At 53.3% G+C, this 115,343-nt stretch carries 99 protein-coding genes (1 of these 99 running past the window's edge); 41 read left to right on the top strand and 58 right to left on the bottom strand.

The window, feature by feature from the left end; genetic code table 11:
* Window positions 1-170 precede the first annotated feature (170 nt).
* Together PanJK_RS18210 and PanJK_RS18215 are read right to left on the bottom strand one after the other, a co-directional pair.
* Complete coding sequence (locus PanJK_RS18210) at window positions 171-1,211, bottom strand: AI-2E family transporter (RefSeq protein WP_256699156.1); 1,041 nt, start codon at window positions 1,209-1,211, stop codon at window positions 171-173.
* 117 nt (window positions 1,212-1,328) lie between these two features.
* The gene (locus PanJK_RS18215) at window positions 1,329-4,016 is read right to left on the bottom strand and encodes a cation-transporting P-type ATPase (RefSeq protein WP_265301758.1); all 2,688 of its coding nucleotides are present in this window, start codon (window positions 4,014-4,016) and stop codon (window positions 1,329-1,331) included.
* 761 nt (window positions 4,017-4,777) lie between these two features.
* Here PanJK_RS18215 and PanJK_RS18220 point away from each other — a divergent pair.
* The 3 genes from PanJK_RS18220 to PanJK_RS18230 are packed head-to-tail and all read left to right on the top strand — an operon-like array spanning window position 4,778 to window position 9,887.
* Window positions 4,778-5,863 carry an efflux RND transporter periplasmic adaptor subunit gene (locus PanJK_RS18220; protein ID WP_265301760.1) on the top strand — a complete coding sequence of 362 codons (1,086 nt, stop codon included), beginning with the start codon at window positions 4,778-4,780 and terminating at the stop codon, window positions 5,861-5,863.
* On the top strand, window positions 5,863-8,925 hold the full coding sequence (locus PanJK_RS18225) for an efflux RND transporter permease subunit (protein ID WP_265301762.1): 3,063 nt from the start codon (window positions 5,863-5,865) through the stop codon (window positions 8,923-8,925). Before PanJK_RS18220 ends, PanJK_RS18225 begins: the two co-directional genes overlap by 1 nt.
* Window positions 8,922-9,887 (top strand): acyltransferase, encoded by a 966-nt coding sequence (locus tag PanJK_RS18230; RefSeq protein WP_265301764.1) that lies wholly within the window; start codon window positions 8,922-8,924, stop codon window positions 9,885-9,887. The genes PanJK_RS18225 and PanJK_RS18230 overlap by 4 nt, the downstream gene beginning before the upstream one ends.
* Here the strand turns inward: PanJK_RS18230 and PanJK_RS18235 are convergent.
* On the bottom strand, window positions 9,874-11,391 hold the full coding sequence (locus PanJK_RS18235) for an alpha/beta hydrolase (RefSeq protein WP_265301767.1): 1,518 nt from the start codon (window positions 11,389-11,391) through the stop codon (window positions 9,874-9,876). The two genes, PanJK_RS18230 and PanJK_RS18235, sit on opposite strands and share 14 nt — an antisense overlap.
* Window positions 11,381-11,938, bottom strand: a complete 558-nt coding sequence (gene pagP / locus PanJK_RS18240) for a lipid IV(A) palmitoyltransferase PagP (protein WP_372340049.1) — start codon at window positions 11,936-11,938, stop codon at window positions 11,381-11,383. The genes PanJK_RS18235 and pagP overlap by 11 nt, the downstream gene beginning before the upstream one ends.
* A gap of 760 nt (window positions 11,939-12,698) precedes the next feature.
* On the opposite strand from pagP, the gene PanJK_RS18245 reads away from it, so the two are divergent.
* From PanJK_RS18245 to PanJK_RS18275, 7 genes are all read left to right on the top strand, one after another.
* Complete coding sequence (locus PanJK_RS18245) at window positions 12,699-14,600, top strand: acyltransferase family protein (RefSeq protein ID WP_265301769.1); 1,902 nt, start codon at window positions 12,699-12,701, stop codon at window positions 14,598-14,600.
* Between the two features lie 261 nt (window positions 14,601-14,861).
* A complete protein-coding gene (gene cspA / locus PanJK_RS18250; RefSeq protein ID WP_007885867.1) occupies window positions 14,862-15,074 on the top strand; it encodes an RNA chaperone/antiterminator CspA in 213 nt (70 codons plus the stop codon).
* A gap of 191 nt (window positions 15,075-15,265) precedes the next feature.
* On the top strand, window positions 15,266-15,889 hold the full coding sequence (locus PanJK_RS18255) for a dTMP kinase (RefSeq protein WP_265301775.1): 624 nt from the start codon (window positions 15,266-15,268) through the stop codon (window positions 15,887-15,889).
* Between the two features lie 392 nt (window positions 15,890-16,281).
* Window positions 16,282-16,542: a hypothetical protein gene (locus PanJK_RS18260; RefSeq protein ID WP_265301777.1), complete on the top strand. Its 261-nt coding sequence runs from the start codon at window positions 16,282-16,284 to the stop codon at window positions 16,540-16,542.
* 425 nt (window positions 16,543-16,967) lie between these two features.
* Complete coding sequence (locus PanJK_RS18265) at window positions 16,968-17,237, top strand: hypothetical protein (protein WP_256698966.1); 270 nt, start codon at window positions 16,968-16,970, stop codon at window positions 17,235-17,237.
* A 334-nt stretch (window positions 17,238-17,571) separates the two neighbouring features.
* Entirely contained in the window at window positions 17,572-17,814 is a 243-nt protein-coding gene (gene ycgZ, locus PanJK_RS18270; RefSeq protein WP_179452499.1) for a regulatory protein YcgZ, read from the top strand.
* A 249-nt stretch (window positions 17,815-18,063) separates the two neighbouring features.
* Window positions 18,064-18,348, top strand: coding sequence for a biofilm development regulator YmgB/AriR family protein (locus PanJK_RS18275; RefSeq protein ID WP_256698968.1), 285 nt, complete (start codon window positions 18,064-18,066; stop codon window positions 18,346-18,348).
* A 115-nt stretch (window positions 18,349-18,463) separates the two neighbouring features.
* Here the strand turns inward: PanJK_RS18275 and PanJK_RS18280 are convergent, their stop codons facing one another.
* The 6 genes from PanJK_RS18280 to PanJK_RS18305 all read right to left on the bottom strand — a co-directional run bounded on the left by PanJK_RS18280 (window position 18,464) and on the right by PanJK_RS18305 (window position 25,599).
* The gene (locus tag PanJK_RS18280; protein ID WP_256698970.1) at window positions 18,464-18,715 is read right to left on the bottom strand and encodes a biofilm development regulator YmgB/AriR family protein; all 252 of its coding nucleotides are present in this window, start codon (window positions 18,713-18,715) and stop codon (window positions 18,464-18,466) included.
* Window positions 18,716-18,780: 65 nt separating this feature from the next.
* Window positions 18,781-19,065, bottom strand: a complete 285-nt coding sequence (locus PanJK_RS18285; RefSeq protein WP_256698972.1) for a hypothetical protein — start codon at window positions 19,063-19,065, stop codon at window positions 18,781-18,783.
* Between the two features lie 757 nt (window positions 19,066-19,822).
* Window positions 19,823-22,873, bottom strand: coding sequence for an efflux RND transporter permease subunit (locus PanJK_RS18290; RefSeq protein WP_265301783.1), 3,051 nt, complete (start codon window positions 22,871-22,873; stop codon window positions 19,823-19,825).
* Window positions 22,870-23,970 carry an efflux RND transporter periplasmic adaptor subunit gene (locus PanJK_RS18295; protein ID WP_265301786.1) on the bottom strand — a complete coding sequence of 367 codons (1,101 nt, stop codon included), beginning with the start codon at window positions 23,968-23,970 and terminating at the stop codon, window positions 22,870-22,872. Before PanJK_RS18295 ends, PanJK_RS18290 begins: the two co-directional genes overlap by 4 nt.
* Window positions 23,971-24,043: 73 nt before the next feature.
* A complete protein-coding gene (locus PanJK_RS18300; protein ID WP_265301788.1) occupies window positions 24,044-24,658 on the bottom strand; it encodes a TetR/AcrR family transcriptional regulator in 615 nt (204 codons plus the stop codon).
* A 416-nt stretch (window positions 24,659-25,074) separates the two neighbouring features.
* Window positions 25,075-25,599: a phenolic acid decarboxylase gene (locus tag PanJK_RS18305; protein WP_265301790.1), complete on the bottom strand. Its 525-nt coding sequence runs from the start codon at window positions 25,597-25,599 to the stop codon at window positions 25,075-25,077.
* A 373-nt stretch (window positions 25,600-25,972) separates the two neighbouring features.
* On the opposite strand from PanJK_RS18305, the gene PanJK_RS18310 reads away from it, so the two are divergent.
* Window positions 25,973-26,884: a LysR family transcriptional regulator gene (locus PanJK_RS18310; RefSeq protein ID WP_256698978.1), complete on the top strand. Its 912-nt coding sequence runs from the start codon at window positions 25,973-25,975 to the stop codon at window positions 26,882-26,884.
* Here PanJK_RS18310 and PanJK_RS18315 read toward each other — a convergent pair.
* From PanJK_RS18315 to PanJK_RS18360, 10 genes are all read right to left on the bottom strand, one after another.
* Complete coding sequence (locus PanJK_RS18315; RefSeq protein WP_265301794.1) at window positions 26,847-27,653, bottom strand: substrate-binding domain-containing protein; 807 nt, start codon at window positions 27,651-27,653, stop codon at window positions 26,847-26,849. The genes PanJK_RS18310 and PanJK_RS18315 overlap by 38 nt on opposite strands.
* 15 nt (window positions 27,654-27,668) lie before the next feature.
* Complete coding sequence (locus tag PanJK_RS18320) at window positions 27,669-28,964, bottom strand: MFS transporter (protein ID WP_265301796.1); 1,296 nt, start codon at window positions 28,962-28,964, stop codon at window positions 27,669-27,671.
* A gap of 325 nt (window positions 28,965-29,289) precedes the next feature.
* Complete coding sequence (locus PanJK_RS18325) at window positions 29,290-29,478, bottom strand: YjfB family protein (protein WP_110867097.1); 189 nt, start codon at window positions 29,476-29,478, stop codon at window positions 29,290-29,292.
* 99 nt (window positions 29,479-29,577) lie between these two features.
* Window positions 29,578-30,804 (bottom strand): L-fucose:H+ symporter permease, encoded by a 1,227-nt coding sequence (gene fucP / locus PanJK_RS18330; protein ID WP_265301798.1) that lies wholly within the window; start codon window positions 30,802-30,804, stop codon window positions 29,578-29,580.
* Between the two features lie 36 nt (window positions 30,805-30,840).
* A complete protein-coding gene (locus tag PanJK_RS18335) occupies window positions 30,841-31,191 on the bottom strand; it encodes an L-rhamnose mutarotase (RefSeq protein ID WP_265301800.1) in 351 nt (116 codons plus the stop codon).
* A complete protein-coding gene (locus PanJK_RS18340; RefSeq protein WP_265301802.1) occupies window positions 31,188-31,964 on the bottom strand; it encodes an SDR family oxidoreductase in 777 nt (258 codons plus the stop codon). Before PanJK_RS18340 ends, PanJK_RS18335 begins: the two co-directional genes overlap by 4 nt.
* Window positions 31,942-32,796, bottom strand: coding sequence for an amidohydrolase family protein (locus PanJK_RS18345; protein WP_265301804.1), 855 nt, complete (start codon window positions 32,794-32,796; stop codon window positions 31,942-31,944). Before PanJK_RS18345 ends, PanJK_RS18340 begins: the two co-directional genes overlap by 23 nt.
* 1 nt (window position 32,797) lies before the next feature.
* Window positions 32,798-34,084 (bottom strand): L-fuconate dehydratase, encoded by a 1,287-nt coding sequence (locus PanJK_RS18350; RefSeq protein ID WP_265301806.1) that lies wholly within the window; start codon window positions 34,082-34,084, stop codon window positions 32,798-32,800.
* Window positions 34,084-34,929: a fumarylacetoacetate hydrolase family protein gene (locus tag PanJK_RS18355; RefSeq protein ID WP_265301808.1), complete on the bottom strand. Its 846-nt coding sequence runs from the start codon at window positions 34,927-34,929 to the stop codon at window positions 34,084-34,086. The genes PanJK_RS18350 and PanJK_RS18355 overlap by 1 nt, the downstream gene beginning before the upstream one ends.
* Before the next feature lie 13 nt (window positions 34,930-34,942).
* On the bottom strand, window positions 34,943-35,683 hold the full coding sequence (locus PanJK_RS18360; protein ID WP_265301810.1) for an SDR family oxidoreductase: 741 nt from the start codon (window positions 35,681-35,683) through the stop codon (window positions 34,943-34,945).
* Between the two features lie 195 nt (window positions 35,684-35,878).
* Between PanJK_RS18360 and PanJK_RS18365 the strand changes: the two genes are divergently transcribed.
* The gene (locus PanJK_RS18365) at window positions 35,879-36,631 is read left to right on the top strand and encodes a FadR/GntR family transcriptional regulator (RefSeq protein WP_256698990.1); all 753 of its coding nucleotides are present in this window, start codon (window positions 35,879-35,881) and stop codon (window positions 36,629-36,631) included.
* 72 nt (window positions 36,632-36,703) lie between these two features.
* Here the strand turns inward: PanJK_RS18365 and PanJK_RS18370 are convergent, their stop codons facing one another.
* Window positions 36,704-37,597 carry an ABC transporter six-transmembrane domain-containing protein gene (locus PanJK_RS18370; RefSeq protein WP_256698991.1) on the bottom strand — a complete coding sequence of 298 codons (894 nt, stop codon included), beginning with the start codon at window positions 37,595-37,597 and terminating at the stop codon, window positions 36,704-36,706.
* Between the two features lie 94 nt (window positions 37,598-37,691).
* Here PanJK_RS18370 and PanJK_RS18375 point away from each other — a divergent pair, with 94 nt between their 5' ends.
* From PanJK_RS18375 to PanJK_RS18400, 6 genes are all read left to right on the top strand, one after another.
* Window positions 37,692-38,264: a TetR/AcrR family transcriptional regulator gene (locus PanJK_RS18375; protein ID WP_256698992.1), complete on the top strand. Its 573-nt coding sequence runs from the start codon at window positions 37,692-37,694 to the stop codon at window positions 38,262-38,264.
* Between the two features lie 505 nt (window positions 38,265-38,769).
* On the top strand, window positions 38,770-39,918 hold the full coding sequence (locus PanJK_RS18380) for an autotransporter strand-loop-strand O-heptosyltransferase (RefSeq protein WP_265302185.1): 1,149 nt from the start codon (window positions 38,770-38,772) through the stop codon (window positions 39,916-39,918).
* Between the two features lie 63 nt (window positions 39,919-39,981).
* Window positions 39,982-43,215: an autotransporter adhesin family protein gene (locus PanJK_RS18385; RefSeq protein ID WP_265301814.1), complete on the top strand. Its 3,234-nt coding sequence runs from the start codon at window positions 39,982-39,984 to the stop codon at window positions 43,213-43,215.
* A 416-nt stretch (window positions 43,216-43,631) separates the two neighbouring features.
* On the top strand, window positions 43,632-44,867 hold the full coding sequence (locus PanJK_RS18390) for an oligosaccharide flippase family protein (RefSeq protein WP_265301816.1): 1,236 nt from the start codon (window positions 43,632-43,634) through the stop codon (window positions 44,865-44,867).
* Window positions 44,868-44,872: 5 nt separating this feature from the next.
* Entirely contained in the window at window positions 44,873-45,742 is an 870-nt protein-coding gene (locus tag PanJK_RS18395; protein ID WP_265301817.1) for an ATP-grasp fold amidoligase family protein, read from the top strand.
* 248 nt (window positions 45,743-45,990) lie between these two features.
* The gene (locus tag PanJK_RS18400) at window positions 45,991-47,070 is read left to right on the top strand and encodes a mechanosensitive ion channel family protein (RefSeq protein ID WP_265302187.1); all 1,080 of its coding nucleotides are present in this window, start codon (window positions 45,991-45,993) and stop codon (window positions 47,068-47,070) included.
* Here the strand turns inward: PanJK_RS18400 and PanJK_RS18405 are convergent.
* The 3 genes from PanJK_RS18405 to PanJK_RS18415 form a co-directional block, all read right to left on the bottom strand.
* Complete coding sequence (locus tag PanJK_RS18405; protein WP_265301819.1) at window positions 47,051-47,599, bottom strand: GNAT family N-acetyltransferase; 549 nt, start codon at window positions 47,597-47,599, stop codon at window positions 47,051-47,053. The two genes, PanJK_RS18400 and PanJK_RS18405, sit on opposite strands and share 20 nt — an antisense overlap.
* 232 nt (window positions 47,600-47,831) lie before the next feature.
* Window positions 47,832-48,179, bottom strand: a complete 348-nt coding sequence (gene bamE, locus PanJK_RS18410) for an outer membrane protein assembly factor BamE domain-containing protein (RefSeq protein ID WP_265301821.1) — start codon at window positions 48,177-48,179, stop codon at window positions 47,832-47,834.
* Window positions 48,176-48,679, bottom strand: coding sequence for a hypothetical protein (locus tag PanJK_RS18415; RefSeq protein WP_265301823.1), 504 nt, complete (start codon window positions 48,677-48,679; stop codon window positions 48,176-48,178). Before PanJK_RS18415 ends, bamE begins: the two co-directional genes overlap by 4 nt.
* Before the next feature lie 357 nt (window positions 48,680-49,036).
* Here PanJK_RS18415 and PanJK_RS18420 point away from each other — a divergent pair, with 357 nt between their 5' ends.
* Complete coding sequence (locus PanJK_RS18420) at window positions 49,037-49,498, top strand: OsmC family protein (RefSeq protein WP_265301825.1); 462 nt, start codon at window positions 49,037-49,039, stop codon at window positions 49,496-49,498.
* Between the two features lies 1 nt (window position 49,499).
* Here PanJK_RS18420 and PanJK_RS18425 read toward each other — a convergent pair whose 3' ends face one another.
* The 3 genes from PanJK_RS18425 to PanJK_RS18435 all read right to left on the bottom strand — a co-directional run bounded on the left by PanJK_RS18425 (window position 49,500) and on the right by PanJK_RS18435 (window position 53,652).
* Complete coding sequence (locus PanJK_RS18425; RefSeq protein WP_265301827.1) at window positions 49,500-50,576, bottom strand: diguanylate cyclase; 1,077 nt, start codon at window positions 50,574-50,576, stop codon at window positions 49,500-49,502.
* Between the two features lie 172 nt (window positions 50,577-50,748).
* Complete coding sequence (locus PanJK_RS18430; protein WP_265301829.1) at window positions 50,749-52,584, bottom strand: methyl-accepting chemotaxis protein; 1,836 nt, start codon at window positions 52,582-52,584, stop codon at window positions 50,749-50,751.
* A 150-nt stretch (window positions 52,585-52,734) separates the two neighbouring features.
* On the bottom strand, window positions 52,735-53,652 hold the full coding sequence (locus PanJK_RS18435; protein WP_265301833.1) for a LysR family transcriptional regulator: 918 nt from the start codon (window positions 53,650-53,652) through the stop codon (window positions 52,735-52,737).
* A gap of 110 nt (window positions 53,653-53,762) precedes the next feature.
* Here PanJK_RS18435 and PanJK_RS18440 point away from each other — a divergent pair, with 110 nt between their 5' ends.
* Window positions 53,763-54,203: an ester cyclase gene (locus PanJK_RS18440; protein ID WP_265301835.1), complete on the top strand. Its 441-nt coding sequence runs from the start codon at window positions 53,763-53,765 to the stop codon at window positions 54,201-54,203.
* 303 nt (window positions 54,204-54,506) lie between these two features.
* Here PanJK_RS18440 and PanJK_RS18445 read toward each other — a convergent pair whose 3' ends face one another.
* Window positions 54,507-55,556 carry an NAD(P)-dependent alcohol dehydrogenase gene (locus PanJK_RS18445; RefSeq protein ID WP_265301837.1) on the bottom strand — a complete coding sequence of 350 codons (1,050 nt, stop codon included), beginning with the start codon at window positions 55,554-55,556 and terminating at the stop codon, window positions 54,507-54,509.
* 111 nt (window positions 55,557-55,667) lie between these two features.
* On the opposite strand from PanJK_RS18445, the gene PanJK_RS18450 reads away from it, so the two are divergent.
* Window positions 55,668-56,099, top strand: coding sequence for a winged helix-turn-helix transcriptional regulator (locus PanJK_RS18450; RefSeq protein WP_265301840.1), 432 nt, complete (start codon window positions 55,668-55,670; stop codon window positions 56,097-56,099).
* On the opposite strand, the gene PanJK_RS18455 is transcribed toward PanJK_RS18450, so the two are convergent.
* Window positions 56,041-56,865 carry a helix-turn-helix transcriptional regulator gene (locus PanJK_RS18455; protein WP_256699004.1) on the bottom strand — a complete coding sequence of 275 codons (825 nt, stop codon included), beginning with the start codon at window positions 56,863-56,865 and terminating at the stop codon, window positions 56,041-56,043. The genes PanJK_RS18450 and PanJK_RS18455 overlap by 59 nt on opposite strands.
* Before the next feature lie 103 nt (window positions 56,866-56,968).
* On the opposite strand from PanJK_RS18455, the gene PanJK_RS18460 reads away from it, so the two are divergent.
* Complete coding sequence (locus PanJK_RS18460) at window positions 56,969-57,856, top strand: SDR family oxidoreductase (RefSeq protein WP_265301843.1); 888 nt, start codon at window positions 56,969-56,971, stop codon at window positions 57,854-57,856.
* 60 nt (window positions 57,857-57,916) lie between these two features.
* On the opposite strand, the gene PanJK_RS18465 is transcribed toward PanJK_RS18460, so the two are convergent.
* Together PanJK_RS18465 and PanJK_RS18470 are read right to left on the bottom strand one after the other, a co-directional pair.
* A complete protein-coding gene (locus PanJK_RS18465; protein ID WP_265301845.1) occupies window positions 57,917-58,738 on the bottom strand; it encodes a Cof-type HAD-IIB family hydrolase in 822 nt (273 codons plus the stop codon).
* 122 nt (window positions 58,739-58,860) lie between these two features.
* Complete coding sequence (locus PanJK_RS18470) at window positions 58,861-59,499, bottom strand: TetR family transcriptional regulator (protein WP_256699007.1); 639 nt, start codon at window positions 59,497-59,499, stop codon at window positions 58,861-58,863.
* A 91-nt stretch (window positions 59,500-59,590) separates the two neighbouring features.
* Between PanJK_RS18470 and PanJK_RS18475 the strand changes: the two genes are divergently transcribed.
* A complete protein-coding gene (locus tag PanJK_RS18475; protein WP_265301848.1) occupies window positions 59,591-60,259 on the top strand; it encodes an O-methyltransferase in 669 nt (222 codons plus the stop codon).
* Window positions 60,260-60,293: 34 nt separating this feature from the next.
* Here the strand turns inward: PanJK_RS18475 and zigA are convergent, their stop codons facing one another.
* The 3 genes from zigA to PanJK_RS18490 form a co-directional block, all read right to left on the bottom strand.
* Window positions 60,294-61,514 (bottom strand): zinc metallochaperone GTPase ZigA, encoded by a 1,221-nt coding sequence (zigA, locus tag PanJK_RS18480; RefSeq protein ID WP_265301850.1) that lies wholly within the window; start codon window positions 61,512-61,514, stop codon window positions 60,294-60,296.
* A gap of 158 nt (window positions 61,515-61,672) precedes the next feature.
* Complete coding sequence (locus tag PanJK_RS18485; protein WP_265301852.1) at window positions 61,673-62,779, bottom strand: ABC transporter substrate-binding protein; 1,107 nt, start codon at window positions 62,777-62,779, stop codon at window positions 61,673-61,675.
* Between the two features lie 116 nt (window positions 62,780-62,895).
* Window positions 62,896-63,648, bottom strand: coding sequence for an IclR family transcriptional regulator (locus PanJK_RS18490; RefSeq protein ID WP_008109148.1), 753 nt, complete (start codon window positions 63,646-63,648; stop codon window positions 62,896-62,898).
* A gap of 391 nt (window positions 63,649-64,039) precedes the next feature.
* On the opposite strand from PanJK_RS18490, the gene PanJK_RS18495 reads away from it, so the two are divergent.
* From PanJK_RS18495 to PanJK_RS18520, 6 genes are all read left to right on the top strand, one after another.
* Window positions 64,040-64,432: a RidA family protein gene (locus PanJK_RS18495; protein ID WP_008109150.1), complete on the top strand. Its 393-nt coding sequence runs from the start codon at window positions 64,040-64,042 to the stop codon at window positions 64,430-64,432.
* 141 nt (window positions 64,433-64,573) lie between these two features.
* Window positions 64,574-65,410, top strand: a complete 837-nt coding sequence (locus PanJK_RS18500; protein ID WP_256699014.1) for a transporter substrate-binding domain-containing protein — start codon at window positions 64,574-64,576, stop codon at window positions 65,408-65,410.
* Between the two features lie 50 nt (window positions 65,411-65,460).
* Window positions 65,461-66,198 (top strand): amino acid ABC transporter permease, encoded by a 738-nt coding sequence (locus tag PanJK_RS18505; protein ID WP_008109154.1) that lies wholly within the window; start codon window positions 65,461-65,463, stop codon window positions 66,196-66,198.
* Window positions 66,195-66,839, top strand: coding sequence for an amino acid ABC transporter permease (locus tag PanJK_RS18510; RefSeq protein ID WP_265301857.1), 645 nt, complete (start codon window positions 66,195-66,197; stop codon window positions 66,837-66,839). The genes PanJK_RS18505 and PanJK_RS18510 overlap by 4 nt, the downstream gene beginning before the upstream one ends.
* Window positions 66,836-67,573 carry an amino acid ABC transporter ATP-binding protein gene (locus PanJK_RS18515; RefSeq protein ID WP_265301859.1) on the top strand — a complete coding sequence of 246 codons (738 nt, stop codon included), beginning with the start codon at window positions 66,836-66,838 and terminating at the stop codon, window positions 67,571-67,573. Before PanJK_RS18510 ends, PanJK_RS18515 begins: the two co-directional genes overlap by 4 nt.
* 11 nt (window positions 67,574-67,584) lie before the next feature.
* Window positions 67,585-68,856: an alanine racemase gene (locus PanJK_RS18520; RefSeq protein ID WP_265301861.1), complete on the top strand. Its 1,272-nt coding sequence runs from the start codon at window positions 67,585-67,587 to the stop codon at window positions 68,854-68,856.
* Window positions 68,857-68,928: 72 nt separating this feature from the next.
* Here PanJK_RS18520 and PanJK_RS18525 read toward each other — a convergent pair whose 3' ends face one another.
* Window positions 68,929-69,951 carry an LLM class flavin-dependent oxidoreductase gene (locus tag PanJK_RS18525; RefSeq protein WP_008104762.1) on the bottom strand — a complete coding sequence of 341 codons (1,023 nt, stop codon included), beginning with the start codon at window positions 69,949-69,951 and terminating at the stop codon, window positions 68,929-68,931.
* Window positions 69,952-70,155: 204 nt separating this feature from the next.
* Here PanJK_RS18525 and PanJK_RS18530 point away from each other — a divergent pair, with 204 nt between their 5' ends.
* The gene (locus PanJK_RS18530) at window positions 70,156-71,223 is read left to right on the top strand and encodes a fatty acid desaturase (protein ID WP_265301865.1); all 1,068 of its coding nucleotides are present in this window, start codon (window positions 70,156-70,158) and stop codon (window positions 71,221-71,223) included.
* Window positions 71,120-71,905, top strand: a complete 786-nt coding sequence (locus PanJK_RS18535; protein ID WP_414858952.1) for a phosphate/phosphite/phosphonate ABC transporter substrate-binding protein — start codon at window positions 71,120-71,122, stop codon at window positions 71,903-71,905. The genes PanJK_RS18530 and PanJK_RS18535 overlap by 104 nt, the downstream gene beginning before the upstream one ends.
* A gap of 35 nt (window positions 71,906-71,940) precedes the next feature.
* Here the strand turns inward: PanJK_RS18535 and PanJK_RS18540 are convergent, their stop codons facing one another.
* The 7 genes from PanJK_RS18540 to PanJK_RS18570 form a co-directional block, all read right to left on the bottom strand.
* Window positions 71,941-73,281 (bottom strand): LLM class flavin-dependent oxidoreductase, encoded by a 1,341-nt coding sequence (locus tag PanJK_RS18540; protein WP_265301869.1) that lies wholly within the window; start codon window positions 73,279-73,281, stop codon window positions 71,941-71,943.
* A 10-nt stretch (window positions 73,282-73,291) separates the two neighbouring features.
* Entirely contained in the window at window positions 73,292-74,899 is a 1,608-nt protein-coding gene (locus tag PanJK_RS18545; protein ID WP_265301872.1) for a dipeptide ABC transporter ATP-binding protein, read from the bottom strand.
* Window positions 74,896-75,729, bottom strand: a complete 834-nt coding sequence (locus PanJK_RS18550) for an ABC transporter permease (RefSeq protein ID WP_154190070.1) — start codon at window positions 75,727-75,729, stop codon at window positions 74,896-74,898. Before PanJK_RS18550 ends, PanJK_RS18545 begins: the two co-directional genes overlap by 4 nt.
* Complete coding sequence (locus tag PanJK_RS18555; protein ID WP_265301874.1) at window positions 75,726-76,718, bottom strand: ABC transporter permease; 993 nt, start codon at window positions 76,716-76,718, stop codon at window positions 75,726-75,728. Before PanJK_RS18555 ends, PanJK_RS18550 begins: the two co-directional genes overlap by 4 nt.
* A gap of 29 nt (window positions 76,719-76,747) precedes the next feature.
* Complete coding sequence (locus PanJK_RS18560; protein WP_256699024.1) at window positions 76,748-77,272, bottom strand: GNAT family N-acetyltransferase; 525 nt, start codon at window positions 77,270-77,272, stop codon at window positions 76,748-76,750.
* Window positions 77,273-77,482: 210 nt separating this feature from the next.
* Complete coding sequence (locus tag PanJK_RS18565) at window positions 77,483-79,096, bottom strand: ABC transporter substrate-binding protein (RefSeq protein ID WP_265301877.1); 1,614 nt, start codon at window positions 79,094-79,096, stop codon at window positions 77,483-77,485.
* 159 nt (window positions 79,097-79,255) lie between these two features.
* The gene (locus PanJK_RS18570) at window positions 79,256-80,026 is read right to left on the bottom strand and encodes a hypothetical protein (protein WP_265301879.1); all 771 of its coding nucleotides are present in this window, start codon (window positions 80,024-80,026) and stop codon (window positions 79,256-79,258) included.
* A 591-nt stretch (window positions 80,027-80,617) separates the two neighbouring features.
* On the opposite strand from PanJK_RS18570, the gene PanJK_RS18575 reads away from it, so the two are divergent.
* The 4 genes from PanJK_RS18575 to PanJK_RS18590 all read left to right on the top strand — a co-directional run bounded on the left by PanJK_RS18575 (window position 80,618) and on the right by PanJK_RS18590 (window position 86,013).
* The gene (locus tag PanJK_RS18575; protein ID WP_265301881.1) at window positions 80,618-81,415 is read left to right on the top strand and encodes a fimbrial protein; all 798 of its coding nucleotides are present in this window, start codon (window positions 80,618-80,620) and stop codon (window positions 81,413-81,415) included.
* 102 nt (window positions 81,416-81,517) lie between these two features.
* Window positions 81,518-82,021 carry a CS1 type fimbrial major subunit gene (locus PanJK_RS18580; protein ID WP_101761189.1) on the top strand — a complete coding sequence of 168 codons (504 nt, stop codon included), beginning with the start codon at window positions 81,518-81,520 and terminating at the stop codon, window positions 82,019-82,021.
* Between the two features lie 77 nt (window positions 82,022-82,098).
* Window positions 82,099-84,837, top strand: coding sequence for a TcfC E-set like domain-containing protein (locus PanJK_RS18585; protein WP_265301884.1), 2,739 nt, complete (start codon window positions 82,099-82,101; stop codon window positions 84,835-84,837).
* Window positions 84,838-84,846: 9 nt separating this feature from the next.
* Complete coding sequence (locus tag PanJK_RS18590) at window positions 84,847-86,013, top strand: CfaE/CblD family pilus tip adhesin (RefSeq protein ID WP_265301886.1); 1,167 nt, start codon at window positions 84,847-84,849, stop codon at window positions 86,011-86,013.
* Window positions 86,014-86,104: 91 nt separating this feature from the next.
* Here the strand turns inward: PanJK_RS18590 and PanJK_RS18595 are convergent, their stop codons facing one another.
* Both PanJK_RS18595 and fusA read right to left on the bottom strand, forming a co-directional pair.
* On the bottom strand, window positions 86,105-86,698 hold the full coding sequence (locus PanJK_RS18595) for a LuxR C-terminal-related transcriptional regulator (protein ID WP_265301888.1): 594 nt from the start codon (window positions 86,696-86,698) through the stop codon (window positions 86,105-86,107).
* A 161-nt stretch (window positions 86,699-86,859) separates the two neighbouring features.
* The gene (gene fusA / locus PanJK_RS18600; RefSeq protein ID WP_265301890.1) at window positions 86,860-88,962 is read right to left on the bottom strand and encodes an elongation factor G; all 2,103 of its coding nucleotides are present in this window, start codon (window positions 88,960-88,962) and stop codon (window positions 86,860-86,862) included.
* 215 nt (window positions 88,963-89,177) lie between these two features.
* Between fusA and PanJK_RS18605 the strand changes: the two genes are divergently transcribed.
* On the top strand, window positions 89,178-90,089 hold the full coding sequence (locus tag PanJK_RS18605) for a ketopantoate reductase family protein (protein WP_256699035.1): 912 nt from the start codon (window positions 89,178-89,180) through the stop codon (window positions 90,087-90,089).
* 32 nt (window positions 90,090-90,121) lie between these two features.
* On the opposite strand, the gene PanJK_RS18610 is transcribed toward PanJK_RS18605, so the two are convergent.
* Complete coding sequence (locus PanJK_RS18610) at window positions 90,122-90,889, bottom strand: ElyC/SanA/YdcF family protein (protein ID WP_265301894.1); 768 nt, start codon at window positions 90,887-90,889, stop codon at window positions 90,122-90,124.
* 99 nt (window positions 90,890-90,988) lie between these two features.
* Between PanJK_RS18610 and PanJK_RS18615 the strand changes: the two genes are divergently transcribed.
* Window positions 90,989-92,056 (top strand): LacI family DNA-binding transcriptional regulator, encoded by a 1,068-nt coding sequence (locus tag PanJK_RS18615; protein WP_265301897.1) that lies wholly within the window; start codon window positions 90,989-90,991, stop codon window positions 92,054-92,056.
* 69 nt (window positions 92,057-92,125) lie between these two features.
* On the opposite strand, the gene PanJK_RS18620 is transcribed toward PanJK_RS18615, so the two are convergent.
* Together PanJK_RS18620 and PanJK_RS18625 are read right to left on the bottom strand one after the other, a co-directional pair.
* Complete coding sequence (locus PanJK_RS18620; protein WP_265301899.1) at window positions 92,126-92,815, bottom strand: aspartate/glutamate racemase family protein; 690 nt, start codon at window positions 92,813-92,815, stop codon at window positions 92,126-92,128.
* A gap of 15 nt (window positions 92,816-92,830) precedes the next feature.
* Window positions 92,831-94,888, bottom strand: a complete 2,058-nt coding sequence (locus PanJK_RS18625; RefSeq protein WP_265301901.1) for an FUSC family protein — start codon at window positions 94,886-94,888, stop codon at window positions 92,831-92,833.
* A gap of 253 nt (window positions 94,889-95,141) precedes the next feature.
* On the opposite strand from PanJK_RS18625, the gene PanJK_RS18630 reads away from it, so the two are divergent.
* Window positions 95,142-96,089, top strand: coding sequence for a sulfonate ABC transporter substrate-binding protein (locus PanJK_RS18630; protein WP_265301903.1), 948 nt, complete (start codon window positions 95,142-95,144; stop codon window positions 96,087-96,089).
* A gap of 75 nt (window positions 96,090-96,164) precedes the next feature.
* Here PanJK_RS18630 and PanJK_RS18635 read toward each other — a convergent pair whose 3' ends face one another.
* The 8 genes from PanJK_RS18635 to ssuD form a co-directional block, all read right to left on the bottom strand.
* Window positions 96,165-97,379 carry an acyl-CoA dehydrogenase family protein gene (locus PanJK_RS18635; protein WP_265301905.1) on the bottom strand — a complete coding sequence of 405 codons (1,215 nt, stop codon included), beginning with the start codon at window positions 97,377-97,379 and terminating at the stop codon, window positions 96,165-96,167.
* On the bottom strand, window positions 97,376-98,815 hold the full coding sequence (locus tag PanJK_RS18640) for an MFS transporter (protein WP_265301907.1): 1,440 nt from the start codon (window positions 98,813-98,815) through the stop codon (window positions 97,376-97,378). The genes PanJK_RS18635 and PanJK_RS18640 overlap by 4 nt, the downstream gene beginning before the upstream one ends.
* Before the next feature lie 177 nt (window positions 98,816-98,992).
* The gene (locus PanJK_RS18645) at window positions 98,993-99,868 is read right to left on the bottom strand and encodes a MetQ/NlpA family ABC transporter substrate-binding protein (RefSeq protein WP_265301909.1); all 876 of its coding nucleotides are present in this window, start codon (window positions 99,866-99,868) and stop codon (window positions 98,993-98,995) included.
* A complete protein-coding gene (locus PanJK_RS18650) occupies window positions 99,865-100,563 on the bottom strand; it encodes a methionine ABC transporter permease (protein WP_265301911.1) in 699 nt (232 codons plus the stop codon). Before PanJK_RS18650 ends, PanJK_RS18645 begins: the two co-directional genes overlap by 4 nt.
* Window positions 100,560-101,579, bottom strand: coding sequence for a methionine ABC transporter ATP-binding protein (locus tag PanJK_RS18655; protein WP_265301914.1), 1,020 nt, complete (start codon window positions 101,577-101,579; stop codon window positions 100,560-100,562). The genes PanJK_RS18650 and PanJK_RS18655 overlap by 4 nt, the downstream gene beginning before the upstream one ends.
* Window positions 101,576-102,970: an LLM class flavin-dependent oxidoreductase gene (locus PanJK_RS18660; protein WP_265301917.1), complete on the bottom strand. Its 1,395-nt coding sequence runs from the start codon at window positions 102,968-102,970 to the stop codon at window positions 101,576-101,578. Before PanJK_RS18660 ends, PanJK_RS18655 begins: the two co-directional genes overlap by 4 nt.
* 74 nt (window positions 102,971-103,044) lie before the next feature.
* Entirely contained in the window at window positions 103,045-104,451 is a 1,407-nt protein-coding gene (locus PanJK_RS18665; RefSeq protein ID WP_265301919.1) for an FAD/NAD(P)-binding protein, read from the bottom strand.
* Window positions 104,452-104,465: 14 nt separating this feature from the next.
* Window positions 104,466-105,638, bottom strand: a complete 1,173-nt coding sequence (gene ssuD / locus PanJK_RS18670; RefSeq protein WP_265301921.1) for an FMNH2-dependent alkanesulfonate monooxygenase — start codon at window positions 105,636-105,638, stop codon at window positions 104,466-104,468.
* A gap of 274 nt (window positions 105,639-105,912) precedes the next feature.
* On the opposite strand from ssuD, the gene PanJK_RS18675 reads away from it, so the two are divergent.
* On the top strand, window positions 105,913-107,844 hold the full coding sequence (locus tag PanJK_RS18675; RefSeq protein WP_265301922.1) for a sigma-54-dependent Fis family transcriptional regulator: 1,932 nt from the start codon (window positions 105,913-105,915) through the stop codon (window positions 107,842-107,844).
* A gap of 448 nt (window positions 107,845-108,292) precedes the next feature.
* On the opposite strand, the gene PanJK_RS18680 is transcribed toward PanJK_RS18675, so the two are convergent.
* From PanJK_RS18680 to PanJK_RS18690, 3 genes are all read right to left on the bottom strand, one after another.
* Window positions 108,293-109,264: a ParB family protein gene (locus PanJK_RS18680; protein WP_256699052.1), complete on the bottom strand. Its 972-nt coding sequence runs from the start codon at window positions 109,262-109,264 to the stop codon at window positions 108,293-108,295.
* 7 nt (window positions 109,265-109,271) lie between these two features.
* The gene (locus PanJK_RS18685; protein ID WP_008109176.1) at window positions 109,272-110,471 is read right to left on the bottom strand and encodes an AAA family ATPase; all 1,200 of its coding nucleotides are present in this window, start codon (window positions 110,469-110,471) and stop codon (window positions 109,272-109,274) included.
* A gap of 1,503 nt (window positions 110,472-111,974) precedes the next feature.
* Window positions 111,975-112,904, bottom strand: coding sequence for a RepB family plasmid replication initiator protein (locus PanJK_RS18690; protein WP_007886110.1), 930 nt, complete (start codon window positions 112,902-112,904; stop codon window positions 111,975-111,977).
* Between the two features lie 481 nt (window positions 112,905-113,385).
* On the opposite strand from PanJK_RS18690, the gene PanJK_RS18695 reads away from it, so the two are divergent.
* Together PanJK_RS18695 and PanJK_RS18700 are read left to right on the top strand one after the other, a co-directional pair.
* Entirely contained in the window at window positions 113,386-114,762 is a 1,377-nt protein-coding gene (locus PanJK_RS18695; RefSeq protein ID WP_265301927.1) for an aldehyde dehydrogenase family protein, read from the top strand.
* Window positions 114,763-114,943: 181 nt separating this feature from the next.
* A protein-coding gene (locus PanJK_RS18700; RefSeq protein ID WP_265301929.1) for a nucleoside permease crosses the window boundary here: on the top strand, window positions 114,944-115,343 show its 5' portion. The gene runs 875 nt beyond the window's last position; the window shows 400 of its 1,275 coding nt (coding positions 1-400); it begins with the start codon at window positions 114,944-114,946; the stop codon falls past the right edge of the window.

Here is a 115,343-nt window from a genome sequence, read left to right on the forward strand (position 1 = left end):
GATGGCGGGAAGCTTCGTGCTGCCAACCCGGCGGACGAGACATTATCCGCGAGCGGTGAAAAAGAAGCCGAAACGCTATGCGTTCCGGCATGATTAAGTCTTAACTGACGAGCATTACGCCATAAATGGCGACCCTACAAAAGCGAGATCGGTGTTCGTAGGGTCGCCATTTATGGCGACCTTTTTGAAATATGCTCTCCCTGCTTTTCGTTTCCTGCACTCGCCAGCAATATCTTTTTCAACATAAACGTCAGCGGAATCGCCAGAATTGCGCCGATGATGCCCAACAGCGATTGCCAGACAAGAAATGCCAACAGCTGTGTGGTGAGCGCCATATTTAATCGTTTGCCCAATAATAGCGGTTCAATCACTGAACTCAGGATTAAATTCAGTGCCACAAAGAACAGCGCGACCACCAATGCAGTTTGGATATCGTACAGCATATAACTTTGCAGCACGGGCGGGATCGCCGCCATAAATGAACCCAGCACCGGAATATAGTTGAAAACAAACATCAACACGCCCCAGAAAAAGGCGAACTTCAGACCAAGAAGATGCGCGCCAGCCCAAACAATAATGCCGCCGACAATACTGGTCAGGGTTTTTACCTGGGCATAAACGATAACGCTTTGCACGCCCTCTTCAAGCGCCACGTAATAACGCTGATATTTTCCTTCAGCCTGCTTGCGTAACAGGGTTTTCAAATTTTTCATTTCATACAGCATGAAAAACAGCATCAGAAATACCATCAGCCACCAGGAAAGAATGCTCGGTATTTGCGTGAGGAAACCAGTGACAAAGCGCACCACCGCACCCGCATCGACAAACGCCAGCATGTCGTTGGGCGTCAAAACAATGCCCAGATGACTAAACGTCTGCGTCACCGGGTCGAAGCGTTCGGCCAGTAGCTGGGGTGCCTGGCGGCTGAGCTGAATTAAATCGGGGGTTAATACCGTGAGCTTGATGATGGTGAACACAATCACCAGTAACAGCAGCACAATCACCAGCAAGGATGAGAGTAAACGCGGCACGCGTTTTGTTTCCAGCCGACTGATTAATGGGTCGAGCATTATCGCCAGAAACAGCGACAGCATCACCTGATTAATTAACGCTGATGCCAAATAAATACCGGTCAGAATTATGGTCAGCGTGGCGAGAATTAACAGTACGCGCAAAAGTCTTGACCATAAAGGAAACTCGTTCAATCCCATCATTAAGATCCTTCATCCTATACACAATGTATTATAGAGAAAAACCTGTGTGCTGGGCCTTGTTTGAGGTCAAAAACATTCAGGCCGTGATTGCTCCGGCCTGAATGTCACGCGCAATTAATTGATTCTGAATCTCCGCGTTAATGGTTTTTCAATTTCGACAATTAAAAACATCACGAAGCCAATTATCAGAGTAATAATCCAGTAGCGTAACGGTAGCGCGGTGGTGCCAAACAGCAGTTGCATAAAGGGCGCGTAAATAATCAGCAATTGCAAAACTAACAGCACGCCGCTGACAATCCAGATGCCCTTATTCATCAGCAAACCTTTGCTCAATGAGAAGCCGTCAGACACACGGCAGTTCAGCATATAGAACCACTGCGCTGTCACCAGCGTTTGTAATAACACTGTACGGATAAATTCCGGCGAATAGCCGCGCGGTTGCAGCCAGGCTTCCAGCACGAAGGCGCTGATGGCAATCATCGAACCAACAAAAATCACGCGCCAGATGGCGAAACCATCCATCACATGCAATTTGGGATCGCGTGGCGGACGACGCATGATGTTGGGTTCACCCGCTTCAAACGCCAGGCCAAAAGAGAGCGTGGCGGAGGTCGCCATGTTCATCCACAGAATCAATACCGGCGTCAGCGGAATTAAGTTACCGGCCAGCAGGGCAATGATGATCAGCAAGCCCTGCGCGAGGTTGGTTGGCATGATGAACAAAATGGTCTTTTTCAGGTTGTCATACACTCGCCGCCCTTCCCGCACCGCGCTGGCAATGGTGGCGAAGTTGTCGTCGGTCAGCACCATATCGGCCGCTTCTTTGGTCACTTCGGTGCCTTTAATCCCCATGGCGATACCGACATCGGCCTGCTTCAGCGCAGGCGCATCGTTAACGCCATCGCCGGTCATCCCGACCACCTCTTTCTTGCTCTGTAGCGCCTGCACCAAGCGGAACTTATCTTCCGGGCTGGTGCGGGCAAAGATGTCGTACGCCTGCGCCGCCTCGCCGAGTTGGTGATCGTCCATTACTTCCAATTCGCGTCCGGTAATGGCGGTACTGGCGTTACCGATCCCCAGCATCTGCCCAATACTCATCGCGGTTTGTGGATGGTCGCCGGTGATCATCTTGACGCGAATCCCGGCTTGCAGGCAGTCGCCAATCGCGGTGATGGCTTCGGGTCGTGGCGGATCCATCATCCCAGCGATGCCGAGCAGAATCATACCCTGCTGCAGATCCTGATGCGTCAGTTCACTTTGCCCTGGCGTGGCCGGTTTCCAGGCCGCCGCCACCATGCGTAATCCCTCGCGCGCATACTCTTCAATTTTGGCTTCCCACCACGCCAGATCGATCGGTTGCAGCCCGGCTTCGGTTTGCTGCTGCTGACAATGCCTGAACAGCACGTCCGGCGCGCCGGTGAGTAATACGCACTCTTCATCGCCGATCAGATAGTGCGTCGACATATATTTGTATTGCGAATCGAAGGGGATTTTATTGCGCAGTTCGGTGGTAACTGAAGGCAGATGTCCTTTGGCGGCCAGCACTTTGAGCGCGCCTTCGGTCGGGCCGCCGGTGATTTTCCACAGGCCGCTTTCATCTTTGATCAGCTGGCTGTCGTTACACAGATCGATGGTGCGCAGATAGCGCTCCAGTATCGAACCCTGCGCCACTTTCACCGGCACGGTGTCATCGGCTTTATGGATGGCGCCCACCGGTTCATAGCTGACGCCATCAACGCGGTAGATCTGATCGGCGGTGATAACCGCTTTCACCGTCATTTCATTCATGGTCAGCGTGCCGGTTTTATCCGAGCAGATCACCGTCATCGCGCCCAGCGTTTCCACGGTCGGCAGCTTGCGGATGATCGCCTGCTGCTTCGCCATGGTTTGTACGCCAAGCGACAGAATGATCGAGATAATCGCCGGTAATCCTTCAGGAACAGATGCCACCGCGAGGCTAATCAGTGACAGCATCAGCTCGGAAACCGGCATATCGCGGAACAGCAAGCTGAAGACAAAGAGCGCGGCCATCATCGCCAGGATGATCAGGAAAATCGCTTTGCCGAGTTTATCCATTTGCACCAATAGCGGTGTGCGGTGCTTTTCGATGTCGGACATCATCTGGTTGATGTGGCCAAGTTCCGTGGCGCCGCCGGTGGCGATCACCAGCCCTTTTCCGCCGCCCGAACTGACGGTGGTACCGGAGAACAGCAGATTGGTGCGGTCGCCGAGCGGCAGCTCGCCGGTCAGCGCGTCCGTGCCTTTCTCCACCACGGTGGATTCGCCGGTCAGAATCGCTTCTTCAACGCGCAGGTTATGCGCCTCAATCACGCGCAGATCCGCCGGAATGCGGTCGCCGGCGCGGATCACCACCACATCACCCGGCACCAGCGCGGTGGTGGGCAGCGTTTCGTGATTGCCGGCGCGGATCACCACCGTTTCGCTGGAGAGCATATTGCGAATACTTTGCAGGGATTTCTCCGCGTTGCTCTCCTGAATATGTCCAATCAGGGCATTCACCACCGCGACACCAAGGATCACCAGCGTATCGACCCAGTGTCCCATTACGGCAGTCAGCAGCGCGGCGGCGAGCAGAACATAGATGAGAACATCGTTAAAGTGGGCGAGAAAACGCAGCCAAACCGGCTTGCCGGGTTTCTGTGGCAGAGCATTTTCCCCGTACTGTGTTAAGCGCGCCGCCGCTTCAGCACTACTGATTCCCTCGCTGGAACTTTGCGTACTGGCCAGCGTTTCATCGACAGAAAGTTGATAATAGGTACTTTCCGGTTTAGCAGTATTCATCGCTTTCTCCTCAAATCCTGTTTCGGAAATCAAGGCGGTGATATCCCGTGATTAACAAGTCGCCATTGAACGAAAAGATCAGACCTGACTTACCCGTCGAGTGAAGCGGTCCGTTTCAGATTGAAATATATGTAATTAATCGCTGCTCAGCGGCAGTGGAGCAGCCGTATTTTCTATACGAAATTGAAAGTCTTTTGGAAAATGAACGCTATAAACGTAGCACAGGGATATTCAACACATTCATTTCTCAATAAAAGTCGCGAGACGGAACCCATTTATCTCATCAGACTAATCCGATCACAGATAATAATAAAAATATAGTGTGATAATTCATAAGGCTGGCTGTTTTTTAGCAAATAATGAGGTTATTTTAAGCAAGTGCTTTATCCTACTTTCATGGTTTTTAAATCTTTTTATTAGATGTTGAACGAATTTAAATACTGTTTATTTCGTCAAAAATATTACAAGCTATCTGCCTTTACTTTTTTTGACATCTACGTCTATGCTCATCGATAACAAAAACATCCCGTTAATACTTCTCACCTTTTAGGGCGATGGCGCAATTTTTTCTGTGGTCATGGTTAATGGAGGCAACGATGTATGGTTATAGCCTGCTCCGTCTGAGTCTTTATGTTGTCATTGCAATCGTTACCTGCTCCGCCGTAGGACTATTCACTTATGCGGTTGTTTCTATGCTTGGTAATTAAATTATCCACTCAAATAATGCCAACAATGGATTCGTTGTTGCTGAGGATAAAACAGTGACTCGTTATATTACGCTGGTTGCCATTGTTATATTGATAACAACTGGTTGCGATCAAAAAACACAGGAAGTCACGCCACCGCCGCGCATGGTTAAAGTCGTTGAGGTTATGGCTTCCGGCGAATCTCAACAACGCATCTTCCCGGCACGCATTGAGTCCGGCGACTCCACCGATTTGTCGTTTAAACGTGCTGGACAAATTGAATCGCTGGATATTCGTCAGGGCAATCGCATTGAGCAGGGCCAGCTCATCGCCAGGTTAACGGCGCGTGAAGCACAGCAGCGCGTCAATGAACGACAAACCGCCGCCACTCTCGCCCAACGGCAATTTGACCGCTTCCAAACGCTATCCGGTCGTCAGGCGATTTCAAAGGCAGAAATGGATGTGCAGCGTGCCAACCGCGATGCGGCGAATGCTGCACTACAGATTGCCCGTGAAGAGCTCAGCCAAATGACGCTGACTGCGCCGTTCACTGGCGTGGCCGCCGTCGTCAACGTTCGCAATCATCAGGTGGTCGCCGCCGGACAGACCATCGCCACGTTGACCCGCAACGATCTGCTCGACGTGGTGTTCAGCGTGCCGGAAAACCTGTTTACCACGCTGGATATGCGCAATCTGAGCTATCGCCCGGTGGTGCGCATCAACTCGCTGCCGGACCGCGAATTCCAGGCCGATTACAAAGAGCACACCAACAGCAGTAACACCAACTCGCTGACCTGGCAGATCATTTTAACCATGCCGCGTCCGGACGATTTTCCCGCAGTGGGCGGCGTCAGTGGCACGGTGACGATTAACCTCGCCAATCTGCCCGCCAACGTGAACCGCGAATCGCTGGTGGTGCCGGTGGAAGCGGTGTTCAATCCCGATAACAGCCAGCGCAATGAGCCACATGTCTGGGTGGTGCAAGGCAGTGGCGATCAGCTGACGTTAGAGGATCGTAAAGTCAGCGTGGGTGAAGTGACCGATCGCGGCGTGGTGATCACCGCCGGGCTGCATGCCGGTGAGCGCGTGGTCGCTGCTGGCGTCAATGAGCTGCATGCTCAACAACCGGTTCGCATCTGGACGCGTGAGCGGGGGCTGTGATGGATATCTCCCGGCAGTTTATCGATAATCCGGTCCGCGTCTGGCTGGCGATTCTGTTATTGGGCGTCGGCGGTATTTTTGCTCTGCTCAATATTGGTCGTCTCGAAGATCCGGCGTTTACCATTAAAACGGCGGTGGTTGTCACCCACTATCCCGGCGCGTCTGCCCAGCAGGTGGAAGAGGAAGTCACCTTGCCGCTGGAAAATGCGCTGCAGCAGTTGCCCTATCTCGACAATGTCAGCTCCATCTCGTCCAACGGACTGTCGCAGATTACAGTGAACATTGACTCGCGTTACCACTCAAACCAGTTGCCGCAAATCTGGGATGAACTGCGGCGCAGAGTCGGCGATGCGGCGCGTTTCTTTCCTCCCGGCGTGGCCGCGCCGTTCGTTAACGATGATTTTGGCGATGTGTTTGGTTTCTTCTTCGCTATCTCTGGCGACAACTTCAGCAACCCGGAACTGGTGCAATACGCCGAACAGCTGCGTCGTGAACTGGTGCTGGTGCCGGGCGTCGGTAAAGTGGCGCTGGGCGGCGTGATCCCACAGCAAATCAATATCGATGTTTCCCTGACGATGATGGCCGCGCGCGGCATTTCGCTGCCGCAACTCGCCAGCGTGTTGAGCCGCCTCAACGTGGTTTCTAATGCAGGCGATATCAAAGCCGGCACAGAATCGATCCGTCTGCATCCGACCGGCGAGTTTCAGAATATCGAAGAGTTAGGTGACCTGCTGGTCAGCACTCCGGGCGATCACGCCACCACTCGCTTGCGCGACATCGCCACGCTGTCGCGCGGGTTGAGTGAATCGCCCGCCAGCATTTACCACGCTAGCGGACGTCCGGCGGTCACCATGGGCATTTCGTTTATTCCCGGCGTGAATGTGATTGATGTCGGGCGCGCGCTGGAGGCCAAACTGCAGCAGATGTCGGCAGAAAAACCGGCGGGCATCCAGATCAATGTGTTTTACGATCAGGCAGCGGAAGTGGCGCATTCGGTTAACGGCTTTATTGCTAACTTCCTGATGGCGCTGGCGATTGTGGTTGGCGTATTGCTGATTTTTATGGGCGTGCGCAGCGGCATTATCATCGCGCTGTCGCTGGCGCTCAATGTGCTGGGCACGCTACTGATCATGTATCTGTGCGGCATTGAGTTGCAGCGTATCTCGCTGGGCGCGCTGATTATTGCGCTGAGCATGCTAGTGGATAATGCGATTGTGATTGTCGAAGGCGTGCTGATCGCGCGTCAGCAAAATTCACCGCTAATGACCACCATCAACTTTGTCATTCGCCGCACCGCCTTCCCGCTGCTGGGCGCGACCATTATCGCCATCCTGGCGTTTGCGCCGATTGGTCTATCGCAGGATTCCACCGGCGAGTACTGTAAATCCCTGTTCCAGGTGCTGCTGATTTCCCTGCTGCTGAGCTGGTTCTCGGCGCTGACCATCACGCCGGTGCTGATCAAATGGTGGCTGTTCAAAGCGCAGGCACCGACCAAAGCGGCAGCCGAGGTTTCGCCTTACAACGGCGGTTTTTATCGTCTCTATCAGCGCATGCTCAAGGTGCTGCTCAGGCAAAAAACTGTCACGCTTGCGCTGATGGCGGTGCTGCTGGCGCTGGCGATTTGGGGCTTCGGATCGGTACGGCAAAACTTCTTCCCTTCGGCCAATACGCCGATCTTCTTCGTCGATCTCTGGCTGCCGTACGGCACCGACATCAACGCCACCGAGCAGATGGCCAGCGACGTTGAAAAATCGATTACCGGGCAGCAAGGCGTGGTGTCTACCGTCACCACCATTGGCCAGGGCAGCATGCGCTTTATCCTCACTTACAACGGGCAGCGTCAGTACAGCAATTATGCGCAAATCATGGTGCGCATGGACGATCAGCGTAATATCGCTGCGCTGTCACACCGCATTGATGCCTACATTGCGCGCCAGTATCCGCAGGTCAACGCCAGCACCAAACGGGTGATGTTTGGTCCTTCGGGCGGCAGCGCAATTGAGGTGCGGATTAAAGGTCCCGATCCCGACAGAATGCGTTTGATCGCCAGCCAAGTTGGCGACATCCTCACCGCCGATCCCGCCACTGACACCGTGCGCAATGACTGGCAAAACCGCAGTAAGGTGATTCGTCCGCAGTTCAATCTGGCGCTGGGCCGCGAGCTTGGCGTCGATAAACAGGACGTGGATAACGCGCTGGAGATGAATTTTACCGGGAGCCGCGTCGGGCTGTACCGTGAAGGCGCTGACCTGCTGCCGGTGATCGTGCGTCCACCAGCCAGTGAGCGCCAGGACGCCAATCATCTCAATAACGTGCTGGTGTGGAGCCAGAGCCAGCAGCAGTACATCCCGCTCAGCAACGTGGTAAGCGGCTTTACGCTGCAATGGGAAGATCCGCTGATTCTGCGCCGCGATCGCAGCCGGGTGCTCACCGTGCAAACCGACCCGAATCCGCTCAGCAACGATACTTCGGGGGATATTGTGGCGCGCGTGAAGCCGCAGATTGAGCAAATCCCGCTGCCGCACGGCTACAGCATTGAGTGGGGCGGCGATGCGGAGAGCTCCAGTGAAGCGCAGCAAGGCGTGTTTACCTCGCTGCCGCTGGGCTATTTAGTGATGTTCGTGATCACCGTGCTGATGTTTAGCTCGCTGAAAAACGCTGTCGCCATCTGGCTGACGGTGCCGCTGGCGCTGATTGGCGTGACGCCGGGCTTTTTGATCACCGGAATTCCGTTCGGCTTTATGGCGTTAATCGGCCTGTTGAGTCTGAGTGGCATGCTGATTCGTAACGGCATCGTACTCGTCGAAGAGATCGAACAGCAGAAGCTGTTGAAGCCGCAGGCTGAAGCGATCATCTACGCCGCCACTTCGCGTCTGCGCCCTATTCTGCTCACCGCCTTTACCACTGTGCTTGGGCTGGCGCCGCTGCTGCGCGATGTATTCTTCCAGAGCATGGCGGTGGTGATCATGTTTGGCCTAGGCTTTGCTACGGTGCTGACGCTGCTGGTGCTGCCGGTGATTTATGCCTGCTTCCATCGTCAACAGGTAGCTAGCGCATCATGAATGTGACCGGCCTCAACGTGATTAAAACGCTGGGATGTATGACGGCGGTGACGTTTTTTACCGTGTACAACACCTGGGATCGCTACGATTACGATTATCACTGGATTCTGGCGTTTCTGACCTTTATCTCCACCATCGCCACGCCGCTGTTTTTTGTCGTCGCCGGGATTATGGATGCCCGTTCCGAGCAGGATGTTAACTGGCAGATGGGCAAGATCCGCAATCTGGTGATCGTATTTCTGTTCTGGATGACGGTTTATTACCTGTGGGAACCCTATCAGCGCGGCTATCTGATTCAGCCATGGTTCGTCTTTTCGTTTATTATCATCTACAGCTTTCACCCGCTGATGCTGTGGCTCAGCCAGCATCGGCGCGCGTTCATTGGGCTGGTGTTGGCGCTGTTAGCCTTTTCGTATGGCTACGATTTGCTGGCGGTACTGCATCCGGAGGATCCGCTGTTCCGGCTTGAGCCGCAGTATCGGCTCTGGACCTGGCTGCTGTTTTATTTAACCGGTCAGCTGCTGTGCGATCCGCTGATTAATGACTGGATGGAGCGTAAAAAGGTGGCGCGCGGCGCGGTGATCGCCCTGCCCTTTATCTACCTGTTTACCTGGTTTTATGAGCAGCACTTCTTCTTTGCGTTATTCAAAGCCGATCGTAACGCCTTTATTCTCACCGGTTCGCAGATCTATCTGCTGGTGGTGGTGCTGGTGATCGCCGCCAGCCAGGTGCGCTTTCGCCGCAATGCGATGGTCAAAGAGACCATTCTGGCGACCATCAGCAAAACCATGACCGGCGTTTACATTCTGCACTACTCGGTTTTCCATCTGCTCACCGCGCTGATTCCGATCACCTCGCTGGCCACCAAACTGACGCTGATTGCCGTGACCTTCGCCGCTTCGGTGCTGCTCTCCAAACTGATCCTCGCCAGCGGCTGGCTGAAAAAAGTCATAACGCTTTAAAGCACGCCGGCAGATTGGGCTGACTGCTGCAATCAATGCGCCCTTTTATTTTCAGCATCATGTAATCAAAAAACGGATTAGAGGTGTTGCGCATTAGCGTATCCAGCCCAACGATCAGGCTGGCGGTTTCACCGCGCAGCGAGATGGTACCGAAGCTAATGCCATAGCGATTCTTCTCCGTCGGCTCGCGACCATACAGCGAGTCGCTGAGCGGGAACGGCACGGCAATATGCGATAACGAATAGGTATCCTGCGGCCAGGCTTCATGCATTGAACGCACGATCTCTTGTGTCTGATCCGCTGGCGTCATGCGCGCCACGGTTTGATAGGTGGTCGGTGACGCGTTAGTGATCACCGTTGAGGAATAGCGGCGCGGCGCAGGCGGCAACAAATCATTGACCGCCGAATAGAGCGCGGGCCTGAACAGCGCGCGTAAGTTTGCGGCCTGGTTTACATCGAACATCACCAGTTCACTGCCGTTGTCCGGTAAATAGCGGTAGAAAGCATTGACCACCGCGCGGGTGCTGACGGTGGAATCCAGCACCGACTGGAAAGTCAGCACTGGCGGAAACGCCGTCATATTGCCGCCGCGAATCACATGCAGCAGCTGATCCTGCATCGCCTGAGTCAGCAACCACGATTGACGCGCCGCGCGCACCGGAAACGAGTTGTATTTAAAGGGATTGTATTCCGGGATGATACTCAGCCATGCCGCCTTGGCGAAGCCAGGAATGATGGCGGGCCAGCCGGCTAATCCGGCAAAGCGTGCATAAGCGGTGACGCCAATCATCGGCGACAGCAACACCAACTGTTGCGGTTTACGCAGCGTGTTATTCTGCAGCGTATCAAGGCTGTACTTCACCGCCAGCGCACCGCCGTTCGAGTAACCAACCAGATGCAAAGGCACGTTGCTGCCCGCCAGGCGCGTCGCTTCCCGCACCGCTAAGCGGGTTGCCGCCATCCACATTTGCCAGTCAACTTTGGTAAGCGAACCGGGCGCCGTGCCGTGTCCAGGCAGGCGCGGCACCACAGCCACAAAACCCTTCTGCTGATACGCCTGCGCCAGATAGCGCATGCTGTAGGGCGAATCGGTTAATCCATGCAGCAGCACCACCGCGCCTTTCACTTCGCCCTCTGGTTCAAGGATGTAAGAACGGTTCCAGTCGGTGTCGAATCGCGCCGGATAAACCGGGCTTTGTGTGTTGAAGCGATTGAGTGCCGTTTTCTCATCGTCACCGAGTTGATCGGTCACGTTGATTTTCATGTCGTGGAAAATCGCCGCTTCACGCGTCAGATAATCCGCGAAGCTGGCACGATCGATCTCATCCACCGACATTTCATCCGCCGACCACGTATGCCAGCGATGCAGTGGCGGTCCCTGCTCGGATTGGTAACCACGGATTACCAGGAACATCACCAGCAAAACCAGCAAACCCAAAGCGATGCGCTTAAGGACTTTGCTGATGCGGTCTTTGTGCAACGCGTTGGCGGAATCAGAAGGCATAGCGTACCCAGGCGAACAGCACGTTACCATTGTTGTACGTGCCAGGAATGTAGGTGAACTGCACGTTGAAACGTTTATAACCGGCGGAGAACAGCGGCAAAACAATCGGCAGCGGCACGTAATTGGCGAAGTCATCGCGCGCGGTAATCCCGGCGGTTAACCCAAGTCCAAGACGAAAATCTTGCGCTTGATCCAGATACCAGCCTTTCTCCCAGCCGTATCCGACAATAGGTTGCCATTTGTTATGCGAATCTTTAAACGCCATGGCATAGAGTGCGCTCCAGTTGCCGTCTTCGTTAATGCGAGAGACGCCAAACCCGCCGCCCCACGGCGTTTCATTGTAGTTATCGGTTTTCTCTTTATCGTAGGCGAAGCGGGCATGCCAGCTGATGAAAGGCAGATAGAGATCGTAATACTGCGGTTCCTGCCAGGTTTGTGAAACGTCCTGCTTTAGCCACTCCCAGCCATCGCTGATTGAGTTGGCCGCTGTGGCCGGACAGACAAACAGGGCCAGAGAGAGCAACCAGGCCGCCTGAAGAGTTCGCATCATGTATGCCTCTGAAATTTACCGCCACGAAAAGGAGTGGAAAAGCTGATGTGCTCTAAAGCAGATCAAGCCACTTAACCGGTTAGATTATAGTTGCTTGTTATTGCTATAGGAAATGACCTGGATTAGCTGTGATCGCGTTTTCAACCAAAAGCACGTGAAAGGGATATGTCGATAAAATCGACTTTTATCGACATATGGCCTCAACATGTTTACGCCATCGACACGTTAAACGCATATGTCGATAAAATGCGTTTTTTAAACATTTCGGATGAGACTAAGAAGCCCGGTATGGAGTTCTTCGTTTTTTATCAGAACGGTATCCACTTAATCGCCTAAGCTCATCAGTTAAGCGCCTATCGGTCACCATAAATGGCGACCCTACAAAGGACTGGCGCGCTTTTCGTAGGGTGCGCATTCATGCGCACCTGCATACGTATGCAAATTAATGCTTAACTGAGCGGCATTACCATTGGCAACGGCTGAGCCAGTATATTTCTGCGTCTTTAGAAACAGAAGCTTGCGGCCTATTCTGAATATTCAGTGTGTTTTCTGATTTTAAAAATCAGCTGTTTAAATAAGAGTGTGTTGATAAGCCGCTGAAATAGTTATTCGGCTAATTCAAAAATAAGATTAATGAGCTAGCTGATAGTTCCATCCCGATATCAACCAACCGAAAGTGATGGCTTTCACATCTGTTGATTCAAATTTTCACAATCCTTACATTGTTTCTTATATTCTTCTGCGTGGATAACGCCTTATGAATTTTCGCACCGATATTAATGGTCTACGCGCCTATGCTGTGATGCTGGTTATCCTCTATCACTTTGGGTTTTCCAGCGTCAGCGGGGGTTTCCTCGGTGTGGATGTGTTCTTTGTCATCTCCGGATATTTAATGACGGGGATTATTCTGACGCGTTTAAATAAGCAGAACTTCTCTTTATTGGGATTTTATGCTGCGCGCTGCCGCCGCATTATCCCGCCGTTGATGGTGCTGTGCCTGATATTAATGCTGGTGGGCTATTTCCTGATGCCGCCGGATGAATATAAGAAAATGGCGGAGCATGCCGTATCTAGCCTGAGTTTTATTTCGAATGTGGTCTATTTCAAACAGGGCGGCTATTTCGAAACCGGCTCGGTGTATAAATGGTTGCTGCATACCTGGTCATTAAGCGTTGAGTGGCAGTTCTATTTGCTGTTACCGCTGGCGCTGATGTTCACGGCACGTTTTCTACGCCAGCAGTTTGCCTGGGCGATGGGCATCGCCGCGCTGCTTTCATTCGGACTGGTGCTCGTGATGGTAGCGACCAACTTCCATCTCACTGCGACTTATTATCTGTTGCCAACCCGTGCGTGGGAGATGCTGGCAGGCGGATTAGTTTATCTGGCGCCAAAATCCGCGCTCAGCGGTCAACGCGCGGTTCCGCTGCTGGGCATTATTGGGCTGATTGTCTGTGCGCTGTGGTTTGATGAAAGCACGGCCTGGCCGGGCATCATGACGCTGATTCCAGTGTTACTGACCGCGATGATCATCCATGCCAACGTGCAAAACAGCATCTGGTTCAACAACCGAATTGTGCAGCACATCGGTAAAACCTCGTATTCGATCTATCTGTGGCACTGGCCGCTGTGGGTGTTTTGGCATCTGGCCGATTGGCCGATCACGCTAGTTAGCCAGGCGATGCTGATTCTGCTGTCACTCGCCACCGGTTGGGTTTCATATGTGCTGGTAGAAAACAAACACGGCTGGCTGAGTGGCAAAACCTACGTGACGCTGGGACAAACCGCGTTGGTGCTGCTGCTGGGTGTGCTGATCGTGGCAAAGGCAGGATTTCCCTCGCGCGCGCCGCAAGTGGTCGCCAGCATCAAACAGTATTCACTGGAGCGATTTGTACGTGGCGAAAACTGTTTTGTGTTCAGTGGCACCACGTCTCCGCAATGCGTCTTCGGCAATGCCAGCCAGGTTAATCTGGTGGTATTAGGCGACAGCCACGCCGCCGCGATGCTCTCTTCGATTGTCGGCAGCGCCAGACCGGAGGATTCAGTGGTGTTTATCGCGCAATCCGGATGCCCATCTGTTCCGGATATCCATCGCAGTGCTAGCCCCGATTGCGGTGGTTTTGTGAAGAATGCCATCGCGGATATCGAACGGAAATATCCCCATGCGTCGGTGCTGATTATTAACCGCCTATCCTTCTATCTACATGGCGATTATGGCAGCGGCAGCAAAACGCCTAAATACTCATTTATCAATGACGGCAGCTCCATCGCCGCCTATCAGCAGCATTTCGGTGCGGCGGTGAAACGGCTCGCCACGCATCGTCGGGTGTTTATCATGACGCCGGTTCCCGAGTTTGGTTACGACGTGATCTATCGCATGTCGCGCGATGCCATGCGCGGCAAAGCATTGGCTGTTCAGCAGACGCGCGCCGAGTATCAATCTCACAATCAGGAGACGTTGGCGATGCTCAACAACATCGCGGCTCAATCGCCAAATGTCGCCCTGCTCGATGCGACCCAGGGATTCTGCGACAACAGCTTCTGCTACGGTTCCAAAGATGATGTGCCGCTGTATCGCGACGATAATCATCTTTCCGAAGTGGGGAATAAAAATCTGAATGGCGTGTTTGGTGGCATGTGGAAAATGATCGACAGGATTTAGCAGCCGTTCAGCCATCCAGGGCTTTAAACGGTTAAAATAATTATACTTATTCGTTGCTAAATTATTATCGCTATGTCTTAATGCATCACCGGTTTGGAACACAGACCTTATGAAAGCAGTTTTAGTAAAGCAGTCCTCAGTTCAAGTGTTATCCACAGATATCCTTCTTCGAGAGCCTCCTCCTAAGTGCCCAATAAGTAAATCTTTCACTTCAGGCCAAATTCGCCGCAATTGAGTGGCTCATCAAATAAGGAATTATCTATGTCTAACAAAATGACTGGTTTAGTAAAATGGTTTAACTCTGATAAAGGTTTTGGCTTTATCACTCCAAACGATGGCAGCAAGGATGTATTCGTCCATTTCTCTGCTATCCAGAGCGACAACTACAAAACGCTTGATGAAGGTCAGCAAGTTTCCTTCACCATTGAAAATGGCGCCAAAGGCCCTGCAGCGGGCAACGTTACTCCGCTGTAGGCCGCGCTCATTATCCGCGACGCTTACAATAGCGATGAAGACAATAGTCTGAGCAGATAAGAACCGCTGATAATAAAAGAAACCCGCTTAGTGCGGGTTTTTTGTTGTCTAAAGTTTAAACAAGAAGGAAATAACATGCTCATACCAGATTTGATTTTTACACGTACGGTATATCAACCGTCATTTCAATTATGAGTCGTCCGTTGTTTGTTTCACTGGATGGGCCTAAGGGCGTCGGTAAAACCACGCTTCTGGAAGCCATTACGAAAGAACTCAGGGCCGATAACATCAAAGTGATCCGACTTAGCGAGAAAAACAGCGATCCCTACAGAAAAGAAACAATGGCCCTTGTGAACCGGCTCGCCAGAAATCCATCCCGGGATTTAGAGTTGGAAGTTTGTCAGCGCTTTGCTGATAGCCGTGCATGGATTTCCCAGCATGTGCTGACTAAACAGCCACCGGACAGCATAATTTTGATGGATCGCTGGTACCCGTCGGAAGCCGCGTTTCGCCGGATGGTTCCCTTTGCAGAGATTTTACAGCTCAATATTGAACGAAACGTGCAAACGCCGGACCTGCATGTTGGGGTTGTTACTGCCCCCGATATTTCATGGGCAAGGGCTGCAGCGAGATCGCGTGGGTTAAGCAGTACCGTGATTCATAAGCTGGACGATCATGTCGCTTGCACCCAGGCGTTCGAGCAGACCGTTGCAGAACACGGCTGGGTTTTATGCCGTAATGAAGGAACAATTGAACACGCAACGAAGCAGGTTATTACCGAGATTTACAGCGTGCTCGGATGCCCATTGGCTTGAGTGCTGTTAGACAAATTTTCTGCCACATCCCGTTAAACCTTTCAATGATTATCTGCAAGCTAATCTAATAATTCATTGAGCTTTTCATCAGAGAACTGCCGTTCATAAATTACGTTTCATTTAAGGATGTGATTCATCTTATGATGCCTAATCATTATTTCACTATGTCAATCACAATAATTAGAATTTACTGAGAACCGTCCCCCCTCTTGATCCAGACGTGATAAATAATGACACCCGCTTAAGCGGCTAATAACGGCAATGAATAGTCACCTTAGAAATATAAAAAATTTAAAATCCCATGGCTTTTAGGAATTAACCTTTAGCTAAATCCTATATAGCGCCTACAGTTTGTATTGAGGTTGTCATAAACGTGAAATGGAGGATGTTATATGTCTTTTCAACACGACGGGAAAGGCTACGTCATTATTGGCGAAGCGGCACTGAGCATCGCCTTAGGCCAGAGAGTTGTCAGCGTGCAATCGTTGATTGACGAACTGGACCATATGGCAAATGCAGGCGGCAGCAATGCAAGATTGTCTGATATTTCTGAAGCCGTAAGCTGGCTGAAGAGTTTTGAAGAGCCCGATCGCGCTGTCCGCAACGTGCCTTACCTGCAGACGCTTGCAGGCTTGAACGACGAAACGAACTGACGCTTAAGGACGTAGTCCGGCTCTGGCCGGAAGACGAAGACGAGGATGACCTCAACGGTCGCGTTTAAACGTGTACCGGCCGGAGAAAATGTCAGGGACGACACTCTCCACACTATTAATCAACGCTCTTTTATTTGGCAATATTCATTTCCCATTTCTGGTTCACATACCAAAATCTTCATTAATTAAAGCATGCGCTTTCTTGAAAACGATTTCATTTAGATCATCTACAATTTGAGACTTTTCTTTATAACTAAGCAATGTGTTTACATTTATCTTTATTTAAGATAATTATCAGCCAGTTGGGTAGCTACTCTCACATTTTCTACTTGATAATTAGAAGTCTTTGGCCGATCTCGAGGACCTTAATCCATTTTTTTACTACACTAATATCATCGGTAACCGAAAATATTGGAGGAAACGCAGTGTTATTTCATGATGAAGAACAAGGCCACATCATTATTGGCGAGGCAGTGATTAATCTTGCTGTGAGTCACAAAGAAATCAACATTAATTCTCTCATTATTGAACTGGGCACCATGGCCGAAGGCGATGCCAGCGATAGCAGGCTGGCACAGATAGCCGACGCCAGACGTTGGCTAAAAGCATATGCAGAAACGTCTCCTCGAAATCGCGAAGAGCTACGCTGGCTTTCGGCATCCAGGCACTTGGGCATTACACGGAGAGAAAGCTAATCAGTGTCCAACGCTGATTCTGTTGAAGGATGCGCCTAAGGGCGCTCCGTAGTTTGTTGATAACTGACTGAATTTAGCGGCTCCCCTTTTTTAGTGTTGTTACCCACCAATCAATCACTCTCCTATTTGCTATATCCCTTCTCCTTTGTTCTGAACTATCAAAGTTCAATCGTTTGTCCCAAAATCAAACATAACCATTTGAATACAATCAATAGAGTTCTTTCACTAAAAATTAAAGCTGTACAAGTTAGTAAAACCTGTACAATTTTGAAAATATTGTCTAACTTTAGGTTCAGACTGAATCAACTACAAAGCAATCAACTATGAGGTTCGCATGCGTCAGAGTGTCTCAAAATTTCCCGATACGGCCAGCGATATTGCACATTATTTCAGCAAGGCGACCGCTCCAACTCAGCAAGAAACGCTGGGGCAAATTGTTGTCGAAATTCTGCGTGCTGGTAAGAATCTCAATCGTAAGGCTATCTGCACTAAGCTGTTAAGACGTCTCGAAGTCGCTGCCACATTGGAGGAAGAGCGCCACTATCAGACCTTGATCGGCATGCTTTTTGATCGCTAATTGTATGTGTTATGGAGTGATCTTGACATGAACATGTCAACGTATTTTGGATTAAAGCCGATCATTAGTTGATTACATCGATTTAAGACGTGCCATAACAGAAATATGCGCTAAATTTAGTTCTGGATGTGTTTTGCCTAGGTGATTGGCACAGAAATGTTGAGCCCGGCCTTGCCAGGATCTAAAGCTTAATAGCGTAAAAAATCCTTTAAACGTAGCCGCAGAGATATCTGATAACAAGGAGAGAAAATGCAACAAAGCACACAGCAAACGTCCCGCGAAATAGACATTAATTACCATCTCCAGAAAGCAGGTGATAAACATTCTGCGGAGACGGCCCTGATTGATTCTGCGGTACAAAAGTTAGTGAGCCAAGGTAAGAGTGTCACCAATAGCGCGCTCATTTTGCACCTCATCTCGGAAATTGAAAGTACCACTGATCTTCTGCAACTTGACGCGTTACTCAACGCGTTAAAAGTTGTGGTGGGCTTTACACCTGATGAAGAAGAACGTTGGGCATTTTTCTATTGGTGAGTGAAGCCTCAGGGAATTGAGGTTTCAATATTGTCATCATGGACGAAGTGGTCAGGGAAGCGGGGAATAAATACAGCACTCCCCGCTGAGAGGCGGATAGGATAGAGAGTCTTTATTAGTCGTCTTCATTAGGCGTATGGCCCACAACAATTTCAAGGCAGTTGCGTAGCACATCAAGTTGCTCGATGTCGGTGGCGCTTTCCAGCTCCGCTATCAGGCTCAAAATAATAGCCTTATTCGTCACTCTTCCACTCTCTGCGATCAAAGACTTCACAATGATACCAATAACTTCTTTTTCCTGTGAATACTGGTCACCAGTGCTTTGTAAATAGGTTTGAAGGTCTGACTCGATTGTATTCTGCTGCATAAAATGTCCTTACTGAGGTACGCATTTTTTGTTTCTCTTCCACGCCCTTAAGCCTTGTACCAGCGTTAATGTCGGGTCGAGTCGTCATTACCGTATTTGTCTATATCGAAATTCGCCATTTGTTCTCTGTCTCCAACCTTAGGAGAGTCACTTTCTGCGATTTCACTCATAACGTCCTGTATAGCAAGTTTTGTCGCATGCGCCCGTTCTTCATCCTGTTCAGCTTCAAGCATGAACTGAAGCTTCGCAAGGAGCGCTCGTCGCGAAATTCCCGCTTTTTCCTGCAGCAAAGCTAACACTGCCTCCCCAATGAGCAGGTCACACAGCTTTTCCTCACCGTGATTTTTCATATCAACCTTTACTGCTGATAGGAGTGCGAGGCGTGACTGAAATACTCAGCATTAACGATCACTGAATAGGATGTACCCAGGTTTTGTTGCAAAGAAACCTCACGTGTTCATAATTTAACCAGCTCGCCATGAGATAAAGTTATACAAGGATCGGTAAGTTGTACAGTTTTATTAGCATTAATTTATGAATAATTTTCAAGAGATAGGTTAAGTAAATAAAACGTTTTTTAATGGCAGGAAAAAATGACCTCTGAAAGTGGAAATCCCTAACGCTTTCAGAGGCGATGCAAAGCATCATTCGTTACGTGCGGAGAGTACCGCTGGGTCAATTTATAGAAGAATTAAAAAAATGCACGGGTAATATTTTTTTATTTTTCACCCATTACAGTCATTTAAATTACATCTTTATAAAATGAAACCGCTTCGGTTATTTATGGAATTGAGTACTGAAAAAAACCATTTTAATTGGCGTTGCGGGAAGTACCATTCAATGATTGATGTCTTAGTGAAATCAGCTGTTCAGTTGGTGGATACCATTACGGCTTTTCTCGCGAAGATAAAAGGTTAATTGATACGGTTTTACCGACGCTTTCATTTTATGCGTGGACCTGACTTGCAACAGTAAAATACAGTGACTACTCTTTTTTCGCTTCGTACTTTGTACGACGTCACACACAGCACGCTCAACGTGCGAGAGCCTTTCCCCTTGTTCATTTTTCCTACCCCGCTCCGGGCGGGGCTTTTTTACAGTCCTACCCTACCTGATACGGAACCAGATGGCATACATCGCCGGTAAAAACACCAGCGTCATGATGGTGCCACCCAACGTCCCACCAATGAGCGTGTAAGCCAACGTGCCCCAGAACACAGAGTGCGTGAGGGGAATAAATGCCAGAATCGCTGCTAGCGCTGTCAGGAGAACTGGCCGGGCACGCTGCACCGTTGCCTCGACGATAGCCGTGAAGGGATCGTGGCCTTCCCGCTGATTCTGATGTATTTGTCCGATCAGAATCAGCGTGTTGCGCATAAGAATTCCTGACAGCGCGATCAGCCCGACCAGCGCATTGATGCCGAAGGGCTGCTGGAACAGCAGCAGCATGGGCACAACGCCAACCAGCCCCAGCGGTGCGGTCAAAAACACCATCACCATCGCTGCCATGGAACGCACCTGCAGAATGATGATTAGCAGCGTCAGGGCAATCATGATCGGGAACAACGGGAGCATCGCTTGGGTTGCTTTACCCGACTCCTCAATCGAGCCCGCCTGTTCAATGCGGTATCCCGGCGGCAATGATGCGATGAATGGCTGGAGTTCCCGGCTCAACGCGGTAGAGACATCCGGTGGCTGCAATCCGTCGGCAATATCGCCGCGCACTGTTATCGTTGGCGTCCTATCGCGGCGACGTAGCAAAGGATCTTCCATGCGGATTTCAGTCTCACCCAATTGGGATAGCGGAATGCGCTGGCCATCAGATCCGGCCAGCGTCAAAGCGTCAAGGCGCGCGGGATCGAGGCGCACCTCTCCTGCTGCCCGGCCGGTCACTTCCACTGAGCGGATATCTTCACGAATCGCCGTAATAGGTGCACCGCTCAGCAGGAACTGCAGCTGACTAGCCGCACCAGCAGGCGTCAGCCCCATGGCCTGCAGTCGATCTTGATCCAGCCTGAAATGCAATACCGGCACACGTGAACCCCAGTCGGTGTTGACGGTGCGCATCATCGCGCTGGTCTGCATCAGCACTTTCACCTTCGCGGCCAGCTGACGCAGCACGTCTGGATCGGGCCCCATCACCCGGTAAGCGACCGGAAAAGGCGAATAGGGACCAAAAACCAGCTGCGTGACGCGCACCTGCGCTTCTGGCGCGAGACCATCAGCCGCCGCTTCTCGCAGACGCTGTTTTAGTGCATCGCGGTCGCGCTCGCCATTGGTCAGCACCACGATTTTGGCAAATGAGGGATCCGGCAGCTCCGGCGCCATCGCCAGATAGAAACGCGGTGCGCCCTGCCCGATATAGGCGGTTACCGTGCGGGTTTCTTTTTGCTTTTTTAGCCATTGCTCAATCCGCGCCGTGGTCAGGCTAGTCTGCCCTATGGAGGTGCCGTAAGGCATTTGCACTTCAACCAGCACCTCAGGACGATCGGATGTTGGGAAGAACTGTTTTTTCACCAGCCCCATGCCCATGATCGCCAGCACAAAGCAGCCAATCACCGCGCCTGCCACCCACCACTTCTGCGCGATGACTTTGGTCAGCAGCCGTCTGAAGCGATTGTAGTGGCGAGTGTTGTAGATTGCCGCGTGACCACCCGCCACCGGCTTGATATCCGGCAGCATTTTCACGCCCAGATAAGGCGTAAACAGCACGGCCACCCCCCACGAGGCAATCAGGGCAATCCCCACGATCCAGAACATATTGCTGGTGTATTCACCTGCGGTGGATTGTGCGAAGCCGTTGGGCATGAAGCCAATCGCGGTAACCAGCGTGCCGGCGAGCATCGGCGCGGCCGTATGGCTCCAGGCGTAAGCCGATGCTTTGATGCGGTCATAGCCCTCTTCCATCTTCACCACCATCATCTCTATCGCAATGATGGCGTCATCAACCAGTAATCCCAGTGCGAGGATGAGTGAACCCAGCGTGATGCGGTCAAAGTTTTTTCCCGTGGCGGCCATCACCACAAACACCACGGCAAGCGTCAGCGGAACCGCGGCAGCAACCACGATACCCACGCGCCAGCCCATGCTCACAAAACACACCACCATCACCACCAGCAGAGCCACGAAGAACTTCACCATGAACTCATCGACAGCCGAACGGATGTTAACCGCCTGATCGGAAACGTTGGTAAGCGTCATGCCCAGCGGCATGTCGCTATTTATGTCACGGACCTCTTTTTCCAGCGCCTTACCCAGCTCAAGTCCGTTCCAGCCTTCTCTCATCACCACGCTCAGCATCAGCGCGGGTTCACCCTCATTACGGATGAGGAAATCGGGCGGATCGACATAGCCACGTTCGACCTTGGCCACGTCGACAAGCCGCAGCGTGTGGTTACCGGAGACGACCGGCGTATTGCGGATTTTTTCGAGCGTATCCAGCGCGCCGTCAAGGCGGATAAACACCTCGGGACCGCGCGTTTGTATCGAGCCAGCGGGTGACAGGGCATTTTGCCCGTTCAGGGCGTTGAATATCTGTTCCGGAGTAATGCCTAACGTAGCGAGTCGATCGCTGGAAAAGGAGACATAAATACGTTCTGCCTGTTCACCAGTAATGGTCACTTTTTTTACACCCGCAACGTGCAGCAGCTGCTGACGGAGTTTTTCGGCATCGCGGGCCAGATATCGCTGCGGTTCACCCTTTGCTTTCAGTGCATAAAGGGCAAAAACCACATCCGAGAATTCATCGTTCACCATCGGCCCGATCACACCCGCCGGCAGGTTGCGGGCCTCATCGCTGATTTTTTTGCGCGCCTGGTAAAACTGCTCCTGCACTTCAGATGGCGGCGTGCTGTCCTGAAGGGACAGCATGGTGTAGGCCATTCCGGGACGGGTATAGGTCTCGGTACGGTCGTACCACTTCAGCTCCTGCAGCCGCTTCTCCAGCGGCTCGGCCACTTGATCCTGCATCTCCTGCGCGGTGGCGCCGGGCCAGGCGGTGATGACCGTCAGCTGCTTGACGGTGAACGGGGGATCTTCCGCGCGTCCTAATCCGAGGAAGGCCATTACGCCTGCGACCGTAACAAGAATGATCAGGAACAGCGTTACTGATCGTTCTCGCACTGCTAGCGCCGACAGATTAAAGCGGTTGCGACTCATGGCGTGGCTCCTTGCGACCCAGGCATTGCGGTGCGCACGACTTCGCCTTCATGCAGCAGATGCACACCTAGCGCAGCCACCTGTTCCCCACTCTGCAGCTGACCCGACACGCGCGCACTGTCGTCGCTGATGCCGAGTAGCGTCACGGCACGCCAGCTGACTTTGGCGGGCTTACCTTCCACCAGCCAGACGCCAGCACCGCGTCCCGCATCCCACACCGCACTGAGCGGTACTGACCATGATTCTTGCGCCGCCGCAGACTCCGGGATATGCAAAGTAACGGTTGAACCCAGCGGAGCACCGGCGGCGGCACCGCTCAGCACATAGCGTGCTTCGTAGGTACGTGTTGCCGCATCAGCCGAGTCAGACAATTCGCGCAGCCTGGCATCGTTCTCGATCCCACTGCCGTAGAGGATCGCCGTGGCGGATGATCCAACCTGCGGCCGCAGCGTCTCAGGCAGACTAACCATCGCTTCACGCTGACCGGCGCGGGCGAGGCGCACCACAGTCTGGCCGGCGCTAACCACCTGGCCTGCATCGGCCAGCGTATCGACCACCACGCCATCTGCGTCAGCGCTCAGTACGGCATATTGCGAGGCATTTAACGCCACGCGAGCCTGCGCCTGCGCCGCACTCAGCTCGGCACGCGCGGCATCTGCAGCTGCACGAATTTGACTGTAAGACGATGCAGAGACCGCGCCAGAACCCACCAATCCTCGATAACGTTTCTCATCATCACCGGTCTGGCGCGCCCTTGCCTGAGCAGCGGTTACCGCTGCCTCTGCTGCACGAACCTGCAACGCGAGATCGGCGGGATCGAGCCTCATCAGCACTTGGCCGCGTTTAACGCTTTGCCCTTTATCGATTAGCCGCTCAAGCACCTTACCCGACACGCGAAAACCCAGGTCGCTCTGAAAACGTGCTGCCACGATGCCGGTAAAAGCGCGCGATTGCCCCGCAGCAGGCTCGACTTTAGCCGTTCTGATAAGTGGCGGCCGCGAGCGCGGATCGTCAGCGGCTGATGAAGGTTCGCCGCAGCCAGTCAGAATGACTGGCAGCAGACAGACGACTGACAACAACGGAAGATGCCGGAGCATGGGTTACCTTACTCAAGAAAAGTATGAGAACGCCATTCTCTGACTAGTGACCAATTATGTCAATGGTCACAAATTACGGTGCGAGACTTCTTAGCACCAATGCAGCTAATTGATTTGCATCTTCTCCGGCAGTATCCAGTGAGATTTGCAGCTGTAATGGATCGGCAAGAGGTCTGAGTACCAAATATACGGCCATCGCGGTTTCATCTAGCGGTGTTTTCCGCTCAAATTCCCCCGCCGTGCGTCCTTCAAGCAGGATGGCGAGCACCCTTTCACGCAGTGCAGCTTCATATTGCACCGCAGCAGGCCAGTGCTCACGTGATGAGGCGGCGGCAATGTGATACAGTCGACGCTCGCGGAAAAACAGTTCACAGCCCGCCACAGCAAGCGTCTGAAACAATTGCCTTATTTTTTCCGTAGCCGAAGGCGATTTCTCCAGCGCAGCGTTTAGCCGTTCAGTAATATCTGCAAGGCAACTGGCGCAGATGACTTCACCAATTTCCTGTTTAGAACCGAAAAACTTATAAATATAGGCTTTGGAGAAGCCTATGGATCGTGCGAGGTCGGATACGGTGGTTTTCTCAAAGCCGTAATGGCTAAAGTATTCCATTGCAGCAGCCACAATCTGATCGCGGATGGTGTGATCGGATGGCCCACGGATGGCGGCGGCATTTTTTTTCTCTGTCATATTTCAACTTTGCTCGGTGAGCTGATGTAAAACGATGAGTGACCAGTGATTATTTTGGTCACAATTTCAGATCGCTTCAAGCCCAGATTGATTTCATCAAAACCTTAGCGGAATCTATGGATAATCGCTTTCAATGATTCCTTTCGCCCTGCGGGGCACACCGCTTGCGGATACGGACCGGGCTCGTCAGATTCTGATCCAGCATCATTTCTTTGAAGGGGTAAACCGCGTTTAACCTGCTTTTGAATGGATTATTGCGTTTAGGGGAGCTGATTATTTACGTTTTTGTTTTAGGTTTCCCGCCCTGCATAGCCATCTTATTTTCAAAATCATTTGGCGACATTAAAAATAATATCGCTGTATGGGGAGGCGGGGTTTCAATATTAACATTAACGCCTTCCATGGCGCTTTATTACTCATTTACCGTCGAAGAAATCGTCCGGGAGTTGCCCAGGTGGCATATTAATAACACTATTATTGTCTGCTCCTTCATTTTTCATATACGTGACCCGCGCAAATTCGGGTATCACAACATAGGGATATGCTGGACCCTCGTCACGAAAACGATGCATATCTTCAATAAATTCATTCTGATAACAGATCGTTTTTTCAGGATGCTGACCTTCCCCCGCGATCCACTGTGGAAAAAAGATGGTTCCATGAATAACTTTTCTTTCAATATCAAACAGTAAGCTCACACAGGTTCCGGTTGGTTCATGCCAGTCCACTTTATAGATTCCAGGCGCGAACTGTACCGCATTCATCTCCTGATTGGTTACCCATCTTCCACCGACGAGTCCCTGATGTATACGGTAATCACAGGTATGATCGTTTCTTGCATACCATTCGTATTTCCATCCATTATCATAGGTATATACAAAGTGTGTACCTACAAACGCAGACAAATCTTTGGATATATCGTTTAACTTTCCCGATTCCATGACCACCTCATATTATGTTGCTAAAGGGAGTAATAAGAGAGTAGACGCTCATATTCTTCTTGCAAGAAAAATGAGAATTTCATATGAGTTGATTTATTACAATTTAATTATTTACTTATAATGTGCTTATTACACTTAGAAATATGCAGTGCAATGTTGCGGTAGGATAGGCTGTTAGATACCTCTTCGGTTCACTAAAGTGATATTATCGTCTGCTTGAATATTCTGGCCAAATCATAAGGTGATCCTGCTTAAAACATAGCTATGCGAGGCTCTTGAGTGCGGCAGAGCGTTCACGAGGTTGTCGTTATCGATTATGTGGTTATCATTTCTTTTTTGAATCACTGCTGGCTTCTAAGGATTGTCCGCTAACATGCCTGTAAACTTTGATCTCAACGATCTTTATGCCTTCCGTGCACTGGTCGAATACAGTAATTTTCGGCTTGCGGCAGAGTCCATCTGCCTTTCTCAATCAGCATTAAGCCGCAGAATTGAAAAGCTGGAATCGGCGTTAGGTATCAAGCTATTCGACAGAACCACCCGGCGTGTCACGCTAACACTTTATGGTCAGACTTTTGCTGAACGTTCAGATCAGTTACTGGCGAATGTGGAAATGGTATTAGCGGATATCGATAAGGTCAGTCAGGATCGGTTGGGACTGGTCACCGTTGCTACGGTACCCTCGGCAGCTTACTATTTCATGCCCGGTGTCATCCGCCGTTTCCAGACACGCTATCCACGAGTACGCGTGAAAATTATTGATAGCAGCGCAGGTAATGTCATTGAAGCGGTAGCCAGTGGTCAGGCAGACTTCGGCATCTGTTTTGCGAGAGATCTGCAAGCTAATATCGAATTTCTACCCTTGACGGGCGATGCCTACGTAGCGGCCTGCAGGCGTGATCATCCACTAGCCAGTAAAAAAAACCTGACCTGGCGAGAGTTTTATCAGCAGGATTATATTGAGCTGGATAAGACCTCCGGGAACCGCAATCTGCTAGATAAGCTGCTGGAACACATCATTCCTGAGCGCCCCAGTATCTGCGAAACCCGTCATGTGACCACCATGCTGGGTATGGTTGAAGCGGGTATCGGCATTGCTGCCGTGCCCGCTATGTCGATGCCGATGTCAGAGCATTCAGTGTTAACACAGGTTGCACTGACTGAGCCGGTGGTAAAGCGTACGGTTGGCTTGATCAGGCGCAGTGGCCGTATGCAGTCCTATGTGGCAGCTGAGTTAGAGAAGTTGATTACTGAACAGTATCATGTTGTTTTACCGGCAGTTTAGTCGTCACAGATCGCAACCCGGTAGCGCGAAGGGTATTTTGCGCCTCTGCCGAAGAGAGGAAGTTCAGTAACGCTTTGCCCTCCTGCCCGTTTTTTGCTTTGGCGGTCACCGCACCGGCAAAACGGGTAACGTATTGCACATCTTCAGGCAGTTCACCAATAAAGGCGACGCCCGGCACAGGCAGCAATTCACTCACTTGCTGGAAACCGATAGCATAGTGGCCTTTAGCCACTTCGGACGCGACCGGAATGCGCTCTATCATATGCGCTTTTGATTCCACCTTGTCTTCAATGCCCAGTTTTTTAAATAGATGACTGCTGACATAGCGGCCGCTGGCACTGTCAGAATAAGCAATAGATTGGGCTTGCAAGAGAGTATTGCGCAGATCTGCATCCGTTTTGATAACCGGTTTTGGCTCACCTTGTTTGACCACCATACCAATTGAAGAGTCGGCTAATTCCACGCGCGAACCCGGCTGAAGCCAGTTATCCTTTTCCAGATTGTTCAACGCATCACCCACCATAATCACCACATCCGCATTCTCACCGCGCGCCAGGCGCGCCGGAATAGCCTGAGGCGTCTTCCCCATTGAGGGGCCGGATATCAAAATAATCTTGTTGCCGCTTTTGGCTTCAAATTGTGGGGCCAGTTTTTCCAGCGCCGCTTTGAATCCACCCGAAATCATGACGGTGACGTCTTTGGCTGACACTGAAAAACTAACGGAAATAAATAACAGCGTGGAGATAAGTGAACGATGTATTTTTTGCATGATGTCATTCCTGAGCTAACCAGCGGTTTGAAGTGATAACGCGCTGCGACGGTATAAATAAAAGGTTGCGAGTAGTGCACATACGGCAGCAAAGCTCATCCAGTAGCCGGGCGAGGCCTTATCGCCGGTATACTCAATCAATGCGGTTGAAATAACCGGCGTGAATCCGCCAAAAATAGCGGTTGCCAGACTGTAGGCCAGAGAGAACCCCGCAACCCGCACTTCCACCGGCATAATCTCGGTTAACGCTGGGATCATGGCGCCGTTGTAAAGTCCGTAAAGGAAGGACAGCCATAACAGCACTGTCAGCATCATGGAAAAGCTGGGCGCTTCAGCAAGCAGGCTAAGCGCCGGATAGGCAGTGATCAGCGCCAGCATCGCCATGGTCACCAGAACGGGCTTGCGGCCAAAACGGTCTGACAGGGCACCCCCAACCGGTAGCCAGAGGAAGTTGGATATCGCAACCAGCAGAGTCACCAGCAGGCTGTCAGATGCGCTCAGCATCAGCACCTTTTTACCAAAAGTAGGTGCATATACGGTGATCAGATAAAACGCAGTGGTGGTCATGGCGACCATCAACATACCGGCGACAACAACCTGCCAGTTTGCTAACAGCGTTTTAAACACGTCACGCATTGCCAGATGACTGCGACGGGCGGTGAACTCTTCGGTCTCTTCCAGTTTACGGCGCAAGACAAAGATGAAAGGAACAATCAGGCAGCCAAACAGGAAAGGCAGACGCCATCCCCACTCGCGCAGGGTGCTTTCTTCCATTACCTCATTCAGTGCGAAGCCCATGGCCGCTGCAACCATAATGGCCATTTGCTGGCTGCCAGATTGCCAGCTGGTATAAAAGCCCTTACGGCCTGGCGTGGCAATCTCTGCCAGATAAACGGATACGCCGCCTAACTCTGCGCCCGCTGAGAAGCCCTGTAACAAGCGACCGCATAGCACCAGTAACGGTGCCCAAAGCCCAATCGTTTGATAGGACGGAATCAGAACAATCAGGAAAGTCCCCGCTGCCATGATCGACAAGGTCACAATGAGCCCTTTACGTCTGCCAACTTTATCAATGTACGCGCCCAGCACGATTGCACCGACCGGACGCATTAAAAATCCCGCGCCAAACACCGCGAAGGTCATCATCAGCGAAGCAAATTCACTGCTGGCCGGAAAAAAAGTATGGGCGATGTAAGTGGCATAAAACCCGAACAGAAAGAAGTCGAATTGTTCCAGAAAATTGCCAGAAGTCACCCGCAGTATCGCGCTGCATCGGGTTCGAGTGGTCATGGGTGGGTTAGAGGAATGCATGTTTATCTCCAGTTTGTCATTGGCGCTTTTGCAGCGCCTGCTTCTGCAGACTGGATGAGCGGAACAAACTTAATAAGCGCAATAAACTCATGAGTTGATGCGTTTGACGCATTAATTAGAGCTTAAAATTTCATTAACAAGCTGTAACGGTGTATTAACAGCATCTCCGTTCAACACGGTGTTCATTGAAGCCTAAAAACGTTATATCGATTTTGTGACAAGGTTCATAACGAGCACGCTGTAAAAATAGAGCGCTGGGCAATGTGGAATGATGGGTGGAGTGATGCCAGACCGACATCCCTCCATAAGACCGTTAAAGATGACTTCAGGCAGTGGTATTAATGTTGCGCCCAATTGCCGGATTTGCCGGCAACTGAGGTATCGAATCCAGAATGCCAGATGCCATCGATTGCTGATTATCCAGCGTCTTCTTCAGCACTAGCGTGCTGATTTTATTCGCCAGTTCCATGTTATCAAGGCCGGTAGCCAGTGATGTAATTTGTGATACATCCATCTTGCTCTCCTGATTAATACGAATATTAATTACCAAAAACAGCTTTTAAAAAGCCCAAATCGATTATCGGCAATTTGGCGCAATGCTTTATTCCATCCCTCACGCATGCTTGCGCTGCCTCAACGCATAGGCCAGCACCACCACAAAGCACAGCAGCGGCAAACTGTATGCCACGGCGGTACTGACGTGGTCAGAGAGCAGGCCCATGAAATAGGGCATGATCGCGCCGCCGACAATCGCCATGATCATAAACGAGCTAGCCTGTTTGGTGGATTCGCCAAGATTTTTAACGCCCATGGCAAAGATGGTTGGGAACATGGTGGACATAAAGAAGAAGATGGCGATCAATGCAACCACGGAAACATCGCCTGCGCCCAGCATCACAATCGCGCACAGCACGATGTTGATGAGCGCGTAAGCCGCCAGCATTGCAGCCGGTTTGACCCGGCCCAATAACCAGGTTGAGAAGAAACGTCCGAGCATAAAGCAGATCATCGCAACCGAAAGCATATAAGCCGCGCTTTGGTTGGTCACACCGTGCCAGTGTTCGGTGGCGTAGTTAATAAAGAAGGCGCCCACGCCAACCTGCGCGGCAACATAAAAGAACTGCGCAATTACGCCGCCGACAAAATGTTTTTGTTGCCATAAAGTCGCGCCGGGCTGCTGAATATGTTGGCTGGCGGATTCACGAATATCAGGCAACGCGGTGCGTTTAAATAACAGCGCGATGGCGATAACCACACACGCAATCACCACATAGGTGATTTTGACGCTCTCTTGCGCTGCATCAGCGCTAGCGTGCGTGAAGAACAGCGAGCCGCCAATCATCGGTCCAACAAACTGCCCTAACCCGTTAAAGGACTGCGCCAGATTGAGACGACGTTCCGCGCCGTTGGGATCGCCCAACACCGTGGCATAAGGGTTAGCGGCGGTTTCAAGACAGCCCAGTCCGCACGCCAGCACGAACAGCGCTAACAGGAATACCGAGAAGTTATTGACCATCGCCGCCGGCACAAACAGCAGCGCGCCAATCGCATACAATGATAATCCCGCCAATATTCCGGCTTTATAACCGTGACGCTGCATAAAATAACCGGCCGGCAGCGCGACAATAAAATAGGCACCGAAATAAGCCGCCTGTAATAATCCCGATTGTGCTTTGGTGACGTTTAACGTTTCCTGAAAGTGTTTATTCAGCACATCCAGCAGACCGTATGACACGCCCCACATAAAAAACAGGGTGGTAATTAGCATGAACGCCCAGCGCAGGCTAATAGTTCCCCTGACGCCCATATTTTCAGGCGTCTCGACGCGTTGTGTAGACATGGTTATATCCTCGTAGGGTACAGTCGGTAAGTGTGGTTATTGGTCCTGCAAAGAGAATATTCGCGCCATCGCCACCCATTTTTCCCCTTCGGGCGTCCAGGGCGTTGGCTGTTGTAACTGCCACATCAGCGCTTCCCAGCGCTGAATATGCGGATCCTGCTCAGATGCCTGAGCAAAATCCTGCGTGTTAAAGCGATCGTTCACCTCCATCAGCATAAAAAGTCGGCTGCCAAGACGGTAAATCTCCATATTTTCGATGCCGTGCTGGCGCAAATGCTGCGCCACTTCCGGCCAGATGCGCTGATGCAGGCGCTGGTACTCGGCGATCTTCTCTGCATCGTCCACCAGATCCAGCGCCAGACAATAACGCCCGGTTGCGCCACTCATAACAGCGCCCGATCGAGATGCAGATAGCCGCCATCGACGCTTAGCCATTCGCCGGTGGTGTGCGAAGCGCGCGACGACAGCAAAAACACCACGGTGTTAGCGATCTCTTGCGGCGTGGTCATGCGTTGGCCGAGCGGAATACGCTGGGTGATTTTCTCCAGTTCGGATTGCGGATCGGCGAAGGTGCCGATCCAGCGTTCGTACAGTGGCGTCATCACTTCGGCGGGAACCACGGCATTCACCCGCACGCCGCTGTGTCGCAGTGATACTGCCCACTCGCGCGTCAGTGACAGAATCGCCCCTTTCGCCGCGCAGTAGCCGCTGGTGCCGCCCTGCCCGCTCAGCGCGGTTTTGGACGCAATATTGACGATCGCTCCACGGCTGTTTTCCAGCGCCTGCTGGCAGAAATGCGTCATCTGGTAATAGTGGATGAGGTTCTTTTCCAGCGAGGCCACAAAGGCGCTGCGTCCCGCTTCCAGCCCAACGCCATCATTGACGCCAGCGTTATTCACCAAACCGTCGATGCGACCAAACTGCTGCTGCACGGCTTCCACCGCTTGCTGGCAGTTATGCTCATCACAGAGATCGGCGAGCAGCACTTCGGTTTGTGGCTGCAATTCGCGTAGCGCGGCCAGCCACATCTCATCTGGTTGTGCGTTACTGACGATGACGGGAATCGCGCCCTCTTCCGCCAGCAGGCGTGAGATGGCGGCACCAATGCCCGATCCGCCGCCGGTGACGATAATCACTTTATCCTGCAAAAACAGATTCATTCTTCTCTCCTGTCAGGCTGTAAACCTGCGCGGCGGTGTTGCCCCAAATGGCGGCCTGTTCATCGGCGGACAGCTCCGCTAGCGCGTCGTCAACTAACTGCGCCACCGCGTGATATTCCGCTGCCAGCAGGCAAACTGGCCAATCTGAACCAAACATCAGGCGATGCGGGCCAAAACGCGCCAGCGCCTCATCGATAAAGGGCCGCAGCTGCGCGCTGCTCCACTGACCGTGCGGTGCTTCGGTGACCAATCCGGACAATTTGCACACCACGTGCGGCATCGCGGCCAGTTCTGCAACCTGCTCGCCCCACGCCTGTGCGCCGCGCGCAATATCCGGTTTTCCCAGGTGATCGAGCACCAGCCAGTGGCGATCGTGCTGCGCGGCAAAGCGCGTGGCATCGGCCAGATGTCGCCAGGTCACCAGCATTTCCCACACGTAATCTCGCCGCTGAATCTGCGTGATGCCGGTTGTCACGCGCGGTTGCCGCAACCATGCGGCGGGATCCTGTTCATCCTGCACCTGATGACGAAAACCGCGCAGCAACGGATGTTGCAATGCCGTCAATTGCTCCGCCAAATCCGCGGCGGTGAAGTCGATCCAGCCAATCACCTGCGTTGCCGGTTGCTGCTGCGCCCATTGCAACAGCTGCTGCGTCTCCGCTACACACTGCCGCGCCTGTACCGCAATCGAACCCTGCAACTCATGTTGCGTCAGCAGCGGTGCGAGATCGTCCGGCAGATAATCCTGTTGCAGACGCGTCATGGAATCCGTGATCCACGGAAAGTCCGCCGCGTCGTAACGCCAGAAATGCTGATGAGCGTCAATTCGCACGTCAGCCTCCCTGCGCGCGATAGCGATATTGCTCGCGCGAAGCGGGATACATTTCGATTGAGAAGCCATGCGCGGTGGGCGGCATATAAGCCGCGCCGCGGATTTCGCACGGATTAAGGAAATGTTCGTGCAGATGATCGACGTACTCGATGACCCGGCCTTCATGGCTGCCGGCAATACAAACAAAGTCGATCATCGACAGATGCTGAACGTATTCGCACAGCCCAACGCCGCCCGCATGCGGGCACACCGGCAGTTGGTATTTCGCCGCCATCAGCATCACCGCCAACACTTCGTTCACGCCGCCGAGACGACAGGCATCGATCTGCACCACATCAATCGCCTCACGCATAATCAGCTGCTTAAAGATGATGCGGTTCTGGCACATTTCCCCGGTGGCCACTTTGACCGGCGCAACGCCCTGACGAATCTTGCGATGTCCTTCGATATCGTCCGGGCTGGTGGGTTCTTCGATAAACCACGGACGCGCGAACGCCAGCTGTTGTACCCAATCCACCGCATCATTCACTTCCCAAACCTGGTTAGCATCGATCATCAGTTGACGATCCGGCCCCAACACTTCGCGCGCAATGCGCACGCGGCGAATATCATCTTCGAGGTCGCGCCCCACTTTCAGCTTGATATGGGAGAACCCGGCATCGACTGCCTGCTGGCACAGACGGCGCAGTTTCTCGTCGTCGTAGCCAAGCCAGCCCGCCGACGTGGTGTAGCAAGGATAGCCGTGCTGCTCAAGCTGGCGGATGCGCTCCGCTTTGCCTGCCTGCTGCGCCGTCAGCAAAGCCAGTGCTTCGTCTGGCGTGATGCAGTCGGTGAGATAACGGAAATCGATGCAGCGCACCAGTTCCTGCGGCGACATATCGGCCACCAGCCGCCACAGCGGCTTCTCTTCTGATTTCGCCCATAAATCCCACACCGCGTTGACCACCGCGCCGGTCGCCAGATGAATCGCGCCTTTATCCGGGCCGATCCAGCGTAGCTGGCTGTCGCCGGTGATATCACGCCAAAATTGCCCCATATCGGCGACAATCGACTCCAGTTGACGGCCGACGATCAGGTGCTCAAGCGCACGTATTGCCGCACAGCAAATTTCATTGCCGCGCCCAATGGTGAAGGTCAAACCGTGACCGCTGATCGCCGCGTTATCGGTCTCGATGATGACGTAAGCGGCGGAATAATCCGGGTCGGGATTCATCGCATCCGAACCGTCGAGATGTTGGGACGTGGGAAAACGGATATCTTCCACGCGCAGTGCCGTAAGTTTGGTCATTATTCGCTGCCCTCGGTGATTTGACGCTGCTCGCCCAGCCCGGCGATGCCCAATCGGATAACTTGCCCTGCACGCAAGTAGACCGGCGGTTTCTGCCCCATGCCGACGCCCGGCGGCGTGCCGGTTGAGATGATGTCGCCTGGCTGCAAACTCATAAAACGGCTGAGGTAGCTGATGATGTGCGCGACCGAAAAGATCATGGTGCGCGTGTTACCGTTTTGATAGCGCTTGCCGTCAACCTCCAGCCACAGATCGAGCTGCTGCGGATCGGCAATCTCATCGGCGGTCACCAGCCAGGGACCGATCGGGCCAAAGGTGTCGCAGCCTTTGCCTTTGTCCCAGGTGCCACCGCGTTCGATCTGATATTCACGCTCCGAGACGTCGTTAACCACGCAGTAGCCCGCGACATGCGACAGCGCATCCTCTTCGGCGATGTAGCTGCCGCCTTTGCCGATCACCACGCCCAGTTCCACTTCCCAGTCGGTTTTCACTGAGCCGCGCGGAATGCGCACCGCATCATTCGGCCCGACTACCGCGCTGGTCCATTTGCCAAACACCACCGGCTCGAGCGGAATGTCGGCGCCGGTTTCGGCGGCGTGATCGGCGTAGTTCAGGCCGATACAGATGAACTTGCCAATCTGTCCGACGCAGGCACCAATGCGCGGCTGACTGCTGATTTTTGGCAGTTCGCTGAGCGGTAGCTGGCGCAGTCTTTCCAGCGCGGACGGCAGCAGCGCATCGCCCGCCCAATCATCGATGAAATGCGACAAATCGCGTAGTTCGCCCTGCTCATCCAGCATTGCCGGACGCTCTTTACCCGGTTCGCCGACACGTAATAATTTCATTCTTCCACTCCTGTTAGTTGCTCCAGCCGCCATCGATAATCTGTGCGGTGCCGGTGGTATAAGCGCTGGCATCGGAAGCCAGATAGGCCGCCAGATATGCGATCTCTTCTGTGGTACCGATACGGCCAATCGGTTGACGCGCGACAAAGGCGTTATAAACCTCAGTTTCGCTGCGCCCTTCCGCCTGCGCCTGCGCGGCAATGCGCTGACGCAGTGAGGGTGAATCGATGGTGCCGGGGCAAATGGCGTTACAGCGGATGCCATTACCAATGTAATCCGCTGCCACCGAACGCGTCAGGCCAATTACTGCCGCTTTGGTGGCGCTGTAGGCGAAGCGATTGACCACGCCTTTCACACTTGATGCCACCGATGACATGTTGATGATCGACCCATGCTGCTGTTGCAGCATCGTGGGCAGAAACGCCTGAATCATGCGAAACATCGCCGTGACGTTGAGGTCGAGCGCGAACTGCCACTCCTGTTCGCTGCATTCCAGCAGGCTGCCGCTGTGAACCACGCCGGCGCAGTTGAACAGCACATCCAGCGTACCGAGTTCCTGCGCCGCTGCGCTGATCGCCTGGCGATCGGTGACGTCCAGCTGATAGGCGCGAATGCCGGGCAAATCATGCAGCGCGGCAATGTTGATATCGCTGGCAATCACATCTGCGCCTTGCTGAGCAAAGTAGCGCGCGCTGGCCAAACCAATGCCTTGTCCGGCAGCGGTAATCAGCACGCGTTTTCCATGTAAATTCATTGCATTTCCTCTGGTCCAAAGATCTAATGGTCAGGCCATTGAAAGGTGATTTCTTCCCAGCGGGAGAGCAAAATATCGCTGGCTACTTTTTCGCTTACGCATTACGTTTTATTGACAATTACGTAACATTGACAAGTGTCCTGACGATTATTTGTGCAACTGATCACTTAATTTATTTAGACAGGGAGCAGCGCAATGCCGATCAAAAAGATGGAAAACCCGAGGCTTTACAGACAAATAGCAGACCAACTCATTGCACTTATCGACAATAACGAATTTCCGCCCGGCAGCCGCCTGCCAGCAGAGCGTGAGTTGGCTGAACAGCTGCAGGTCAGTCGTGCATCGGTGCGTGAAGCGCTGATCGCGCTTGAGGTGATTGGTCTTGTGGATGTGAAGGTCGGCAATGGCGTGATCGTGAAAGCGCGTTCCAGTACGCAGGAGCCGGTGATGATGCAGGCCGGACGCGATCAATGGAATGAGCCGGACGATGAACTGGGCATCAACCTGGATTTCTCCACCGAGCTACCGCCGTTCTCACTGTTGCAAGCCCGCCGTCTAATTGAGCCGGAAGCCGCTGCGCTTGCTGCGGTGCATGCCAGCGAGCAGGAACTGGCGCTGATCCGCGCGGCTTATCAGCAAAACTGCGAGGATAACCGCGCGCAATCGCGCACCCATCCCGGCGACCGCCTGTTCCATATCCGCATTGCCCAGGCGAGCGGCAATCCTGCCTATGGATTTATCATCGGCCACCTGCTCGGCCATCGCTATGGCAGCATGTTCCGTATGTTGCAGGCGCACTACACGCCTAGTGATATGCCGTTTGTTTCAGAATCCGAGCATATGGCGATTCTTTCCGCGCTGGAGAAACGTGATGCCAAAGCAGCGAGAAATGCGATGAAGAAGCATATTGATCGGGTGATTGCGACCTTTGAGCGTGTGCAGGAGTGAAAGGACTATGCGCGCCTGGTCGCCATAAATGGCGACCCTACGGGATCGAGCGGTTGCCGTCCTTCAGCGGCTTCAGATAGGATCAGTCTTCACCCTTTTCCCTATATCTTTCAGCTGGGAATATTTCTCCAGCAGTTGGGGCCCATCATCAAGGCTCATCGCGAACATCCAGAGATAAGTCATGACGGAATAAATATGGCCGGCATCGGTCCCACCGCGTAAAGCCATGGCGAAAATGGTCATGGCAAACAATACAGCGGTGACCGCGCCAATCGAAAGATATCCCATCGCTTCGCGATCGGACAGGCGGATACGCAGCCCCGCCAACACCCGATAATGTCTGCTCAAAGAGGCCACCGGCGCACTGCTGACAAAGCCCACTTCTTTTTCAAGTCGACCATTAAGCCGGAAAAATAGGGCCTCATTTTTATTGGTGTAACCAGGCAGAAAAAACGAAAAGAACACTAAAACGGCCAGGCAGGCGATGCCCGACCAGAATTCAATCGCCAACAACATTAACGCCGCCCCGGTGATAGAAGCCAGGGAAGTAATCAACACTGGCAGATGTTTTTCAAAGAAGTCGACGAACTCCCTTGAAAGCGCAACACGAGCGGCGATGGTTGAATGACTGTGATTTTCCCGACGCTGGGCCACGATAACCGGCACCGCCAGTTCAGCATAAATTCGCGCGAAAGTGCGCGTATCAAGGCTGCGCCTGGCGGCACCAATCACCCACATGGTAAAAACCATCAGGGCATAAAATACGGCATGCCATGCCTTACCTGCGACGATAGCATTGATGGCAAAACCGGCCAGCAATGGATAAAGCAGATAGGTCACGTTTTCGGCGATAACCAGCAATAAGGTAAAGAAAAGCTTTCTGTAATGACGGCGTCCAATGTTTTTAAGGGTATTAACCGCGCTGCCGGTAACGTTGACCGGTTCAATAATTTCATGCGTTTGCATAGGATCAATTTCTGTTAATATTAATTTGAGCGAATGCTCAAATTCTGATAAGAAGTCTATTTGAGCAACTGCTCAAAGTCAACGGAGCCGCAATATGAAAGAAACCAAGGAAGCGTTAAAAGCGCGCATATTGGAGGGCGCTGCCGCGCTATTCATAGAGAAAGGTATCGAGAACGTTTCAACGCGCGAACTCACCGAAAGGCTCTCAATCTCCCGTAGCCATATTTATTATTATTTCAGCGACTGGCACACGCTATGCATCGAAGCTCTGACAAGGTATTTACAGAACGAGCTGGATGACTTTTCGCGATCAATTGAATCAACGCTACCTGCTGACAAACTCAATACTGCCATTGAAAACTATTTGCCGGATGCCCCGGACGCCGTCTGGCAGCTTTACGGCTCACTCTGGCAGATGGCGGGGCGCGATAAAGCCTTTGCTGATCTAGCAGAGTTGTTTATTAATAAGTGGACCCATTTCATCACCACTATCGTTGAGGAAGGGATTGCTCAAGGTATTTACCGGCCTGTTAAAAGCGCACGTTTTACACGCCAGCTCGGCGCCATGCTTAACGGCTATGCCGACAGCCTGATGATCAGTCCTAGTCCGGCCAAACATCGTGAAGCTGTTGAGGATATTCAGGCGTTTATTCGACTGACGCTTTAAGGGGTTTTAGGTGAGTGGATTGGCAGGTCAGATGCATACTTATTAGCCTGCCAAAAGTGATCCTATATTGTCCTTGAGCTTCTCTGAACATCTCATCTACGTGTGTTTTTTTAACCCCTCTAATTTTCAAACTGTTATCACTCCCGTTAACAAAAAACCATTTTCCATTGGCGCACAGAAATCATTGCAGGCCTGCTTCAATGCCCGAAACAAAGGTGCAGATGATTAGTTTTTTTTCACTCTAAATAATTACTAAACAGTTCCGATAACCACCCTCAAGAACAACACCAATAAGAAAATTCTTATTTCCCAGGGCGGGTTATCTATGAATCAGACCATCTCATCTCCGGCTTGTGGCCTGCACTCGATGCGCTCCGTGCGCTCCGTGCGCTCAATTTTAATCAGAGGCTGAGCCATGACTCAAAATCCCCCTGTGCAGGTCGCTGCCCATAACGCCCTTTCAAAGGTTCAGGAGACGACACAATATCCTTTCGTTAGTGCACCCATGCTTCCAAGCCGGGAGGGACCGGCAGGCATTCGTTACGACTTTAACGATGGTGCCCGTGTCTTGCTGCCGGAAGGCCGCTGGCGCGTTGCGCTCATAGATGAGGATTCAGGCAATATTCTGTTCCACTGCGAATCCAGCGCAGGCTGGGTAACGTCTGCTAAAAAGTATTACATCCGCTTTCGCATTCGGGTCTGGCGTGGTGATGAGACCTCACCTCTGCTTGATGAAGTGCTTTCGCTCAGGGATCAGCATGTGTTGATTTCATTTCCAGTCGGCACACTGGGTGACCTGCTAGGGTGGTTCCATTACGCCGAACGCTTTCGCACTCAACATGGATGCAGACTTGAGTGCAGTATGGCGCCCAACATCATCACACTACTGGAAGGCCAGTACCCCGACATTCGTTTTTCGACTCCTGCAGAAGCGGCGCGCGCGCCTTATGCCACTTACCGCATCGGTTTATTTTTTGGCGGGAACGATACCCATCAACCACTCGATTTTCGTCAGACCGGTTTTCACCGTATCGCCGGGCACATTCTGGGCGTCGACCATCGGGAAGAAGCGCCTCGGCTTAATCTCAGCGCCCCGCGAACGATCGCCGAGCCCTACGTCTGTATTGGTGTGCAGTCAACCTGCCAGGCCAAATTCTGGAACAACGGCCGCGGCTGGGCCGAGGTGGTAACACACCTTAAAACGCTGGGCTACCGAGTCCTTTGCATTGATCGCGACCCAACGACAGGCCACGGTTTTGTCTGGAATCACATCCCTTACGGTGCGGAAGACTTCACCGGCAACCTTCCGCTGCAGGACCGAGTGGATCTGCTGACACACGCGAGCTTCTTTATTGGCCTATCCAGCGGCCTCTCATGGCTTGCCTGGGCGTCGCAGATTCCCGTGGTGCTGATCAGCGGCTTCACGCTGCCAGGCGCTGAGTTCTTCACCCCCTGGCGGGTGTTCAGCAGCCATGGCTGCAGCGGATGCTGGGACAGCATGCATGAAAAATTCGATCACCAGGACTACTTCTGGTGTCCCCGTCACAAGGGAACTGATCGACAGTTCGAGTGCACCCGGCTTATCACCGGTAGACAAGTAAATGGCGTGATTGACCGTCTCGACGCGCAAATCCGTGGAAATCAAAAAACGTAACTAAACCACCCATGCGTAATCGACATTTACTCGCAGGGAACAAAACTTATAAGAGGCAGGGACATGAATAAGGCTTACAGAATTGTCTGGAGCGCTGCGCGCCAGGCGTGGGTTGTTGCGTCAGAACGTGCTGGATGCGGTGGGCGACCACCGATGGCCGTGAAGCGCATCGTCGGCACACTCCTCCTGATGGGAATGGCAGGTACTGCCGCCGCTACGACCTATGATGGCACGACAGTGAGCTCGGGTAGCTTAACGCTGAATAACGGAGACATTGCCAACAATATCTCGGTGATCAGCGGCGGAAACGTGAATGTGAACAACGGCGGGTTGGTGACCAGCAGTAACGTAGGTAACGGCGTAAACCTTTCCAACATTGTTGTTTCCAGCGGAGGCAGCGCAGTTTCTACTATTGTCAACTCTTCAGGCAGGCAGTACGTAAACAGCGGCGGCAGCGCCACCGGTACCATCCTGAATGGTGGTTCTGAAATCATTTATGTTGGTGCGCATGTTTCGGGCTCCACTGTTAATAGCCGTGCACAGCAGGAAGTTTATGGCAACGTGACATCGACTACCGTTAATAACGGTGGCTCCCTTCTGGTTCTTGGCGGGACAACACAGTCGACCCACGTGACATCCGGTGGTCTTGAGTACGTTATCAGTGGAACAAGTGAATCTGCGCTCATTGATGCTTGGGGCACCCAGACTATTTACTCCGGAGCCAATGCGGTGTCAGCGGTCATTGCAGGCGGGACGCAGCGGGTCAGCGGCTCGGCAATCGATACCACAGTGAAGTCAGGCGGGGTCCAGTACGTCAGTAGCGGCGGTTCCTCCACCGGTACAATTATTGAAGCAAATGCTTCTCAGGGCATCTACGGCACCGCCACCTCCACTCAGGTGAACTCGGGCGGTGCTGAGTATGTTTACAGTGGCGGCAGCGCAAGCCTCACCACCGTTAAAGACGCTGCTTACATGCAAATTTTTACTGGTGGGTCAGCCTCACAAGCAACCATTAATTCAGGTGGCACCCTTTATGCTTTCGAGGGTGCTAACGCGACAGATCTGGTCATTAATGCCGGCGGCCGTCTCAATACTTTCACCGGTGCTACTTTAAGCGGCACAAACGCGCTGGGCGAATTTTCGATCATCTCAGGCCATGCTAAAAACGTGCTGCTTGAGAACAACGGCTCATTAACCGTAGACGCCACGGATTCTTCAGAGAGTACCATTATTAATCAGGGCGGCGCCGAGTACGTGAACGGCAGCGCTTCCGGCAGTGTGGTAAATAATGGTGGTGTGCAACGCGTAATGGCTGGAGGCACGGCCAATGGTACAACTGCCAATGCCGGTGGTGAGCAGCAGGTTTACGGTACCGCTATTTCAACGACGGTTAACTCCGGTGGCGCACTTTCCGTGTTTGACGGCGGCGTCGCAAAACAGGCGATGATTAATAGCGGCGGTTCTTTGTCGGTCAACAGTGGAGGAACCGCGACAGATACCACCGTTCAGGCTGGCGGACTGCTGAATATAGCTGATGGAGGAATTCTGACACTTGCCGACAATCATTTTGTGAACAACGGTACGACAGCTTACGATACAGCCAGCGACATGTCCCTGGATACTAATCTGTCTGGTACCGGTCAGTTGACTAAGAACGGAAGCGGCACGCTGACGCTCGGTGGCACCCTTGCTCAGTCGCAGGTGAATCTGAATGCCGGTTCGCTGATTATGGATGGTTTGCAGGCCACCACTGACATAGTGGCGATCTCCGGCACATCACTATCTCTGGTGAACAGTGCCAGCCTGACGGGTATCATCGACCCGACCGATGTCAACATCGACAGCAGCAGTACCTGGAATATTACGGGCGACTCGTTGGTTGACACGCTGACCAATGCCGGCAGCATTGTTTTTGCCGCACCTCAGGGTACGTTCACTCCTCGCACGCTCACCGTGACCAATCTTGTTGGCAATGGGGGGACCATTACCCTGAATACCGTTGCAGGCAACAGCAGTTCACCTACCGATAAATTGATCATTGATGGCGGTCAGGCGACGGGCAGCACAAGTCTGCGAGTGCTAAACCGCGGCGGACTTGGTGCACAAACCACTGGAAACGGGATCAACCTGGTCAGTGCGATTAACGGTGCAACAACAGATTCAGGAGCCTTCAGTCTTAACCAGCCGCTGGTAGCAGGCGCCTATTCCTACAGTCTTTACCGTAATGCCGATCAGAGTTGGTATCTGACCTCCCAGCAAATCAGTACCTCAACACCTGCCACGCCTGCAACGCCGGGCACACCGGATCAGGACAGCGGAACAGGTTCGCCGGTCAGTAACACAGTCAACTACCGTGATGGCATGTGGAGCTATGCTGCACTTCCTGCTCTTTCGTTCGATTATGACCGCCTGGTTGCAGGCACCGCCGATACACGTTTCCATTATGCCCAGGACAGCCGTATGTGGGGCCGCGTGGTGGCAGGTCAGTTGCGTCACGACAATAATGGCAGCCTGACTGGCGGCGGGGTTCCGGAAAGCAGCGGCGCTTATAGCTTCCTGCAAATTGGCGGCGACCTCTGGCAGTTCTCGGGATCCACTGCCGACTGGCGTGCCGGTATTTACGGTGCAACCGGGTTGATGCGCAGTGACGTCTGGCGTGATGGTGGGAAAAGTGAAGCGGGCACCGATCGTGATACCGTCTACACGGGTGGCGCCTATCTTTCAGGTCAGAGCCTTGAAGGATTGCGTTTGGATGGCCTGTTGCAGGTAAGCCATCACAGCATTTCCACGGCCTCCAATGACGGCACGCGGTTGTCGACATCAGGCACCGGTTGGCTTGCTTCGGCACAGGCTGGACAGGCGTTCATGCTGACTCCTACCCTGTCGCTTGAGCCACAACTGCAATACACCATCCAGGGCATTTCACTGGATAATGCACAGGACGATGCCGCATCACTGGACTGGTCTGACAGTCGCCGCCAGTCCGTTCAGGCGGGATTGAGGATCGGTGCTCCTCTGAACAGCCCGGCGAAAGTGCTCTGGTGGGTCACACCTTCACTGACACAGTCTTTTGGTGGCCATAGCAACGTATCAGCCTCTGTGCAGGGCGTTTCAGATTCAACGGCTTCATTCCGCACTGACCTTTCAGGCACCAGTATCGGCCTGAACGGTGGCGTAAACGCGCAAATACGTGAGAATGTTAAGCTCGGCGTACAAGGTGGATATTCCGAAGCGCTTCACGGTGGAGAGTCTGGCGGCTTCTACGGTCTGGTCAATCTGGGCTATTCATTCCGCTAAGCGGCAATACAGTGCCGGGCATAGCTGCCCGGCGCTTCTTGTTTATATACTCCGCAGTTCCACCGTATTAGTAAATATCGTCTGCAGGCTTCATCAGGAAGTATTGGCGCTATTAAAAACGATCATCGTCACATTATCCATAGTCGAATAGCATTAAATAATGGACTCATTATTTGAGAAAGCACGTCATTAATCTGATTAATCAAAAAACCCTTCACTAATTCAATTTCAGCAGCCACACTGTCAACCAAATTAATCAAGTATAAATAAATAATATGACATTGAGTGTGGCTTATATATGACCATGCTGCAATAAAACATAACATTAACGCATATAGCAAAAAAGTTTCATATTGGGATGATTCATTACACGCGTTGAACATCATCAATACTGCTATAGATATGAGAAACGAGCAATGTACTCTAACTCAATATGGATCATGTTAGAAAAGTCGGTCAATATCATCGGGCTCATCTATATCAATGCACTGATGGCAAAATACATTGGCCCTGAAGACTTTGGTAAGATAAACATTTCAACGTCTCTGTTTATATTTGTACAAACGCTGTCGTGGTTTGGTGGTCAGAACATCCTGTTTAAGCGTATGAGTGAAAATACCAAATCAGGAATTGCGTTAGCGATGCACACGCAAAATCAACGGCGTATTTTCTTCCTGCTGTCATCAAGCTCAGTGTTGATCTATCTCTATTTTTTCACCGACATCATTGTGTTTTTATTTGGTGTGGCCAACGGTATTGCTACGTACTATATCGTGATGGACTTCTTTTCCATCTACAATAACACCCAGTTAAAATCAAAAATCAACACCATCACTAATGTGATTGGCTTATCTGTTGCTCTGGTGATTCGGTTCTATATTTCACACTTTAAACTGCCAGTGTACTACTTCACCCTGCCGATTATTCTCATCCCGCTGATACCTTACATCTTGCGTCTCCTCTATTTTAACTACACCACAAAAGTACACAACAATCGTAAGGGCGCCGGTGTGTATAACCGGCATATGCTGTTTACCGGAGGAGCGCTGATTCTGTCGAGTCTATCTGCGGACATCTACACGCAGATATCGAGTATTTTTCTGGCAAAAATTCTCTCTTACTCAAACCTGGGCGTTTATAGCGTCGCGTTAACCATAGGAGGTGCCTGGTCATTTATCGTGCTGGCATTAATAACAAGCTTCTTCTCAAAGATCTACAGCGAAAAAGATCAAATCACCGTTGAAATGCTGCTGATTAAAATCAATCGCATTGTCATCCTGTTTTCGCTTATTGCCTTAGGTGGATTCTATATTTTTGGTGCTTACTTTATCCATTTATTGTATGGCGATAAGTATATGGATTCGGTAAATATCATTCCCATTATTATCATTGGCACGATGTTCTCTGCATTAGGCACAATTTGTTATCGCTATATGATAAAAGAGTCCGGATACAGTTACCTGGCTAAAAAGATGTTTTTATGCTGTGTCTTAACCATACCGCTATCCTGGCTAATGATTAATTCTTACGGGATTAATGGGGCTGCATACTGTTTTTTGATCGTTGAGATTTTGTCTTGCACTTTACTCAATTACTTTTTCAGAAATAAAACAATCATCAAAATGCATCTTAACATTTTCAAACTGAGATAATTTTAATGAAAATGATAAAACACACAGTCAAATCCGCATTAAAAATCAGCGCTCACATGTACCCAGAATTTTGCGCAAAAACTCACTACTACATTAAGTTCAAGAAAAAGCTGAACTTAACCAACCCAATCAATTTCAATGAAAAAATTCAGTGGCTTAAATTTAATGAATTAAAAGGTGACATTTATACGTTGTGCGCAGATAAGTATAAGGTGCGGGAGTATATTACAGCGAAAGGGTGTGGTGAAATACTTAACCAACTCTATGGCGTGTATGATGATCCGCAGGACATTGACTACCGCGCATTACCCGATAAGTTTGCCCTCAAGTGTAACCATGGCGCAGGCTATAACATCATTTGTGACAACAAAGCTTCACTGGACATTGATAAAACCAACAAGCAACTCAATAAGTGGTTGAAGCAGGATTTCTCATCCCATTTCATTGAACCGCAGTATAAGAAAATAGACCGAAAAATATTATGCGAAAAATATATTGAGAATGAGCGCGGAGGTTTTCCAGAGGATTACAAATTTTACTGTTTCAATGGAAAACCTTATGCGGTGATGGTTTGCATGGAGCGAGAAAACGGCAAACCTAAGTTCTATTATTTTGACATGAACTGGAACCCGCTTCCCTTTGAAGATACTGTTGAATTAATCAATGCCAATAGTTATCCGGAAATGCCCGAAGGTTTCCATGAAATGAAAGAATATGCGGTTAAACTGGCATCGGATTTTAAATTTGTCCGCGCTGATTTTTACCTTCTCAATGGTAACGTTATTTTTGGTGAATTGACCTTCACACCGTCTGCCGGGCTCGATGTTACGTTGCAGGAAGCCGATGCTATTTTGGGCAGTCAGCTAAAGTTATAGCGTTGAAAGTGACTGATTTGCCAGTTTTCACAATAGGTGCGCATGAATGCGCACCCTACAAAATCCCCGCCAATCCATCGTAGGGTCGCCATAAATGGCGACCGATGCCCACCTGACAACCAAGCCTGCCACAGCGTCTATACTGATAAGCGTAAAGAAATAATCTGCAGATAACCGATTAAAGAATGGTTACTGAATTTTTAACTTATCTGACAACCTTGGTTGTTGGCTTAATAAAAGGGAAAGTAATGCCATTATTATTTGATGAGTTATCGGGTGCGCCAACTTGGGTGCCTGCTGTGTTACTTGTCACGCTCTCACTCGCAGTGGGTTTTCTGGCGCGATTTATCCTGCTCAGGTTTATTCGCTACTGGCAGAATCGTGACAGAAAACTATTCAAATCACTGGAAAAGCATCTGCGTGGTTCGATGTTTCTGTTTATACCTTTGCTGTTAATCAGTACAGGGCTTAATTCTGTTAATATCCAGCCTGGCTCCCTGAGCTTTATCACGACCACCATTAATATATTTATTATTCTATCCTTCTGCTCTGTGATAATTCGATTGATTAACGTGGCGCAGGATATGCTGTTCATTCGCTATGATATTAATCTCTCAAATAACCTTCGCGCGCGAAAAATCCGCACGCAGATAATGTATGTGAAAAAAGTCGCAATCGTCGTACTGGTGACGTTGTGTCTTTCACTGATTCTCCTTAGTTTCCCTGGCGTGCGAAAATTCGGCACCACCATTCTCGCCGGTGCTGGCGTTGCCGGTATTATCATTGGCTTTGCGCTGCAGAAGTCGCTGGTTAACTTGTTTGCCGGTATTCAGATTGCCTTTACGCAACCCATAAAAATTGATGATGCCGTGGTAGTGGAAAATGAATGGGGCTGGATTGAAGAGATCAACCTGACGTATGTGGTGGTTCGTATCTGGGACCTGCGCCGTCTGGTTCTGCCCATTACCTACTTTACCGAAAATGCCTTCCAGAACTGGACGCGCAATAACGCCCAAATATTAGGCTCGGTTTTTCTCTACCTCGATTATTCCATGCCATTAGATCCTCTGCGCAAGCATTTTGAAAAAGTCCTTAGTGAAACCAAACTTTGGGATCAACAAACTCAGGTGCTACAGGTTACGGATACCACCGATAAAACCATGACCATCAGACTATTAATGACGGCGCAAAATTCCCCCACCGCCTGGGATTTACGCTGTTACGTGCGGGAAAAGATGATTGAGTTTATTCAGCAAAATTATCCGCAGAGTCTTCCTCATGTGCGGGCGACATTTACTGACACCGGGTTTAGAGAGGCGAGTCAATAAAGTTTTCGTGGGAAATCTTATATAGCACATGCTTAGCCAGCGCGTGATCGGCAGGTAATGCGGGATGGAGAAAGGTAGTTTTTTTCTGCATCCCCAATCGCTTCATCAGATTCTCAGATGGCGTGTTATGAATGCTGGTAAACGAAACGACCTCGGGAAGATGCAAAACATCAAACGCATAAGCCAGCGATGCTTCGGCGGCTTCTTTGGCAATTCCCTGCCCCCAGAATTTTTTATTAATTCGCCAGCCAATTTCCGTGCAGGGTGAAAAGTCGAAGCGATCTGGCTGATGTGCTAAACCCACACTGCCGACAAATTCGCCGGAGTCTTTCATTTCAACGGCCCAAAAACCCCAACCCTGGTTTGAAAGAATCATATCCATGAATCTTGCAACGACGTTGTCGCTTTCCTGGCGACTCAGCGCTTTTGGGAAATACTTCATTACTTCAGGATCGGCGTTGAGTTCGGCAAAAGGTTGTAAATCCTTTTCCTGCCACTGTCGGAGGATCAGGCGGTTTGTCTCTAACATTTTAAATTTACCCTAAAAAACGCTAACGATTCCCTGATTTTACCTAATAGCGCCTCGAAAATCCTATCTGCATCGATGAAAATTGATGTCATCAAGCGCATACACTTTAGCGATGCCAATGAGTGAGTAATGCTTGAAACGGTCGCCATCAATGGCGACCCAACGATTATTCGGCAGGTTATTGCGCAATAAATGGCGTTGTTGCGGAATGTTGGTAGTTCAAACTTCGCAATCACTTTTCATCATAGTGATAAGCTGTGATTATTCCTTTATCTGAAAAATCTACAGTGAGAGATTGCTCTCTGTCATTGATTAATGGGATGAGGAAATAGATGCGTCTATCAACAATTTTAGAGTAATATTCCCAACGCTTAGCATTATTATAATTTACTGAATTTATCGGAGTGCCAAAAGTGAGCAGTACTTCTTTACGGCTCGTCACTTCAGGGACGAGTTTCTGCTTGATTTCTTTCTCTGAATAGTCTGAAAGCCGAGTCTCTTTTGTACGATCAACGTTAGCTGCACATGAAGAGACGAGCGCGAAAATCGATCCTGTGAGAATTAATCTCCCCCATTTCATTTTGAAAGTGCCTTTTCAACGTAGATTCCATTTACACTATCAAGCACAACTTCCTTGAGGTATAGAACACAATATCCTGTCTTATCGCCATAGCTGATATGAGCTTCATAAATTTTTTTCTTTTCAGGGACAAACGGCAGATTCACATGACACCCCTGATATAATGAGTGATGAATGATGGTTTTTTCATCAGGAACAAGCAATGTCTCGACATAATCGTCCTGATATTTCTTGCCTGTTATTTTTGGTAATCCGATATCCTTTGTAGAACCTAAAAAAGGATTAAGATATGCATTATGCTTTAAGACCCATCCACCGGTTTTTTTACCTGAACTGTCAGTCTGATACAATGCATAACTCATTGGTGCACCGATAAGACGAATTTTTGCTACATCAGAATTTTCAGTTGGCGGTGTGAATTGTTTGGGTTCAGGGAATAAATTAGAGCAACCTGAAAGGCTCAGAACTACGGGGATTAACAAGGCGTTTAAACACTTCATAAAATTTCCTTATTCAAATCTTAAAAAACCAACAAAAATGAAAGAGTGAAGTTCAAGAGATATAAGATGGAATGGTCTTCTGATAAATGCGAAAAAGGTTATCGGCAATATTTGCTATAACTTTATTTTTTTTATGCGTTTTACTATTGCATGTTGGTAAACGGATTGATGAGGATTTGCCGCTCGTGTTTGATTTCTGGTCGCCATGAATGGCGACCCTACGTTTATTTGGCAGGTTATTGAAGGGCGCGCATTCATGCGCACCTGCATACATACGTGCTGATCTGACATAAATGGCGACCTTGCTGGACACAGGTTAGACTGCGTGCCTCTTCCGTCATAAAAGGAGCATCAGAAATGGCAGCAAAGGAGCACCATTATCAGGTCACAGTGCGCTGGACCGGCAACCGTGGTAAAGGCACCGCATCTTATACCGCTTATGACCGCAACGCGGAGCTGATTGCCGCTGGCAAAGAGACGGTTGCACTGAGCGCCGATCCGGCGTTTCGCGGGGATGCGGCGCGCTGGAATCCGGAAGAGTTATTGCTGGCTTCGGCCTCGGCATGCCACAAATTGTGGTATCTGCATCTCTGTTCTGATGCCGGAATTGTGGTGGAAGCTTATGAAGATGCCGCGGAAGGTACAATGATTGAAGGCACGCGCGGGCGATTCACGCAAATCACTCTCAAACCGCGTATTGCGCTGCGCGATCCGGCGGACGCGGACCGCGCGCGTGAATTGCATCATCAGGCGCATGAAGCCTGTTTCATTGCGAACTCGCTTAACTTTACGGTGAACTGCGAACCCGAGTTCGTATAATTCAGGCCGCGCCGGCCAGCGACGGTTGCCATAAGCGCACGCCGTTGCGTCCGGCGCGTTTCACCTCATACAGCGCTTCATCGGCATGCCGCAGCCAGTGACGAATGGATTCTGCATGCGCTGCCGATGCAATACCAATACTCACCGAGCAACGAAACTCCGCCGACGCCGGTAAGCGCACCTGCGCGATCTTTTCCTGCAATCGTTGGGCCAGCGCCACTACCGATTCGTCGCTGGCACGATGCACAATCAGGCCCAGTTCATCGCCGCCAAAACGGGCCGGAATATCCTGTAATCCCACATGATTGCGCAACAGCGCGGAGATTTCCGCCAGCAGAAAATCCCCCGCTTCGTGTCCCCACGTATCGTTTACCGATTTGAAATAATCGAGATCCATCAGCAGCAAATAGCCAGCACTGTCGCCACGGCGCGTACTGAGAAATTCGCTCTCCAGCCGACGCTCAAACAGGCGACGATTGGGAATTTCCAGGCCGGGATCCATCAGCGCTATACGTTCCAGTTCACGATTACGTTTGCGCAGTTGCCAGGTGAGATTGTACGACGTGACGCTGAGTACCAGCATGTAACAGGTCGCGAGCGGCAAGGTCAGCCAGACGGTTTGCGTACTGAATGTCAGGTTTACGCCTGCGCCATCCATCAGCCATACCATGACAAAGCCGCAAATAAATGCCTGCATCGCTGCAATTAACTGCGCGGCACCGCCAGCGGCATAACGATCCGAGGCCAACACCGCCATGATGACAAATGAAGGCAGCGGGCTCAGCGCCATTAGCGCCACCCAAATACCACCGAAGGCGGCGTCGAGGGTTAAATTATGCCGTTCGGTGGTGGTGGAATCTTCGGCCCGCAACGCGCGGCGATACGCCAACCACGGCCAGAGAAACGCATTCACAAATAACAGGGCGCTAAACGCCAGATCACGATCCATCTCCATCAGTACTGAGAGGATTGGGAAAAAACATAAAATCGTGCCGAGCTGACGCATGATAAACATGCGACGGACGAAGCGTTGGGAACGCCGCTTCAGGTGACTATCGTCAGGTGAGTAGTAGTTCATGCACGGGAAGTATCAGGACGACAAGAATTGCATTTTAACGGGAAACGTTATCCGTGGAGTGGAATATTTTAAGAATATTTACCTTGCGCTTCTGCAATCGCACAAAAAATGTCGCACCCTGATGAAAAGTGAGAAAATGGAAGCCGATGTTGATCGACTTCCACTGTGTTTTCTAATGTGCAGTACCCTGCAAGCGGAACTGCGCCACTAATCGCTCCAGCATCATCGCCTGCTCTTCCAGCGAATTCGCTGAATGCGAGGAGGCGCTGACCAGCGTGGCGTTCTGCTGCGTGGTGGTATCCAACTCGCCCACCGCACGGGCAATTTGCTCGATGCCGCGGCTCTGTTCATCCGACGCTGCTGAAATCTCTTCCATAATTTCATTTACGCGCGCGATGCTGCCGAGGATCTGATCCATGGTTTCACCGGCGCGCGCCACCTGCTGATGGCCATTGCTAATACGTCCCACCGATTCACTGATCAACTGCTCGATGTCTTTGGCCGCACCGGCACTGCGCTGTGCCAGATTGCGCACTTCGCTGGCAACCACGGCGAAACCACGTCCCTGCTCACCGGCTCGTGCCGCTTCCACCGCCGCGTTCAGCGCGAGGATATTGGTCTGGAAGGCGATGCTATTAATGACGGCGGTGATATCGGCGATCTTTTTCGAGCTGTCTGAAATTTCGCCCATGGTGTTCACCACATCACGCACCGCGATGCCGCCTTTGTTGGCGTTATGTGACGCTTCCGCCGCAATCTGACTCGCCTGACGCGCATTGGCGGCGTTGTTTTTCACTGTGGCAGTGAGCTGCTCCATGCTGGCAGCGGTTTCCACCACCGCCGCCGCTTGTTGCTCGGTGCGTGAGGATAAATCGAGGTTACCCTGGTTAATCGCGCTGGCCGCCTGCGACACGCTGCTGACGCTGCTCAGCACATCGCCAATCATGCTGCGCAGCCGTTCGTTCATGCGTCCCATCGCCGACGTCAGCTTGCCGAGTTCATCATGGCGATCGGTGGCAAATTGCGAACTGAGATCGCCATTGGCGATGCGCTCCGCCAATTCCAGGTTATGGAATACCGGACGCGTAATTTGACGAATGATGTACCACGCCACCAGCACGCCGAACAGAATCGCCAGACCACCAATCAGCAGTGAAATCGCCGCCGATCCGTTGGCCAGTTCATCGTTGCGCGCTTTGACGATGGTGATGATCTGTTTAATCGCCGCACTGCTTTTATCGCCCGCCACTTTGACAGTATCTTCCGCCGTACGCAGCTGACCGTAAGCATCCGCCGCTTGCAGGCTGAGGCTTTTGAATTTCTCGGTGTCCTGCCACAACGCGGTAAATTCGCCCTGCTGTTCCGGGGGCAACTGCGCCAGCAGCGCTTTCATGCCCTGATCCGCCTGCTGAAAATGGTTCTCCAACGTTTTACGCAGCGCATCACTAACGTTAAAACGCAGCGCCCAGGCTTCTTCACGCACGTTGCTAATGGCGAACAGCTGCTCGTAAATTTGGTTGGTGAGTTCAGGATTGGTAACGGGGGTGCGAATCAGTTGAGTGTAGCGCGAGGTCATGTCTTGCTGGCTTAAGGAATCCAGCTGTGAGCGTAGGCTATTGAGTTGCTGCGTGGCTTGCGTCATGGCGCCAATGCTGTTCTGGAAACTGGCGAGGTGAGTTCCCAATTCATCCACCCGCGCTCTGGCGCCATCCGACCATGAAAGTTGTTTCGCTTCACTGGTGAGCTGTTGCGCATGCGTGACGTAGTTCGCCATCACCTGGCCAGATTTGTCATCGCCATAAAGATATTTGAGGCGATTAATTTTGGCCTGGAACACTTCGATGTTGATGTCATAAATCAGGTTAGTTTTCTGATAGATGTCATGAATGGCGTTGAAGCGCTGCACGCTCAATCCGGTTGCCAGTGCCACTAACAACAGCACGATGCCGAATCCTGCCGACAGTTTACGCGTGATGCGCACGTTACGTAATCGGGATACCAGCCCCATGTTCCCTGCTCCTGCGGTTATTGTTTTTGTAAAGTTTGTAAGGGAGTTATCGGAGCGGTACGGGAAATGTTTATTCAGGATTGTGCAAAAAGTGATTGCAGGATGTTACGCGCCGCTGGAAATGTTGTCGTGATGTGCACGATAAAATTGTCAGGTTTGACAAGTGGCAGCAACATCGCTGACCACTTGTCGCAACCATTGATGAGCCGGATTTTGCTGAGTGCGACGATGCCACAATAGATGGAAGGTTATGGTTGGTAGTTCAATGGGTGGCGTAAATACGTTGATAAGCGTCTGATTTGCTGTGTGAGTTGCCACACGACTTAGCACGGTGGCGATATAATCGGTGCCAGGTAACAACGCCGGTACAGAAAACATTGTGGGTAACGTCAAGCCGATATCGCGTACCAGGTTGTGTTCTCGCAACTTTTGATCCACCAATCCATAATGATTGCCTTCCGGCGACACCAGAATATGACGCATTGCGACAAAAGATTTTAGGTCGATTCCCTTTTCTGCGACGTCATGGTGGCGTCCAATCATAGTGACAAAATCATCGGTTAATAGCGGATGAGAAAGTATCCGGTTTTCAGCCTTGGTCGGTGGCACGCCAATCGCAATATCAATTTTCCCGGCATCTAATAAGGCTACGGTTTCATCACGATCGGTAAAATAGCGCACATGAATACTGCAATTCGGCGCTAATAAAGCCAGTTTCTGCGTTAAAGAAGGCAAAAGTACGTGAAGTGGATATTCCGTCAATCCCAAGGTAAAGCTGCGCGCTTTTGTGGCAGGATCGAAAATCTGAGTTGGATTCATTAGGTTTTTCACCTGCCCTAACGCTTCAGCAACCGGCACGGCTATCTCTTGTGCTTTGGCTGTCGGCAGTAAGCCTTTGGCACTACGAATAAACAGCGGATCGTTAAATACGCGCCGTAAGCGAGATAAAGCTGCACTCATCGCCGGTTGGCTTACACCCACAATGGCGGCGGCTTTAGTGACATTACGCTCCAGCATCAACGCATTAAACGCCACCAGCAGGTTAAGGTCGAACCCATCAAAATTCATATTTTATATAATGCGGTATATTGGCCATTTGTTTGATTGATAGTGACAGATTCAGGAATACTGCTCAAGTCGGTGAGATGCACCGTTAAATATGATGCAAGGGATCCAATATGAATGTCACAACTGAACTCAATCACCGTCTTAAAGTAGAGCGTGAGGCGGTAGAAATGCTATACCGCGCCTTTAGTGATAAAAATCCGGATTTACTGGATTTAGCCGTAACCCAAGACTGGAATGATATTCCATTAAGTCCGGGGCAAGGTCCGGGACCCGAAGGTTTCAAGCCGCTTCTGGCTAGTTTTATTAAGGCGTTTCCTGATATCAACATCATCGTGCACGATATGGTGCAAGAGCCAGGGAAGATTGCGGTGCGCGCCGAGATCACAGGCACGCATCTCGGCGAGTTTATGGGCATTGCGCCAACCGGACGTGGCATTAGCGTGCGTCTTCATGAATTTCATCTACTGGATGGTGAGCGCGTTACCACAACCTGGCATATGGAAGATTGGCTCGCGATGTTCCAGCAGTTGGGTCAGTTTCCACCGGCTTAATACGATGACTTCTCCGTACTGAATTTGCTCCTAATCTGACCTTGTTAATAGGTAGAGTTTTAACTGTGATTGCAGGTAGCTATAACCAACTTAGTTGCCTGATTAACCAAACCACAGCAGCGAGGCCAGAATTTACGGGAGAAATCATTAAAGTATGTTGTAACTATATCATGTAACATTCGGGCACCGGCGAATTTCTATCCACAATGACGGGTAAAGTTCAGCGTCATCAGCATGTTATTGCGCCAGGCTCAGGCGATTTCAGGGTGAAATCGCCTGCAACCATGTGCAGGCGAATAACGTTTACCAGCGCGTCGCTTGCATATCGATAACGAAGCGGTACTTAACATCGCCTTTCAACATGCGAGCGAACGCAGTTTCGATCTCTTCACCGCCAATCAACTCAATGTCAGCCGTGATATTGTGCTTACCGCAGAAATCCAGCATCTCCTGGGTTTCCTGAATGCTGCCAATCGATGAGCCGCTAATGCTCAAACGACGATTCACCATCGGCGTGACGTTAGGAGACTGATGCGGTTGCTCAGGAATGCCAACCAGCACTAAGCGACCGTTGGTTTTCAGCGTGGCAAGGTAAGGATCGAGATCGTGCGGTGCTGAGACGCAGTCCACAATGAAATCCAATGAAGTTTGCGCGGCCGCCATCTGCGCCGCATCGCGTGAAACCACCACGCGCGACGCACCTAAGCGCAGCGCATCTTCACCTTTGGCCGGGGAAGTGGTGAACAGCGTGACTTCCGCGCCCATTGCACTCGCCAATTTAACCGCCATATGACCTAATCCGCCCAAGCCGACCACGCCGACTTTATCTCCCGCTTTCACGTTAAAGTGACGCAGCGGCGACCACACCGTGACGCCCGCACACAACAGCGGCGCAACACCCGCTAACGGCAAAGTTTGGGGTACGGACACCACGAAGTGCTGATCGACCACGACGTTCTGTGCGTAGCCGCCCCACGTGCTGTCGCCGGTGTATTTATCAATGCCGTTGTAAGTTGCAATAAAGCCAGATTCACAATATTGCTCTTCTTTCTGCTGGCAGAAATGGCATTCGCGGCAGGAATCGACCATCACGCCCACACCCACGACATCACCCGCTTTGAAATTTGTTACGTCCGCGCCGGTTTCCACCACGCGTCCGACGATTTCATGTCCCGGTACCAGCGGATAGCGGCTGACCGCCCATTCGTTACGTGCCATATGCAGATCCGAATGGCACACGCCACAATACAGAATTTCAATTTTGACATCCTGCTGCTGTAGCGGACGCAGTGCAATCTGGCTGGAAGAGAGCGGTTTGGCCGCATCATGTGCGACTAATGCATTGATTTTCATAGTGCCTCCGAAATGAACTGGCTTTGGCTAGCTGAAGGCGGCAGACTATAGTGAACATGGTGCAAAATTGATAGTAGTTACCTTTTGGTAACCATACAGGAGGCGAAAACGATGCCCGCGATGGTTGACGGAAAGCTGTTTTTTTATGCGGATTCGCCGCCGCGCCGGCTGATGGATCTGTTTTCGGTGAAATGGAGCAGCATGGTTCTGCACGCGCTGTATCACTGGCCGAACCATCGCGCACGCACTGGCGAGTTGCAGCGCAGCCTGCAGGGAATTTCGAAGAAAATGTTGTTTCAGACGTTGAAAGAACTGGAGCAGCGCGGGCTGATTGCACGTCACGTTTATGATGTAGTGCCGCCGAAAGTCGATTACCGCTTAACGCCGCTCGGCATGACGTTCGCGGCACCGATTGAGCAGATGTATCAATGGGGGCTGGAGAATCAGGCGGCGCTGGATGAGATGGAAGCCCACTATCGCGCCGCTACGGACGCGCCATCAGCCGCGCCACACAATCCCGATCGTGCTGCTGACGCGGATTAAATACCACCAGACTTAAACCCGGTTTGCCTTCAACCGCGAAGGTGCTGTATTCCAGCTCGAGCACACCTTCGTCGGGCAGCCACAGCTGTTTGATGCCTTCGCCATGCTGACTCACTTCCTGCGATTGCCACAGCTGGCGGAAGGTGTCGCTCATCTCGCACAGCTCATCCACCAGCGCGCGCACATGCTCGCTGGCGCCGGTTCGCGCCACATCCGCGCGGAAGTTGGCCACCATGCCGCGCGTTACTTTATGCCAGTCCGGCAGACGCTTTTTCATCTCCTCGTTCCGGAACATCATCAGCAGGATATTGCGCTGGGCAGGCGGCAGCTCAGCGTAATCGACAAACACTTTGGTCGCCGCACGGTTCCATGCCACCACTTGCCACTCTGCGGTTTTCACCAGCGCTGGCGTGTTCTCCATGCTGTCGAGTACGCGCTGTAGCGATGGCGAAACATCCACGCCCGCTTGCCATGTCACGCCCGGCAGACGATTTTGCGCCAGCAAAAACAGGTGATCGCGCTCGGCGGCGCTCAGCTCCAATGCGCGGGCTAAACGTTCCAGCACTTCTTCTGAGGGCGCGCCGCCTCTGCCCTGCTCCAGCCACGTATACCACGTGGTGCTGACACACGCGCGCACCGCCACTTCTTCCCGGCGCAGGCCCGGCGTGCGGCGGCGCAGCAAGGTGTAACCGAGTTTCGCCGCATCCAGCCGCTGGCGGCGTTCACGCAGATAGTTGCCGAGCACGTTGTCATCTTGCTGAGTCATGCCTTTATCCTGTTAGTGCGTATACCTGTATAAGCTCACGACTTTTCGCCGCGTCGCAGACTTTTATGATAGTGCTTCAACTTTGAAAAAGTGGAGCACCAATATGCGAATTTTTGTGACCGGGGCGAGCGGCTTTATCGGTTCCGCCATTGTGAAAAAATTGCAGGCACGCGGTTATCAGGTGCAAGGTCTTGCGCGTAGCGAGGCGTCCGCCGAAAAACTGCAGCAGCAAGGTGTGCAGGTGATTCGCGGCGATCTTGAAGATCTCGTCGGGCTGCGCAAGGCCGTTGAACAGAGCGACGGCGTGATCCATGCCGGTTATATTCACGATTTCAGCCGCATGGATCATGCCGCCGAGGTCGATCAGCGTGCGATTCTGGCGATGGGAGACGTATTGGTAGGTTCAGATCGCCCGCTAATTGTCACCACCGGCACCGCGTTAGTGTCGGCAGGACGTATCGCCACCGAACAAATCAGACCGGCAGCGGGCGCACATCCCCGCTCCAACTCTAACGTCGCCGCGCTGGCGTTGGCCGACCGCGGCGTGCGCGTGGCGCTGGTGCGCTTACCGCCAACCGTGCATGGCGCAGGCGATCACGGATTTATTCCGATGATTATCAACATGGCGAAGGAGAAAGGTGCGGCGGCATATGTCGACGATGGCGAGAATCGCTGGCCTGCGGTACATCGTGATGATGCAGCTGAACTGTTTTGCCTGGCGGCCGAGCAGGCTGAGCCGGGTGCGATCCTGCATGCGGTGCAAGAGGAAGGTGTACCGTTCCGTCAGATCGCCGAAACTATCGGCGCCGGATTAGCGCTGCCGGTGAAAAGCCTGACGCTGGAAGAAGCCAAAGCGTGGTTAGGCTGGATGGCGTTCTTCGCCTCTACCGATAATCCGTCCTCCAGCGCGTGGACGCGTGAGAAGTTTAACTGGCAGCCGCGTGGGCCGGGATTACTGCAGGATATGCGTGAGGCGGGATATTTTAATTAATGGTCGCCATGAATGGCGCCTACGAAGTCAGGTGCGCATTTATGCGCACCTGGAAATTCATCAACCAAACGGCACTTCACGCGCCAGAATGCGGGCAATTACGTTAAGTGCGCCTTCGTCATTGTTGCTTTCAGTTCTGTAACGCGACACCGCGCTGACCGGCGCTGCGGCGTTCGCCATTGAGAAGCTGTAACACGCCTGACGCAGCATTTCGATGTCGTTGGCGCTGTCACCTACCGCCACCACTTCACAATCATCGATGCCCCATTTTTCCTGCAGCAGCGCGATGCCGTGCGCTTTGTGGCAGCCGGGAATGATCAAATCAACAAAACCAAAACCGCTGGAAACCGGATGCATGATGTTTTCAATCGCGCCCAGCTCCGCGTGCAAACGCTCCATCAAGGCATCAACGCCTTCGTGCGCCAGGTTCAGCGAGAACTTAAAGATGGTATCGTCGATGTCGTAGAGATTGTCGCGCTTTTCCAGACGATGGTAGTGATTCGCCAGCATGGCAATCACTTCGTCGGGCATTGACGTGTGCACGTACGCGCCGTTGCGGCCACAGACTACGGTGCTGATGTCCGGTTCTTTAGCGAGAATATCGAGGATTTGATGCACACGTTCCTGCGCCAGTTCACCACAGAAGATCTCTTCATTGCTGTCAGAAACCCAGGCGCCGTTTTCCGCGACAAAAGCGATCTCATCTTTGATATCAGGAAAGTAGCGCAGCAACTGATAATACTGATTGCCGCTGGCGACCACGAAACGAATGCCCTTCTCTTTCAACAACGCATACTGACGCGCAAAGCGCTGCGTGTTGTACTGTTTGTTGTCATCGAGAAAAGTGCCATCCATATCCACCGCAATCATCTTCACTGCCATTTTGCTCTCCCGTTTGCTCATTCGGCTCTATAAAGGTTTTGTTAAGCTTACTCGCGGTGTGGATTATTGAGAATGTGAATAATGAGTTTGTTAACCGCTTTCAGAGATTTCCAGTCCATCTTTTACTGTAAATTGGCGCCTTTTTCCCTGATCCAGGCACAAAACATCTCCGCCATCTCTTGCGCGTAAGACTGAATCTGCGCTGGCGTGCGCGGCGATTCGGAAAAGTGTTTCCCAACATTGCCCAGCGTACTGTTCAATAAATCTGCGGCGCGCGCCCGTTCGCTCTCCTCTGACTGCGGTAATACTTCACACAGAAAATCACCAATGACGTTTTCACCTGCCGCGCGCGCTTCCTGCACTTCCGGCGCATCACGATACAGAGGTGCGGCGTCATTCAGCGCGGTGCGCATCGCCGCTTCTTCACATTCGGAATGTAAAAACGCCAGCGTGAGATCGTGCAGTCGCTGACGCGGTGTGTTGGCGGTATTACGCAGAATCGCGCCTAACAAATTGCCGGTGCGCTGCCATTCCTCGCTTTGCAATCTGAAAAGAATAGCCGCCTTATTGGGAAAATATTGATACAGCGATCCAATACTTACGCCGGCGCGTTCCGCCACCCGCGCCGTGGTGAAACGGGCGGCGCCTTCCAGCTCTAAAACCTGAGTAGCCGCTTGCAATATTGCGGAAACCAGCTCGCTGGAGCGCGCCTGCTTGGGCCTTTTTCTCTCTGAAATCTTAGTGTTACGTGGCTCAGCCATCATCATCCTCTGAACACGAATAGAGAAATACGAATAATTCATCGTATTCTGTTGGCACAGCAAAATCTACTTTGTATGCCCGGAGAACAACATGAACACCTTAACTTCTGCGCCACTGGCGCCGCTGCTGAATTACCTGTTTGAGCTGGCCGATAATATGGCGCATCCAACCAACGATGCGTTCAGAACCATGTCTGACGCCGAACAACATCGCCTGCTGCACAGTAAAACCGATTATCTGGAACTTTACGGACATTTAAAGGAAGTCCCGCTGGCGGTCTCGCGTGAAACCGGCAAGTTGCTGTATATGCTGGCACGCAGCAGCCATGCCAAAACCATTGTTGAGTTTGGTACCTCGTTCGGCATTTCCACGCTGCATCTGGCGGCGGCGGTGCGCGATAACGGTGGCGGCAACATCATCACCTGCGAATTTGAGCCGGGGAAAGTGGCGCTAGCCCGTAACCATTTCGCCGATGCCGGCGTCAGCGATTTGATTGAGGTGCGCGTTGGCGATGCGTTGCAGACACTAAGCCGCGATTTACCAGCCACCATCGATATGCTGGTGCTCGACGGCGCAAAAGCGATTTACCCAGAGATTGTGACGCTGGTGCAGCCGTTTTTGCGTCCTGGCGCGCTAATTGTTGCCGACGATGCCGACTTCAGCCCGGAATATCTGGCGTTAGTGCACGACAGCCGAGGGTTTATGTCACTGCCGTTTAATGATGGGGTTGAGGTTTCGATGTGGTTGGGAGCAGCGTAATTGAGGAGGTCGCTATTAATGGCGACCCTACGAATTAATTAAACCATGGCTGGAAGGGATCGGGGAATTCTGCCCAATTATCGGGACCGAGCGCCATCTCCTCATCGGTTAACAGCGCCTGTTCCAGTGTGTTACGCAGCGCGACTTCATCCATGTCGATGCCGATAAACACCAGTTCCTGACGCGCGTCGCCGCTACCGTCAACCCAATTCTCTAAAATGTAGCCAAGGTTTTCCGCATCTTCCGGCCAGCGATCTTTGGGCACGCTGGCCCACCACATCCCGGCTAAACCCTGGCGCGACACGCCGCCCGCCTGCGACCATGAACCGGCATGGCGCGGACGGCTGGCGAGCCAGAAGTAGCCTTTAGAACGCACCACGCCGCGCATCTCGTTTTCAATCAGCTGGAAAAATCGCATCGGATGGAACGGGCGACGTGCGCGGAACACGAAGTTACGAATGCCATATTCTTCCGTTTCTGGCGTGTGTTCACCCCGCAACTCCTGCAGCCAGCCGGGCGCCTGTGCGGCGGCATCAAAATTAAACAAACCGGTATTGAGCACCTGATCCAGCCCGACTTTGCCGAATTCAGAGGTGATGATGTTGGCGCGCGGATTAAGCGACGTCAGAATCGCCATTAATCGCGCTTTTTCCGTTTCGTTAATCAGGTCGGTTTTGTTGAGGATCATAACATCGCAGAACTCGATTTGATCGACCAGCAAATCCACCACCGTGCGCTCATCCTCAGCGCCCAACGATTCTCCGCGCGACTGAATGCTTTCGTTCGATTCATAGTCGCGCAGGAAGTTAAAGCCATCGACCACCGTCACCATGGTATCGAGCGAGGCGACTTCAGACAGACTTTGCCCGTCTTCATCGGCGAAAGTGAAAGTCTCCGCCACCGGCAGCGGTTCAGAAATGCCGGTCGATTCGATCACCAGGTTATCGAAACGGCCATCCTTTGCCAGGCGATTCACCTCTAGCAGCAAATCTTCACGCAGCGTGCAGCAAATGCAGCCGTTACTCATTTCCACCAGCTTTTCGTCGGTTCGCGACAGCTCTGCCCCGCCCTCGCGCACCAGCGCGGCATCGATATTCACTTCCGACATATCATTGACGATCACCGCCACGCGACGGCCTTCGCGGTTATTAAGAATATGATTGAGCAGCGTGGTTTTACCGGCGCCGAGAAAGCCAGAAAGCACGGTGACGGGAAGTTTTTTAAAATCATGATGGCTTTGGGTTAATGCTGACATAGCAACTCCTTTGAATGACAACGTTCACAAGGCGTATGGGCATACGCATAGTGTTGGTTATGTTATAACATAACAATTAGCGTTGTCATTGAGGAATGTTGATGGAGCGAATCGGTCGCCATAAATGGCGACCTTAGGGCGTAACAGAAAACCCGTTATTACTGGTTGTTCGGGTAACTTAAATCGATCGCGTTATCCGGTAACGTGGTGAAGTTTTTAACGATGGTGCGGAAATCTGCGTTCGGCTTCAGATCGGCAAACTGTTGCGGATAGAGATCTTTCGCCAGGATTTCCATGCCGATGATGTTGTACGGATGGTTGTAGAAGTGGTGATAAACGCCGTATACGCGGCCTTGCTTCACTGGCTCAATCTGCGCCAGGCCAGTGCGTTTCAACAGCGTCTGGAAGGTGGCTTTCACTTCCTGCGGCTGCACGCCATAACCAAATGGCAGCACATTGGCGTTCGGACGCTTCGAACCGGTCATGATGTAAACATCCGGTTTCATGGCGATGATTTTTTCCAGCGCAACAAATCCGGCGTTGCCCGGCAGCAGTTCAGAGCCGATATTTTTTCCGCCCACCGCTTCCACCAATCCGCCCCAACCATTGTGGCTGTGCGTGAAGCAGCAGTTGTCGCTATTCCCGGCGATCGGTTCGATAAACACTGTCGGCTTATTTTTCACTTCTGCAACACCTTGGGTGATGCGCGCGAATTTCTGCTGATAAAAATCAGTGTAAGCCTTGGCCTGGGTTTCGCGGTTCAGCACTTTGCCGAGCAGCGTAACACTTGGTGCAGTGTTCTGCGCCGGATGCAGTTCGTAATCCACGAACACCACCGGAATATGTAGATTATTCAGGGTCGTGAGCACGCCCGATTGTTGCAACGCCGGTTTGGCGCGCAATTGCGCAATCATCAAATCCGGTTTTTGCGCCAGCACGCTTTCGAGATTGACCTGGCCCTGATCGCTAAAGCCCATATCGACGATTTTCGTCGCTTCCGGCCAGCGCGCTTTCAGCACATCCCAGGTTTGCGTGTCCTGCTTTTTCGGCAGATTATTCCACGCCACCACACGCTTAAACGGGTCGTCGCGATCCAGCAGCGCCAGCGTCAAAATGTCGCGGCCATCCTGCAGAATGATGTGCTGCGGCTCTTTATTGATGGTTTGCGTGTTGCCGTCCATATCGGTGACGGTCAGCGGATAAGTGGAGGCGGCAGCCGCCGTTGAAGCCAGTAACCCCATTGCCAAAAACAGGCGCGTTTTCATCCCATAACTCCGTGGTAAAAGGAATAGTTATTATTATCAATTACCTTAACACAACCTTAAGTGGCGAGAATAAACGCCACTTCAATCAGGTGTAACGGAGTTTTACGAAGGCGCTGTCAGGTGAAATCAGACAGTTTTTGTCCTGAGGTGATCAGTTCCTGCAGCAACATCTGACGGCGTTCCTGCGGCGTATCGCGACTAACCATAAAGCAGATTGCCGCCACGGCCTGACCGCTGCGCGAACGGATCGGCGCCGCCATGCAGCAGGTAAAGCTTTCAGATAAGCCTTCCGTCATGCAATAACCGAGTTTTCCGGCGTGATGAATTTCATCAAGAAATGCCTGCTTATCGAGAATCTGCCCGCTGGCGAGGCGATAATCCTCTTCCGGGATCAGATCCAGAATCGCACTATCCGACCAGTTACTCAGCAGCAAGCGGCCGGTCGCGGTCCAGGTAATTGGCACACGCACGCCGATATCGGAGGTGATTTTGAACGGATGCGCATTACTCTCAGAGAGCACCACGGTGTATTTATTGCCTTCCAGCATACAGAGCTGCACGGTTTCGCCGTGGCGCGCCACAATCTCCACCATCAGCTGATGCGCCCGACGGATCAGATCGTTGTGCGCCATATAATCCGCACCGTAATAGTGCATCTCACGGCCAAAGAACACCGCGCCCTCGGCATCCAATTCCACCAAACCGGCTTCACTCAACAGGCTGACTAATTCATAGATGCTGGAACGCGGTGCGCCGGTTGCATCAATCAACGCGCGCATCGACATCGGTTGGCGTGCGCTGTGCAACTGCCGAAAGATATCAATAACCCGGTCAACGCCGCGCGCCCGCGAGGTTTTTTCATCCGGCATAAACTCACTCCTTGGTGGCATAGCTATAAAAGGCATAGGCAATGAAAGAGAGGCATGATACACCGCGCACCAACTTTTACCCATCCCGGATTAAATAAATATTAATCGCCCGCCATTTATTAACCCGATCAATTTTGATGCCTCATTATGGCGCATTACGCTCACTGAACTTTTATAAAACTACGATAGCGATCACACTCCAATTTAAATAAGCACTCAACTTAAATTTATTTTGCGATCCGGACGACATCACAAAAAATTAAATAGCGGTGCACATATTGCAAAAGAAAAATTCCTGTGCAAATCTTGCCCTATCCAGTATTGCAGATAGCAGTCTGGTATATCAGACAGCATGGTAAGCAGCTTTTCGCTGCAACAGGAGCAGGAACGGATGACGATTAAACGTTATGGCGTCGAAGGCGGAACCGGTACCGGCGGGCAGAAACTGCCGTTTGCCCGCGCGGTGGAAGCCGATGGCTGGCTCTACATCTCCGGCCAGACGCCGATGCGCGACGGCGAAGTGGTGGAAGGCGGTATCATTGAACAGACGCAGCTGGCGTTCGAAAACTGTCTCACCATCATGCGCGAAGCCGGTTATCGCGTGGAAGATGTGGTGCATGTCACGGCGGTATTAACCGACGCGCGTTATTTCAGTTCATTTAATAAAGTATTCAGTGAGATATTCAGCGGAAATCCTCCGGCACGTATTTGTAGCGTGCAGGATTTAGTGGTCGACTGCAAAGTCGAAGTCGATATGAAATGCTTCCGCGCCGATCGTAAATAAACATTACGGTTAAAACAGGCTGGCGAATTTTACTTTCTCCGCCCACACCAGGACAGCCTGTTATTAATTGATGCCTTTCTATTTTGCTGTGAAATAACGGTATTACACCGTCTCGTCAAAATTTCTAAAGAGAGCATAACAATGAAGACAACATCGCTAAAAGTGAGTCTCAACGCGCTAGCCGGCGCGCTGGTATTACTGACGCTGGCGGGCTGTACGCCAACCGAAGAGAAAAAAGAGGCGGGTGCCGCGCCGCAGTCAGCGCTGCAAACTGTATTGCAACGCGGCACGCTGCGCGTCGGTGACTGCCTGAGCTTTGCGCCGTTTGGGTTTTACGATAAAGACGGTAACCCGGATGGCTACGATGTTGATCTCGCCAAAGCGCTGGCCAAAGAGATGGGCGTGAAGCTGGAAATGGTCAACACCACCAGCGCCAACCGCATTCCTAACCTGCAAACCAATAAAGTGGATGTGGTGTTCTGTAACTTCACCCGCAATCTGGAACGCGCCAAAGAGATCGGCTTCACCAACCCGTATGTGGTGGCGAGTGAAGCGATGCTGGTGCGTAAAAATAGCGGCATTCAGTCCGCACACGATATGGGCGGCAAAACCATCGCCACGGTGAAAGGCTCTACTAACGGCGATGAAGTGCGCAATCTGGGCATCGACGTAAAAATCCAGGAGTACGACTCATCGCAAGCGGCCATCCTCGCGGTGAAACAGGGCCAGGCCGATGCGATGATCGAGGATAACAACTTCCTCGCCTATCAGGCCAAGCTTGACCCAACGTTAACCGTGACCAACGAAGCGCTGGTGCCGCTGGAATACAACGCCTTCGGCGTGAAACAGGGCGATCAGGCCTGGATCAACTACCTCAACGAATTCCTGTTTGAAATTAACGCCTCCGGCGAAAACGCCCAGCTGTATCAGAAATGGTTCGGCAACAAACCGCGTTACCCGCTGAATCCGCAATATTGATCCCCACGCGGCGCGGCAGCAGATGCTGCGCCGCCCGAAGGAGCAGAACCATGAGTTATCAATGGCTAACCCTGTGGCGCTACGCCGACACTTTTCTTGACGCCGCGTGGCTCACCTTGCAGGTGACGTTGCTGGCGTTTGCGCTGGCGGTGGCGCTCGGTTTGCTCTCGGCGCTGGCGAAAGCATCGCCGCTGGCCCCGCTGCGCTGGATCAGTCACTGCTACGTTGAGTTCATTCGCAACACGCCGGTGCTGCTGCAGATCTTCATCATCTTCTTTGGTCTGCCGTCGCTCGGCATCACCATGAGCGCCTTTACGGCGGGTGTGCTGGCGCTGGGGATTAACGTTGGTGCGTACCTGTCCGAAACCTTCCGCGCGGGGATTCAATCGGTGCCGAAAGGCCAGCTTGAAGCCGCATGGGTGCTTGGCATTCCGCGTCGTCAGGTGTTTCTCACCGTGGTGCTGCCGCAAGCGGCGCGCGCGGTGTGGCCCGCCATTATCAACAACCTGATTCAACTGCTGCTCGGCACTTCTTTGCTGTCAGCGATTGCGCTGCCTGAGTTAACCGGCACCGCCACGGTGATCAACGCGCGTACGCTGCTGTATATCCAGACCTTTAGCGTGGTGGCCTTGGTGTATCTGGTGCTGAGCAACCTGTTCTCCTGGCTGGGCACGATTGCAGGACGGCGCATGTTCCACCCGCCGCTGGTGACCCCGATAAAAAAGTCCGCCTGGTGGTGGGCAAGAAAATGGCTGACTAATCCAGTGAAGCGGGAGAACGCACTATGAACGAGTTAATCATCAATTCGTTACCGATTCTGCTGAAAGGGCTCGGTATAACGCTGCTGCTGTCGGTGGCTGCGATTATTGGCAGCACGCTGCTGGGCTTGCTGGCGGCAGTGTTGCGTACCAGCCGCTTGCCGGTGCTGAAGCAGGTTGCAGTGATCTACACCGAACTGTTTCGCGGCACGCCGGTGCTGATCACGCTGATGTTCATTTACTTCGGCGTGGCCTATTTCGGCTACGACATCAACCTGTTTGCCGCCGGTATTCTGGGTCTGAGCATCTATCAGGGCGCGTATATCGCCGAGGTGTTCCGCGCCGGTATCGAAGCGGTGCCGAAAGGCCAGTGGGAAGTATCATGGATTTTGGGCCTGTCCAAACGCCAGACTTTTATGAGCGTGATCCTGCCGCAAACGCGCGGCATCGTATTGCCCCCGCTGGCGGGCCAGTATCTTTCCCTGATCAAAGACACCTCGATCGTCAGCATGATCGGCATGTCCGAACTGATGCATCAAGGCCAGGCAATTGTCGATCGCATCGGTCAACCGGTCATTGTTTACGGCCTGGTCGCCCTGCTCTACTTCGCTGTCTGCTTCCCGCTTTCCCGTTGGGTTCAACATCATCAAACCAGGAGCCAAATCTCATGAGCAAATCCGCCATTACCTTAAGCCGGATAACCAAATCGTTTGGCGCAACCCAGGTGCTGAAAGAGATCAGCCTTGATGTTTCACCGGGGGAAGTGCTGGTGCTGATTGGCGCGTCCGGATCCGGCAAAAGTACTGTGTTGCGTATCATGAGCGGGCTGGAAGTGGCCGACGGCGGAGAAGTGTGGGTCAACGACGTGCCGCTGCATCAACGCAAACGCGCCAGTGAAATTTGCGGCCACGTTGGCATGGTATTTCAGCAGTTCAACCTGTTCCCGCACAAAACCGCGCTCGGCAACGTGACGCTGGCGCTGATCAAAGCGCAAAAGCTGTCGGAGGCCGAAGCCACTAAACGCGGCATGGCGGCACTGACGCGTGTCGGACTCGCCGAGCGCGCGCATCACTATCCGGCGCAGCTTTCCGGTGGTCAGCAGCAGCGGGTGGCGATTGCCCGTGCGCTGGCGGTAGAACCGAAAATCATGTTTTTCGATGAAGCCACCTCAGCGCTGGATCCCGAGTTGGTGGGCGAAGTGATGGAAGTGATGCGCAGCCTGGCGCGTGAAGGCATGACCATGGTGGTGGTGACGCATGAGATGGGCTTTGCGCGCAAAACCGCTGACCGCGTGGTGTTTATGGATCAGGGCGTAATTGCCGAACAAGGTTCGCCCGAGCAAATCTTCGTCAACCCGCAGAACCCGCGCACTCAGCAGTTCTTATCACGCGTACTTGAGCATTAACAGGAGGATCTATGTCGATTCGCTTTCCGCTGCAGGCGGATGGATTACTGGATGCGCAGCAAACCGCGCCACGTTTTAAATCGGTTGCGGGTGCTGGTGATACGCCGCTTGCTGTCGGCACCGCAGTACTCAGCAGCGATCAGGTGTTCTCTCCGCTGATGATTATGAAGCAGTCGGCGCTGGAGAATAACCTGCGCCAGCTGGCGGACTTCTGCCGCGAAAACGGCGTGATGCTCGCCGCGCACGGGAAAACCTCGATGTCGCCCGCCATTCTGCGCCGCGCTATTACCGAAGGCGGCGCGTGGGGTTTGGGTGCCGCCACGCCCGCACAAGTACGTGCGCTGCGCCAGTTCGGCATCCGCAATGTGTTTCTCGCCAATCAGCTGGTCGATCCGGCGGGCATTCGCTGGATTGCGCAGTGGCAACAGCAACATCCCGATCACGGCTTCCTGTGTTATGTCGATTCGCTGCAAGGCGTGAAGCTGTTGGCGCAGAACCTCGGCGATAGCCAGATTTCGGTGCTGCTGGAGATGTCAGTCAGCGGTGGCCGCACCGGCTGTCGTTCTCAGCAGGACGCAGTAGCGATTGCCGAAGCGATCGCCGGCTGCCCCGCGCTGAAGCTGGTGGGCGTGGCCGGTTATGAAGGTGCGCTGGGTGCAAACCGTGATGAAAGCGGCATTCAACGCGTGAAGGATTACTGCCAGATGATGATCGCTACCGCTGAATTGCTGGCAGAAAAGCAGCTGTTCAGCAGCGATCACATTATCCTCAGCGCCGGTGGCGGTGCGTGGTTTGATGTGGTGACGGCGTGCTTCACCGCAGCACAACTGCCGTTGCCGATGACGCCACTGATCCGTTCCGGTGCTTATATGGCGCACGACAGCGGATTGTATGCGCGCATCGCGCCCTTTGCCCAGCCGGGCGCGACGCATCATTTTGCTGCCGCGCTGGAGATTTGGGGCCGCGTGTTATCGCGTCCAGAGCCGGGATTGGCGTTTGTGGATTTTGGCCGCCGCGACGTACCCTTCGATCAGGATCTGCCGAATCCGCTGTGGATCCGCAACGCCGATGGCAGCGCCCCGCGCACCGCAACGCATCTGCGTATAGATGATGTGAACGATCAGCACGCTTATTTGTTATTGCCGGAGGATGAGCCACTGCAGGTAGGCGATTGGGTCGGCTGCGGTATTTCGCATCCCTGTACTGCCTTTGATAAATGGCGCTATCTGCCGCTGGTGGATGATGATTATTGCGTCACAGATTCACTGGAAACAGCGTTTTGATGGGTTTTTGAACCAGGTCGCCATGAATGGCGACCCCATGACAAACGGTGCGCATTGCTGCGCACCTTATACTTAACGCCAACCCAACTCCGGTGCAACGTGGGTCAAAATGCTCTCAATCACGTGCGCACAGTAATCCACGCCTAACTGGTTCGGGATGGTCAGCAGCAGCGTATCCGCTTCAGCAATCCCTTCGTCCTGCGCCAGCTGTTTGATCAACTGATCCGGCTCGGCGGCGTAGCTGCGACCAAAGATGGCGCGGGTTTTCTCGTCGAGGAAACCCACCGAATCCTGATCCTGGCCACTGCGACCAAAGTAGGCGCGGTCGGTGTCGTTGGTCAGCGCAAAGATGCTGCGGCTCACCGAAACACGCGGCGTACGCTGATGGCCCGCCGCTTCCCATGCCTGACGATAGGCACGAATCTGCTTCGCCTGCTGCACGTGGAACGGCTCGCCGGTTTCATCATCTTTCAGGGTCGAGCTTTGCAGGTTCATGCCCTGCTGCGCTGCCCAGATGGATGTTGCGTTGGAACCGGATCCCCACCAGATACGCTCACGCAATCCAGCCGAGAACGGCTCCAGACGCAGCAAGCCCGGCGGATTCGGGAACATCGGCTGCGGATTCGGTTTCGCGAAACCTTCACCGCGAAGCACTTCCAGCAATTCCTCGGTATGACGACGGCCCATATCGGCATCGCTTTCGCCGTTCTGCGGATCAAAACCAAAGTAGCGATAGCCTTCGATCACTTGCTCTGGTGAGCCACGGCTCAGGCCGAGCTGCAGACGACCGTTAGAAATCAGATCCGCCGCGCCGGCATCTTCCGCCATGTACAACGGGTTTTCGTAACGCATATCGATCACGCCGGTACCAATTTCGATCTTTTTGGTACGCGCACCCACCGCCGCCAAGAGCGGGAACGGCGAGCTCAACTGACGCGCAAAGTGGTGCACGCGGAAGTAGGCACCATCGGCACCCAACTCTTCGGCCGCGACCGCTAAATCAATTGATTGCAGCAGGACGTCCTGCGCCGAACGGGTGGCAGATTGTGATGATGGGGTCCAGTGACCAAAGGATAAGAAGCCAATTTTTTTCATGCTGAAATTCTCCTCGTGAGCCACGCAGGCTCAAACGTTTTCAATGCAGCAAGGTTACGCCACAGACGAGGTGACTGATAGCCAATAGATTTCGCGCGCTTCATCAACTTTTTTGCATAAGTAAGAAAAAGAGATTCTTTGTGTTCATCACGGTGTTCAATCATCGTCAGAGGCCTAATCACTGTTCACAGGTTCGGCTTCTCCATGAGTAAAGGGACATCCGCCTATCTCAGCGCGCAACAGCGCGAGGTGGTGCATCAACTGGCACGCAGCTGGCTGTGGCGCAGCGAATTGCCGACGTGGCTATTGATGGTGGCGGTGTACGGCGGCTGGTTCGCCAGCGTTGTCTATTGGCAAACGCTGGGATTAACCTTGAGCACGCTGCTGCTGATCCTTTTTACCACCTGGTATATGTCGCTGCAGCACGAGATGATTCACGGCCACCCGACGCGTTTTCCCCGTTTCAATCAGCTGTTCGGTACGCTGCCGCTGGCGGTGTGGTATCCATATGGTTTATATCGCGATTCGCATCTGGCGCATCATCGCAATCACACGCTGACCGATCCCGATGAAGATCCGGAAACCTACTACCTTTCACCGCAGCGCTGGGCGCAACTCAAGCCGTGGCAGCAGCAGGTGATCCATCTGCGCAACACCTTTCCCGGTCGTTTGCTGATCGGCCCACTGCTGGATATGGGCGCGACCGTCAAAACCTTGCTGAATGCCTTTATCCAGCGCGATACACCGGCGATGGCGATGTGGACTATTCATCTCAGCTTGCTGAGCGGGCTGTTTTACTGGATGACGCTGCACGGCTTCTCGCCGCTGTGGTTCGTGCTGACGGTGAGTTATCCGGCGCTGATGCTGACCAAAGTACGATCGTTCTACGAGCATCGCGCCGAAGAAGAACCGCTGGCGCGCTCGGTCAATAACGAAGCCGCGCTGCCGTGGCGCTTGCTGTTCCTCAATCTCAACTATCATTCTGTACATCACGATCTGCCCGGTTTGCCGTGGTACGGATTACGCAAAGTCTATTTGCTCTATCGCGATGGCTATCATCAGCGTAATCACGGTTTTCGCGTCGCCGGTTATGGCGAGTGGATAACCCGCTTCTGGCGCAAATCGGTCGAGGTTAATGCCCATCCGGGTACGCAAAAGGATGCACAGGATGCCCACGCTTTCGTTACCGATGTACGACATCAATCATCAGGCGACTATCGGCCTGACCTCAGCGCTAACGACGCTGCTGCAACAACGCGGCGTGCCAGCTGAAGTTAGCTGGCCGCAGGATTTGCTGCCGCACTGGCGCGATGAGCAACTGCTGCTGAGCCAAACCTGCGGTTATCCGCTGGTAGAACTACTACCCGATGTTCAGCTGGTCGGCACCTTTCACTCCAGCGCGCAGGGCTGCGACGGCATGCGCTATCGCAGTTGGCTGGTGGCACGCCGCGAAGATGAGAACCTGACGGTCAGCGATTTCTGTGGTCGGCGCGCGGTGTGCAACAGCAACGATTCGCACTCCGGCTTTAACGCGCTGCGCTACGTGATTGCCCCGCTGGCGCAGAACGGGAAATTCTTCAGCGAAACCCGTTTCAGCGGCAGCCATCGTCAGTCGCTGACGGCGTTACGTGCGGGCGATGCAGATATCGCGGCGATTGATTGCATCACCTGGGCGCTGCTGCGCCGCAATTATCCAGAGGAACTGGCCGGGCTGGAGATTATCGGCGAAACGCCGCTGTGCGCCGCGCTGCCGCTAATTACGTCGGCCAAAACCGATGCGAAAACCCTTGAGAAACTTCGCAGTGCGTTGAGCGAGCTAACCCGCGATAAGTGTTATCAGGATCTGCTGGCGGAGAGTTTGATCAGCGGGTTCAGCGTGAGCGATTGGGCGTTTTATGACGAGGTACGGGAGTGGAAGGATCGCGCCGCCGCGCTCGGCGTGACGGCATTATAATCGTATGGTCGCCATTTATGGCGACCTTGCCAACATTACGCTACCTGCTCACGACTACGCTGCACCGCGAACTGGTTTGCCGGCTCGTCCAATCCCAGGTTCTCGCGCAGCGTCTCGCCTTCATACTCTTTGCGATAAATACCCCGCGCCTGCAACAGCGGAATCACCTGCGCCACGAAATCATCAAATGCGGTTGGCGTGCCGCCGCGCACGATAAAGCCGTCGGTTGCGCCCTGCAGGAACCAGTTTGCCAGCCCTTCCGCTACCTGCTCCGCCGTACCCAGGAAACTCGGGCACGGCGTGGCTTCTTCCAGCGCCGCCTGACGCAGCGTTAAACCCCGTTCGCGGGCGTTCTGTTTAATCTTGTCGGTGGTGCTGCGGAAGCTGTTGCTGCCGAGTTCGCCAATATCCGGGAAAGGGGCATCCAGCGTGTACTGACTGAAATCATGATGCTCGAAGTAGCGGCCAAGATACTCCAGCGCTTTATCGATGGTCACCAGTTCGGCGGTTTGCTGATAGCGGCGCTCGGCGTCTTCCTCAGTTTCACCAATAATCACGCTGATGCCCTGGAACACACGAATATCATCGGCATCGCGCCCGCGCGCCACCAGCCGGCGACGCACATCTTCACGGAACTCACGCGCCTGCTCGAGCGTTTCCTGGCGCGTATAAATGGCATCGGCGGCTTCGGCAGCGAAGGCTTTGCCCGCTTCTGAAGCGCCCGCCTGAAACACAATCGGACGGCCTTGCGGCGAGCGACCGACGTTGAGCGGTCCCTGCACCGAGAAGTAGTGTCCTTGATGATTCAGCGTATGCAGCTTGTCGGCGGCGAAGAATTCCCCGCTCTGTTTATTGCGCACAAAGGCATCGCCTTCCCACGAATCCCACAGCCCTTTCACCACCTGCAAATATTCGCTGGCGACGCGATAGCGCTCGTCATGCTCGGGATGCGTGCTGCGCGAGAAATTTTTTGCCGAGCCTTCCAGCGGCGAGGTCACCACGTTCCAGCCAACGCGACCGCCGCTCAGATGGTCGAGGCTGGCGAACTGGCGCGCCACGGTAAACGGCTCGCTGTAGGAGGTTGAAAGCGTGGCGACCAGACCGATTTTTTTAGTCACCAGCGACAGCGCCGACAGCAAGGTGATCGGCTCAAAGCGGTTAAGAAAGTGCGGAATCGACTGCGGCGTGATGTACAAACCGTCGGCGACAAACAGGAAATCGATCTTCGCCTGCTCGGCTTTACGCGCCAAATCCAGCACGTAATCGATGTTAATGCTGGCATCCGCCACCGCATCGGGATGACGCCATGCCGACATGTTGCCGGATACGCCCTGAATAATCGCGCCCAGCCGCAGCTGGCGTTGTGTCTGACTCATTCTGCTCTCCTTAATATGCGTTTGCGGGCTGCCAGTCGGGAATGACCGGCAGCGCCTGTAACAGCTTTTGCGTCCACGGATGCTGCGGCGCGGCGAACACCTGCTGCAGCGCTCCGCTCTCCACCACTTGCCCGTTCTGCATCACCAGCACGCGATCCGCCAGATGCTGTATCACGCCAAGATCGTGAGAGATAAACAGCAGTGCGGTGCCGTGTTCAGCCTGCATATCGGCCAGCAGATCCAGCACCTGCGCCTGTACCGAAACATCGAGCGCGCTGACCGGTTCATCGGCCACCAGCAGCGCCGGATTCGGTGCAAAAGCGCGCGCAATCGCCACGCGCTGGCGCTGACCGCCGGAAAGCTGTTGCGGATAACGCTGCAGGAAGCGGTCACCAAGCTGCACTTCATCGAGCAGCTGGCGCACGCGCTGACGCCGTGCATCGCCGTAAATTCCGGCGCTATCGAGGCTTTCGCCGATAATTTTTTCCACCGTGTAGCGCGGATCAAATGAGCTGAACGGGTCCTGCGCGATCAGCTGTAGCCGCGCACGCCGGGCGCGACGCGCTTTCTCCGGCAGACGATCCCAGCGCTCGCCTTCCAGTAGCAGCGTGCCGCTGTCCGGTTCGGTTAAGCCCATCACCACTTTCACCAGCGAGGTTTTACCGGAGCCGGATTCGCCAACCACGCCAAGCGTTTCCCCGGCGTGCAGCCTAAAGTTGATGTCGTTGAGCACCAGACGATCGCCGTAAGCTTTATGCAGACCGATCCCTTCCAGCAGCGGCGCGCTGCTGCGTGTCGGACGCGGCGGCAGCGGCGTCGGTTCTGCGGCGCTGAGGCGCAAACCGCGTGTGGCGGGCGTTGGCACCGCGCGCAGCAGGCGCTGCGTCCAGGCGTGCTGCGGACGATTGAGCAGCGGGCCGCTATTGCCCTGCTCCACCACTTCGCCATCGCGCATCACCAGCACGCGATCCGCCAGTTCCGCTACCACCGCCAAATCGTGACTGATCAGCAGCAGACCGTGGCCGTCGCGGCGGCGCTGCGCCAGCAGTTGCAGGATCTGGCGCTGCACCGTCATGTCCAGCGCGGTAGTCGGTTCATCGGCAATCAATAAAGTTGGCGTGCCGGCCAGCGCGGTAGCAATCAACGCACGCTGACGCTGGCCGCCCGAAAGTTGATGCGGATAACGTTCGAGGCGGCTTTCGGCATCGTGAATGCCCGCCGCCTTCAGCAGTTCGATGCTTTTATCCTGCAAATGGCCGCGATGACCGGCGGCGCTTAGCGCATCACTCAGCTGCTGACCAATGCGGCGCAGCGGATCGAGCGACACCAGCGCGTCCTGCAACACATAGCCAATGCGGCGACCGCGCAGCGCGTGCCAGTCGCTGCGGCTGGCGTGGCGCATATCGCGTCCATCGATGGTGAAACGGTCTGCGGTTAACACCGCGCCTTCCGGCAGCAGACCAAGCAGGCTGCGCGCGGTCAGGGTTTTGCCGGAACCGGATTCCCCGACCAGCGCCACCGATTCGCCCGCCGCGACTTGCAGGTTGAGGTTTTTCACCACCTGCTGCGGCCCGAAACGGATTGAGAGATTCTGGATATCAATAAATGGCTGGCTCATGCGGATCGTCCTTCAAAACGTGCCTGCCAGTAACGACCGAGCGTATTCACCGCAATCACCGTCAGCGTAATAAACACGCCCGGCCACACGGCAATCCACCACGCGTTACGCAGATAGTTGCGTCCTTCCGCCAGCATCAGGCCCCATTCGGCGGTCGGCGGCTGCGGCCCCATGCCGAGGAAACTCAATCCGGCGGTGCCGATAATCGCGGTGCCGAGCCCCAGCGTGGCCAGCGCCGGCACCTGCGCAATGGCGTGCGGAAGGATGTGGCGCGTAATCAGCGTGAAACGCGACAGGCCAAAGGTGCGCGCCTGCTCAACGTAGCCGGAGGTCATCACGCTGTAAGTTTGTGCCCGCACCACGCGGGCAAAACGCGGCACCGACGCGACGCCGAGCGCGATAATCAGGTTGTTAGTGCCGGGCCCGGTAAAGGCGATCAGCATTAGCGCCAGCAGCAGATCGGGAAAGGCGGAAATCACATCTACCGCGCGGCTCAGCAGCTCATCCACTACGCCACGCGCTAGCGCCGCCACCAATCCCAGCAAGGTGCCAAACACCACCGCCAGCGCCATCGCCGCCACGCTGATCAAAAGCGAATAGCGGCTGCCGTAGATCACGCGCGTCAGCAGATCGCGTCCCAGCTGATCGGTGCCCAGCCAGTGCTGCGCCGACGGCGGAAGCTGCGCGTTAACCGGATCGGCCAGCAGCGGATCGCTGTGCGCCAGCCACTGCGGGGCGATCACCGCGATAGCCAATACAATGAGAAACAGAATCGCCGCCCACACCGCAGCAGGCAGCGCAACAGGAAGACGTTGCAGCGCGGCAATCATGATTTGCTCTCCCCGCGCAGACGCGGATCAATCCACAGCGACAGGATGTCAACCAGGGTGCTCATCACCACGTAGATCAGCGCCGAGAGAATCGCCACCGCCAGCACCACCGGCAGATCCTGCGCCAACACCGCATCGACGGTGAGTTTGCCGAGGCCGGGACGACCAAATACCTGTTCGGTGATCACCGCGCCACTCAGCAATCCGCCCACCAGCCAACCGGTCAAAGTCACCGCTGGCAACGCCGCATGACGCAACGCGTGGCGCAGACGAATAGTGGTTTCCCCCACGCCCCACGCGCGCAACGTCAGGGTGAATGGCGCATCCAGCGCGCGCTCCAGTTCACGGCGCAGCAGTTGCGCGATCACCGCGCCCTGCGCCAGACCGAGCGCCAGCGCCGGTAGCACCAGCGACGACAGCGAACGATCGCCCGCCACCGGGAACCAGCGCAGCGTGAAGCTGAAAATAAACAGCAGCACGATGCCCATCCAGAAAGAGGGCGTGGACGCCAGCAGCAGTTCCACGCTGTTAGCCACGCGGCGACCAATGCGACGATGCGCGGTGCCGACGGCAATCACCAGCGCAAAGATGATGCTGACCAGCAGCGCCGCCAGCGTCAGTTTGATGGTGGGCCACAGCTGCGTGGCCAGCAGATGGCTGACTTCGGTGTTGAGCATATAAGAACGGCCAAAATCACCGTGCAGCACGCGCCACATATAGTGCAGATATTGCCACCAAAGCGGTTCGTTCAGGCCCCATTCAGCGCGGATCGCTGCCTCAATCGCGGGTGTGCGCAGCTGCTCACCGATCAGCAGGCTGACGATATCGCCCGGCGCCAGATGCATGCCGAGAAAGGCCAGCGATACCGCCGCCCACAGCACCAGTACGCCGCCCAGCAGACGGCTGACGATGCGGCGCGTCAGGTCGCTGCGCCACACCGATGGCCGACGCGCGCGTGGCGTGCGGGTGACAATGCTTTCCAGACTCATCTATCTCTCCACACTTTTTTATGTGCTAATCAGGCGATTTTGGCGATGGGTTGATCGGCTGGCGGATTGAATTCCTTTTTCAGAAACACCAGCGCTTCGCCTAATGGATTGGTCCGGTGATGAAACGGTTGATAACCGCGGCGCAGATAGAGCTCGCTCAGCCATGGATGCTTGATGGCGGTGGCGAGATAGACGCCCGGCGCTTTCAACGTCTCTTTCAGCAGAGTTTCTTCAGCGTAGGTGATGATGTCGCGGCCAAAACCCTGCCCTTTGTAATCAGGATCGACAGCAAACCAGTGGATAAACGGGAGCGATGAAGGTGCATTTTCATCCTGCTGCCACGGAAAACGCACCGTGACGGTCGCTACCGCGCGTTTCCATTTGCGCAGCACCAGCACGGTTTCCTGCTCGATGACGCGACGAACCTGCTCGACGTTGCCCTGTGAAATGGTGAAATGCACATCCAGCGCCACCAGCGCGGCGTAGGCACGCTGTAATAACGCAAATATTTCTTCCGCATCGTCGGGTCTGGCAACTTCAATTAGCTGACTCATGGTGACCGTTTCCTTATTCAATCCTGCCGGAAGTATTAAAATCCGGCGGATTAAAGTAAACCGAGAATAACGGCAATCGATTTGTTGAATATGGGAAATGGTATTTTATTGCGAGGCAATAATGCCCACGGAAATAACCAGCGCGTAGGGTCGCCATAATGGCGACCGTTGGGTGCAAATGTGAAAGACAGGTCGCCATAAATGGCGCCCCTACTGTTTAGTTACCCACACATCGTAAACGCTTTCTGGCATCTGCTTATAGCTGCGGAAGCCGTAGCCATGCACGTAGCTGGCGGTGGCTAACTGATCTTCCGGTTCATACAGCGGCACTGCCAGCGCCAGCTGCGGTAGCGCGATCTGCTGCAGTTGGCTGTAGAAATCGCGGCGCTGCTTGAGATCCAGCGTGCTGGCGGCTTTATCCAGCAAGCCATTGATCTTCTCATCGTTGACGCGGCTGTAGTTAATTGCGCCGCCCTGAGCGATCGGACGATAGTGGTTTTCGATATCCACGCCATCGGTTGGCGTGTTGGAGTTGGCGATGGTGCCAAACTTGCCGCTTTTACGCACATCGGCATAAGTACCAGAATCAACGTAGTTCAGCTTGAGATCGACGCCAAGACGCTGACGCGCCTGCGCCTGAATTGCCTGCAGCAGCACATCGCGCTGATCGCGCACCGTCGCCTGCGCCTGAATCAACTCAATGCGCAGACGCTGGCCCTCTTTAGTGCGGAAACCTTCGCCATCACGGGTTTTCCAGCCGGCTTCATCCAGCAGCTTGTTGGCCGCATCAGGATTGTTGCCGTATTTGCCCTCCAGCTCTTTGTTGTAAAGCGGATCGATGGGCGAAGTGATGCCCCACGCGCGGGTACGCTCGCCGCGATACACCGACTTCAGCAGCGGATCGATATCCAGTCCTTGCAGTAACGCCTGGCGCACTTTCACATCCTGCGTCGGGCCATATTCCACGTTGAGGAACAGCGAATATGGCGTACCGGTATTCAGCGCATGCTGATACGTAAAGTCGAGATTGTCTTTGAACTCACCGGCATCGTTACCGGAAATGCCTTCAATGGCATCAACCTGACCAGACAGCAGCGCGCCGGTGCGTACCGACGATTCCGGCAGGAAGCGATAGGTCACGCGATCGAGATATGCCGGTCCCTGATGCTTCGCGGTTGCCGGTGCCCAGTTGTATTTCTGGTTTTTAACGTAGGTCACCTGCTGGCCTTTCTCATAGCTTTCGAGAATAAACGGCCCGGTGCCCGCCAGATCTTTGCCGCCCGATTTCAGCTGCGGTGATTTCCAGCTGGCCGGTGCCAGAATCTGCAAGCCCGCAGCGAAGGACAGGAACGGTGAGTAAACCTCTTTCAGGGTGATCACCACGGTGTGATCGTCCGGCGTTTCAATCTTCTCGATGTGCGAACCCATCAGGCACAAACTGGTGCCGGCGCAATATTGCGCGACCTGAGTTTGACGGAAGTTATCAGCTACCGCGTTGGCATCGAATTTCTCGCCGTTGGAGAAGGTGACGTCCTGACGCAGATTAAAGCGAATCACTTTGCCATCCTGGCTGGCTTCATAACTCTGCGCCAGCCACGGCACAAAGCTGCCGTCCGGACGGCGCGCCAGCAGCGATTCCCAAAAGTTACGCAGCGTGATTTCCGCTTTGTCCTGACCATTTAGCTGCGGGTTAAAAGTGGTCGGTTCGGTTTCAACACCCACCGTTAAGCTGCCACCGCTAACCGGTTGATCGGCGGCTACAGCATTAAACGCGTTTCCCAGCAGGCTAAAACCTAATGCCAAAGCTATTGAGGTTAATTTCATATTGTCCTTGGTGATTGCAGGTAAATATTATGTATGACCTTAATCTGGCCTGTATTAATTCCCGCTGAATTATTAAAACCCGGACAAATAAATGTAAAACGACATTAGTGGCAATCGATTTGTTGAATTTGGCAATTCACGAATAAGCGAAAAAACAGATTATCGTGACAGGCTTGCCGGTAGCGGAGGCACGCCGGATAACCCGCGTAACCCGTACTCAACCATGGCCATATAGACCGCAAAATAATCCAGCGCCATTTGCATAAAGGAGAGATGCAAAATGAGTGTATTGCTGGCTTTATCCAGCGTCAGCAACCCCGCCGCTTCGGCGTCCTGCAGGCAGCGTTTGATGTGCGAACGCGATACCCCACATTTCAGTGACGCTTTCAGGTAGTTGTACTCAATAACGGTGGTTTTTTGTTGCAAACTTTCGATGTAAAGATCCATCAGCAGCATATGCCCGGCATCCCTGAAAATGAAGGCTTTACTCTCTGGCACCATATCGAACAAGTAAACATGCTTGAGGGTGATTTCAGCGTAATTTTTGAAGTATTCCGCATGAAAGTTTTCCATTTTCAGGCAAGCCGAAACATCGAAATCGTCGTACAACATACCGTAAGGAATCATCATGGTATTAATTAAAGCCCGCGTTTCATCCAGCGCTTTGCGGGTCACCGTGTAGGTTAACTTGCGTTTATCCTGCGCGTCCTTTTTAACTTCCATACGCCCGCCTACCCGAATAAACAGCAGGAAGGAGTCAATAGTGTTGTCGCTAATCAGGCCGGTTTTTTTACAAAAGTCTTTAACATCACGCAGCGTTGGGTTTGCTGAGGTGAAGGCGTACGCCATGATGGCCGAGCCAATAATAAAGCGATTAGCTTTGAAAATGACTTTAAAATAGAGCGGCTTAGTCAGATACAGTCTGAACAACAGTTTGTAATGCTTCTGCATAACTAATGAGATGTTGTCATTTGACTTAATCTCGGCTGCGCGTTGCTGAATTAATGCTGTGAGCTGCTGTTTGCTTTTCATATTGCTGTGTGGTGTGCCTGGTTATCAATTATAAAATTTTTTTAAAAATCACCCTCATGCTCCTGGATTTATTTAAATCCTGTTGAGAGGCGGTTGATAATGCTTTATGGAGGTATTATTTCTGAGGTTAATATTTTAAGATTAACATGGGTCTTTTTGCCCTTCTGGGCACGATCTTACCATCAATGGACTATTTTATGTAAAGCTTGATTTATTCTGAGCTGACATGCCCATTTCTAAGCCTGAAAATTGATCTTTGTTTTTACAATTATTTCATTAAGTTAGGTCGCGATATTTCCTCAGGTATTCCCTTTGTAGCACGGCTTAAAAAAATTAACCACAAAAATGGACAGTGACTTAACAAAGCCCCTATGAGAACTTTCTTAACGCACGGTTATTCCACCTGGTTAAGTGTGACTGGTTTATAGCTAATCCGATTCATACAGGGAATATCCGACAGATTTTTGATGGAATTTATAAGGATTTATCATGGACGACTCACCGCATAAGACACTGCGTCACGGCCTTTCAATGGCTATTTTAAGCCATAACACTCTGGTGAAAAAACTCGCTTACCAACTGATTATAATGGGTTTTATTTCCATGCCAGCGGCATGGGCGAATATGAGTGTCTATCCGATGGAAGTCACCCTAAATAATCAGGGTGCGGCACAGGTGCAGACATTATCGCAAAGCGGTGAAGCGCAGTTTATTCGCGTCAGCATCAAGCGAATTGAGCGCCCTGCTACACCGTTTGAAAAAGAAATATGGGTTGAAGATGCCGTTTCGCCATCGCTTATCGCCACCCCGGATAAATTCGCGCTGGCTTCCGGTTCACAACGCATTATTCGGCTGATTTCATTACAACCGCCGGAAAAAGAGACCGCCTGGCGCGTTTACTTCGAGGCCGTGGCTGCCCCGGATGAATTGAAAGATAAATCGCCGCAGAATAATAACATCAGCAACCAGGTCGGCATCAATTTAGTCTGGGGCGTGCTGGTACATATTCCGCCGCGTAATGCCAGATTATCGCTCACGCAATCAGCATCAGGCGAAGTCAAAAACGCTGGCACGGTTCGCGTAGTGATTCGTGAGGTCGCGGTTTGCTCAAAACAACATAGCAGCAGCAGCTGTCAGTGGAAAAAAGAACACACCACGGTTTATCCGGATGAGACATTGCGTTTTAAAGCCTGGAGTTCGGCAGAATTAGCCGCTGCTCAGGAAGTCAGAATAAAACATGTTGATCTCAATACGCGGAATATCGCCGATTACGTTATCGGACACTGATCAACACGTATTAAAGGAATAACAACCTGTTTGTTATAAAGCAGTTCATTACCCATGAGACGGTCATTTACGGCCAGTACAAGGATTTTCACGGAGCTACAAATGCAAAAATTAATCAAACCACTAGTCATCGCTGCTGCGTTAACGGCTGTATTTAATGCACAGGCGGTGCAGAAAGATATTACGGTGAATGCGAATGTTGATTCGACGGTGGATATGACGCAGGCGGACGGAACCGCATTACCCGGCACCATTAATATGCAATATATTCCGGGCCGTGGTTTATCTACCTATTCTCTGGACACCAAAATCTGGTCGAATTCGCAAACTGCCAATATCAACGTTGCGCTGGTGAGTGCCGCTCAGCTTAACAATACCGTTACCGGTACAGCGGTACCTTTGACCGTCACGCTGGGTGCGGATTTAAAACCGATCACCACCACGAACACGGCCCTGACTTACGCCTCGCTGTTCCCGGCGGGCACCGCCAATGGTTCGTCAGTATTGCCACTGAAAATCTCGCAGACCACGCCGGGCGTGCTGGCAACCGGCACCTATTCCGGCGTTGTGAGCCTGTTAATTACGCAGGCCACCACGCAGAGCTAATTTGTCGGCATTGACTGATCAATTATTTCGGGGGGCCGCTCGGCCCCCTTATTATTCTTTTTCAGCAGGATGCTGTAATGAAGGTCAATATTCACGTCGCTTTAATAGCCTCTTTCATTACCCTGATCCCTTCTCTCGCTCCTCGTGCTGCCACGCAGGTTCCGCCTGGTTTTGAATCGCTGGTCACCGGCCAGACGCTGTGGGTCAACCTTTCTGTTTATGGGCAATCGCTCGGCTTGTTTGAAGCTTCAGTTTCGCTGGATAGCGTCAGGTTCTTGAAACCGCATCAGGTTGCGCGGGCGATAATGCAGCATTATCAAAAGGATCCGCAGCAGGAAAAGCGCTTAGACCATCTCATCGGTGAACCTTTGGCACGCAACGGTAATAAGGCATGCAGCAGCAACGGCGGCGCAGCGGGCTGTGACTATCTGGAGACCGATTCCCTCGCGCTGATCTATGACGAAAATAATGCCAAAGTGGCGCTGTTTCTCGGCCCGGAATTTGTGCCGCTTGCGGCTGACAACGCATCGCCCTTTTACCAGCAAACTGCCGAAACGGAAGCGGCGTTTATTCATCAGCAGAATATTAACTTCGTCACCAACCGCGATGACCAGACGTTATCGCTGCAGGGGGCGGGCGCGCTCGGATTGACTGAAAACAGCTATGCCGGTATCGACTGGGACTATCTGGCGCAAAAATACCGGCAGCAAAGTCATCAGGAAGTGCGTTTTAACAACGTGTTTCTGCGCCGCGATCTCGGCAAACGCTATTATGTGCAGGCCGGACGCATAGATTCGCGCGATATCTTCAGCAACGCCGGCGGCAACATTACCTTAAGCCAACTGCCGCTCAGCACCATCGAAGGTGCGCGCGTCGGTTCGACGCTCGCCTGGATGAACCGCGCACAGGCGGCGCAAGGCACGCCGGTCACTGTCTTTATTACGCGCCCGTCGCGTATTGATGCTTATCGCGGGCAGCAACTGCTTGGCACCTTTTACCTGAATGCCGGCACACAAAATCTTGATACCAGCGCCTTTCCCAATGGTAGCTACAGCGTGACGCTACGTATCTATGAAGATAATCAGTTGTCGCGTACCCAACAGGTTCCTTTTAGCCGCACCGGTAATGCCACCAGCCAGAACATTGAATGGTTTGTGCAAGGCGGCTCCATTCCCGATCGCGAGATGCAGGGCAACGGCGCTGCGTCGCAATCGGGTGCCGATCGCCGTGTGATGCAGGCAGGCATCAAAGTGCCTGTGATGCAAGACGCTGCGCTGACCGGCGGTGTCGCCGTGACCAACCGCAACCGCTTTATTGAAAGCGCACTCGACTGGAGCCACGGATTTGATAATCCGCTGCTCGACGGCATCCTCACCACCCGCTTTAGCTACCTGAAAGGCAGCGAAGGTTCGCGCGGCAATATCCAGCAGGTCGCTTATAACGACGGATTCTCCCTCAGTTTCTACCGCAGCGCCCTGTATGCGCAGGATTGCTACAGCAACAACGGTGGGCAATACGGTTTTAGCGGGTGCTACCAGAGCAGCAGCCTAATGTTCAGCGTGCCGGTGAAAAGCTGGTATCTGAATGCCGGTTACAGTGCCAGCAAGAACGAGGGCCGCAATGTGCTTCCGGTGCAGTGGGATGATAACGGCGTCGTGCCGCAGTGGGCGCGCCGCAACATCTACAGTAAAACGCAGACTACCACCTGGCAGGCTGGCCTGGGGCGCGGCTTCAGCGTCAACGGACTCAATATTAATACCAGCGCCAACCTCTTTACCCGCACCAGCAGCAGCGGAACTCAGCGCGACAACGGTGGCTTCCTCTCCGTCTCACTCTCGCGCGTCAGCACGCCAACCATCGATTCACGTTCGAGCTACAGTTCGCTCGGCATGACCTACCAAACCGATCGCCACAACAAGGATCAGGTTGGCTATAACGTGGCGCAAAACTGGTATTTCGATGCTCAGAATCAGCAGGAGATCGGCGTGAACCTCAACGGTAATCAGGAAAATACTCTGAATGCTTCCGTTTACGGCAAAACTGCGGGCGAATACGGCAGCGGCAGCCTGGCGGTCAGCTCGGCATCGTCCGGTTCATCCACTCAACGCTTTAGCAGCAGCGGCAGCTATAACTCCTCTTTGGCAGTGGCGCGTTCCGGTCTGTATTGGGGCAAATGGGGCAACGGCCTGCCCGGTGCGGCTGTCGGTCTGCATGTGGCGAGCAGCGATGACAGTCGCGATACCCGGGTAGATGTCTCGGTTGATGGCGCAGGCAGCGCCAGCCTGCATGGCACCGGCCGCACACTTTTCAGCGTTCCGGCTTACACCCAGAGCGCGATCAGCATCAATGATTCTATCGAATCCAAAGACGGGATGCGCAGCGAAATTACTCAAGGTGCCGGACGACGCACGCTGTTCATCGCGCCGGGTCGCATGCTGGTCAGCAAGGTGAACATTGTTTCGCGCTACACCTGGCTCGGCAGGCTGATGATCAATCCACAGCGTCCACTGGAAGGTGCCACGCCTCTGAATGTCGCCAGCTGGTCCGGGTTAGGTCAGGGCGGATTCAGCGCTGAGACCGATCACCGCATAAAAAATCTTTACATGGTGCGCGGCATGCAGATGTACCGCTGTGAAATTAAGGTGAAAAGCATCCATGACGTGGTGCGCTATGTCGGCGACAGCGACTGCAAACCCATCGAGCTGGCTTCAGTGCCGCAGGATGTGCAGCAACGAGCAAAAATGCTGATTGTCACCCGCCAGGCGGATGAGGTTCCGCTGGCACGTGCTGCGCCTTCTGCGTCGCAACAACAATAGGAAGTTTGGATGAAAAGTAAATTGCTTAGCGCGCTGACGCTATTCGGGATGTTGGCGGCCATGCAGGTGCAGGCCGCCATGCTGACGCCTTCTGGGCGCAATACCAGCGTTGCCGTAACATTTGACCGTATGTCAGTGCCGGCACAATTGCCGATCTGGACCAATGAAAATGGCGGTTACGATACCAATGACGCGCCAAAATGGGGCCGCAACACGCTGGTTTGCCAGTCGCGCACCAGCAATCAATATGGTGCCTGCCTGACATTACCTGTCTGGTTGGAAGCGTCTCCGTCACCCTATCCCGTGCCGCTGTTGTTCACCGAAAGCAGCACCAAACAGACGTTGGTACTGAATGTCTATCTCACCAAAAGGCGATCGCTGAATAATGTGGTGGTGGCAACCAATCTGGTGCCGATGAATGCCTTTGGCGGTGCCGTCACGCCGCGTGGCGATGGCACCGATTATTCGGCCTATCTTCCCTCCTCCGAGCTGAGTAAATTCCCGTCGGCGGGCACCTGGAGCGCGACGTTGAAAATGTCGCTGATGCAGTGGCCAGTCACATCCTGCACCGGAAATTCGCAGAACGTGAATGTGGGGTGTACCAATGTGACGAAAATGGGTGACTGGATCGCCACCATGACCTTCAAGGTGACCGACTACGGTAATCAGCAAATCTATCTGCCGGAGTTTGGCAATGCGGCCGCCAGCGTTGACCTTGGTTTAAAAACCTTCCCCGGCGCGCGCGCCACCACCACAGTCAGCGGCAGTCGTTCGCTGGATATGTGCCTGTATGACGGCAATAATTCTGACAGCAACCGGGTGAGCCTGTTGTTTCAGGACGAAGGTGCAGCCGCGCCCGGCCGGGGAACGGGGTTGTTTTCGCTATATCGCACAGGCGCGGATAAAACTCTGGCGCAAAATCGCCTCGATTATGCGATTGAAGTAATCAACCCGCTGACCAAAGCGCGTCAGGTGGTTGAGAACGGCAGTGAGATTATCTGGAGTGGCACCAACAGAGGTGTGTTGCGACGGGTGGTGTTGCCGGGCCAGAGTAATTCGGTGCTGTGCGTTCCCGCGCCGATGCAGCTTATTACGCCAGCCTTCATCCTGTCGTCAAAAACAGCGGGCCGTTATCAGGGCACGCTGAGGATTATTTATACCCCGACGACGCAATAATGGCGCGGGCGATGATGACATTTTCCGATGTTTTGCAGGATGGGCATTCATGGGAATAAGGTCGCCATGAATGGCGACCCTACGGGGTGATTTAAAAATTATTGGTGAAACGCTGATAGAGATGCAGGCTGTTTTTCAAATTAAGTTTTTTAACGATCTTATTCTGATGGCTGTAGAGTGTTTTTTTATTTATACCGGTTATCTTCGCCACGCCTTCAATCGATTCGTAAGTGAATAAACATCGCAGGAAATTAAACTCCTTTCTGGTTAAATGATTGTTGACTGCGGGAGCAGCCAACAGCTGGTCGCTTTTGAGCTGGCACAGCATCATTGCCAACTTAGTACTAATGGTACCGGTTAAAGATTTTTTATCGATAAAACAATCGGCTGCGATGGCATGACTGCTGTAGTTAATCTTGTTTTTCACTGAATCCGAAAAGAAAATCAGCGTCGCGTTCAAGGTGATTTTCAGTCTGGTCAGATAATCTATCTGAGCCAGCGCCGTGCGGAAGTTTTCTGGCAGATCAAAAATAATGATTGGTGAAAGAGTGGCGGTTTTTTCCCTGTCACGCATCAGCGTCTTCATTTCTCGAAGCGTATTACAGCAAGTGATACTTGAATGTTCCAGCAGCGCAATTAAGCCCTGCTGGTGATAGCAAGACTGATCCAGATAAATGACATCCATGATTAATTTCCGATAAATATCCCTGATTCTGCGAATACTATCGGCTTCCTGGCGGAAATTAACTGTCCATTTTTGGTGCTAAATAATTCACGCTATCGACCGGTCGATTTATAAGTAGGCCGGGCACAAAGTGTTACCTCTGTGCCCGGTCTGATTTCACTCTAAGCCTGGGCGCGCGCGGCGATGATGCTTTCAGCCACGTTGCGTGGAGCTTCCGCGTAATGTGCAAACTCCATGCTGTAGGTGGCGCGGCCTTGCGACATCGATCGCAGCGCGGTGGCGTAGCCAAACATCTCGGACAGCGGCACTTCGGCGCAAATAATGCGCGCACCAAAGCGTTCATCCATGCCTTGCAGCGTACCGCGCCGCGCCGACAAATCGCCCATCACGCCACCGGCATACTCTTCCGGCGTTTCCACTTCCACCTGCATCAGCGGTTCGAGGATCACCGGATCGGCCCGTTTCGCGGCGGCTTTAAAGCCAAAGATCGCCGCCATACGGAATGCCATTTCCGATGAATCAACATCGTGGTACGAACCAAACGTCAGCGTGGCTTTGATATCCACCACCGGATAACCGGCCAGCACGCCGCTGTTCAGCGCTTCACGAATCCCCTTCTCCACCGAAGGAATGAACTCGCGCGGTACCACGCCGCCTTTGGTGGCGTCTTCAAAGGCAAATCCGCCACCCGCCTGCTGCGGTTCCAGCGTCAGCACCACATGACCGTACTGACCTTTACCGCCCGACTGGCGCACAAACTTGCCTTCCACTTCGCGCACCGTTTTGCGGATAGTTTCGCGATAGGTAACCTGCGGCCGACCGATGTTGGCTTCCACGCCAAACTCGCGCTTCATGCGATCCACGATAATCTCCAGATGCAGTTCGCCCATGCCGGAAATAATCGTCTGGCCCGATTCCTCATCGGTGTGCAGACGGAATGACGGATCTTCGGCCGCCAGCCGCTGCAGCGCCAGGCCCATTTTCTCCTGATCGCTCTTGGTTTTCGGCTCAATCGACAGCGAAATCACCGGATCGGGAAACTCCATGCGCTCCAGCGTGATCACCGCATTAGGATCACAAAGCGTTTCGCCGGTGGTGACCTCTTTCAACCCCACGCAGGCGGCGATATCGCCGGCACGAATCTCATCGATTTCGATACGGTCATTGGCCTGCATCTGAACGATGCGACCGATGCGCTCTTTGCGCCCTTTCACCGCGTTCCACACGCTGTCACCTTTGCGCAGCACGCCGGAGTAGACGCGCACGAAAGTCAGCTGTCCGACGTAGGGATCGCTCATCAGTTTGAACGCCAGCGCCGAGAACGGCTCGCTGTCATCCGCATGACGTTCGTCGTGTTCGCCCTGCTCATTGACGCCGCTCACCGCCGGTACGTCGAGCGGCGAAGGCATCAGTTCAATCACCGCGTCGAGCATGCGCTGCACGCCTTTGTTTTTGAACGCGCTGCCGCACAGCATCGGCTGGATTTCACCGAGCAACGTGCGCTGACGCAATCCGGCAATCACCTCGTCTTCACTGAGATCGCCCTGCTCCAGATAGCGATCCATCAGCGCTTCGCTGGCTTCGGCCGCTGCTGCCACCATGTTCTCACGCCACTCGGCGGCAAGTGCCTGTAGCTCAGCAGGAATTGGCGCATAGCTGAAGCTCATGCCCTGGCTGGCGTCGTCCCAGTAAATGGCGCGCATTTTGTTGAGATCGACCACGCCGCTGAAGTGCTCTTCCGCACCAATAGGAATGACGATCGGCACCGGATTGGCGTGCAGACGGTCTTTCATCATCTGCACCACGCGGAAGAAGTCCGCGCCCTGACGATCCATTTTGTTGACGAAGGCGATGCGCGGCACATGATATTTGTTAGCCTGGCGCCACACGGTTTCAGACTGGGGCTGCACGCCGCCGACGGCGTCATACACCATCACCGCGCCATCAAGCACGCGCATTGAACGTTCAACTTCTATGGTGAAATCGACGTGTCCGGGCGTATCAATGATATTGATGCGGTGCGGCGTGAAGCTGCCGTCCATGCCCGGCCAGAAGCAACTCACCGCTGCCGAGGTAATGGTGATACCACGCTCCTGCTCCTGCGCCATCCAGTCGGTGGTTGCCGCGCCATCGTGCACTTCACCTAACTTGTGGCTCATTCCGGTGTAAAACAGGATGCGCTCAGTGGTGGTGGTTTTACCGGCATCGATGTGCGCGGAGATGCCGATGTTGCGATAACGTTCGATGGGGAGGGTTCGGGGCATGATGCGTCCTTAGTCATTCGACTAGTTATTTATGCGGCGCGCACCATTGCCCGCCGCTGCGCAACAGCCTAAACCTATTGTACGAGTAAATACGAACAGTTTGAGCCTTTTTTAAACATCGTTAAAATCTTGTCTCTGATTCAGCATTTACGGGCTGGAAAGCCGTCGCCGGTCACTTTAAGGTAAGGCTTTCACTCTCAACGGGAAAATTGACCATGCGTATTCTGGTAGTCGGCGCCGGCGCCACCGGCGGCTATTTCGGTGCGCGTCTGGCGCAAGCAGGACGTGATGTGACTTTTCTGGTGCGCGAGCGCCGCTTTCAGCAGTTGCAGCAAACCGGTCTGGTGCTGAAAACGCCCACCGGCAGCGAAGTGATTCAGCCGCAGCTGGCGCAGGCCGGCTCGCTTTCGGGGCATTTTGACCTGATTATTTTGACGGTGAAAAGCTTTGCGCTGGATCAGGCGATGACCGACATCGCGCCCGCTGTCGGTCCGGACACGCTGATCATGCCGATCCTCAACGGCATGCGACATATCGATACGCTGCGCGCGCGCTTTGGCGACAAGGTGATTGGCGGCTTGTGCAAAATCAACGCCACGCTGGGTGAAAACGGCGAAGTGCTGCAGATGACGCCGCTGCATATACTCTATTACGGCGCGCTGGACGGTCACAACGATGCGCGTTTGCAGCGCGTGGATGAAGCGCTGCGTGCGGCGCAGTTTGATACGGTGTTTGCCGATAACATCATCAGCGAGCTGTGGGAAAAATGGTTGCTGCTCAGCACCTTGGGTGCGGTGTGTTGTCTCGCGCGCGGTAATACGCAACAGGTGCTGACGTCACAAGGCGGCGAAGCGCTGCTGCAAACTGTTTTTGGTGAAGTGTTGGCGGTGCTGAGCGCGGAAGGTTATCAGCAGCGCCCGGCGGTGACGGCGAAAATTTATGAGACGCTAAACAATCCCCAAGCAGCGATGACCTCGTCAATGTATCGCGATTTAACTCAGGGCTTTGAGATTGAGGCCGATCAGGTGATTGGCGATCTGCTGGTGCGCGGCGCACGCAGCGGCGTGGTGACGCCGTTGCTGAACGCGGTGTATGTCAATTTGCAGGTGTATGTGCAGGGTCGATAAAAAACGGGTCGCCAGGGATGGCGACCAAAATCTCATAACCGTGACTGCACGCCTGGCAACTGCTTCAGGCGTTGCCAGCCAGCTTCCACCGCTTCTGGCACCTCGACGTGGCCGAGGAAACCTTTGCCGCGCGGGCCGTAGCCATTTTCATCGTCACGCAAGCGCTGGATTTCACCCATCAGCAGCGACAGAAAACGCTCCATCGACCACAATCCCTGCGGCGGCGCACCGATGATGCGCAGCATGCCCGCGTCCATCATCACCTGCGGCACAAATACCGGCCAGCTGATAAATTCCGGTGCATCCGCACGATCGCGCCATTGATAGCGGAAGGTTTCCCAGGTGCGACGCTGCATCAGCGGATCCTGCACCAGCAGCACGCGCTGCGGCTGCCAGCGGTGCTCATCCAGCAGCTTTTGGCTGAAGGCGGCGTTTTCCCCGCAGTTGCATGAGGCGGTTTCCAGCAGCAGTAAATCGTCCGGCAGCGCGGCAAATACGCGGGCGACATCGCCCAGCAACTCGGCTTCGCTTTTGCCTTTGCTGTCAATTTGGCGATACAGCGGATGTGCGGCAAGCATCTCCACCAGCAGCGAGGTTGAGTGACCGGTGCCGCCGCTGATCAATAACGGTAGCTGATACTTTTTCGCCACGGCAATCACCGCTTCCACGTTCGGCAACACCGCGTGACCAGCGAGAATGGCTAAATCGATGTCGAGCGTGCCATCTTGTGGCATCTGATCCAGCGCCAGCCAGGCCGCCAAGGTATTGATATCCTGAATCTGATGGTTATTGAGTTGCATCCGGTTCTCCTCTTTTTACCTTTGGCAGTGTAGCGGCTTAAGTGCGTGTCGGCAGGGAAAAATTTGCTACACTCGCAGCTTAATCTTCAGGAGAGATTCATGACTGCGCGCTCCGTAACCCTCGACGATGTTGCTCATCTGGCTGGGGTTTCTTATCAAACCGTTTCCCGCGTCCTCAACCATTCCGAGCAGGTTTCGCCGCGCACCCGCGCCAAAGTAGAAGCCGCAATGCAGCAGCTCAACTATGTGCCGAATCGTGTGGCGCAACAGTTAGCAGGGAAAAACACCCGCACGCTGGGACTCGCCACCAGTGATTTAGCCTTAATGGCGCCCGCCCAGATCGCTTCGGCGATTCAGCAACGTGCGGCAGCGCAGGGTTATCATCTGGTGATCGCCATGGCGAATCCCGACAGCGCGCCGCAGGACACCGTGAATGAACTGCTGGCGCAGCGCGTCGATGCGCTGCTGATCAACCTGCCGCTGGATGCCGCGCAGGCCGCGCAGATTCAACAACAGTGCGACAACAAACCGGTGCTGTTTCTCGACGTGGAGCGCAGCGCTGAAGTGGCGCAATGCCAGTATCAAAGCGAATCCGGTGCGCAGCAGGCGGTTGATCATCTGGTGGCGCTCGGCCATCGTCAGATTGGCGTGTTAAATGGCCCGGCAAGTTCTGCATCGGCGCGCGCGCGTTTCGCTGCGTGGCAGCAAGCGCTGGTCGCGCATCAACTCACGCCATTCTGCGTGCTGAGCGGTGACTGGAGCGCGGCATCGGGCTATCAGGCGCTGCTGGCGCAGTTACCTGACCGTCTGCCGCAGGCGCTGCTGGTGGCTAACGATCAGATGGCGCTCGGCGCGATGCGCGCGCTGCATCAGCATGGCGTGAGGATCCCAGCGGAGATTTCGCTGATTGGTTATGACGATACAGCGGAAAGCGCGTGGTATCAGCCGCCGTTAACTACCGTGCGTCAGGATCTGCAGCAGTTGGGCGTGGTGAGCGTTGATCGCTTGCTGGCTCAGCTGGAAGGCGGCGATGTGACAGAGAAGACGCTGGAAACCGAGTTAGTGTTGCGGGAAACCACGGCAGCACCGCTGCAGGATGAAGTGGATGTGGCGGAGATTGCGCAGCAGTTGCAGGTTCTGGCACGCAAGTTGAAGCGCACCTCATAAAGAGGTGAGGTGCGCTCAGTCGCCATGAATTTCGTAATGCTTGTCAATCGGTCGCCATAAATGGCGACCCTACGGGAGCGCGAGTTTTACGGCGTCTTCGGCGTGGATCAAGGTGGTATCGAACAGCGGAACGCTGGCGTCCTCAGCTTTCACCAGTAAGGTGATTTCGGTGCAACCAAGAATGATCGCCTCTGCGCCCTGCTCCACCAGCTCGGCAATAATCTTGCGGTATTGCGCGCGCGACTCATCACGGATCACGCCAAGACAGAGTTCCTGATAAATGATGTCATGCACCACTTTGCGGCCTGCTGCATCGGGCACCAGCACCTCAATTTCCGACTGATTAAGCCGACCTTTGTAGAATTCCTGCTCCATGGTGAACGCTGTCGCCAGCAAACCGACTTTTTTCACGCCCGCCTGACGAATGCGCTGTGCGGTGGCATCGGCGATATGCAGCAGCGGAATGCTCACCGCATCGGTGATCTGCTGCGCGACTTTGTGCATGGTGTTGGTACAGAGCACGATGAAATCTGCGCCGCCTTTTTCCAGGCTAACAGCCGCTTCTGCCAGAATCTCACCCGCTTGTTGCCACTCGCCTGCGGCCTGCAGTTTTTCAATTTCATGGAAATCGACGCTGTACATCAGGCTGCGCGCGGAGTGCAATCCGCCCAGCTGCTGCTTCACCTGCTCATTGATAATACGGTAATAGAGCGCGGTGGATTCCCAGCTCATCCCGCCAATCAAACCAATCATTTTCATCTGCTTAACTCCGTTTTAAACATGCTGTTCAGCACTGTAATGGTTTTCCGGCCAGCGCGCCGCAGGAAACAGCGATAAACGAATATTGAACAGGTGGAACATCGGCGCAAACAGCGTGTTCTCCCGCAGCGCCGCCGCTTCCAACCGTAGCAACAGCGTGTTCAGTTCCGCCAGCAATTCCGGCTGCGGCGTGGTTTGCAGCGACTTCAACCGGCGCTTAAGAAACTGGCTTAGCTCATGGAACATCGCCGCACTTTCAATGTGATGCGCCAGCAGCAGCTCCCGATGACGCGTGTAGTAATCGTAGCAGTTTGCCCCCAGCCAGGCTTCGGCGATCAGATTGCCGCCAGAGACCAACTCTGGCACCGGATCGACACGTTTACGCGGCAGGATGATGTTGACCTTATCCAGCGTGCGCGAAACAAACTGCTGACGCGCCGTCAGCGTGACGCTGTTGAGCCGCACCGTGGCGATAAAATGCAGCAGCTCGCGGATACCTTTGCGTACCGCACGTTTGGCGGTCCATGACGGGCGCTTGTTGCGGATCAGCGCCGTAATTACCACCGCGAAGGTAATGCCCACCAGCGTCGAAAGGATAGCATTCACTATAAGCTGTAAATCGGGCTTGAAGTTGTGGCTCATGCCAATCAAGCCAGGAATCTGCGTGGCAACAATCAGGCCAATCAGGTTGGTCGACGGATTGGCGATAACCAATCCCAGCGCCAGCAAGCCCGGCGCAAGGCAGATCACCAGCGCTTCGAAGGTCACCGCCTGCGGAATCAGCAAGGTGATATACAGCAGGCTGATCACCACGGAGATCAGCACCCCTTTCAGGAACAGCTTCATCGGCGCAATCGGGCTATCCATGCCGGCGAAGAAGGAACACAGCACCGCCGCCATCATCGGCGCGGTGGCACCATCCACCCAGCCGCTGCCGATCCAAAACACGCAGGTGACGAAGGTGGCGATAAAGGCGGTAAACGACGACAGCAGCAACAAACCTTTATCGACGTGTTTATGCGCACGCGCCATCTTTCCGGCTTTCACCGCAGGTGTCCACTCACTCACACGCTCGCTAACGCTTTGATAGGCATCGACGATGCGTACAAAATTGAGTAAGCGTTCCAGCAATCCCATCAGCAGAATGCTCTCTTCGCTGTTGAGCCTGCCCTGTTGCCACGCCCGTTTCAGCTGCTCTTGCGCGTGGCTGAGCTTGTCGCGCACCGGCAGCTGATCTTCCCCGTTTAGCCACAGCAAGAATTGCTGGAAGACTTCAGCGATGTAGTCGGGAAAACGGATTTGCTGCTGCGCCAGTAGATTGAGGCGTGATTCGATGGCCGTCAGCGTGGGGATGAAATAGGAGAGATGCTGATATTGCACGCTGACTAAGCGCACCAGACGCCGCGCGGCATCGCCTTCGTACACACAATGCGTGATGAGCGTTTCGACGTTAAGCGGATAGTTGGCCATCTGAATCAGGATATCTTCGCGCTCGACCGACTTCTCAGCGGGCATCGCCGTGACCAGCTCGCTGCACAACTTGCACGCATTTTGATACCACAGGTTAACGCTCTGCTCTAACAGATTACGCATCGAGACCGGCCACAGCAGGCGATGCACCAGGCTGCTGCAAACAATCGCCACGGTGATCTCCTCAACGCGGGAAATCACCGTGTAGGTGATGGCCGAAGGCTCTACCACATCGGGAAAACCCATGATCGCCGCGCTATAGCCCGCCAGCATAAACACGTAGCTCTTCGGCGTGCGGTCGTGCAGCGAAAGATAGAGGCAAACCGCTACCCACAGCGAGATGCACAGGCTGAACAGCAGCGGATCCTGCACCGTGGCGGGATAGATCAGCAGCGTAAACAAACCGCCCAGCAGAGTACCGAAGAAACGAAAAACCGATTTCGATACCGTCGATCCCGAATAGAGCTGCGAGGCAACGTACACTGTAGTCAGTGACCAGGCCGGTTTGTCGAGATTGAGTTCCAGAGCAATGTAAAAAGCCAGAAAGGCAGCAAGACAGGTTTTGGCAGAAAACAGCACTGCGCTTCGTGAAAACCACTTCATAGAACGGGTAAAACCTTATGCAGGCAGCGGAATGACTTATCCTGACAGAAGCATTTAGCAATGGCATTTTGATTTGTTATACAAATTATTACCGTGCTAATTATGTGGGCATCTATGGAAATCCAAACCCGTTTACTGATTACAGTGAATGATCCAGATCACATAAAAAACGGTTATAAGCGATCAAAATTAATTATTTATTGGTTATATAACGGCTTTGCTAAGGTGGCAAAAAAACCACACGAGAATCATCATGAAAGCAAAATTTCCTGTCCTGAGCGCTTTAGCTCTCAGCGTTAGCCTGCTCTCCACACACGCCTTTGCCGCTAACCCAGAAATCGTCACCATCGGCTATCAGAAAGCCAATATATTTGCTCTGCTGAAATATCGCGGCACGCTGGACGAAACCTTTAAAAAGAAAGGCATCGCTATCCGCTGGGTCGAATTCCCGGCTGGCCCGCAGATGCTGGAAGGCTTAAACGTCGGCAGCATTGATTTGGCCGCTACCGGCGATGCGCCGCCCGCCTTCGCGCAGGCCGCGAAAGCCGATTTGATCTATCTCGGTCATTCCCCGGCTAATCCAAAAACGGAAGCCATCGTGGTGCCGAAAGACTCTGCAATTAAGAGCGTGGCCGATTTGAAAGGCAAACGCGTCGGCCTGAACAAAGGCTCTGACGTTAACTATCTGCTGGTGAAAGCGCTGGAAGATGCGGGGCTGAACTACAAAGACGTGACGCCGGTGTATCTGCCGCCCGCCGATGCGCGCGCTGCATTCCAGAAAGGCGCAATTGATGCGTGGGTGATTTGGGATCCATACCTGGCAGAAGTGGAAGCCAACGCCGGTGCGCGTGAAATCCGCAACGCGGAAGGATTGGTGCCACATTACACCTTCTATCTCGCCAGCCGTCCGTTTGCTGAAGGACATCCTGATACCGCGAAGCAGGTGGTTGATGAGCTGAGCAAACTCAGTGATTGGGCCAACAAGAACCCGGATGACGCGGCCGCGATTCTGTCGAAATCTACCGGCCTGGATAAAGCCATCTGGCAAACCACCATTAAACGTCTGCCTTACGGCGCGTCGCGCATGACCCCGCAGGTGTTTGATGAGCAGCAAGCGCTAGCGGATACCTTTACGCGCGTGGGTCTGTTGCCAGTGAAAGTGGATGTGCGCAGCGCGACCTGGTCGCTGGATAAGAAGTAAATCATTACCAACAACAAGGTCGCCATGAATGGCGACCCTACATGCCCGGTGCCGATTCATGCGCACCGGTTTTTATCAGCCCTCGCCTCTGCCAATCTGCCAAATCCCCGTCGGGGCGGTGCCATTCACTTTCCAATCGCCGATATCGCGCGCTTTGTACACCACCGGATTATGTGACGATACAGTTCGCGCGTTACGCCAGTGACGATCCAGCGCTTTGCTGACGCGCGTATCTGATGCGCCCAACGCGTAGAACAGTTCGGTAGCAGCGCGTGTTACCAGTTCGCTGGCGATCACCTGCGCCTGGCCCGCTTCGGCTTCGGCCAGCACATTCGCTGCGGCAACTTGCGCTTCATCGCTGCTCAAGTGGTCAACGTATGCTGATTGCAGTGAATGTGTCGCGCGGATCACCGTGGCTTCTACCGCAAACGCCAGGCTGGTGATTTCCCCGATCACCTGCAGAATCTGCGCATCCTGACGCACAACGCCGCCGTTGCCGTGGCTGTAAACCCGATTTCGCGCCGCCACCGCTTGCGCACCATCGCGCGCCACCGCACGACCAATTCCCGCCAGCGTTGCCAGTAACACATGCTGGTAGAAGGCGGTTTGATAACGGAATCGCGTAGCGAAATCGTAGACGTGTTCCTGCTCAACATGTGCACTGTCAAAACGCGTGGTGCCGCTGCCGGTTAAGCGCTGGCCAAATCCGTCCCAATCGTCTTCACGCGTTACGCCGGGTTGGTGGGTGTTCACCAGAGCGATGACATCGCCCTGGTTATCGTTGCGGCGCGCATAGACGTCAATCCAGTCGGCGAACAGTGCGCCGGTGCTGTAAAACTTCTCGCCGCTGAGCGTCCAGCCGTTTTCGGCAGGCGTGATGCGCGTGATGACATCGCCGAGTTTTACCGCGCCAATTTCCGTCCAGCCGCTGCCCACCAGCTCGCCATCAATAAAACGGCCAAACCAGCGATCGCGTTCCGCGCTGTCCGGCTGGTTCAGCCGGTCTTCAACAAAGGCAAAATGGGCGCGCAGCGCCTGAGGCAGATTCGAGTCGGCTTCTGCCAGTTCAGTTAACAGCTGGAACAGCTGCGGCAGCGATGCGCCCCAACCGCCCTTCTCTTTTGGAATGCGCACCGTGCCGAATCCCGCCTCTTTCAGCCAGTAAATCGGCTGATGCGGCAAAATACGTTCGCGCTCACGCGCCACCGTTCCTTCAGCGATGCGGGCAAAGATAGGTCGGAAGTGCGCTGCCAGCGCCGCATAATCGGTACCTGTTGCCAGTAAACTCATGGTGACTCCTGATGTGAAAGATCGTCGATGTCATGCAGCGTGGGCTCGTGGCGCACCGCCAGCAGGAAGAAGATTGGGATGATCGCCGCTAGCGAAACCACCCAGAACATGTTGGTGCCGAGCGCGGCCTGCAGAATCGGCAGGATGAACAGCGCTAACGCACTGCCAATGCCGGAAAGTGCGCGGCTGAAGCCCACGCCAGTGGCGCGAATCGGGGTTGGATAAGAAAGTGCCGGATAGACCATCAGCTGCGCGCCCGGCCCGAAGCCTTCAGCAAACAGCCACAAACCGAGCATCAATACCGCAAAGACAATTCCAGCGATGGCTTCTGGATGACCAATCAACGCCAGCGCGATCAGCGCAAAGAATTGCAGCGCAAAGCCAGCGATGGCGACGTGGCGCGACGGATATTTCCATGCCAGACGCATGCCGAGCAGACCGCCGGTGAAGGCGAACAGCGCGTTGAGTCCCAGCGATGCCGAGATGGTTTCAAACACACCCGCGCCGAGGAACTGCGCCAGAATCGACGGCAGGAAGAAAGCAATGGCGGTGTATTCAAACGAGATACAGATGTTCATCACGCCCGCAACGATGGTGCGTTCGCGCCACGGTTTCTCAAACAGCACGCGGAAACTCACTTTCGGTGCCGCAGCAGCCGGTGGCGCTTCGTGTTCCGCTTCGTGTGCGTGGATACCGTAGGAATCACGCAGGATGCGCACCGCCGATTTCAGATCGCCCTGATTCGCCGCCCACAGGGGCGATTCGTTCATGAATTTGCTGCGCACCGCGATGATCAGCAGCGCCGGTACCGCACCGAACAGCAGCGACGCGCGCCACAGCCAGTCAAGATGCTCTTTTGGCAGCAGGAAGTAGAGCGCGAAGATCAACAGGAAGCACAGCGTTGACGCGGCGTACCACATCGGGCACCAGGCTGCGAGTCGCGCGGCTTTGTTGCCTTTCCCGGCGAATTTGGAGAACTCCGCCAGATACGACATCGCCACCGGCAGATCGATCCCAACGCCAACGCCCATCAGGAAACGCGCGCCAATCAGCACCCAAACATTCGGCGCCAAGCCCGCCGCAATCGCTGAAACCACGAAGAACAGCATGTCGGCCATAAACACTGAATAGCGGCCATATTTATCGGTCAGCCAGCCGCCCACCAGATTGCCAACAATGGTGCCAACCATAATTGAGGATGTGACTAAGCCGGTGAGCAGCGGCGAAAGTTGAAACTCGCGCACCACATCATCGATGCCGTACGACAGCGTGGTGAGATCGTAGGCGTCGAGAAACACGCCGCCGAGCGCGAGGAACACAATCATACGCGCGTAGTTGTCATTTTTGGTGCGAGTGTTGATCAGTCTTGCCACGTCACTGACCGAACGTACCGGTTCAGAAACCGGAATGGTGTTTTCTAAAGGAAGAGAACTCATAACGCCTCACGTTGTTGTTTTGTAGTGCAGGTGAGGTTGTTATAAGCGTTTTTTTAGCGGTACCAAAACAACAATTCTTGATATTAATTTACATTAAAATCAATTAGATAATTGAATTCTCGCCAACACAAAAACCCGGACACGCCTGACGCGTCCGGGTATGCAATCAGCAAAAACTTACTCGGCTGAGACCGGCACCAACACCCCTTTTACCAGCGGATCGTCGGTGGTCTTTAACCACTGTTGTACGCGCGGATCGGAGAAGGCTTTTTTCAGCTTCTCAATATTTTCCTGGTCCAGGTAAGGCGTGCCAATCACCAGCTGTGAGGCGAAAGTACGCGGTGCAGGTGGGAAGAGAATGCCTTTTTCGCGCGGCACTTTACCGGCGTCGAATTGCGAGACGTAACCAATTGCCGCATCCACCGAGTTGAGTGCACGCGGCATGGTCAGCAGATCGAGTTCTTTAAATACGAAGCCGTGCGGATTGCCAACAATGTTCTTCAGTTTGGCCGTACGCGGCTCGACGTTAGGATCGAGCGTAATTAAGCCCTGACGCGCCAGCAGCCATAATGCCTGGCCCTGATTGGCGCCGTCATCTGGCACCACGATGGTCGCGCCCTGCGGCAGATCCGCCACCGATGTGTAGCGATCGGAATAGATGCCAAACGCCCACTGGAATAGCGGCAGCGTTGAAGTCAGCGCAAAGCCGTTGGCATCCACCACTTGCTTCAACCACCATTGGTGCTGATATATCGTCGCAGCATACTGCCCTTCCGCTACCGCGCGGTCGGCTTGCACCGGATCCTGCACGCCCACCGCTTCCAGCGTCAGGCCGTAATCCGGCGTGATGTGCTCACCAACGTATTCGATCAGCTTCTGCTCGCCGGCCATCGCCGGTTCAAAATGCACCTTCAGCGTGGTACCAAATACCACCGCCTGCGCCTGTTGGCCGCGCCAGAACCAGCCGCCTGCTGCGAGTACAACGACCACTATAATCAGTAGCAGCCACGGCCAGCGGCGGGTTTTACGCAGTTCGAAATCTTGTGTTGTCATAACGATGTCCCCTGAGGATGGCGTAATGCGGTGACCAAACGGTCGCCGAGAAATTGGATGGTTTGAATGAGGGCGATTAGCACCACGATGGTGGCGATCATGATGTGGTTGTCGAAGCGCTGATAGCCGTACACCACCGCCAGATAGCCGATCCCGCCCGCGCCGATGGTGCCGGCAATGGCGGAGTACTCAATCATTGAGATCAGGTTGAGCGTCACCGCCGCAACAATCGCCGGTAGCGCTTCACTGAGTTGTGCCGAGCGGATGATCTGCCAGCGCGAACCGCCGCATACCAAACCTACCGCCGTGACTTCGCCGGGCAGCTCACGCAGCGCGTTGTCCACCAGACGGCCAAAGAACGGAATGCCGGCGGCGATCATCGGCACAACGGCAGCGGGAATGCCGATGGTGGTGCCGGTAAGCCAAAAGGTGAACGGAATGATGGCCGCCATCAGCACCAGAAACGGCAATGAACGTCCCATATTCACAATCCAACTCAGCACTCTATTAATCCCGCGATGGGGAAACAGACCGCGCGCTGAGGTGTTAAACAGCACCACACCGACGATGCCGCCGAAGGTGACCACGAACAGCATCACGATCACCACCATTAACGCAGTTTCACCCAGAGCGGGCAGCATCAACGCCGGGATTTCTGGCCACGGCGTATCCTGACTCATCACTGATACGCTCATACCGCCTCCCGCAATGGCAACACGCTGCCGGAAACGCTGGCAACTAAGCCCAGTTGTTCCAGCTGCGACAGCAAGCGTGCCAGCGGCACGCGCTCATGCTGAAAGTGAATGCCCACCTTGAGGCGGCCGGCTTGCAGACCGTTCACCTGCTCAACATGCGCACCGAGCAGATCAATACGCAAACCAAACTGCTGGCTGAGGCGCGATATCCAGTCGCTGGCGACCGGCACATCGGTGCGATAGCTGAGCTGCAACACCAGTTCGGCATCGCCCGCCTGCGCCGCCAGCGGGAACAGGCGCTGTCCCAATAAAGAATCCGGCTGCGCCAGCAACTCTTTCACCACGCCGTACTGCACGATTTGGCCGTCGCGAATTTCCGCTACCGCATCAGCCGCCTGACGCACCGCATCCATTTCATGGGTGATCAGTACTATCGCCAGCTTGTAGTCATCTCGCAGTTTTTTCAGCAGGTCGAGTACGGTGATGGTGGCTTCGGGATCGAGCCCTGAGGTGGCTTCATCCGCCAGCAACACCGACGGGCGCAACGCCAGCGCCCGCGCGATGCCAATACGTTGCCGCTGACCACCGGAAAGCTGGCCGGGATAGGCTTTGGCTTTGTGGCTGAGACCTACGCTCTCCAGCAATTCGCCCACACGTGCGGCGATATCGCGCTCCACCACGCCGAGATAGTGCAGCGGCAAGGCGATGTTCTCCCACGCGGTTTTGCGTTGCAGCAGCGCGGAAGACTGGAACACGGTACCAATTGAGCGACGCGCCTGACGCAGCGCTTCGCCATCCAGCCGCGAGAGATCGCTGCCGTTAACGCGGATGCTGCCGGCGCTCGGTTGCTCCAGCAGGCTGATGCACTTCGCCAAAGTCGATTTACCCGCGCCGCTCGGCCCAACAACGGCGGTAATGTTGGCTTGCGGCACCTGCAAGCTGATGGATTTCAGCACCTCGGTCAGGCGGCCGTCGGGCGCGCGATAGTGTTTGCTGAGGTTATCTATTTCGATCATGAAACCTCCTGCAGCATGGAGGATTTAACGCGATAGCCCGCGCCCGGATGCGGTGCCTGCAGCTGCGGACCGGCGGCGAATAACTTCTCGCGCAGCGTGCCCTGCGCGTACTCTTTTTTGTAGACGCCGCGCTTTTGCAGCTCCGGGATCAGCAACTCCACCACATCTTCAAAGGTTTCGTGCGTCAATGCGTAGGCGAAGTTGAAGCCATCAACGTCGGTCTCTTCGACCCAGCTTTGCAACTCATCTGCGACGGTTTCCGCGCTGCCGACAATCAGCGGACCAAAGCCGCCGATGCCGACCCAATCCGCCAGCGCTTTTACCGTCCACTGACGATCGGGATCGGCGGTGGAGAAGGTTTCAACCGCCGATTGGATGGCGTTGGTGTGGAGATATTTCAGCACCTGATCCGGCTGATACTGGCCGAAGTCGATGCCGGTCCAACCCGACACCAGCGCCAGCGCGCCTTCATAACTGACCCAGCTGGTGTACTCTTTCCACTTCGCCTGCGCCGCCCGATCGGTTTCGCCGACAATCACGGTTTGCAGATTGAAGATTTTGATGCTGTAAGGATCGCGCCCCGCTTCCGCCGCGCGGCGGCGAATGTCAGCAACGGTTTTCTTCAGCAGCACTTTTGACGGCGCAGCAACAAATACGCATTCGGCATGTTCTGCCGCAAACTGTTTGCCGCGACTCGATGCGCCCGCCTGATACAGCACCGGCGTGCGCTGCGGTGACGGTTCGCACAGGTGAATGCCCGGCACGTTGAAGAAGGTGCCCTGATGATTGATGGGGTGGATTTTGCGCGGGTCGCTGAAGATGCGGCGTTCACGGTCACGCAATACCGCATCTTGCTCCCAGCTGCCTTCCAGCAGCTTGTAGACCACTTGCAGATACTCGTCGGCATAATCGTAGCGGCTGTCGTGATCGGTCTGAGTTTTATGCCCAATGTTGCGCGCCCCGCTCTCCAGATACGAGGTAACGATGTTCCAGCCGATGCGGCCTTTGGTCAGGTGATCGAGCGTCGATAAGCGGCGCGCAAAGGGATACGGATGTTCAAACGACAGCGACGCGGTGAGACCAAACCCGAGATGTTCGGTGACCAGCGCCATCGGCGTAATCAACGCCAGCGGATCGTTGACCGGCACCTGCGTCGCCTGGCGGATCGCCGCATCGCCGTTGCCGTTCAGGACGTCGTAAACGCCGAGCACGTCGGCGATAAACAGGCCGTCAAACTTGCCGCGTTCCAGCAGGCGCGCCAAATCGACCCAATACTCCAGATCTTTATATTGCCAGGAACGGTCACGCGGATGCGCCCACAAACCCGGCGACTGGTGTCCGACACAGTTCATATCAAATGCGTTCAAGCGAATTTCACGTTGCGATGGCATAGCAATCTCCATAGCGAGGCCGTGATCGTGTTACGACCCGGCGTTCGTCAGTTAATTTTTAGGATGTTGAGAGATTAAAGCGCTGAAGGGGGACATCGCTCGGCATGAGCGATTTGCAGTTCTTGTAAAATATGCCTCGCCACAGCGGCGGCGTGATCGGCGACCTGCGGCAATCCCATCAGTTCACCGAAGCGCGCTCGCGCAGCGGGACCGACGACAAACAGTCGCGCGTTGGGTTGGCCGGTGAGATTGAGCGTGCGCGACTGGCTGTCGACATCAATACCAAAACCGAGCAGGTCTGCGCGGATTAACCCTTGCTGACTCAGTGATTGCAACAATGGCTGGCTGGCGGTTAAGGCTTCATGGCCGGGACCGGTGGTGACAATCAGATGATCGAGGCGATGGGTTTCGCTGGCGCCAACGCGCGTGCGTAGCGTGATTTGCAGTTGTTTGCCGAGATCGGAGATTTCGCAAAGGCGCGCGGCCAGCACCTTCAGACTGCCCTGTTGACGACGTGCGTTGATCACCGCAGACACCTGCGGCGCGATGCGATAGCGATGTACGTCCCACCACGAGCGCAAATGACGGACAAAGCGCTGCTGCTCGCGCAAAGGTAGCGATTGCCAGATATCCTGACCTTGCACTCGCACCTGATCAAGCACGCGCTGCCACGGCAAATCCTGTTCAGCGGCACGCGCGACCTCGGCGCGAATATGTCGTAGCCACAGACGCGCGCTGGACGCATCCTCCGGGGCTAACGTCCATTCAGGCCATTCACCGCTCAGATTGTCGCGTGAGAGCTGCCCACGGCGCGAGAAGGCGATTAACGGGCCACGATGCTGTCTGGTGCCCAATGAAGCCACCACGTCCGCCATGCTCAAGCCGGTACCGATAATCGCCACCGAGGATTGAGGATCGATGGCGTCTAATACGCCGTGCTGCCACGGATTGGCAATCAGCGCCGGATGCGCCGAGAACGGTTGCAGCGCACGCGGCAACGATGGTGGTGGATGACTGATCGCTAACGCCAGTACATCACCCCGCAACGTTTCGCCGTTGCTGAGCAACAGCTGCTCGCCTTCCCAGGCCACGGCGCTGGCCTGAACATGGCGCAGCGTGACGTGCGGATACGCCTGCGCAGCTTGCGCAAACTGGTCTGCCAGATAGCGACCGAACAGGCTGCGCTGCGGATAAACTGCGCCGTCTTCACAGTGCGCTACTGAGTCCAGTGAACATTCCGGCTGTTGGCGATACCAGCGGTCAAACGCGCCCTGCTCTTCACCGCTTAACTGCATGCGCGAAGCGGGCACGTTGATGCGGTGCGCGGGCTCCTGCGTGGAATAGGCAACGCCGCCGCCGAGACTGGCGCGCGGTTCGACCACTGTAATCAGTAATCTGCTCGATGAGGTTCGTGCGAGATGAATTGCCAACGCTGTGCCACTAAAGCCACCGCCAACAATGATTACCTGTGTCGTTGCCATTGCCTTCTCCTGCATTAGCTGGCGCTCGTCTGTTTCGAAGGTCGCTTATCGCCACCAATGGTTTCACCAAACGGCCCGGTATTAATGGTGCGTTCACGCTGCTGTTGCGCATTCGCCAGTGGCAGCAGCGGCAACAACAATTCGGCCACGCGATGCGCTTCTTCAAGATGCGGATATCCAGACAGAATAAAATTGGTGACGCCCAACGCCTGATATTCACGGATACGTTCAGCCACTTGCTCAGGGCTGCCGACCAGCGCAGTGCCCGCGCCACCGCGTACCAGACCAACGCCAGCCCAGAGATTCGGCGAGATATAAAGATTGTCGCGCGAACCCTGGTGCAATGCGCTCATCCGCGCCTGACCGGCAGAATCCATACGCGCAAAGATTTTCTGCGCCTGCGCAATAGTCTCTTCATCAAGATGGCCAATCAACTTATCTGCCGCCGCTTTGGCTTCTTCTTCGGTCTCGCGCACAATAACGTGCAAACGAATGCCGTATTCCAGTTTACGTCCGCGCTGTTGCGCACGCGCGCTCACCACTTCCAGCTTCTCGGCAACCTGCGCTGGCGGCTCGCCCCAGGTGAGATAGGTATCGATCTGTTCCGCAGCCACATCAATCGCCGCCTCTGATGAACCACCAAAATAGAGTGGCGGACCATTCTCCTGCACCGGCGGGAACAGCACTTCCGCACCTTCGACGTGGATATGTTTGCCTTCGTAATCCACTTTCTCACCGCGCATCAGGCGGCTGTAGACATCGAGGAATTCTTTGGTGACTTCATAACGTTCACTGTGGTTGAGGAAAATGCCGTCGCCTTTGTTCTCGACAGGATCGCCACCGGTCACCACGTTAATCAATAAACGTCCTTCAGACAGACGATCAAGCGTGGTCGCCATGCGTGCTGCCAGCGTTGGCGGCTGCAGGCCAGGACGTACCGCCACTAAATAGCGCAGACGTTTGGTGATGGGCGCTAACGCCGAGGCAACCAGCCAGGAATCTTCGCAGCTTTTGCCAGTGGGAATTAATACGCCATAGAAGCCAAGATTGTCGGCGGCAAGTGCCACTTGCTGTAAGTAGGGTAAATCGACCGGGCGTCCGCCTTGCGTTGTGCCGAGGTAGCGTCCATCACCGTGCGTCGGTAAAAACCAGAAGACATTAATTTTATCGTTCGCGGAATCGGCCATTATGCTTTTCCTATATAACTTTATTAAAAAATGATCATTTTGAACTGCTTATTTGGTTATATAGCTGTTAGCAGAAAGCGTGCCAGGTTGTTGATTAGCGTGTAGTGCCGTATTTCAAAGGGTTAGCGTTGTTGCTTTCTTCATATCGAGTTGCAATTGCAACTCTGACGCAACAGCTATTGCTGCATATGCAACTGCTTATGCTTTTTACATGGTGTTAATAGTCGGCGTGAGCATTTAGCGTAGCGATATGCTCGTTACCGGACTCAATGCCATGCTAACCAACTTTAATAATCACACTGATTCACCGCGCTTAGTCGATCCCGCTTCTCTGGCGTTTCAATCGCTGCTGGATAAATTCGCCCCCACGGATGCCACCGTGCTGATTGTCGGCGAAACCGGCACAGGGAAAGAAGTGGTGGCGCGCTATCTGCATCATCATAGCCAGCGGCGTCACGGCCCTTTCCTGGCGGTTAACTGCGGCGCACTGACAGAAAGTCTGGCTGAAGCTGAGTTGTTCGGCCATGAGAAAGGCGCTTTTACCGGCGCGACGCAGTCTCATCCCGGCTGGTTTGAATCCGCGCAAGGCGGTACCTTGCTGCTGGATGAGATTGGTGAGCTTAGCCCTTCACTGCAGGTTAAATTGCTGCGCGTGTTGCAGGAGCGCGAGATTACGCGAGTGGGCTCGCGCAAAGCGATCAAGGTGGATGTGCGGGTTATCGCGGCTACGCATGTGGATTTGGCGCAGGCGATCCGCGAGCGACGCTTCCGCGAAGATCTGTTCTATCGCCTGAATATTGCGGTGGTTCCGCTGCCGCCGCTGCGTCAGCGTCGTGAAGACATTCCTCTGCTGGCGCAACATTTCCTCGCACTTTACGCACGACGTTTAGGCCGCCCGGCACGGCGTCTGTCGCCTGATGCGCTTGAGGCGCTGCGCGAATACAGCTGGCCCGGCAATATCCGTGAACTAGAGAACACGCTGCACAACGCTGTGTTGTTGAGCCGCGAAGAAACACTAACGCCCGCACAGCTGCGACTTGCTGGTTACAGTGAACAGGGTTTTAGCGAGTCAAACGATTCAACGCTCGATAGTTTTCTTCAGCAGCAGTTGATCAGCCAGCCGCAGCAACTGTTTGATCGCGTTATCAGCGGCCTGATCAGCAATGCGCTTTTGATGACAGATCAGAATCAAACCCAGGCCGCCGCGCTATTGGGTATCAGCCGCCACACCTTACGCACGCATCTGGCGAATCAGGGAATAATTAAAGGACGCCGCAAAGCACTTGTTTCTCCATCCTCGTCCAGTGCGCATGTAACGCAGGAACGCGAGCTGCGTATTGGCTATCAGAAGTTTGGCAATCTCGGCGTGTTGAAAGCTCGTCAAAGCCTCGAACACTGTTTCGCTCAGCAAGGCGTTAGCGTGCTGTGGAGTGAGTTTCCCGCCGGGCCACAGTTGCTGTATGCGTTGCAGAACAATGAAATCGACTTTGGGACCACCGGCGAAGTACCGCCAATCTTTGCCCAGGCGAGCGGCAATGCGGTGACTTATATTGCGTGGGAGCCCCCGGCGCCAAGCAGTGTTGGCATTGTGGTGCCGCATGACAGCGATATTCGCACCATCAGCGATCTGCGCAGTAAGCGCGTATCGGTTAATAGAGGCTCGAACGTTCACTGGCTACTGCTACAGTTACTGGAAGAAGCAGGCATTGGTCTGGACGAACTCAAGGTGGTTTACACGCCGCCTAAGTATCCGCTGACCGCCAGTGATTATCTCTCGGTTGATGCCTGGATGATGTGGGATCCGTTGCTCAGCGCTGCGGAGAGCAATCCTGAGCTGAGGATTTTGGTTAATGGTGAAGGGCGCGTACGTAATCATCAGTTCTATCTGGCGCGACGTGATTACGTTGAAAAGAACGATGACATCCTCAGACAGCTGGTGGAAAGTTTGCAGCAAACAGGCTTGTTCATTGATAGCCATCGCCACGAAGCGTCAATGTTACTGGCTCAGGAGCTGGGATTAGAAGTTGCGTCAGTAGAACGCGCATTGACACGTCGCAGCCACAAAACGCGTGCGATGGCCTTCGAAGTGATTAAAGAGCAGCAGACAATAGCCGATCGTTTTTATGCGTTGGGACTGATTAATAAACCGGTGCGGGTGCGCGATGCAGTCTGGCAATTTTCATCAGCGCTGGCGTTGATTGAGTAAGGTTAGTCTTGAAAGTTATCCACGCTTTCTGTGGATAAATCGTTGAATATCATCTGGCTAATCTCGCTTTGGGTCTTGAGTTGATGGCTGAAATTACAATCTTAACTGGCGATTTCAGCCTGAAATTTTATTAAAAAAGCTATATTTTTCATGCAAATAGAGATGAAATCGCTTGGGCGAATGGATGAAATCTCATTCGGTTGCTGCTCGGCTTATAAGGCTTCACTGGCGACTGCCGGTTTAGCGCGCAGCTGGTTAAATTGGCTGCAGTTAGTTTATCGGTATTGGTGAGTTAGAACCGTATGCCTTTTAGCTGCTGGTTGAAATGATGGCGATTTCAGCCTGAAATTTCCGCAGCGACAATCGATATTTCATACAGTTAGCGCTGAAATTGCGCTGGCGAGGCATTGAGAAGGGCATAAAAAAACCGCCCGAAGGCGGCATTTCGCTACTGATTTAGATACTTGTTGAGCGTCTCGTTAATCACCTTATCCAACTCTTCCTGCAACTCTTTGGACTGGCGATTAAACTCGTAGCTGAACATGCGTCCGCGTGTTTTCTTACGCGCAAAACGATCTTTATCGGCAAAGCTCCACAAAGGTGTTGCCACGGTTTTGTCTTTGGCCGGTGACTGAATCAGCGTCTGGCTGCCGTTACGCACTAAACGCAAGATGCCATTCTTCACTTCATCTTCCGCTAAACCATCGCGTGCGCATACGGTATCAACATCCATGCCGATGGTATCGATCAGTGCATCAACCGTTTGTCCGGTTTCCTGCAGCTTCTCGTACGCCTGCAGCAGCGATTTATAGTCTGGATAAGTCAGCTCAGAATGATTCGGGAACAGCGTCACCAGCTCAAGCGGCACGCTTGCGGCTTGCAATGCACGCGTGACTTTGGCCTGAGAAAGTCCTTCGCTTTGCGCAATTTCCTTTTGCGATAATCCGCCATCTTTCAGTGCCAGCAAGCGCATGCCCACTTCACGCAGATTGTGCTCACGCGCGGTCTGAATATCCTGCGCTAAACGACGCGCTTCTTCCGCAGAGATAGCCACTTCGGTAACCAGCACATCCAGCCCGGTTTTGCAGTGAAGAGCCGCAGCACGACGGCGTGAACCATCGAGAATCTCAATGCGGTCGTCACGCTTTACACCAATCGCCGGGAAAAATTGCTGCAATTTGATGGTGCGAATGATGTCACGCAGCGATTCTGGCGTCAGGCCAGACTGATCGCGGCCATTGGTTTCCATCTTAACGAAAGTTTTCTCTTCGATTTCTTTCGCAGGGATGTGTTCCAGCGTGAACAGGGCGCGTTTGCCCGTCGCCAGGATAAAGGTCTGAGAATGGCCATCGGCGCTTTCCTCAGTCTGCAATGGTGTCTGGCTGAAGGTTCGGCCAATGGTGATTCTTTTTGCGCTCATAGTAACCTCAGTTCAGGCGAATGAATTCAATACGGTCAAATACGGCTTTCGCGAAATCTTCCGCCGCTGAACGCGCATTCTTTAAGGCTTCGGTGCTGCCCACGTAGGTTGATGGATTGGCCGAGATAACCGTGTCAAACGACTCTCCGCAGCGCTCAAAGCCATCCAGGCGTGGCAAGGCAGCATCGAGCATATCGCCACCAAAAATCTCTTTCGCCAGGCTGTGACACAGCTTGTGGTCCGCTTTATTCGACAGTTTAGACATAAAGCCAATGTTGCCCTGCAAACGGCAGGCTGCACCCGATTCTTCAATGATGCCAATCAACTCCGGTAAACGCGTTAAGTACTTCAACGTGGAGTGGAAATCCACCTGCGCGGGAGGTACCGGTGTCATCAGCAAGTCCGAAGCGGCAATGGCGTTCTTCAGGAAGGCATCAAGATGCGGGCCGCTATCGATAAAGATAAAGTCGTAATCTTTCTTCAGCTTGGCCACGACATTGTCATACAGCACCGCGTGGATGTTCTGATCGGGCAGGTGAGCGGCGCACAGCTCTTCCCAACGCGAGGCAATAAAGGCGTCATCAATTGACGCCGGCAGCACATCAACGCCCGGAATAATCGATGAAACGATAAATTCGTTGAGCAACTCTTCGCGGCTGACGTTCTGCAGCATCGCCTGCGCAGCGGTAGCTTCCACTAATCCTACTGAACGTTGGTGGTTCAGGAACATGGTGGCGGAGGATTGCGGGTCCAGATCGATGACCAGAATACGTAAATCTTCAAACAGCAGATGCGGATGGGCGCGCAATGCATGCGCCAGCGAAACGGTAGAGACCGTTTTCGACACGCCGCCTTTAAGGTTGCCGACAAAGATGCTGAAGGCTTCATGGTGGCGGTCGCGATATTTAGGCACGCCGCGATGATGGTAGATATCAATGATGTTCTGAATCGACATCGCATACTTGGTTGAGCTGCCCGCTGCACGCTTATCGAACGGATAACCGTTCTCTTCCATCTCGTTTACAGCGTAATCCACGCTCGCACGCGTCAATTTTGGCAGTTTGGCTAACGCCGCTTTAGCGTAAACCTGATAGAACGTGTTTTCCCGCAACTCTTCTTTCTGCGCCTGAATCTGTTCTGTCAGGCTCATCAGCATTCTTTCTGAACGTTGTGCAACCTTCAGAACTTGCTTCTCATCGTTAGCCATACTTGCTCCACACATGTAGGATTTATGACTTTATACATAAATCCAGCACACGAGGCAAATATATCTCTTATGCACAGGAAGAATCAGTTAAATGGAAACACCTTGATTAAGAGCAGTTTAACGCAAAGATTCACTGTAATCAGCAGCGGTTTTTCCTCGGGTGGCTTTCAAATAGAGAAAGGAGAAGGACGCTTGCGGCTGAAATTGCTGGAACGTTCACTGTAGTCAGCAAGCCGTAGAGACGTGATGTTCACTGCAATCAGTAAAAGGTTCACTGTAATCAGCAAATAGCGGGGAAAGATTCACTGTAATCAGCAGAGGAAGGTGAACAAAAGGAGCAGGCCAGCGAGCAACGACGAAGTTCACACTGTTGGGATGTTCACTGTAATCAGTAAATCTCGATGACCTTTCTTTCTCAACTACTAACGTTCACTGTAATCAGTAAAAGCCTTGTGCTCATCATCGACAAAGATTCACTGTAATCAGTAGATGCTCATCGCGTTTCGATCAAGCGTTCACTGTAATCAGTAAGTCAAATCGGCTAATTCGACAGAACATTCACTGTAATCAGTAAAAGTTATGATGCTAAGAAGTACGTTCACTGTAATCAGCAAAGCCTGTTTAGTACTTTGAGACGAGCGTTCACTGTAATCAGTAAACCCATATTTTCCTTTAAATGGATGGAGCTGAAATCGCCATAAGCGATCCAGCAAAATCCTTAAAGCGTCCTATACAACATTCACTGTAATCAGTAAACGCATCACGTTAAATGGCTTCCTTGATGATAGCGGAGTGATGCTTATGTTCACTGTAATCAGCAGCAACCTGGACGCTCAACGTTCACTGTATTCAGTAAAAGCGACGCGTTGAGCTGTTAATTGTCATGCTACAAAACCGGCGGGGCAGGGCAACATTCACTGTAATCAGTGACAGCGTGACGAACTGTTAAGTCGACGTATGAGCGGCAATTCAAATGCTCCTCGCTTACGTTCACTTTATTGAGAAGACAGGGCAAACGTTCACTATAATCAGTATTGTTACCAACCCTGTCACTTTTACTGGCTGTATTACCAGTTAAACTGCTGATTACAGTGAATCCGTTGCGCTATTTCATACTTAATATATATATATCATTAACTTAAACACAATCATTCACTATAGTCAGTGCACGCCCTGCTATTAGCATTCACTGTATTCAGTAAAACCCAACGTTCACTGTGATCAGTAGAAACGCAGTGAAAAGGGCGTTCAGGTGCAAGATTACCGCCCTTGTAAGTACTCACTATCATTAAAAGTCCCCTACAATAGCCACAATGAGATGCAACCCGCAGCGGAAGACACGCATAGTCCCGAAGCTTTCTGATTACAGTGAACGTTGCCGATTACAGTGAATGGCGTGATGACATCTGATTACAGTGAATGGTATGAGAAGAGCATGTGTCACTTTTGCTCAAAAAGTGACACTGCTTGAGAGGATTTGCTGACTACAGTGAACGGATAAAATCACTCTTCGAATTCGATATCTTCCAACGAATCGATACTTTCGAGGTTGCTGATGCCATCGAGTTTTGGCGTCCTGCTGTGAATGATAAAGAACACTGAGCGGCCACGTTTCACTTCCGAATAATCGAGATAGCCGATCTCTTTGAGCTGCTCCATCGCACGGCGTACCACGTGATTTTGCGTGGTTGTTTTCGAGCCCAGGTTTAAACGCATACGCAAACGCGCCAGAGAAATTGGCGCCGGATTGGTCGGCAAACTTTCGAGATAGGTATACAGCGCCTGAGCTGATTCTTTACGCTTCAAGCGAGAAATGGCTCGCAGTTGCAGTAACACTTTGTGATCGAAGTTATAGAGCTCGAACAACTTAGGATCGGCCTGAATGCGCACCAGATCCTTTTCACGGTCGTAATACGCCGATTGCACAAGGTGAGTGTGATAGGCTTTGCCATTACCTTCAAAGGACAATGTATTGGTGGCAATGCGTCGCAAAGAGGCATCTAAGCGCTTACGTAACGCGGCCGAGGAGTTTGCCGAGGGGATCCCGCACATCTTAACGAAATCGATAAACGGCAGCGTCACGGTGTCGCCCTTTGAGGGATAACGCGAGAAAGACTGAATAATTCCGGCCCAGGTTTTGAAATCATTATCCATATCCAGCCTCGCGCCGGTAATGGTAATCTTTTCATAACCTTCCGATTTCACTAAAGAAAGGTTCTTCAGCTCTTTCGTTGCATCGGTCGATGCCATCGCGCCTGACTTACCGCGTGCGGTGGATTTCAATGTAGGAACAAACAGACCCAGGCGCATTAAAGCGACCGGTTGTACGGTGTTATTTTTATTGGGGTGGAGTTGAATAACTTCACCGCTGTTTTTTGTCACCGACAGAAAAGGCTCGAGTAACGCCTTGTTTTCACTCTCTTTATCTGCCATAGCCTGAGATCTTCATTCTGTGGATGAAAAGGGTCGTTTTCTGATTACAGTGAACATTAACACTGTTTATAGTGAACATTCTACTCTCTATAGTGAATAAACTACTGACTCCAGTGAACACTTTACTCATTATAGTGAACACGATCACCTTCTGAGCCCTTGTGGGGTGCGGTCTGCGACGATCGGGGATCTCTTAGGATCTCTTTAAGATCTCTATATGATCTTTCTTTAAGATCTATTCACTGTATAACTTAATAACGCCAGGACTGAAGCGGCTTTCGACACGCAAAACGTTTAAAATAACCGCATCGCGATAACATCCTATTCGATCCCACCAAATCATCAGTTCTATGCGATCAAGATCCTGATAATTCTCCTTAAATGAACAACTTCCTCATTATTATTCATTTTTAAGAAACCTTTACACGGCGTAAGGTGAGCACCATTGAACATCACATCACTTATGACGAGGACATCTTTCATGACTGACAACGTTATCTCCCGCAACCCAACTACCGGCGAAATCATCGCAACCTATCCGCTGCAAAGCGCAGCTGAACTGGAAGCCGCATTGCAGCAAAGTGCTGATGCCTTCGCAGAGTGGCGCTATACGGCAATGCCGCAGCGAGTCAAAGTACTGCGTCAACTGGCAGAACAGATTCGCCAACGACAAGATGAGTTGGCAACCATGGCGACGCTGGAAATGGGTAAGCCAATCGCTCAGGCACGTGCTGAAGTACTGAAATGCGCCAATCTCTGTGACTGGTATGCCGAACACGGCCCGGCGATCCTTGCCGACAAACCCACGCTGGTGGAAAACCAACAAGCGTGGCAGTCGTTTCGCCCGCTCGGCGTCATCCTTGCAGTAATGCCATGGAACTTCCCTTATTGGCAGGTTCTGCGCGGCGCAGTCAGCATGTTACTGGCGGGTAATACCTATGTGCTGAAACATGCACCAAGCGTAATGGGATCCGCCAATCTGATGACGTCACTGTTTGATGCCACCGATCTGCCTAAAGGCGGCTTCACTGTGATCAATGTCGATAATGATGGCGTTTCGGCCGCGATCAAAGATCCGCGTATTGCCGCTGTAGCGGTAACCGGCAGCGTGCGTGCAGGCGGAGCTATTGCAGCGCAAGCCGGTGCAGTATTGAAAAAAACCGTGCTGGAACTGGGCGGCGCGGATCCTTTCATTGTGCTGGCAGATGCAGACCTTGATGCTGCAGTGGCCTCAGCGGTCACAGGACGCTACCAGAACACCGGACAGGTCTGCATGGCAGCCAAGCGCTTCATCATTGAAGAAAGCGTCGCAGAAGCGTTTGAGGCGCGTTTCAGCGCAGCGGTACAGGCATTGAAGATCGGCGATCCTTTAGCAGAAGAAACTTACATCGGCCCAATGGCACGTTACGATCTGCGTGATGAGCTGGATAATCAGGTGCAGCAGACCATTAAGGAGGGCGCCCGTCTGGTATTAGGCGGCCATAAGATCGACGGCCCAGGCAACTATTACGCCCCAACGATCCTCGCAGATGTCACACATGCCATGACTGCTTTCCAGCAGGAGATCTTTGGCCCGGTCGCTGCGATTACCGTTGCTCGTGATGCACAACATGCCCTTGATCTGGCTAACGACAGCGAGTTCGGCCTGAGTGCAACAGTGTGGAGCGGTAATGAAGCACTGGCCAACGAACTGGCGGAAAAACTGGAGACCGGCGCGGTGTTTATCAACGGCAATGGCGCGTCAGATCCGCGTGTTGCGATTGGTGGCGTGAAGAAGAGCGGCTATGGTCGTGAACTGTCGAGCTTTGGTGTCCACGAATTCTGCAACATTCAGACGGTATGGAAAAACCGCCGCTAAATATTATCGGGCGCATTATTCGCGCCCTCATTCCCATCCCTCATGCCATCACCTCCCGCCTCAGACCGTTGCACATCGGTTAAAATGTTGTGGACGAGTTCAAAAAAACCACTACTGGTATTATAAAGGTATTATTACTGGTGTTAGATTTGCCTCCACCTACACCGGGGAATCCTTTTAAATGAAAACAACAATCCCAAAACTGTCGTTCATGATGTTTCTTGAGTGGTTTATCTGGGGCGCATGGTTTGTACCGCTCTGGGCATTTCTCAGCAAAAACGGCTTCTCGCCAGTTGAGATCGCCTGGTGCTACGCCTGTACCTCGATAGCCGCCATCCTGTCGCCGATCCTTGTCGGATCGCTGGCCGATCGCTTCTTTCAGGCGCAAAAAGTGTTGTCACTGCTCACCATCATCGGCTCGATCCTGATGTTCTTTGCAGCTCAGCAAACCCACTTCGGCGGCTTCTTCCCGCTGTTGTTGCTGTATGCGCTCACTTACATGCCAACCATTGCCTTAACCAATAGCATCGCGTTTTCGCACGTTGCGGATGTGGAGCGTGATTACCCACGCATTCGCGTTA

The sequence above is a fragment of the Pantoea sp. JK genome (assembly GCF_026130245.1).
GTDB classification, from domain to species: Bacteria; Pseudomonadota; Gammaproteobacteria; order Enterobacterales; family Enterobacteriaceae; genus Pantoea; species Pantoea trifolii.

Excerpts from the sequence above, each read along its gene's own strand:
- PanJK_RS18210 (WP_256699156.1), bottom strand. The coding sequence starts at position 1,211 with ATGGGATTGAACGAGTTTCCTTTATGGTCAAGACTTTTGCGCGTACTG.
- PanJK_RS18215 (WP_265301758.1), bottom strand. The coding sequence starts at position 4,016 with ATGAATACTGCTAAACCGGAAAGTACCTATTATCAACTTTCTGTCGAT.
- PanJK_RS18225 (WP_265301762.1), top strand. The coding sequence starts at position 5,863 with ATGGATATCTCCCGGCAGTTTATCGATAATCCGGTCCGCGTCTGGCTG.
- PanJK_RS18230 (WP_265301764.1), top strand. The coding sequence starts at position 8,922 with ATGAATGTGACCGGCCTCAACGTGATTAAAACGCTGGGATGTATGACG.
- PanJK_RS18235 (WP_265301767.1), bottom strand. The coding sequence starts at position 11,391 with ATGCCTTCTGATTCCGCCAACGCGTTGCACAAAGACCGCATCAGCAAA.
- pagP (WP_372340049.1), bottom strand. The coding sequence starts at position 11,938 with ATGCGAACTCTTCAGGCGGCCTGGTTGCTCTCTCTGGCCCTGTTTGTC.
- PanJK_RS18245 (WP_265301769.1), top strand. The coding sequence starts at position 12,699 with ATGAATTTTCGCACCGATATTAATGGTCTACGCGCCTATGCTGTGATG.
- cspA (WP_007885867.1), top strand. The coding sequence starts at position 14,862 with ATGTCTAACAAAATGACTGGTTTAGTAAAATGGTTTAACTCTGATAAA.
- PanJK_RS18255 (WP_265301775.1), top strand. The coding sequence starts at position 15,266 with ATGAGTCGTCCGTTGTTTGTTTCACTGGATGGGCCTAAGGGCGTCGGT.
- PanJK_RS18260 (WP_265301777.1), top strand. The coding sequence starts at position 16,282 with ATGTCTTTTCAACACGACGGGAAAGGCTACGTCATTATTGGCGAAGCG.
- ycgZ (WP_179452499.1), top strand. The coding sequence starts at position 17,572 with ATGCGTCAGAGTGTCTCAAAATTTCCCGATACGGCCAGCGATATTGCA.
- PanJK_RS18275 (WP_256698968.1), top strand. The coding sequence starts at position 18,064 with ATGCAACAAAGCACACAGCAAACGTCCCGCGAAATAGACATTAATTAC.
- PanJK_RS18280 (WP_256698970.1), bottom strand. The coding sequence starts at position 18,715 with ATGCAGCAGAATACAATCGAGTCAGACCTTCAAACCTATTTACAAAGC.
- PanJK_RS18285 (WP_256698972.1), bottom strand. The coding sequence starts at position 19,065 with ATGAAAAATCACGGTGAGGAAAAGCTGTGTGACCTGCTCATTGGGGAG.
- PanJK_RS18290 (WP_265301783.1), bottom strand. The coding sequence starts at position 22,873 with ATGAGTCGCAACCGCTTTAATCTGTCGGCGCTAGCAGTGCGAGAACGA.
- PanJK_RS18295 (WP_265301786.1), bottom strand. The coding sequence starts at position 23,970 with ATGCTCCGGCATCTTCCGTTGTTGTCAGTCGTCTGTCTGCTGCCAGTC.
- PanJK_RS18300 (WP_265301788.1), bottom strand. The coding sequence starts at position 24,658 with ATGACAGAGAAAAAAAATGCCGCCGCCATCCGTGGGCCATCCGATCAC.
- PanJK_RS18305 (WP_265301790.1), bottom strand. The coding sequence starts at position 25,599 with ATGGAATCGGGAAAGTTAAACGATATATCCAAAGATTTGTCTGCGTTT.
- PanJK_RS18310 (WP_256698978.1), top strand. The coding sequence starts at position 25,973 with ATGCCTGTAAACTTTGATCTCAACGATCTTTATGCCTTCCGTGCACTG.
- PanJK_RS18315 (WP_265301794.1), bottom strand. The coding sequence starts at position 27,653 with ATGCAAAAAATACATCGTTCACTTATCTCCACGCTGTTATTTATTTCC.
- PanJK_RS18320 (WP_265301796.1), bottom strand. The coding sequence starts at position 28,964 with ATGCATTCCTCTAACCCACCCATGACCACTCGAACCCGATGCAGCGCG.
- PanJK_RS18325 (WP_110867097.1), bottom strand. The coding sequence starts at position 29,478 with ATGGATGTATCACAAATTACATCACTGGCTACCGGCCTTGATAACATG.
- fucP (WP_265301798.1), bottom strand. The coding sequence starts at position 30,804 with ATGTCTACACAACGCGTCGAGACGCCTGAAAATATGGGCGTCAGGGGA.
- PanJK_RS18335 (WP_265301800.1), bottom strand. The coding sequence starts at position 31,191 with ATGAGTGGCGCAACCGGGCGTTATTGTCTGGCGCTGGATCTGGTGGAC.
- PanJK_RS18340 (WP_265301802.1), bottom strand. The coding sequence starts at position 31,964 with ATGAATCTGTTTTTGCAGGATAAAGTGATTATCGTCACCGGCGGCGGA.
- PanJK_RS18350 (WP_265301806.1), bottom strand. The coding sequence starts at position 34,084 with ATGACCAAACTTACGGCACTGCGCGTGGAAGATATCCGTTTTCCCACG.
- PanJK_RS18355 (WP_265301808.1), bottom strand. The coding sequence starts at position 34,929 with ATGAAATTATTACGTGTCGGCGAACCGGGTAAAGAGCGTCCGGCAATG.
- PanJK_RS18360 (WP_265301810.1), bottom strand. The coding sequence starts at position 35,683 with ATGAATTTACATGGAAAACGCGTGCTGATTACCGCTGCCGGACAAGGC.
- PanJK_RS18365 (WP_256698990.1), top strand. The coding sequence starts at position 35,879 with ATGCCGATCAAAAAGATGGAAAACCCGAGGCTTTACAGACAAATAGCA.
- PanJK_RS18370 (WP_256698991.1), bottom strand. The coding sequence starts at position 37,597 with ATGCAAACGCATGAAATTATTGAACCGGTCAACGTTACCGGCAGCGCG.
- PanJK_RS18375 (WP_256698992.1), top strand. The coding sequence starts at position 37,692 with ATGAAAGAAACCAAGGAAGCGTTAAAAGCGCGCATATTGGAGGGCGCT.
- PanJK_RS18380 (WP_265302185.1), top strand. The coding sequence starts at position 38,770 with ATGCTTCCAAGCCGGGAGGGACCGGCAGGCATTCGTTACGACTTTAAC.
- PanJK_RS18385 (WP_265301814.1), top strand. The coding sequence starts at position 39,982 with ATGAATAAGGCTTACAGAATTGTCTGGAGCGCTGCGCGCCAGGCGTGG.
- PanJK_RS18390 (WP_265301816.1), top strand. The coding sequence starts at position 43,632 with ATGTACTCTAACTCAATATGGATCATGTTAGAAAAGTCGGTCAATATC.
- PanJK_RS18395 (WP_265301817.1), top strand. The coding sequence starts at position 44,873 with ATGAAAATGATAAAACACACAGTCAAATCCGCATTAAAAATCAGCGCT.
- PanJK_RS18400 (WP_265302187.1), top strand. The coding sequence starts at position 45,991 with ATGCCATTATTATTTGATGAGTTATCGGGTGCGCCAACTTGGGTGCCT.
- PanJK_RS18405 (WP_265301819.1), bottom strand. The coding sequence starts at position 47,599 with ATGTTAGAGACAAACCGCCTGATCCTCCGACAGTGGCAGGAAAAGGAT.
- bamE (WP_265301821.1), bottom strand. The coding sequence starts at position 48,179 with ATGAAATGGGGGAGATTAATTCTCACAGGATCGATTTTCGCGCTCGTC.
- PanJK_RS18415 (WP_265301823.1), bottom strand. The coding sequence starts at position 48,679 with ATGAAGTGTTTAAACGCCTTGTTAATCCCCGTAGTTCTGAGCCTTTCA.
- PanJK_RS18420 (WP_265301825.1), top strand. The coding sequence starts at position 49,037 with ATGGCAGCAAAGGAGCACCATTATCAGGTCACAGTGCGCTGGACCGGC.
- PanJK_RS18425 (WP_265301827.1), bottom strand. The coding sequence starts at position 50,576 with ATGAACTACTACTCACCTGACGATAGTCACCTGAAGCGGCGTTCCCAA.
- PanJK_RS18430 (WP_265301829.1), bottom strand. The coding sequence starts at position 52,584 with ATGGGGCTGGTATCCCGATTACGTAACGTGCGCATCACGCGTAAACTG.
- PanJK_RS18435 (WP_265301833.1), bottom strand. The coding sequence starts at position 53,652 with ATGAATTTTGATGGGTTCGACCTTAACCTGCTGGTGGCGTTTAATGCG.
- PanJK_RS18440 (WP_265301835.1), top strand. The coding sequence starts at position 53,763 with ATGAATGTCACAACTGAACTCAATCACCGTCTTAAAGTAGAGCGTGAG.
- PanJK_RS18445 (WP_265301837.1), bottom strand. The coding sequence starts at position 55,556 with ATGAAAATCAATGCATTAGTCGCACATGATGCGGCCAAACCGCTCTCT.
- PanJK_RS18450 (WP_265301840.1), top strand. The coding sequence starts at position 55,668 with ATGCCCGCGATGGTTGACGGAAAGCTGTTTTTTTATGCGGATTCGCCG.
- PanJK_RS18455 (WP_256699004.1), bottom strand. The coding sequence starts at position 56,865 with ATGACTCAGCAAGATGACAACGTGCTCGGCAACTATCTGCGTGAACGC.
- PanJK_RS18460 (WP_265301843.1), top strand. The coding sequence starts at position 56,969 with ATGCGAATTTTTGTGACCGGGGCGAGCGGCTTTATCGGTTCCGCCATT.
- PanJK_RS18465 (WP_265301845.1), bottom strand. The coding sequence starts at position 58,738 with ATGGCAGTGAAGATGATTGCGGTGGATATGGATGGCACTTTTCTCGAT.
- PanJK_RS18470 (WP_256699007.1), bottom strand. The coding sequence starts at position 59,499 with ATGGCTGAGCCACGTAACACTAAGATTTCAGAGAGAAAAAGGCCCAAG.
- PanJK_RS18475 (WP_265301848.1), top strand. The coding sequence starts at position 59,591 with ATGAACACCTTAACTTCTGCGCCACTGGCGCCGCTGCTGAATTACCTG.
- zigA (WP_265301850.1), bottom strand. The coding sequence starts at position 61,514 with ATGTCAGCATTAACCCAAAGCCATCATGATTTTAAAAAACTTCCCGTC.
- PanJK_RS18485 (WP_265301852.1), bottom strand. The coding sequence starts at position 62,779 with ATGAAAACGCGCCTGTTTTTGGCAATGGGGTTACTGGCTTCAACGGCG.
- PanJK_RS18490 (WP_008109148.1), bottom strand. The coding sequence starts at position 63,648 with ATGCCGGATGAAAAAACCTCGCGGGCGCGCGGCGTTGACCGGGTTATT.
- PanJK_RS18495 (WP_008109150.1), top strand. The coding sequence starts at position 64,040 with ATGACGATTAAACGTTATGGCGTCGAAGGCGGAACCGGTACCGGCGGG.
- PanJK_RS18500 (WP_256699014.1), top strand. The coding sequence starts at position 64,574 with ATGAAGACAACATCGCTAAAAGTGAGTCTCAACGCGCTAGCCGGCGCG.
- PanJK_RS18505 (WP_008109154.1), top strand. The coding sequence starts at position 65,461 with ATGAGTTATCAATGGCTAACCCTGTGGCGCTACGCCGACACTTTTCTT.
- PanJK_RS18510 (WP_265301857.1), top strand. The coding sequence starts at position 66,195 with ATGAACGAGTTAATCATCAATTCGTTACCGATTCTGCTGAAAGGGCTC.
- PanJK_RS18515 (WP_265301859.1), top strand. The coding sequence starts at position 66,836 with ATGAGCAAATCCGCCATTACCTTAAGCCGGATAACCAAATCGTTTGGC.
- PanJK_RS18520 (WP_265301861.1), top strand. The coding sequence starts at position 67,585 with ATGTCGATTCGCTTTCCGCTGCAGGCGGATGGATTACTGGATGCGCAG.
- PanJK_RS18525 (WP_008104762.1), bottom strand. The coding sequence starts at position 69,951 with ATGAAAAAAATTGGCTTCTTATCCTTTGGTCACTGGACCCCATCATCA.
- PanJK_RS18530 (WP_265301865.1), top strand. The coding sequence starts at position 70,156 with ATGAGTAAAGGGACATCCGCCTATCTCAGCGCGCAACAGCGCGAGGTG.
- PanJK_RS18535 (WP_414858952.1), top strand. The coding sequence starts at position 71,120 with ATGCCCACGCTTTCGTTACCGATGTACGACATCAATCATCAGGCGACT.
- PanJK_RS18540 (WP_265301869.1), bottom strand. The coding sequence starts at position 73,281 with ATGAGTCAGACACAACGCCAGCTGCGGCTGGGCGCGATTATTCAGGGC.
- PanJK_RS18545 (WP_265301872.1), bottom strand. The coding sequence starts at position 74,899 with ATGAGCCAGCCATTTATTGATATCCAGAATCTCTCAATCCGTTTCGGG.
- PanJK_RS18550 (WP_154190070.1), bottom strand. The coding sequence starts at position 75,729 with ATGATTGCCGCGCTGCAACGTCTTCCTGTTGCGCTGCCTGCTGCGGTG.
- PanJK_RS18555 (WP_265301874.1), bottom strand. The coding sequence starts at position 76,718 with ATGAGTCTGGAAAGCATTGTCACCCGCACGCCACGCGCGCGTCGGCCA.
- PanJK_RS18560 (WP_256699024.1), bottom strand. The coding sequence starts at position 77,272 with ATGAGTCAGCTAATTGAAGTTGCCAGACCCGACGATGCGGAAGAAATA.
- PanJK_RS18565 (WP_265301877.1), bottom strand. The coding sequence starts at position 79,096 with ATGAAATTAACCTCAATAGCTTTGGCATTAGGTTTTAGCCTGCTGGGA.
- PanJK_RS18575 (WP_265301881.1), top strand. The coding sequence starts at position 80,618 with ATGGACGACTCACCGCATAAGACACTGCGTCACGGCCTTTCAATGGCT.
- PanJK_RS18580 (WP_101761189.1), top strand. The coding sequence starts at position 81,518 with ATGCAAAAATTAATCAAACCACTAGTCATCGCTGCTGCGTTAACGGCT.
- PanJK_RS18585 (WP_265301884.1), top strand. The coding sequence starts at position 82,099 with ATGAAGGTCAATATTCACGTCGCTTTAATAGCCTCTTTCATTACCCTG.
- PanJK_RS18590 (WP_265301886.1), top strand. The coding sequence starts at position 84,847 with ATGAAAAGTAAATTGCTTAGCGCGCTGACGCTATTCGGGATGTTGGCG.
- PanJK_RS18595 (WP_265301888.1), bottom strand. The coding sequence starts at position 86,698 with ATGGATGTCATTTATCTGGATCAGTCTTGCTATCACCAGCAGGGCTTA.
- fusA (WP_265301890.1), bottom strand. The coding sequence starts at position 88,962 with ATGCCCCGAACCCTCCCCATCGAACGTTATCGCAACATCGGCATCTCC.
- PanJK_RS18605 (WP_256699035.1), top strand. The coding sequence starts at position 89,178 with ATGCGTATTCTGGTAGTCGGCGCCGGCGCCACCGGCGGCTATTTCGGT.
- PanJK_RS18610 (WP_265301894.1), bottom strand. The coding sequence starts at position 90,889 with ATGCAACTCAATAACCATCAGATTCAGGATATCAATACCTTGGCGGCC.
- PanJK_RS18615 (WP_265301897.1), top strand. The coding sequence starts at position 90,989 with ATGACTGCGCGCTCCGTAACCCTCGACGATGTTGCTCATCTGGCTGGG.
- PanJK_RS18620 (WP_265301899.1), bottom strand. The coding sequence starts at position 92,815 with ATGAAAATGATTGGTTTGATTGGCGGGATGAGCTGGGAATCCACCGCG.
- PanJK_RS18625 (WP_265301901.1), bottom strand. The coding sequence starts at position 94,888 with ATGAAGTGGTTTTCACGAAGCGCAGTGCTGTTTTCTGCCAAAACCTGT.
- PanJK_RS18630 (WP_265301903.1), top strand. The coding sequence starts at position 95,142 with ATGAAAGCAAAATTTCCTGTCCTGAGCGCTTTAGCTCTCAGCGTTAGC.
- PanJK_RS18635 (WP_265301905.1), bottom strand. The coding sequence starts at position 97,379 with ATGAGTTTACTGGCAACAGGTACCGATTATGCGGCGCTGGCAGCGCAC.
- PanJK_RS18640 (WP_265301907.1), bottom strand. The coding sequence starts at position 98,815 with ATGAGTTCTCTTCCTTTAGAAAACACCATTCCGGTTTCTGAACCGGTA.
- PanJK_RS18645 (WP_265301909.1), bottom strand. The coding sequence starts at position 99,868 with ATGACAACACAAGATTTCGAACTGCGTAAAACCCGCCGCTGGCCGTGG.
- PanJK_RS18650 (WP_265301911.1), bottom strand. The coding sequence starts at position 100,563 with ATGAGCGTATCAGTGATGAGTCAGGATACGCCGTGGCCAGAAATCCCG.
- PanJK_RS18655 (WP_265301914.1), bottom strand. The coding sequence starts at position 101,579 with ATGATCGAAATAGATAACCTCAGCAAACACTATCGCGCGCCCGACGGC.
- PanJK_RS18660 (WP_265301917.1), bottom strand. The coding sequence starts at position 102,970 with ATGCCATCGCAACGTGAAATTCGCTTGAACGCATTTGATATGAACTGT.
- PanJK_RS18665 (WP_265301919.1), bottom strand. The coding sequence starts at position 104,451 with ATGGCAACGACACAGGTAATCATTGTTGGCGGTGGCTTTAGTGGCACA.
- ssuD (WP_265301921.1), bottom strand. The coding sequence starts at position 105,638 with ATGGCCGATTCCGCGAACGATAAAATTAATGTCTTCTGGTTTTTACCG.
- PanJK_RS18675 (WP_265301922.1), top strand. The coding sequence starts at position 105,913 with ATGCTAACCAACTTTAATAATCACACTGATTCACCGCGCTTAGTCGAT.
- PanJK_RS18680 (WP_256699052.1), bottom strand. The coding sequence starts at position 109,264 with ATGAGCGCAAAAAGAATCACCATTGGCCGAACCTTCAGCCAGACACCA.
- PanJK_RS18685 (WP_008109176.1), bottom strand. The coding sequence starts at position 110,471 with ATGGCTAACGATGAGAAGCAAGTTCTGAAGGTTGCACAACGTTCAGAA.
- PanJK_RS18690 (WP_007886110.1), bottom strand. The coding sequence starts at position 112,904 with ATGGCAGATAAAGAGAGTGAAAACAAGGCGTTACTCGAGCCTTTTCTG.
- PanJK_RS18695 (WP_265301927.1), top strand. The coding sequence starts at position 113,386 with ATGACTGACAACGTTATCTCCCGCAACCCAACTACCGGCGAAATCATC.